Annotated in this window: 119 protein-coding genes, 2 tRNA genes, 1 other RNA gene and 1 riboswitch (2 of these 123 cut by a window edge); of the genes, 52 read left to right on the top strand and 70 right to left on the bottom strand. The window is 51.1% G+C overall.

Translation table 11 applies throughout. From position 1 onward, the window contains the following. The 6 genes from OGX97_RS11980 to OGX97_RS11955 form a co-directional block, all read left to right on the top strand. Positions 1-117: the end of a DEAD/DEAH box helicase gene (locus OGX97_RS11980; RefSeq protein ID WP_235124284.1), read on the top strand. 3513 nt of this gene lie to the left of the window's left edge; only the last 117 of its 3630 coding nucleotides appear in the window; the start codon falls outside the window, past its left edge; its stop codon occupies positions 115-117. A 241-nt stretch (positions 118-358) separates the two neighbouring features. Further along, a complete protein-coding gene (locus OGX97_RS11975) occupies positions 359-1234 on the top strand; it encodes a serine protease (protein WP_235124285.1) in 876 nt (291 codons plus the stop codon). Between the two features lie 217 nt (positions 1235-1451). Beyond that, positions 1452-1904, top strand: coding sequence for a GNAT family N-acetyltransferase (locus tag OGX97_RS11970; protein ID WP_048235644.1), 453 nt, complete (start codon positions 1452-1454; stop codon positions 1902-1904). Between the two features lie 244 nt (positions 1905-2148). Further along, entirely contained in the window at positions 2149-3465 is a 1317-nt protein-coding gene (gene shiA, locus OGX97_RS11965) for a shikimate transporter (RefSeq protein WP_003832199.1), read from the top strand. Between the two features lie 118 nt (positions 3466-3583). Next, positions 3584-5038, top strand: coding sequence for an AMP nucleosidase (locus OGX97_RS11960; RefSeq protein WP_032942969.1), 1455 nt, complete (start codon positions 3584-3586; stop codon positions 5036-5038). Positions 5039-5053: 15 nt separating this feature from the next. Then, the gene (locus tag OGX97_RS11955) at positions 5054-6832 is read left to right on the top strand and encodes an aminopeptidase P family protein (RefSeq protein ID WP_286592427.1); all 1779 of its coding nucleotides are present in this window, start codon (positions 5054-5056) and stop codon (positions 6830-6832) included. Positions 6833-6887: 55 nt separating this feature from the next. Here the strand turns inward: OGX97_RS11955 and ptsG are convergent, their stop codons facing one another. From ptsG to yceD, 14 genes are all read right to left on the bottom strand, one after another. Further along, complete coding sequence (ptsG, locus tag OGX97_RS11950) at positions 6888-8321, bottom strand: PTS glucose transporter subunit IIBC (RefSeq protein WP_003836725.1); 1434 nt, start codon at positions 8319-8321, stop codon at positions 6888-6890. Positions 8322-8737: 416 nt separating this feature from the next. Further along, on the bottom strand, positions 8738-9535 hold the full coding sequence (locus OGX97_RS11945) for a metal-dependent hydrolase (protein WP_020996495.1): 798 nt from the start codon (positions 9533-9535) through the stop codon (positions 8738-8740). A gap of 10 nt (positions 9536-9545) precedes the next feature. Continuing rightward, a complete protein-coding gene (holB, locus tag OGX97_RS11940; protein WP_071444814.1) occupies positions 9546-10550 on the bottom strand; it encodes a DNA polymerase III subunit delta' in 1005 nt (334 codons plus the stop codon). Continuing rightward, complete coding sequence (tmk, locus tag OGX97_RS11935) at positions 10547-11188, bottom strand: dTMP kinase (protein WP_008784374.1); 642 nt, start codon at positions 11186-11188, stop codon at positions 10547-10549. Before tmk ends, holB begins: the two co-directional genes overlap by 4 nt. Next, positions 11178-12200, bottom strand: a complete 1023-nt coding sequence (yceG, locus tag OGX97_RS11930) for a cell division protein YceG (RefSeq protein ID WP_125363414.1) — start codon at positions 12198-12200, stop codon at positions 11178-11180. Before yceG ends, tmk begins: the two co-directional genes overlap by 11 nt. 2 nt (positions 12201-12202) lie before the next feature. After that, positions 12203-13012: an aminodeoxychorismate lyase gene (pabC, locus tag OGX97_RS11925; protein ID WP_079934888.1), complete on the bottom strand. Its 810-nt coding sequence runs from the start codon at positions 13010-13012 to the stop codon at positions 12203-12205. Positions 13013-13147: 135 nt separating this feature from the next. Next, the gene (gene fabF, locus OGX97_RS11920) at positions 13148-14389 is read right to left on the bottom strand and encodes a beta-ketoacyl-ACP synthase II (protein ID WP_003036260.1); all 1242 of its coding nucleotides are present in this window, start codon (positions 14387-14389) and stop codon (positions 13148-13150) included. Positions 14390-14474: 85 nt separating this feature from the next. Then, positions 14475-14711 carry an acyl carrier protein gene (acpP, locus tag OGX97_RS11915; protein ID WP_000103754.1) on the bottom strand — a complete coding sequence of 79 codons (237 nt, stop codon included), beginning with the start codon at positions 14709-14711 and terminating at the stop codon, positions 14475-14477. A gap of 154 nt (positions 14712-14865) precedes the next feature. After that, entirely contained in the window at positions 14866-15600 is a 735-nt protein-coding gene (fabG, locus tag OGX97_RS11910; protein WP_003036255.1) for a 3-oxoacyl-ACP reductase FabG, read from the bottom strand. Between the two features lie 12 nt (positions 15601-15612). Then, a complete protein-coding gene (gene fabD, locus OGX97_RS11905; protein ID WP_048226957.1) occupies positions 15613-16542 on the bottom strand; it encodes an ACP S-malonyltransferase in 930 nt (309 codons plus the stop codon). 15 nt (positions 16543-16557) lie between these two features. Continuing rightward, entirely contained in the window at positions 16558-17511 is a 954-nt protein-coding gene (gene fabH / locus OGX97_RS11900; protein ID WP_003832181.1) for a beta-ketoacyl-ACP synthase III, read from the bottom strand. 77 nt (positions 17512-17588) lie between these two features. Next, positions 17589-18668, bottom strand: coding sequence for a phosphate acyltransferase PlsX (gene plsX, locus OGX97_RS11895; RefSeq protein WP_071846967.1), 1080 nt, complete (start codon positions 18666-18668; stop codon positions 17589-17591). 123 nt (positions 18669-18791) lie between these two features. Next, positions 18792-18965, bottom strand: coding sequence for a 50S ribosomal protein L32 (gene rpmF, locus OGX97_RS11890; protein ID WP_003036242.1), 174 nt, complete (start codon positions 18963-18965; stop codon positions 18792-18794). 16 nt (positions 18966-18981) lie between these two features. After that, on the bottom strand, positions 18982-19503 hold the full coding sequence (gene yceD, locus OGX97_RS11885; protein WP_003036239.1) for a 23S rRNA accumulation protein YceD: 522 nt from the start codon (positions 19501-19503) through the stop codon (positions 18982-18984). Positions 19504-19700: 197 nt separating this feature from the next. Between yceD and OGX97_RS11880 the strand changes: the two genes are divergently transcribed. Next, entirely contained in the window at positions 19701-20285 is a 585-nt protein-coding gene (locus OGX97_RS11880; RefSeq protein ID WP_003832177.1) for a Maf family protein, read from the top strand. A gap of 82 nt (positions 20286-20367) precedes the next feature. Here OGX97_RS11880 and rluC read toward each other — a convergent pair whose 3' ends face one another. Next, entirely contained in the window at positions 20368-21321 is a 954-nt protein-coding gene (gene rluC, locus OGX97_RS11875) for a 23S rRNA pseudouridine(955/2504/2580) synthase RluC (RefSeq protein ID WP_003036228.1), read from the bottom strand. A gap of 574 nt (positions 21322-21895) precedes the next feature. On the opposite strand from rluC, the gene rne reads away from it, so the two are divergent. Then, complete coding sequence (rne, locus tag OGX97_RS11870; protein ID WP_235124296.1) at positions 21896-25159, top strand: ribonuclease E; 3264 nt, start codon at positions 21896-21898, stop codon at positions 25157-25159. Positions 25160-25199: 40 nt separating this feature from the next. On the opposite strand, the gene OGX97_RS11865 is transcribed toward rne, so the two are convergent. Further along, positions 25200-26225 carry a LysR family transcriptional regulator gene (locus OGX97_RS11865; RefSeq protein ID WP_075553044.1) on the bottom strand — a complete coding sequence of 342 codons (1026 nt, stop codon included), beginning with the start codon at positions 26223-26225 and terminating at the stop codon, positions 25200-25202. 21 nt (positions 26226-26246) lie between these two features. Between OGX97_RS11865 and OGX97_RS11860 the strand changes: the two genes are divergently transcribed. Then, on the top strand, positions 26247-27446 hold the full coding sequence (locus OGX97_RS11860; protein ID WP_100272646.1) for an MFS transporter: 1200 nt from the start codon (positions 26247-26249) through the stop codon (positions 27444-27446). 78 nt (positions 27447-27524) lie between these two features. Here the strand turns inward: OGX97_RS11860 and flgL are convergent, their stop codons facing one another. From flgL to flgB, 11 genes are all read right to left on the bottom strand, one after another. Then, on the bottom strand, positions 27525-28478 hold the full coding sequence (gene flgL, locus OGX97_RS11855) for a flagellar hook-associated protein FlgL (RefSeq protein WP_048235651.1): 954 nt from the start codon (positions 28476-28478) through the stop codon (positions 27525-27527). 14 nt (positions 28479-28492) lie between these two features. Beyond that, positions 28493-30151, bottom strand: a complete 1659-nt coding sequence (flgK, locus tag OGX97_RS11850; protein WP_071444809.1) for a flagellar hook-associated protein FlgK — start codon at positions 30149-30151, stop codon at positions 28493-28495. Between the two features lie 64 nt (positions 30152-30215). Further along, complete coding sequence (gene flgJ / locus OGX97_RS11845; protein ID WP_016152632.1) at positions 30216-31166, bottom strand: flagellar assembly peptidoglycan hydrolase FlgJ; 951 nt, start codon at positions 31164-31166, stop codon at positions 30216-30218. Beyond that, complete coding sequence (locus OGX97_RS11840) at positions 31166-32242, bottom strand: flagellar basal body P-ring protein FlgI (RefSeq protein WP_050579918.1); 1077 nt, start codon at positions 32240-32242, stop codon at positions 31166-31168. Before OGX97_RS11840 ends, flgJ begins: the two co-directional genes overlap by 1 nt. Before the next feature lie 33 nt (positions 32243-32275). Beyond that, positions 32276-32974, bottom strand: coding sequence for a flagellar basal body L-ring protein FlgH (locus tag OGX97_RS11835; RefSeq protein WP_032934415.1), 699 nt, complete (start codon positions 32972-32974; stop codon positions 32276-32278). Positions 32975-33031: 57 nt separating this feature from the next. Next, the gene (gene flgG, locus OGX97_RS11830) at positions 33032-33814 is read right to left on the bottom strand and encodes a flagellar basal-body rod protein FlgG (RefSeq protein WP_003036202.1); all 783 of its coding nucleotides are present in this window, start codon (positions 33812-33814) and stop codon (positions 33032-33034) included. Positions 33815-33827: 13 nt separating this feature from the next. Further along, positions 33828-34583, bottom strand: coding sequence for a flagellar basal body rod protein FlgF (locus tag OGX97_RS11825; protein ID WP_003832161.1), 756 nt, complete (start codon positions 34581-34583; stop codon positions 33828-33830). Between the two features lie 20 nt (positions 34584-34603). Continuing rightward, positions 34604-35896, bottom strand: coding sequence for a flagellar hook protein FlgE (gene flgE, locus OGX97_RS11820; protein ID WP_191226173.1), 1293 nt, complete (start codon positions 35894-35896; stop codon positions 34604-34606). A gap of 26 nt (positions 35897-35922) precedes the next feature. Beyond that, complete coding sequence (flgD, locus tag OGX97_RS11815) at positions 35923-36621, bottom strand: flagellar hook assembly protein FlgD (protein WP_286592425.1); 699 nt, start codon at positions 36619-36621, stop codon at positions 35923-35925. Between the two features lie 11 nt (positions 36622-36632). After that, positions 36633-37037 carry a flagellar basal body rod protein FlgC gene (flgC, locus tag OGX97_RS11810; protein WP_235124306.1) on the bottom strand — a complete coding sequence of 135 codons (405 nt, stop codon included), beginning with the start codon at positions 37035-37037 and terminating at the stop codon, positions 36633-36635. Positions 37038-37040: 3 nt separating this feature from the next. Beyond that, positions 37041-37457 carry a flagellar basal body rod protein FlgB gene (gene flgB, locus OGX97_RS11805; RefSeq protein WP_003036189.1) on the bottom strand — a complete coding sequence of 139 codons (417 nt, stop codon included), beginning with the start codon at positions 37455-37457 and terminating at the stop codon, positions 37041-37043. 157 nt (positions 37458-37614) lie between these two features. Between flgB and flgA the strand changes: the two genes are divergently transcribed. The 3 genes from flgA to flgN all read left to right on the top strand — a co-directional run bounded on the left by flgA (position 37615) and on the right by flgN (position 39087). Beyond that, positions 37615-38274 carry a flagellar basal body P-ring formation chaperone FlgA gene (flgA, locus tag OGX97_RS11800; RefSeq protein ID WP_008784358.1) on the top strand — a complete coding sequence of 220 codons (660 nt, stop codon included), beginning with the start codon at positions 37615-37617 and terminating at the stop codon, positions 38272-38274. A gap of 93 nt (positions 38275-38367) precedes the next feature. Further along, a complete protein-coding gene (gene flgM / locus OGX97_RS11795; RefSeq protein ID WP_032942956.1) occupies positions 38368-38661 on the top strand; it encodes a flagellar biosynthesis anti-sigma factor FlgM in 294 nt (97 codons plus the stop codon). 3 nt (positions 38662-38664) lie between these two features. Beyond that, a complete protein-coding gene (gene flgN, locus OGX97_RS11790) occupies positions 38665-39087 on the top strand; it encodes a flagella biosynthesis chaperone FlgN (RefSeq protein ID WP_003036178.1) in 423 nt (140 codons plus the stop codon). 85 nt (positions 39088-39172) lie between these two features. On the opposite strand, the gene murJ is transcribed toward flgN, so the two are convergent. From murJ to rimJ, 4 genes are all read right to left on the bottom strand, one after another. Next, complete coding sequence (gene murJ / locus OGX97_RS11785; protein ID WP_003832150.1) at positions 39173-40708, bottom strand: murein biosynthesis integral membrane protein MurJ; 1536 nt, start codon at positions 40706-40708, stop codon at positions 39173-39175. Between the two features lie 221 nt (positions 40709-40929). Next, entirely contained in the window at positions 40930-41853 is a 924-nt protein-coding gene (locus tag OGX97_RS11780) for a Gfo/Idh/MocA family protein (protein WP_079934897.1), read from the bottom strand. Position 41854: 1 nt separating this feature from the next. Then, positions 41855-42502, bottom strand: coding sequence for a YceH family protein (locus OGX97_RS11775; RefSeq protein ID WP_020996497.1), 648 nt, complete (start codon positions 42500-42502; stop codon positions 41855-41857). Between the two features lie 34 nt (positions 42503-42536). Beyond that, positions 42537-43121, bottom strand: coding sequence for a ribosomal protein S5-alanine N-acetyltransferase (gene rimJ, locus OGX97_RS11770; protein ID WP_003832145.1), 585 nt, complete (start codon positions 43119-43121; stop codon positions 42537-42539). A gap of 259 nt (positions 43122-43380) precedes the next feature. On the opposite strand from rimJ, the gene mdtH reads away from it, so the two are divergent. The 9 genes from mdtH to OGX97_RS11725 all read left to right on the top strand — a co-directional run bounded on the left by mdtH (position 43381) and on the right by OGX97_RS11725 (position 50127). Further along, positions 43381-44589, top strand: a complete 1209-nt coding sequence (mdtH, locus tag OGX97_RS11765) for a multidrug efflux MFS transporter MdtH (protein ID WP_153753361.1) — start codon at positions 43381-43383, stop codon at positions 44587-44589. Between the two features lie 114 nt (positions 44590-44703). Further along, positions 44704-45264, top strand: a complete 561-nt coding sequence (locus OGX97_RS11760) for a lipoprotein (RefSeq protein ID WP_020996498.1) — start codon at positions 44704-44706, stop codon at positions 45262-45264. A 105-nt stretch (positions 45265-45369) separates the two neighbouring features. Continuing rightward, a complete protein-coding gene (pyrC, locus tag OGX97_RS11755) occupies positions 45370-46416 on the top strand; it encodes a dihydroorotase (RefSeq protein ID WP_258881965.1) in 1047 nt (348 codons plus the stop codon). Between the two features lie 65 nt (positions 46417-46481). Next, positions 46482-46727: a DNA damage-inducible protein I gene (dinI, locus tag OGX97_RS11750; RefSeq protein WP_003036157.1), complete on the top strand. Its 246-nt coding sequence runs from the start codon at positions 46482-46484 to the stop codon at positions 46725-46727. 340 nt (positions 46728-47067) lie between these two features. After that, the gene (gene bssS / locus OGX97_RS11745; protein ID WP_003036154.1) at positions 47068-47322 is read left to right on the top strand and encodes a biofilm formation regulator BssS; all 255 of its coding nucleotides are present in this window, start codon (positions 47068-47070) and stop codon (positions 47320-47322) included. Between the two features lie 114 nt (positions 47323-47436). Then, a complete protein-coding gene (gene solA, locus OGX97_RS11740) occupies positions 47437-48552 on the top strand; it encodes an N-methyl-L-tryptophan oxidase (protein ID WP_235124310.1) in 1116 nt (371 codons plus the stop codon). Between the two features lie 55 nt (positions 48553-48607). Then, positions 48608-48721, top strand: a complete 114-nt coding sequence (locus OGX97_RS11735) for a YceO family protein (protein WP_003036148.1) — start codon at positions 48608-48610, stop codon at positions 48719-48721. Positions 48722-48983: 262 nt separating this feature from the next. Further along, positions 48984-49550: a cytochrome b gene (locus tag OGX97_RS11730; RefSeq protein ID WP_032942950.1), complete on the top strand. Its 567-nt coding sequence runs from the start codon at positions 48984-48986 to the stop codon at positions 49548-49550. Position 49551: 1 nt separating this feature from the next. Further along, positions 49552-50127, top strand: coding sequence for a YceI family protein (locus OGX97_RS11725; protein ID WP_003832130.1), 576 nt, complete (start codon positions 49552-49554; stop codon positions 50125-50127). A 45-nt stretch (positions 50128-50172) separates the two neighbouring features. On the opposite strand, the gene trhO is transcribed toward OGX97_RS11725, so the two are convergent. Beyond that, a complete protein-coding gene (gene trhO / locus OGX97_RS11720; RefSeq protein ID WP_235124315.1) occupies positions 50173-51225 on the bottom strand; it encodes an oxygen-dependent tRNA uridine(34) hydroxylase TrhO in 1053 nt (350 codons plus the stop codon). A gap of 220 nt (positions 51226-51445) precedes the next feature. Between trhO and OGX97_RS11715 the strand changes: the two genes are divergently transcribed. Beyond that, the gene (locus OGX97_RS11715) at positions 51446-52366 is read left to right on the top strand and encodes a Kdo(2)-lipid IV(A) acyltransferase (RefSeq protein ID WP_003036136.1); all 921 of its coding nucleotides are present in this window, start codon (positions 51446-51448) and stop codon (positions 52364-52366) included. A gap of 155 nt (positions 52367-52521) precedes the next feature. Further along, positions 52522-53742, top strand: a complete 1221-nt coding sequence (gene mdtG, locus OGX97_RS11710) for a multidrug efflux MFS transporter MdtG (RefSeq protein WP_032942948.1) — start codon at positions 52522-52524, stop codon at positions 53740-53742. A 64-nt stretch (positions 53743-53806) separates the two neighbouring features. Here the strand turns inward: mdtG and OGX97_RS11705 are convergent, their stop codons facing one another. Further along, on the bottom strand, positions 53807-55138 hold the full coding sequence (locus OGX97_RS11705) for a sensor domain-containing diguanylate cyclase (RefSeq protein ID WP_048236462.1): 1332 nt from the start codon (positions 55136-55138) through the stop codon (positions 53807-53809). A 691-nt stretch (positions 55139-55829) separates the two neighbouring features. Here OGX97_RS11705 and OGX97_RS11700 point away from each other — a divergent pair. Continuing rightward, positions 55830-56207, top strand: a complete 378-nt coding sequence (locus tag OGX97_RS11700; RefSeq protein WP_235127617.1) for a MysB family protein — start codon at positions 55830-55832, stop codon at positions 56205-56207. Here the strand turns inward: OGX97_RS11700 and OGX97_RS11695 are convergent, their stop codons facing one another. From OGX97_RS11695 to mdoG, 3 genes are all read right to left on the bottom strand, one after another. Then, positions 56208-56435, bottom strand: a complete 228-nt coding sequence (locus OGX97_RS11695) for a YceK/YidQ family lipoprotein (protein WP_003832117.1) — start codon at positions 56433-56435, stop codon at positions 56208-56210. It lies immediately after the preceding gene. A 76-nt stretch (positions 56436-56511) separates the two neighbouring features. Then, positions 56512-59040 carry a glucans biosynthesis glucosyltransferase MdoH gene (gene mdoH / locus OGX97_RS11690; RefSeq protein ID WP_032941800.1) on the bottom strand — a complete coding sequence of 843 codons (2529 nt, stop codon included), beginning with the start codon at positions 59038-59040 and terminating at the stop codon, positions 56512-56514. Beyond that, entirely contained in the window at positions 59033-60568 is a 1536-nt protein-coding gene (gene mdoG, locus OGX97_RS11685) for a glucans biosynthesis protein MdoG (protein ID WP_103014639.1), read from the bottom strand. Before mdoG ends, mdoH begins: the two co-directional genes overlap by 8 nt. 271 nt (positions 60569-60839) lie before the next feature. On the opposite strand from mdoG, the gene mdoC reads away from it, so the two are divergent. Then, a complete protein-coding gene (gene mdoC, locus OGX97_RS11680; protein WP_008784343.1) occupies positions 60840-62000 on the top strand; it encodes a glucans biosynthesis protein MdoC in 1161 nt (386 codons plus the stop codon). Positions 62001-62019: 19 nt separating this feature from the next. Here the strand turns inward: mdoC and OGX97_RS11675 are convergent, their stop codons facing one another. The 6 genes from OGX97_RS11675 to csgB all read right to left on the bottom strand — a co-directional run bounded on the left by OGX97_RS11675 (position 62020) and on the right by csgB (position 65895). After that, positions 62020-63510, bottom strand: a complete 1491-nt coding sequence (locus OGX97_RS11675; protein WP_373371245.1) for a phospholipase D family protein — start codon at positions 63508-63510, stop codon at positions 62020-62022. Beyond that, the gene (ymdB, locus tag OGX97_RS11670; RefSeq protein ID WP_003832103.1) at positions 63443-63985 is read right to left on the bottom strand and encodes an O-acetyl-ADP-ribose deacetylase; all 543 of its coding nucleotides are present in this window, start codon (positions 63983-63985) and stop codon (positions 63443-63445) included. Before ymdB ends, OGX97_RS11675 begins: the two co-directional genes overlap by 68 nt. A 100-nt stretch (positions 63986-64085) precedes the next feature. Then, complete coding sequence (locus OGX97_RS11665; protein ID WP_057069114.1) at positions 64086-64406, bottom strand: type 1 fimbrial protein; 321 nt, start codon at positions 64404-64406, stop codon at positions 64086-64088. A 150-nt stretch (positions 64407-64556) separates the two neighbouring features. Further along, the gene (csgC, locus tag OGX97_RS11660; RefSeq protein ID WP_020996502.1) at positions 64557-64889 is read right to left on the bottom strand and encodes a curli assembly chaperone CsgC; all 333 of its coding nucleotides are present in this window, start codon (positions 64887-64889) and stop codon (positions 64557-64559) included. Positions 64890-64949: 60 nt separating this feature from the next. Then, positions 64950-65399 (bottom strand): curli major subunit CsgA, encoded by a 450-nt coding sequence (gene csgA, locus OGX97_RS11655; RefSeq protein ID WP_008784338.1) that lies wholly within the window; start codon positions 65397-65399, stop codon positions 64950-64952. Positions 65400-65439: 40 nt separating this feature from the next. Beyond that, the gene (gene csgB, locus OGX97_RS11650; protein ID WP_032941802.1) at positions 65440-65895 is read right to left on the bottom strand and encodes a curli minor subunit CsgB; all 456 of its coding nucleotides are present in this window, start codon (positions 65893-65895) and stop codon (positions 65440-65442) included. 760 nt (positions 65896-66655) lie between these two features. Between csgB and csgD the strand changes: the two genes are divergently transcribed. Genes csgD through csgG form a run of 4 tightly spaced genes read left to right on the top strand, consistent with a single transcriptional unit; the run spans position 66656 to position 69007 of the window. Then, a complete protein-coding gene (csgD, locus tag OGX97_RS11645) occupies positions 66656-67306 on the top strand; it encodes a biofilm master transcriptional regulator CsgD (RefSeq protein WP_003832092.1) in 651 nt (216 codons plus the stop codon). A gap of 4 nt (positions 67307-67310) precedes the next feature. Beyond that, positions 67311-67709 (top strand): curli production assembly/transport protein CsgE, encoded by a 399-nt coding sequence (gene csgE / locus OGX97_RS11640; RefSeq protein ID WP_008784336.1) that lies wholly within the window; start codon positions 67311-67313, stop codon positions 67707-67709. A 25-nt stretch (positions 67710-67734) separates the two neighbouring features. Continuing rightward, positions 67735-68148 (top strand): curli production assembly/transport protein CsgF, encoded by a 414-nt coding sequence (gene csgF, locus OGX97_RS11635; RefSeq protein WP_003832089.1) that lies wholly within the window; start codon positions 67735-67737, stop codon positions 68146-68148. A gap of 25 nt (positions 68149-68173) precedes the next feature. Then, positions 68174-69007 (top strand): curli production assembly/transport protein CsgG, encoded by an 834-nt coding sequence (gene csgG, locus OGX97_RS11630; RefSeq protein WP_003036082.1) that lies wholly within the window; start codon positions 68174-68176, stop codon positions 69005-69007. Between the two features lie 46 nt (positions 69008-69053). Here the strand turns inward: csgG and OGX97_RS11625 are convergent, their stop codons facing one another. The 4 genes from OGX97_RS11625 to ghrA all read right to left on the bottom strand — a co-directional run bounded on the left by OGX97_RS11625 (position 69054) and on the right by ghrA (position 72102). Further along, on the bottom strand, positions 69054-69536 hold the full coding sequence (locus OGX97_RS11625; protein WP_032934412.1) for a DUF1097 domain-containing protein: 483 nt from the start codon (positions 69534-69536) through the stop codon (positions 69054-69056). 101 nt (positions 69537-69637) lie between these two features. After that, a complete protein-coding gene (locus tag OGX97_RS11620) occupies positions 69638-70192 on the bottom strand; it encodes a TorD/DmsD family molecular chaperone (protein ID WP_003832084.1) in 555 nt (184 codons plus the stop codon). Positions 70193-70215: 23 nt separating this feature from the next. Beyond that, a complete protein-coding gene (locus OGX97_RS11615; RefSeq protein ID WP_008784332.1) occupies positions 70216-70953 on the bottom strand; it encodes a phosphatase in 738 nt (245 codons plus the stop codon). A gap of 210 nt (positions 70954-71163) precedes the next feature. Then, positions 71164-72102, bottom strand: coding sequence for a glyoxylate/hydroxypyruvate reductase GhrA (gene ghrA / locus OGX97_RS11610; RefSeq protein ID WP_057067489.1), 939 nt, complete (start codon positions 72100-72102; stop codon positions 71164-71166). Positions 72103-72338: 236 nt separating this feature from the next. Here ghrA and OGX97_RS11605 point away from each other — a divergent pair. Continuing rightward, positions 72339-72426: transfer RNA gene (locus tag OGX97_RS11605), tRNA-Ser, on the top strand. Between the two features lie 44 nt (positions 72427-72470). After that, a non-coding RNA gene (locus tag OGX97_RS11600) (RtT sRNA) lies at positions 72471-72607 on the top strand. A gap of 142 nt (positions 72608-72749) precedes the next feature. Here the strand turns inward: OGX97_RS11600 and phoH are convergent. From phoH to putP, 5 genes are all read right to left on the bottom strand, one after another. Continuing rightward, positions 72750-73538 (bottom strand): phosphate starvation-inducible protein PhoH, encoded by a 789-nt coding sequence (phoH, locus tag OGX97_RS11595; protein ID WP_032942942.1) that lies wholly within the window; start codon positions 73536-73538, stop codon positions 72750-72752. Positions 73539-74060: 522 nt separating this feature from the next. Continuing rightward, complete coding sequence (gene efeB, locus OGX97_RS11590) at positions 74061-75344, bottom strand: iron uptake transporter deferrochelatase/peroxidase subunit (RefSeq protein ID WP_008784328.1); 1284 nt, start codon at positions 75342-75344, stop codon at positions 74061-74063. Between the two features lie 5 nt (positions 75345-75349). Continuing rightward, entirely contained in the window at positions 75350-76477 is a 1128-nt protein-coding gene (gene efeO / locus OGX97_RS11585; protein WP_060682395.1) for an iron uptake system protein EfeO, read from the bottom strand. Between the two features lie 58 nt (positions 76478-76535). Continuing rightward, positions 76536-77369, bottom strand: coding sequence for an iron uptake transporter permease EfeU (efeU, locus tag OGX97_RS11580; protein WP_032942940.1), 834 nt, complete (start codon positions 77367-77369; stop codon positions 76536-76538). Positions 77370-77582: 213 nt separating this feature from the next. Further along, positions 77583-79091, bottom strand: a complete 1509-nt coding sequence (putP, locus tag OGX97_RS11575) for a sodium/proline symporter PutP (RefSeq protein WP_008784326.1) — start codon at positions 79089-79091, stop codon at positions 77583-77585. A 422-nt stretch (positions 79092-79513) separates the two neighbouring features. On the opposite strand from putP, the gene putA reads away from it, so the two are divergent. Together putA and OGX97_RS11565 are read left to right on the top strand one after the other, a co-directional pair. Further along, a complete protein-coding gene (gene putA / locus OGX97_RS11570) occupies positions 79514-83476 on the top strand; it encodes a trifunctional transcriptional regulator/proline dehydrogenase/L-glutamate gamma-semialdehyde dehydrogenase (protein ID WP_079934903.1) in 3963 nt (1320 codons plus the stop codon). A 59-nt stretch (positions 83477-83535) separates the two neighbouring features. After that, positions 83536-83931 carry a lysozyme inhibitor LprI family protein gene (locus OGX97_RS11565; RefSeq protein ID WP_032936250.1) on the top strand — a complete coding sequence of 132 codons (396 nt, stop codon included), beginning with the start codon at positions 83536-83538 and terminating at the stop codon, positions 83929-83931. Here the strand turns inward: OGX97_RS11565 and rutR are convergent. The 3 genes from rutR to OGX97_RS11550 all read right to left on the bottom strand — a co-directional run bounded on the left by rutR (position 83928) and on the right by OGX97_RS11550 (position 85874). Continuing rightward, entirely contained in the window at positions 83928-84566 is a 639-nt protein-coding gene (gene rutR, locus OGX97_RS11560) for an HTH-type transcriptional regulator RutR (protein WP_103285002.1), read from the bottom strand. The genes OGX97_RS11565 and rutR overlap by 4 nt on opposite strands. A gap of 58 nt (positions 84567-84624) precedes the next feature. Then, positions 84625-85539 carry a DMT family transporter gene (locus tag OGX97_RS11555; protein ID WP_003832060.1) on the bottom strand — a complete coding sequence of 305 codons (915 nt, stop codon included), beginning with the start codon at positions 85537-85539 and terminating at the stop codon, positions 84625-84627. A gap of 161 nt (positions 85540-85700) precedes the next feature. Beyond that, complete coding sequence (locus OGX97_RS11550) at positions 85701-85874, bottom strand: general stress protein (protein WP_003036022.1); 174 nt, start codon at positions 85872-85874, stop codon at positions 85701-85703. Positions 85875-86260: 386 nt separating this feature from the next. Here OGX97_RS11550 and wrbA point away from each other — a divergent pair, with 386 nt between their 5' ends. Both wrbA and OGX97_RS11540 read left to right on the top strand, forming a co-directional pair. Further along, positions 86261-86857, top strand: coding sequence for an NAD(P)H:quinone oxidoreductase (wrbA, locus tag OGX97_RS11545; RefSeq protein WP_003832057.1), 597 nt, complete (start codon positions 86261-86263; stop codon positions 86855-86857). 20 nt (positions 86858-86877) lie between these two features. After that, positions 86878-87105 carry a YccJ family protein gene (locus OGX97_RS11540; RefSeq protein WP_003036015.1) on the top strand — a complete coding sequence of 76 codons (228 nt, stop codon included), beginning with the start codon at positions 86878-86880 and terminating at the stop codon, positions 87103-87105. A gap of 37 nt (positions 87106-87142) precedes the next feature. Here the strand turns inward: OGX97_RS11540 and agp are convergent, their stop codons facing one another. The 8 genes from agp to OGX97_RS11500 all read right to left on the bottom strand — a co-directional run bounded on the left by agp (position 87143) and on the right by OGX97_RS11500 (position 94021). Next, entirely contained in the window at positions 87143-88384 is a 1242-nt protein-coding gene (gene agp, locus OGX97_RS11535) for a bifunctional glucose-1-phosphatase/inositol phosphatase (RefSeq protein WP_235124326.1), read from the bottom strand. 87 nt (positions 88385-88471) lie between these two features. After that, on the bottom strand, positions 88472-89179 hold the full coding sequence (locus OGX97_RS11530; RefSeq protein WP_008784320.1) for an ArsR/SmtB family transcription factor: 708 nt from the start codon (positions 89177-89179) through the stop codon (positions 88472-88474). 69 nt (positions 89180-89248) lie between these two features. Continuing rightward, the gene (locus OGX97_RS11525) at positions 89249-90004 is read right to left on the bottom strand and encodes a sulfite exporter TauE/SafE family protein (RefSeq protein ID WP_008784319.1); all 756 of its coding nucleotides are present in this window, start codon (positions 90002-90004) and stop codon (positions 89249-89251) included. Between the two features lie 134 nt (positions 90005-90138). Beyond that, positions 90139-90645 (bottom strand): protein disulfide oxidoreductase, encoded by a 507-nt coding sequence (locus tag OGX97_RS11520; RefSeq protein WP_008784318.1) that lies wholly within the window; start codon positions 90643-90645, stop codon positions 90139-90141. Next, the gene (locus OGX97_RS11515; RefSeq protein WP_008784317.1) at positions 90635-91258 is read right to left on the bottom strand and encodes a DsbA family protein; all 624 of its coding nucleotides are present in this window, start codon (positions 91256-91258) and stop codon (positions 90635-90637) included. Before OGX97_RS11515 ends, OGX97_RS11520 begins: the two co-directional genes overlap by 11 nt. Then, positions 91255-93135, bottom strand: a complete 1881-nt coding sequence (locus OGX97_RS11510) for a cytochrome c biogenesis protein CcdA (RefSeq protein ID WP_008784316.1) — start codon at positions 93133-93135, stop codon at positions 91255-91257. The genes OGX97_RS11515 and OGX97_RS11510 overlap by 4 nt, the downstream gene beginning before the upstream one ends. Positions 93136-93183: 48 nt before the next feature. After that, entirely contained in the window at positions 93184-93546 is a 363-nt protein-coding gene (locus OGX97_RS11505) for a hypothetical protein (RefSeq protein WP_008784315.1), read from the bottom strand. A gap of 70 nt (positions 93547-93616) precedes the next feature. Then, positions 93617-94021: a VOC family protein gene (locus OGX97_RS11500; protein WP_003832040.1), complete on the bottom strand. Its 405-nt coding sequence runs from the start codon at positions 94019-94021 to the stop codon at positions 93617-93619. Positions 94022-94417: 396 nt separating this feature from the next. Between OGX97_RS11500 and dsbA the strand changes: the two genes are divergently transcribed. From dsbA to OGX97_RS11480, 4 genes are all read left to right on the top strand, one after another. Further along, a complete protein-coding gene (gene dsbA / locus OGX97_RS11495; protein ID WP_279850522.1) occupies positions 94418-95041 on the top strand; it encodes a thiol:disulfide interchange protein DsbA in 624 nt (207 codons plus the stop codon). A gap of 205 nt (positions 95042-95246) precedes the next feature. Then, entirely contained in the window at positions 95247-96167 is a 921-nt protein-coding gene (gene cbpA / locus OGX97_RS11490; protein WP_213752045.1) for a curved DNA-binding protein, read from the top strand. Then, positions 96167-96460: a chaperone modulator CbpM gene (gene cbpM, locus OGX97_RS11485; protein ID WP_003832033.1), complete on the top strand. Its 294-nt coding sequence runs from the start codon at positions 96167-96169 to the stop codon at positions 96458-96460. Before cbpA ends, cbpM begins: the two co-directional genes overlap by 1 nt. 121 nt (positions 96461-96581) lie before the next feature. Then, positions 96582-97268: a Crp/Fnr family transcriptional regulator gene (locus tag OGX97_RS11480; protein WP_003832031.1), complete on the top strand. Its 687-nt coding sequence runs from the start codon at positions 96582-96584 to the stop codon at positions 97266-97268. A 47-nt stretch (positions 97269-97315) separates the two neighbouring features. Here the strand turns inward: OGX97_RS11480 and OGX97_RS11475 are convergent, their stop codons facing one another. The 4 genes from OGX97_RS11475 to OGX97_RS11460 form a co-directional block, all read right to left on the bottom strand. Next, positions 97316-98152, bottom strand: a complete 837-nt coding sequence (locus OGX97_RS11475; protein ID WP_008784309.1) for a nucleoside-specific channel-forming Tsx family protein — start codon at positions 98150-98152, stop codon at positions 97316-97318. Positions 98153-98248: 96 nt separating this feature from the next. Next, positions 98249-99403 (bottom strand): MFS transporter TsgA, encoded by a 1155-nt coding sequence (gene tsgA, locus OGX97_RS11470; protein WP_218659395.1) that lies wholly within the window; start codon positions 99401-99403, stop codon positions 98249-98251. A gap of 38 nt (positions 99404-99441) precedes the next feature. Further along, on the bottom strand, positions 99442-100149 hold the full coding sequence (gene deoD, locus OGX97_RS11465; protein ID WP_234095957.1) for a purine-nucleoside phosphorylase: 708 nt from the start codon (positions 100147-100149) through the stop codon (positions 99442-99444). 112 nt (positions 100150-100261) lie between these two features. Then, entirely contained in the window at positions 100262-100417 is a 156-nt protein-coding gene (locus tag OGX97_RS11460; protein ID WP_156183252.1) for a hypothetical protein, read from the bottom strand. 218 nt (positions 100418-100635) lie between these two features. Between OGX97_RS11460 and OGX97_RS11455 the strand changes: the two genes are divergently transcribed. From OGX97_RS11455 to OGX97_RS11420, 8 genes are all read left to right on the top strand, one after another. Then, a complete protein-coding gene (locus OGX97_RS11455) occupies positions 100636-101139 on the top strand; it encodes a GNAT family N-acetyltransferase (protein ID WP_174771592.1) in 504 nt (167 codons plus the stop codon). Positions 101140-101386: 247 nt separating this feature from the next. Further along, positions 101387-101609: riboswitch (cobalamin riboswitch) on the top strand. Positions 101610-101830: 221 nt separating this feature from the next. Next, complete coding sequence (locus OGX97_RS11450; RefSeq protein ID WP_235124344.1) at positions 101831-102886, top strand: ABC transporter substrate-binding protein; 1056 nt, start codon at positions 101831-101833, stop codon at positions 102884-102886. A 65-nt stretch (positions 102887-102951) separates the two neighbouring features. Further along, entirely contained in the window at positions 102952-104019 is a 1068-nt protein-coding gene (locus OGX97_RS11445) for a FecCD family ABC transporter permease (protein ID WP_020996505.1), read from the top strand. Next, complete coding sequence (locus OGX97_RS11440; protein WP_191214929.1) at positions 104016-104831, top strand: ABC transporter ATP-binding protein; 816 nt, start codon at positions 104016-104018, stop codon at positions 104829-104831. Before OGX97_RS11445 ends, OGX97_RS11440 begins: the two co-directional genes overlap by 4 nt. A gap of 10 nt (positions 104832-104841) precedes the next feature. After that, positions 104842-105282: a pseudoazurin gene (locus OGX97_RS11435; RefSeq protein WP_057067670.1), complete on the top strand. Its 441-nt coding sequence runs from the start codon at positions 104842-104844 to the stop codon at positions 105280-105282. Positions 105283-105309: 27 nt separating this feature from the next. Beyond that, positions 105310-105861 (top strand): ubiquinol-cytochrome c reductase iron-sulfur subunit, encoded by a 552-nt coding sequence (petA, locus tag OGX97_RS11430; protein WP_057067671.1) that lies wholly within the window; start codon positions 105310-105312, stop codon positions 105859-105861. Between the two features lies 1 nt (position 105862). Further along, the gene (locus tag OGX97_RS11425; protein ID WP_057067672.1) at positions 105863-107023 is read left to right on the top strand and encodes a cytochrome b; all 1161 of its coding nucleotides are present in this window, start codon (positions 105863-105865) and stop codon (positions 107021-107023) included. Between the two features lie 2 nt (positions 107024-107025). Beyond that, entirely contained in the window at positions 107026-107829 is an 804-nt protein-coding gene (locus OGX97_RS11420) for a cytochrome c1 (protein WP_008784299.1), read from the top strand. 153 nt (positions 107830-107982) lie between these two features. On the opposite strand, the gene OGX97_RS11415 is transcribed toward OGX97_RS11420, so the two are convergent. Both OGX97_RS11415 and OGX97_RS11410 read right to left on the bottom strand, forming a co-directional pair. After that, positions 107983-108070 (bottom strand) — tRNA-Ser (locus OGX97_RS11415). 142 nt (positions 108071-108212) lie between these two features. Next, entirely contained in the window at positions 108213-109841 is a 1629-nt protein-coding gene (locus OGX97_RS11410; protein WP_204557578.1) for an ABC transporter substrate-binding protein, read from the bottom strand. Between the two features lie 270 nt (positions 109842-110111). Here OGX97_RS11410 and yccA point away from each other — a divergent pair, with 270 nt between their 5' ends. Further along, positions 110112-110771 (top strand): FtsH protease modulator YccA, encoded by a 660-nt coding sequence (yccA, locus tag OGX97_RS11405; protein WP_008784297.1) that lies wholly within the window; start codon positions 110112-110114, stop codon positions 110769-110771. An 88-nt stretch (positions 110772-110859) separates the two neighbouring features. Next, positions 110860-111189 carry a sulfurtransferase TusE gene (gene tusE / locus OGX97_RS11400; protein ID WP_008784296.1) on the top strand — a complete coding sequence of 110 codons (330 nt, stop codon included), beginning with the start codon at positions 110860-110862 and terminating at the stop codon, positions 111187-111189. Here tusE and yccX read toward each other — a convergent pair. Then, entirely contained in the window at positions 111186-111467 is a 282-nt protein-coding gene (gene yccX, locus OGX97_RS11395) for an acylphosphatase (RefSeq protein WP_020996508.1), read from the bottom strand. The two genes, tusE and yccX, sit on opposite strands and share 4 nt — an antisense overlap. A 94-nt stretch (positions 111468-111561) precedes the next feature. Between yccX and rlmI the strand changes: the two genes are divergently transcribed. Together rlmI and hspQ are read left to right on the top strand one after the other, a co-directional pair. Then, the gene (rlmI, locus tag OGX97_RS11390; protein WP_008784294.1) at positions 111562-112752 is read left to right on the top strand and encodes a 23S rRNA (cytosine(1962)-C(5))-methyltransferase RlmI; all 1191 of its coding nucleotides are present in this window, start codon (positions 111562-111564) and stop codon (positions 112750-112752) included. Between the two features lie 57 nt (positions 112753-112809). Next, positions 112810-113127 carry a heat shock protein HspQ gene (gene hspQ / locus OGX97_RS11385; protein ID WP_003035905.1) on the top strand — a complete coding sequence of 106 codons (318 nt, stop codon included), beginning with the start codon at positions 112810-112812 and terminating at the stop codon, positions 113125-113127. A gap of 67 nt (positions 113128-113194) precedes the next feature. Here the strand turns inward: hspQ and OGX97_RS11380 are convergent, their stop codons facing one another. After that, on the bottom strand, positions 113195-113608 hold the full coding sequence (locus OGX97_RS11380) for a CoA-binding protein (protein WP_032942909.1): 414 nt from the start codon (positions 113606-113608) through the stop codon (positions 113195-113197). Between the two features lie 172 nt (positions 113609-113780). On the opposite strand from OGX97_RS11380, the gene csgI reads away from it, so the two are divergent. Then, positions 113781-114355: the 5' portion of a curli synthesis inhibitor gene (gene csgI, locus OGX97_RS11375; protein WP_016149882.1), read on the top strand. 88 nt of this gene lie beyond the right edge of the window; only the first 575 of its 663 coding nucleotides appear in the window; its start codon is at positions 113781-113783; its stop codon lies beyond the right edge, outside the window.

Genomic DNA, 114355 nt, shown 5'->3' with positions numbered 1-114355 from the left:
AATGTAGCCGTCTCACGCGCCAAGCAAAACCTGTATGTGGTCGGCTCGGCTGCTGCATGGGCAGGGGCGGGAACGAGCCTACAGGTCCTGCAGCGACAATTGGCGCAATCAGCCTGACAATCTCCGAGGCGGCACTCATTGTTAAGGGCACATCGCAACTAATCTTTTATTTAGCTCTGTAACGAGCCGACCGCTATGTGCCAAGAGCGGACGTTGTTTACGTCGCAAGCCTTCATGTCAAATGACATAGTAATTGGTTTGATATATGATAACTCGCAATTCACTTTCTTGTTGAATTCGTATTACTGATTATCCACTTGGTTAAGAGTTTTAAGTTCATTTGACAAATAAGGATTTGATGGTGTCAATTAATTATCTAAGCTTAACGTCATTCAAGATAGAAATGTGTAGAGAGGACGCTAAAAGCGATAAAGTTATTACTCTGAGTACAGCAACTGCTTTTTTTTATGATTTTGATGGGAAGATTCATTTAATAACAAACTGGCATAACGTTACAGGAAGAAATTCATCATCTGGAATGCCATTAGACACTATTAACTTATCGGAACCTAATCTAATACATCTTTATCTACCCAGGAAAGTAACTAATGTGGATAATTCCGTTTATTTATCATGGAGTAAAATTTTAAAACTAAAGTTGTACGAAGAGCAGAATGGTGAATATTTACCTGTGTGGTTTGAACACCCAAATCATAAACAAAGTGTTGACATAATTGCAATACCTTTTGATGATAGCATAAAAACCTTAAAAGAAAGTGGTGTTTCTATTTTCCCTGTTAATTCAGATGAGTTGAATTTGGAAGATTTTGATATTCAAACTGGTATGGATGCATTCTTCATCGGTTACCCTTTAGGCATGGTTGCCGGAGGAAATCTACCAATATGGAAAAGAGGTAGCGTGGCTTCTGAGCATGATGTAAACATTGACAATTTACCTAAATATTTTATTGATACAGCCACCACTAAAACTGGAATGTCAGGCTCTGCTGTATTTATAAAGTCAAATGGATTTACTTTACCAAAGGGAAAGAAAGACTTGAATGATATGATTATGTCACAATGCTATACTTTTGGAGGGGTTTATTCCGGACGATCTCAGTTAATGCACTCTGGAAAAAATCTTTATCCCGATCTGGCAATTGTTTGGAAAGAATCAGCAATAATAGATATTATTAAAGGAAAGTGTAAATCAAAATATAAATATTATGGATAATAATATGAATAACGATGTTGAAGCATTAAATTTAATAGACAATGCTAGAAATATATCCAATCTATTTTCGAACAATTTCGAACTTCCGTTCCTCGCTCACAGCGGACCTTCAGCTCAGTTGCCTGGTCCGCTTCGTGCCAAGAGCGGACATTGAACAAGATTTGATGTAGGGTATTGCGCGATTCGTATAGCCGCAACGTTAATGAGAGCCAGACTTATGAACTACTTTATTCGACCAGCTACGCCTGACGATATCAATAAAATAATCGAATTCACCACTCAGGAAGCACAAGAATCTGAAGGTTCAGTGATTGACCTTGTTGCTGTGGAGCGTGGCGTTTCGTCGGCGTTTAGTGAAAACCCACGTTCAAAATATTGGGTCATGGAAGATTCTTCAGGAACAGTGATCGCCAATACCTCTGTCGTAAAAGAATGGAGTGATTTTCATGGAAATGACTACTGGTGGATCCAAAGTTTTTATATCGCCCCGGAGCATCGTGGGATGGGGTTAGCTGATGAGCTCATCAAACATCTTACAAAAGAAGCTAAATCAGAAAAGGCACTGGAGCTTCGTTTATATGTCCATGGAGATAACGGGCGTGCGATTCGTGCTTATGAGCGATGTGGTTTCACCGAATCTCCGTATACCATTATGAAAGTGGGTTTATAACTTCCCCAAATACAGCGCTCCTAATGCTCCACCTGAAATCAGAACACCCCTGACAGCCCACGATTCCACCAGGTTCAGATTTCTCATTCATCTTATTTTTCATGTTGCCATCAGATGAGGGAGATAATCGTTTTCACTTCCCGTCTGTCGCGGTAATCTCATAACGGTCGTTAATATTGCGACTGCAATGTGTGTAACCCAACTCAAATACTAATAACTAAAAAACAGTACAGACAGGATAACTATGGATTCCTCCCTCACCTCCACGGGTCCCCAACAGGACGCCTCTTCACTTAACCGCGCCCGACGCGCTGCGCTTGGTAGCTTCGCGGGTGCCGTGGTCGACTGGTATGATTTTCTGCTTTACGGCATCACTGCCGCACTGGTCTTTAACCGCGAGTTCTTCCCGCAAGTCAGCCCGGCGATGGGGACACTTGCCGCATTTGCCACCTTTGGCGTCGGATTCTTGTTCCGCCCGCTAGGCGGGGTGATCTTCGGCCACTTCGGCGATCGCCTGGGGCGTAAACGTATGCTGATGCTCACCGTCTGGATGATGGGGATCGCCACTGCACTGATAGGGATTATTCCTTCCTTTGACACCATTGGCTGGTGGGCTCCCGTTCTGCTGGTGACGCTGCGTGCTATTCAGGGATTCGCCGTTGGCGGTGAATGGGGCGGCGCGGCGTTGCTCTCGGTCGAAAGCGCGCCGAAAAATAAAAAAGCCTTCTACAGCAGCGGTGTTCAGGTCGGTTATGGCGTCGGGCTACTGCTTTCTACCGGTCTGGTCTCGCTGATTAGCTCGCAAACCACCGATGAGCAGTTCCTGAGTTGGGGCTGGCGTATTCCATTCCTGTTCAGCATCGTGCTGGTATTGGGCGCGTTGTGGATGCGTAACCGAATGGATGAATCAGCCGAATTCGAACAGCAGCAGCAGGCACCGCAACCAGAGAAAAAGAGACTACCGGTAGTCGAGGCGTTAATCCGTCATCCAGGTGCCTTTTTGAAAATTATCGCTCTGCGCCTGTGTGAACTGCTGACGATGTATATCGTCACTGCGTTTGCCCTAAATTACTCCACGCAGAATCTGGGCTTACCCCGTGAACTGTTTCTGAATATCGGCTTGTTGGTGGGAGGGCTGAGCTGTCTGACCATCCCCTGCTTTGCCTGGCTCGCCGACCGCTTTGGTCGCCGGCGCGTTTACATTACCGGCGCACTGGTCGGGACGCTCAGCGCATTCCCGTTCTTTATGGCGTTAGAAGCGCAATCCATTTTCTGGATCGTGTTCTTCGCGATTATGTTGGCCAACATTGCACACGATATGGTGGTCTGCGTGCAGCAACCTATGTTTACCGGTTTGTTTGGCGCAAGCTATCGCTACAGCGGTGCGGGCGTTGGTTATCAGGTAGCAAGCGTGGTTGGCGGCGGTTTTACCCCCTTCATTGCTGCTGCGCTGGTAACATTCTCCGGCGGAGACTGGCACAGTGTGGCCATTTATCTGATGGCGGGTTGTCTTATTTCCGCCACTACAGCATTGCTGATGCGGGATAAGCAGCATGGTTAAGCCAAGGTGCGGAGGCCGTCCGGTCTTCGCACAATCTTCCTCAACGTCTGACTTTTGTTTCACATTCCTGTGACATACTATCGGGAGAGCAGTACATCTGTGGAACAAGGAGACAGACATGAACAATAAGGGCTCCAGCCTGACCCCGGCTCAGGCACTGGATAAACTGGACGCGCTGTACGAGCAGTCGGTAAAAGCACTGCGTAGCGCCATTGGTAAGTATATTGAAACAGGGACGCTCCCTGACGTAATCGCCCGCCATAACGGTCTTTTTGTTTACCCATCACTGTGTGTCACCTGGGATGGCAGCGCCACCAATCCCCCTAAAACCCGCGCCTATGGTCGTTTTACCCATGCGGGCTGCTACACCACTACGATTACCCGTCCGTCGCTTTTTCGTCCGTATCTTGAAGAACAACTCACGCTGCTGTATCAGGATTATGATGCGCATATCTCCGTTGAGCCGTCGCAGCATGAAATCCCCTATCCGTATGTCATTGACGGTTCTGAACTGACGCTCGACCGCTCGATGAGTGCCGGCCTAACGCGCCACTTCCCCACAACCGAGCTGTCACAGATTGGCGATGAAACAGCCGACGGTACCTATCATCCGGCGGAATTCTCCCCGTTGTCGCACTTCGACGCCCGACGAGTAGATTTTTCGCTGGCGCGACTGCGCCACTACACGGGAACACCGGTTGAACATTTTCAGCCGTTTGTGCTGTTCACCAACTACACCCGCTACGTCGATGAGTTTGTGCGTTGGGGTTGCAGCCAGATCCTCGACCCGGACAGCCCGTATATCGCGCTTTCTTGTGCGGGCGGGATCTGGATCACCGCTGAAACTGAAGCGCCTGAAGAAGCGATCTCCGATCTCGCCTGGAAGAAACACCAGATGCCCGCCTGGCATTTAATCACCGCCGACGGTCAGGGGATCACACTGGTCAATATCGGCGTTGGCCCGTCTAACGCCAAAACCATTTGCGATCATCTGGCCGTACTGCGTCCTGACGTCTGGCTGATGATTGGTCACTGTGGCGGACTGCGTGAAAGCCAGGCGATTGGCGACTATGTTCTGGCCCACGCTTATCTGCGTGACGACCACGTGCTGGATGCAGTTCTACCGCCAGATATTCCAATTCCGAGCATCGCGGAAGTGCAGCGCGCACTGTATGACGCTACCAAAGAAGTCAGCGGTATGCCCGGCGAAGAGGTTAAACAACGCCTGCGTACCGGTACCGTCGTCACCACTGACGATCGCAACTGGGAGCTACGCTATTCCGCTTCTGCGCTACGCTTTAACCTCAGCCGCGCGGTGGCTATCGATATGGAAAGCGCCACCATCGCCGCCCAGGGATATCGTTTCCGCGTTCCGTACGGCACGCTGCTGTGCGTTTCCGATAAACCGCTCCATGGCGAGATCAAACTGCCTGGTCAGGCCAACCGTTTTTATGAAGGTGCCATTTCTGAGCATCTGCAAATAGGTATCCGGGCTATCGATCGTCTGCGTGCTGAAGGCGACCGACTGCACTCCCGTAAATTACGTACGTTCAACGAACCGCCGTTCCGTTAAGGCCTGAAGGTAACTATGCACAACTCAACTCCTCTTTCCGCCCTGCGTAACCTGCTGATAGCGCAGGGGCTGGATGGCATGATTGTCCCGCGCGCCGACGCTCATCAAAGCGAAGATTGTACGCCGCATGACAATAAGCTGGCCTGGCTGACCGGTTTTAGCGGCTCTGCGGGACTCGCGCTGGTCCTGCAAGACCGCGCATTAATGTTTGTCGATGGACGTTATCAGGTCCAGGTGCGCAATGAAGTCTCGCTGGATGATTTTGAAATTCATCATTTACACGATGAACCGCTGGCCGACTATTTGCAGTCTCATGTTGCAGCAGGTAAACGTATCGGCTTTGAACCGATGCTGATGGTCAATAGCCAGTTTGAAGCACTGTCGGCAACCCACTGCGAGCTGGTGCCTCTTGAGCAAGATCCTTTTGACCAGGTATGGCTAGACCGCCCGGCAGCACCCTGCGGCATCATTCGTGAAATGCCCATTGAAATCAGCGGGGAAAGCAGCACGCAAAAGCGTGCCCGCGTCGTGGAACAACTCGCTCAACACCAGGCTGACGTGCTGGCAATTACCCTGCCGGATAACATTGCCTGGTTATTGAATGTGCGCGGTTCGGATCTGGCCATGGTGCCAGTGCCGTTTTCGTTTGCCCTGCTCCATCGCAGCGGTGAGCTGGAATGGTTTGTGGATAGCAATAAAACGCAACAGCTCCCCGCATCACTGCTGGATACGCTTACTCTGGCCCCGCAAGAGAATTTTCTGACTCGCTGCCAGCAATTAGCTAATGGGAAGCGTTTCCTGGTCGATAAAGACTACGCCCCGGTCGCATTGCGTTTTGCCATTGAAGAACACGGTGGCAACGTCTTATGGGCGCCCGATCCCATCACTCTGATGAAATCCCACAAAAATGACGTTGAACTGGCAGGCTATCGGGAATGCCATGAACAAGATGGCGCAGCCTGGGTAAACTTCCTTGCCTGGCTGGCCCATGAAGTTCCTTTGCGCGAAGCGGCAGGCAATCCGGTCACCGAGCTGGAAGCGCAGGCCAAGCAACTGGAATTTCGCCAGCAGCAGCCGGGATTTATCGAGCAAAGTTTCAGCACGATTTCGGCCTCTGCCAGCAATGCCGCAATGTGTCATTACCACTCCAGTGAAAAGACCAATACGCCAATTACCTCGCAGGCCATGTATCTGAATGATTCCGGTGGCCAGTACCACAATGGTACGACGGATACGACGCGTACCCTCGCGTTTGGCCCACAGGATCCACAACGTCGCCTGCATTACACCGCCGTGTTGAAAGGCTTTTTGTCGCTTATTTCGCTGCAGTTTCCCAGCGGGACTCAGGGCCATCAACTGGATGCTTTTAGCCGCCGGGCGTTGTGGGAGCTGGGACTGGATTTTGATCATGGCACGGGACACGGCGTGGGTCACCAGTTGCTTATTCATGAGCAGCCACATCGCATTGCCAAAAAAGTAAACCCGTGGCCACTGGTCGCAGGCAACATCATCACCATCGAGCCGGGTTATTATCTGGCCGGACAATATGGGATCCGCATTGAGAATCAGGTGGAGATTATCAACAGTCGTCCTGGTTTCTGTCGTTTCTCAACGCTGACGCTGGTACCGATTGATTTGAATCTGGTCGAACTGCATCTGCTGAGTGATGCTGAGAAACAGTGGATTGATGATTACCACCAGCAGGTCAGAGAGACGCTATCCCCGCGCGTGAACGCAGAGGCACGTCCCTGGCTGTTCGCCGCCACCGCACCAATTCGCATTCAGGCTAATTAATGCAATAAAAAAGGCAGCCCGCAGGCTGCCTTAGTTCTCCCCAACTTCTTACTGCTTAGCTGTTACGGATGTACTCATCCATTTCAGTTTTCAGGTTATCGGACTTAGTCCCGAAGATAGCCTGAACACCGGAACCAGCTACCACAACGCCTGCCGCACCCAGTTTCTTCAGGCCAGCCTGATCCACTTTAGCAACGTCAGCCACGCTGACACGCAGACGAGTGATGCACGCATCGAGGTTAGTGATGTTTTCTTTACCGCCGAATGCAGCAACCAGAGCCGGAGCCATTTCACCGGTCGCACCTGCTTTGCTGTCTTCGGTAGCATCTTCACGACCTGGCGTTTTCAGGTCCAGCGCTTTGATCAGCACACGGAAGATGGTGTAGTAAACAATCGCATAACCGATACCGACAATCGGGAACAGCCACAGTTTGCTGCTGTTACCGGACAGAACGATAAAGTCGATCAGACCGTGGGAGAACGACGTACCGTCGCGCATACCCAGCAGGATACAGATCGGGAATGCCAGACCAGCCAGAATCGCGTGGATGATGTACAGGATCGGCGCCACGAACATGAAGGAGAACTCGATCGGCTCGGTAATACCGGTCAGGAACGAGGTCAGCGCCGCGGAGATCATGATACCGCCCACTTTCGCGCGGTTTTCTGGTTTAGCAGAGTGCCAGATAGCGATAGCAGCAGCCGGCAGACCGTACATTTTGAACAGGAAGCCACCGGACAGTTTGCCCGCAGTCGGGTCACCCGCCATATAGCGAGGAATATCACCGTGGAACACCTGGCCCGCAGCGTTGGTGTATTCACCGATCTGCATCTGGAATGGAACGTTCCAGATATGGTGCAGACCAAACGGTACCAGGCAGCGCTCAATGAAGCCATAGATACCGAACGCTACGACCGGGTTCTGGTATGCAGCCCACTGAGAGAACGTCTGAATCGCAGTACCGATCGGCGGCCAAATGAAGGACAGAACCACACCTGTGAAGATGGCAGCCAGACCAGAAATGATAGGAACGAAGCGCTTACCCGCAAAGAAGCCAAGATACTCAGGCAATTTGATACGGTAGAAACGGTTGAACATATACGCTGCAATCGCACCGGAGATAATCCCCCCGAGAACACCCGTATCAGCAAGGTGTTTAGCGGCGATCTCTTCAGCAGGTAAATGCAGAACCAGCGGCGCAACAACAGCCATGGTCTTAACCATGATGCCGTAAGCAACAACGGATGCCAGTGCAGATACACCGTCATTATTAGTGAAGCCTAACGCAACACCGATAGCAAAAATCAGCGGCATGTTCGCAAAAACAGAACCGCCTGCTTCTGCCATTACGTGCGATACAACGGCTGGCAGCCAGCTGAAGTTAGCGGAACCGACGCCCAGCAGGATACCTGCAATCGGGAGTACGGATACCGGCAGCATCAGCGATTTACCGACCTTTTGCAGGTTAGCAAATGCATTCTTAAACATAATTAGGAGTGCTCCTGAGTATTTGTGCTTATACACTTCATCCTTCAAACCGCCTCAGGGCGGGCTGCGCTCGCTCATCCCAGTCACTTACTCTAGTAAGCTCCTGCAATTCACTCACTTGCCGCCTTGATGCAGCTTGATTGACTTTGTGTATTCTACGTTCTCACGCATTGGCGAGGGGGGAGAACCTCGCCGTGTACAGGGCATCTAAGTACCCTTTATTTATTACACAGAGTAAAATAATTCAGTTTGTTTTTGTTTGACGGCTATCACAGTTCAGTCGTGAATGGCCGCAAAATCCGCACATTCCGATAAAATGCGTTTCTGAATGTGTCAAACTGATTATTCACCGCCCATTTTGTGGCGGTGAACTTTACTCGCATTAGTGATTAATTACGAGCTTTAAAAAAAGTCAGTTAACGAACAGATTGCAGGCGAGAAGCGTCGATGTGAAACAGGCGGGCAAAGTTATCAGTGGTTGCCTGCGCCAGTTCTTCAACGGCAACACCTTTCACTACGGCCATGTACTCTGCAACGTCACGAGTCATGGCGGGCTGGTTCTCTTTTCCACGATGCGGTACAGGCGCAAGGTAGGGAGAATCCGTCTCGACCAATAACCGGTCCAGAGGAACATAGCGGGCGGCATCACGGAGCTGCTCTGCATTTCGGAACGTGACGATGCCGGAAAACGAGATATAGAATCCAAGGTCCAGTAATTTGCCCGCCGTTTCTCTGTCCTCTGTAAAACAGTGTAGTACGCCGCCACAATCCGTCACTTTTTCTTCGCGCAGAATAGACAGCGTATCGGCTCGCGCATCGCGGGTATGCACGATAACCGGCTTCTGTAACTCACGGCCGATCTGAATATGGTGGATAAAAGATTCCTGCTGGCGCACCTTTGTTTCCGGCGTGTAAAAATAGTCCAGCCCGGTTTCTCCCATCGCCACAACCCCCTCTTCGGCGGCAAAACGACGCAGGTCCTCAACATCATAGGTTTCATCCTGATTTAACGGATGCACGCCGCAGGAGAAAACGACATTGTCACGCTCACCGACCAGTTCGCGCATACTGCGATATCCAGGCAGAGTTGTCGCGACGGCAAGACAGAATTTCACATCACGTGCGGCCGCTTTTGCCAGCACGTCATCCACGTCCTTATGCAGAGATTGATAATCCAGGCCATCAAGATGGCAGTGTGAGTCGACTAAAAACATAATGTCTCTCTCAAAGATGGGGAACAGGCAGTACGGTGCCTGGTTGCAGGTAATGCTCAATACGAAGAATAAGATCGGTTAACACCAGCTCACGGTTTACGCCTGTTACGTTCAGCAGTTGCTGACGACAATGACAAACGTCACCGAGTATCGCCTGTATCTGGGCAACGGATAACCGTTCTGCGATAGAAGATATCAGGTCCAGCGCATCAGGATTCGTTAAATGGGAAACGCCATACGGACGTTTCAACGCATCGGTCAACAACGTTGCCAGCCAGTGTAAACGGGCGGCAGCCTGATCGTGGTTTAACGCCGCGAGCAAGATATACCAGTCGCCTGTGTTTAATGTGTTCACCAGTGCCGCACAAAAATCTGTGCGGTGCGCCCAGCTTTCAGCCTGTAACAACGTGAGTGCCGCGCCTGGCGAACCTGCACTCAGGCGTAACGCGCTCAGCAGCGCTTCTGACGACGCAGTCACCTCACGAGCAAGCCAGGAGATCGCATACGACTCCGGAGGTGGCGCAAGATGATGTAACCGGCAACGACTGCGTAATGTCGCCAGCAAGCGAGCTGGCTCTGTGCTGGCGAGGAAAAACCAGGTTTGTGCCGGGGGTTCTTCCAGCGTTTTCAGCAAGGCGTTGGCGGCGGCGTCGGTTAACTGGGCAGCATCCGGGATCCACACGACCTTCGCCCCGCCGAGACGCGAATGCTCGTACAGCTTTTCACTGACTTCGCGTACCGCATCAACCCCCAGCGTGCTTTTGCCTTTTTCCGGCAGCAGCGAATAGTAGTCAGGGTGCGTCCCCGCCTGCATTAGCTGACAGCCGCGGCACTGTCCGCAGCTTTTATGCCCTTCCGGCTGCTGGCACATTAAATAGCGGCTGAGGGCGTAAATCAGCGCGTCGTCGCCCATTCCGGGTAACGCCTGAATCAGTAACGCATGGTGACCACGACCAGCCTGGTAGCTGGCTACCAGTTTTTCAAAATCCGGTCGTAACCATGGGTACCATTTCATGCGCCCTGCTCCTTCACCCATTGGGTGATGGTATGACGGATATCAGCCATCACAGCCTCCAACGGCTGCGTAGCATCTATAGTACGAATGCTGGTGTCTTTGGCAGCCAGCTCAAGATAGCGCGCGCGAGTACGATTAAAGAAGTCGAAAGATTCCTGCTCAATACGATCCAGCTCGCCGCGGGCACGGGCACGCTTCAACCCGACTTCTGGCGTCACATCCAGATAGATCGTCAGGTCCGGGCGAAAATCACCAAGCACCGCATCGCGCAGGGTTGCCAGCATGTTTTGATCGATACCGCGTCCGCCGCCCTGATACGCCTGGGTCGACAGATCGTGACGATCGCCAATTACCCACGCGCCTTTCGCCAGTGCAGGTTTAATAACGGTTTCGACCAACTGTACACGCGCCGCGTAAAACATCAGAACTTCGGCTTTATCGGTAATGACCTCGTCACCGACCGATTTAATATCCAGCACCAGACTTCTTAGTTTCTCAGCCAGCTGCGTTCCACCAGGTTCACGGGTGAAAACCATGTCACGAATACCGAGTTGCTCAAGTGTCTCCACCACCACGTTACGCGCGGTGGTTTTTCCGGCGCCTTCCAGGCCTTCAATGACGATATAGTTACTGCCCATTTTTTTCCTTAAGCACTTTCAGGTAATCCTGCACGGACCGGTTATGGCTGGCAAGATTGGTGTTAAACGTGTGGCCGCCTTTACCGTCAGCCACAAAATAGAGATACGGCGTTTTTGCCGGATGCGCCGCGGCCTGCAATGAAGCCTCTCCCGGCATGGCAATCGGGCCTGGCGGCAGTCCCGTAATGGTATAGGTGTTATAGGCGGTCGGGGTGTCTAAATCCACACGCGACAATTTGCCATTATACCGTGTACCCATCCCGTAAATCACGGTCGGATCGGTTTGTAAACGCATACCGATACGTAAGCGGTTAATAAAGACCGAAGCCACCTGGTCGCGCTCGCTGGCAACCGCAGTTTCTTTTTCAATAATAGAAGCCATGGTTACCAGCTGATTTTTGTCCTGATAAGGCAGGCCATCAGCGCGCCCCTCCCAGACAGTATCCACCGCTTTAACCATTTTCTGATGCGCGCGTTTTAGCAACGCTACGTCAGTAGTATTGGCGGTATACATCCAGGTATCTGGCCAGAACCAGCCTTCTACCCATTGCGGGTTTTCCAGCTTAAGTTCCTCGGCCACGGTCTCATAGCTATCGTCGCTTAACGTATGTTTGATATACGGGGCATCACGCAGCTGTTTGAGGTAATCGCTCAGGCGCATCCCTTCAACCAGACGTAACGGGAACTGCGCCTCTTTGCCGCTTTCCAGCAGTTGCAGCATGTCCCGCACCGTCATGTCAGGCGTGAAGCGATATGTTCCGGCCTTAAAATGCGACAGCTCGGGCTCCACACGCAGCAGCCACTGGAACACGCGCGGACGATTGATAACTTTGTCTGCATACAGCTGTTCGCCGAGAGCCAGACGGCCCGTCCCCGCTTTCAGCGTAAAAATCGTTTCTTCTTTAATCAATAATTTGCTGTCCGCCAGATGGCGAACTTTCCACATTCCCACTCCAGCGGCAATGCCCAGCACAACCAGCAATAACAGGACAACAAGTAACAGTTTTTTCATGACTAATTCGGGTGCTCACAAAGTGGGGCTAAATAATCGAATAACAAACGTGAAGACAACAACGTGTCGCCACAGGCACGCACGGGAATAATGGGCATTAACGCGTTACAGACGACGATTTCATCAGCCTGCATTACCTCCTCCAACCCGGCATACACTTCGACAATACTGAATGGCGATTGTGCCAGCATCCGGATACAGAATTGTCGCATAATACCGTTCACTCCGGCCTGGTCCAGCCGGGGCGTGTAAACCACATCGCCTTTACGCCAGAACAAATTAGCCGCACAGCATTCCGTAACCCATCCCTCGCTGTCAAGAACCAGCGCTTCATCGGCGTCCGTCTGTTCAAGATGAGAGCGAATCAACACCTGCTCCAGTCGATTCAGGTGTTTAAGCCCGGCAAGCAGTGGATTACGTCCCAGCCGCACTGGGCTTAGCGCCAGCGTAATACCTTCTTGCCGCCAACGATCGTAATGATCGGGCCAGGATGAAACGGAGAGGATGCGTGTGGCACTATGACAATTTTTGCCACTGTAACCCCGGCCTCCACTGCCACGGCTGATAATCACTTTCAACACTCCGCGTACGTGCCCTTTCGCCAGCATTTTCATTTCATTTTGCAGCTCGGACCAATCTTCAAAAGAGATCAGCAGTTTTTGGCAAGCGTCTTGTAAACGCGCAAGATGCGCTGCAAAGAGAGGAATTTCACCGTCGATAATACAGGCAGTGGTAAAACAGCCATCACCAAATTGGGTCGCTCGATCGCTTGCGGCCAGCATATCTTGCTCGCAGCCATTAATTAAGAACATGGTGGCTCCTTATTTCTGGTCCGCTAGTTTGGCAGGATGAGTAACACAGGACAAGGGCGGAAAACCGAATAAAAAAAGGCCCGACAAGCGGACCTTTTCAATTTGCTATCGATGCTAGCGCATCACCTGACGGACTTAAATCTTTTTAAAGATCAAAGAGCCGTTGGTACCACCGAAGCCAAAGGAGTTACACAGCGCATACTCCAGACCACTAACCTGACGCGCTTCATGAGGTACGAAGTCCAGGTCACAACCTTCATCCGGGTTATCCAGGTTGATGGTTGGCGGAATAGCCTGATCGCGCAGCGCCAGGATAGAGAAAATAGACTCTACCGCGCCCGCCGCACCCAACAGGTGTCCGGTCATGGATTTGGTGGAGCTTACCATCACACGGCTTGCCGCATCGCCAAAGACAGATTTCACTGCCTGGGTTTCAGCTTTATCGCCTGCAGGCGTAGACGTACCATGCGCGTTGACATAGCCAATCTGACCCGCTTCAATAGCCGCATCGCGCAGTGCGTTGACCATTGCCAGCGCAGCGCCTGCACCGTTTTCCGGTGGCGACGTCATGTGGTAAGCATCGCTGCTCATACCGAAGCCAACGACTTCAGCATAGATTTTTGCACCGCGCGCTTTCGCATGCTCGTACTCTTCCAGTACCACCATGCCAGCGCCGTCGCCCAGCACAAAGCCGTCACGCTCTTTGTCCCATGGGCGGCTTGCCGCTTGCGGGTTATCATTACGCGTAGACAGTGCACGTGCCGCGCCAAAGCCACCCACACCCAACGGCGTACTGGCTTTTTCAGCACCACCCGCAACCATCGCGTCTGCATCGCCGTATGCAATGATACGTGCGGCATGACCGATGTTATGCACGCCTGAAGTACAGGCGGTCGCGATGGAGATGCTTGGCCCTTGCAGGCCGTACATGATGGTCAGATGACCAGCCACCATGTTAACAATCGTCGACGGAACGAAGAACGGGCTGATCTTACGCGGTCCACCGTTTACCAGTGAGGTATGGTTTTCTTCGATAAGACCGAGACCGCCAATACCAGAGCCGATAGCGGCGCCAATACGATGAGCGTTCTCTTCCGTAATTTCGAGGCCAGAATCCTGCATGGCCTGAACGCCAGCGACAATTCCATATTGAATGAAGGCATCCATCTTGCGCTGTTCTTTGCGCGAGATAATGTCTTCACAGTTAAAATCCTTTACTAAGCCAGCAAATTTCGTTGCATAGGCGCTAGTATCGAAATGGTCGATCAGGCTGATGCCACTCTGACCGGCAAGGAGAGCTTTCCAGGTAGACTCTACGGTATTGCCGACAGGAGACAACATGCCCAGTCCGGTCACAACTACACGACGCTTAGACACGGTTGTCCTCCAGGGAGGGAAAATAATTCAAGTGGGATAAAAAGATAAAACTCAGGCGGTCGAATGACCGCCTGGAGATGTTCACTTACGCCTGGTGGCCGTTGATATAATCAATGGCAGCCTGAACGGTAGTGATTTTCTCAGCTTCTTCGTCCGGAATCTCAGTATCAAACTCTTCTTCCAGAGCCATTACCAGCTCAACGGTGTCAAGAGAATCTGCGCCCAGGTCTTCAACGAAGGAAGCATTGTTGGTTACTTCTTCCTGCTTAACGCCCAGCTGTTCGCCGATAATTTTCTTAACGCGTTCTTCGATAGTGCTCATACTCTTAAATTTCCTATCAAAACTCGCTTTCGCGATGGTTTTCGTAGTGTATAAAATGTTGAAAAATTTGCAACTAAATCCCGGCAGGTCTTACCACGATTTTACGTTATTTTGAGGCCAAGACCTACAATAACGCAAATATTTTTCATCGTGGTTAAACCATGTACATCCCGCCGTTGACGTGCAAAGTCTCACCTGTGATGTAACTTGCTTCGTCAGAAGCTAAAAATGCAACCGCACTGGCGATTTCCTGAGCGCCACCGAGGCGACCCGCAGGAACCTGCGCCAGAATACCCGCACGCTGATCATCAGACAGCGCACGCGTCATGTCCGTTTCAATAAAGCCCGGAGCAACAACGTTTACAGTAATGCCACGAGACGCAACTTCGCGCGCCAGTGATTTACTGAAGCCGATCAGACCCGCTTTCGCCGCAGCGTAGTTAGCCTGACCCGCATTTCCCATGGTACCAACCACAGAACCGATAGTGATAATACGCCCATGACGCTTTTTCATCATAGCTCGCATTACCGCTTTTGACAGACGGAAAACAGATGACAGGTTGGTTTCGATGATATCGTTCCACTCGTCATCTTTCATGCGCATTAACAGGTTATCACGAGTAATCCCGGCATTATTGACCAGGATATCGACTTCACCAAATTCTGCGCGAATATTTTCCAGAACAGATTCGATAGATGCCGGATCGGTCACATTCAACATTAGACCTTTACCATTTGCACCTAAGTAATCGCTAATGGCCTGCGCGCCGCTTTCGCTGGTAGCAGTACCGATAACTTTCGCGCCACGGGCAACAAGTGTCTCAGCAATTGCGCGGCCAATGCCACGGCTTGCACCGGTAACCAGCGCGATTTTTCCTTCAAAACTCATGGTCTTCCTCTTTTATTGCTCTAGCGCCGCAGACAATGCCGCCGGCTCATTCAGTGCCGAAGCAGTCAGGGTGTCAACAATACGTTTCGTCAGACCGGTCAGAACTTTACCCGGACCGACTTCATACAGGTGCTCTACGCCCTGGGATGCCATAAATTCAACGGTTTTAGTCCACTGAACCGGGCTATACAGCTGACGAACCAGCGCATCGCGAATTGCGTCTGCCGTGGTCTCGCACTTCACGTCGACGTTGTTCACAACCGGAACAGTCGGCGCGTTAAAGGTGATTTTCTGCAGCTCAACGGCCAGTTTCTCAGCGGCAGGCTTCATCAGCGCGCAGTGAGAAGGAACGCTGACCGGCAGCGGCAGCGCACGCTTAGCGCCCGCGGCTTTACAGGCAGCACCAGCACGTTCTACGGCTTCTTTATGCCCGGCAATAACCACCTGACCCGGTGAGTTAAAGTTTACCGGTGAAACCACCTGGCCTTCGGCAGACTCTTCGCACGCTTTAGCGATAGCGGCATCGTCCAGACCGATAATAGCAGACATGCCGCCAGTGCCTTCCGGAACCGCTTCCTGCATGAATTTGCCACGCAGTTCAACCAGACGTACGGCATCGGCAAAACTGATAACACCCGCACATACCAGCGCAGAATATTCGCCCAGGCTGTGACCCGCCATCAGCGCAGGTGTTTTACCCCCCTGCTGCTGCCATACGCGATAAAGCGCAACGGATGCGGTCAACAGCGCGGGCTGCGTCTGCCAGGTTTTATTCAGTTCTTCAGCCGGACCTTGCTGAGTCAACGCCCACAGATCATAGCCCAGTGCAGCTGATGCTTCAGCAAATGTTTCTTCAACAATTGGGTAGTTTGCTGCCATTTCAGACAACATCCCAACGGTCTGGGAACCCTGCCCCGGAAACACAAATGCAAATTGCGTCATGATTAAATCCTTATACTAAAAACGAACCAGCGCGGAGCCCCAGGTGAATCCACCCCCGAAGGCTTCAAGCAATATCAACTGCCCAGCTTTAATACGCCCGTCGCGGACGGCTTCGTCCAGCGCGCACGGTACGGAGGCAGCAGAGGTATTACCATGTCTGTCGAGCGTCACGACAACATTATCCATCGACATACCCAGCTTTTTAGCTGTCGCGCTGATAATGCGCAGGTTAGCCTGATGCGGCACCAGCCAGTCCAGCGCAGAACGGTCGAGATTATTGGCTTCCAGCGTTTCATCAACGATGTGCGCAAGCTCGGTCACCGCGACTTTAAATACTTCGTTACCCGCCATCGTCAGGTGGATCGGGTTTTCCGGGTTCACGCGATCGGCGTTAGGCAGCGTCAACAGTTCGCCGTAGCGACCGTCAGCGTGCAGATGCGTGGAGAGAATGCCTGGCTCTTCTGATGCGCTCAGTACAACCGCACCAGCCCCATCACCGAAAATGATGATCGTTCCGCGATCGGTTGGATCGCAGGTACGGGCCAGGACATCGGAGCCAACGACCAGAGCATGCTTAACTGCGCCAGATTTAACGTACTGGTCGGCAACGCTCAGGGCGTAAGTGAAGCCAGCACAAGCGGCTGCAACGTCAAACGCCGGACAGCCTTTGATCCCCAGCATACTTTGGATCTGGCACGCCGCGCTTGGAAATGCGTGAGTGGATGATGTGGTAGCAACCACAATCAGACCAATTTGTTCTTTGTCGATGCCCGCCATTTCAATCGCACGGTTTGCGGCGGCAAAGCCCATCGTCGCAACTGTTTCATTTGGCGCTGCAATATGGCGTTCACGGATACCTGTACGAGTGACGATCCACTCATCAGATGTCTCAACCATTTTTTCCAAATCGGCGTTAGTACGCACTTGTTCAGGCAGATAGCTGCCAGTACCAATAATCTTCGTATACATGTACGCTCAGTCACTTTTTGGTTATATACCGCTACGAGCAAATCGCTGATACGTTGGCCACATTCACAAACGCACCGTTATCTGTGTGCTCGTGATTTTGCGCTTTCGCCACCGTCCAGCAGTTCGAATCCAGCTGGGTATACAGATTCCAGGCGAGCGGCAATTCGCTGAGGAACTTGTCGCTGCACCGCCTGCACTGCCTGTTCAATCGCGACTTCAAATGCTCGCTGATTGGCCGCACCATGACTCTTAATCACCGTGCCGCGCAATCCTAACAGACAGGCGCCATTATACTGGTCGGGGTTGAGGTGACTAAATCGCCTTGTCAGGCTTTTTTGTAACCAACGTTTTAATAACAGAAGCCACCACGACCGTTTTTTGCCCTCACCCTGAGATTTCAGCAGTGAAAGGAACATTCTGACAACACCTTCCATCGTCTTTAATGTGACATTACCTGTAAAACCGTCACAGACCAACACATCGGTTTTGCCAGTCAGTAACTCATTGGCTTCAAGATAGCCGATATAATTAATGGAAGGGATTGTTTTTAGCACAGCTGAAGCATCTCGAATACTGTCGAGACCTTTCGTTTCTTCTTCGCCGATGTTGAGTAACGCTACGCGAGGATTGGCAATGCCAACAACCTCTTCTGCCAGCACGGAACCCATGACGGCAAATTGCACCAACATCGTGCTATCACAATCTACGTTGGCGCCCAAATCCAGCACCACCGTTTTGCCCTTTTGCTGATGGGGTAACACCGTCACCAACGCAGGACGCTCAATCCCCTCAAGAGGTTTGAGCAATAACTTCGCAAGTCCCATGAGTGCGCCCGTATTACCGGCGCTGACACAAGCTTGTGCCTGACCTTCTTTCACGAGCTCCAGGGCAACACGCATTGAGCTTCCACGACTGGCGCGAATAGCTTGCGAGGGCCGGGCATCACTGGCAATAACTGACTGAGCAGGGATAATCTGCAGACGCGAACGTTGTTCGAAGTCAGCTTTGGCAAGTAATGGCGTGATTGTATCGGGATCCCCGACTAAAAGAAGTGTGAGTTGCGAATTAGAATTCAGTGCCTGCAATGCTGCAGGCACTGTCACGGTAGGGCCAAAATCTCCCCCCATGACATCTAACGCCAGGGTTAGACGTGTCAAGGTATCGTCGCTGCCCGGTTAGGTGTTTCCCCAGTCACCCGGGGAAAGCCTCACTAAGCTTCATCACGCGTTCACTCTTTGTCTTTCTCACCAGAAGTGGGAAAGCCATTGAGTCATGCGTGATTACTTAGCGATTACCTTACGGCCACGGTAGAAACCGTCGGCAGTGATGTGGTGACGCAGGTGTTGTTCACCAGAAGTTTTGTCTACAGACAGGCTGGTGACTGCGGTCAGAGCGTCATGAGAACGACGCATGCCACGTTTGGAACGGGTTGGTTTATTCTGTTGTACGGCCATGGACCTTACTCCTCAATTACTTACGCTTTAAGCTGGCTAATACGGCAAATGGGTTTGGTTTTTGCGCTTCATCAGGCAATTCGCCAAAGACCATGTCCGCCTCGGACACTTCACAGTGTTCAGAATCATGCACCGGAACTACCGGCAAGGAGAGGATAATCTCATCTTCAACCATTGCAAGCAGATCGATTTCACCGAATTCGTTAACCTCAATCGGCTCATACGCTTCCGGGAGTGCTTCAGCCTGCTCGTCAGAACGGACAGGACTAAAACAATATGTTGTGTGAACATGAAGTGGGAACGGTTTCCCGCAACGCTGACATTCGAGCGTAACCGATACCTTCGCATCACCGGTTATAACGGCGAGACGCTGGTTATCGATAGCGAACGACATGGAGCATTCCACATCACTGTCCACACTGACTACAGAATCGGCGACGCGCTCAACCAGATCAGAAGTATAGATACCTTCATAATCGAGGCGTTTTTGAGCCGTACGAACCGGATCAAGAGTCAGGGGTAATTTTACCTTTTGCATAGGGCGCGCATATTAACTTTGTAACGTCATATAGTCAAAGAAAAAGGCAGCCTGTGGTTGCCTTTTGCCAATAATTCGCACACATTGCGGGTCATCGACTTAAAATCGCTCAAGACAAGCCACTACAGCCAGCTTGTAGGTCGAAGTCCATAGTTTAAAATGGCTATCATCAATACGCTATATGCGAGGGAAAAAATATGCCTCAACTTATTCTTGCTTCTACCTCCCCCTGGCGTCGCGCTTTACTCGAAAAACTGGCAATCCCGTTTGAATGCGCTGCGCCAGAGGTTGATGAAACGCCGTTGCCCGGCGAAGCACCACGCCATTTAGTCTTGCGACTGGCGCAGAAAAAAGCGCAATCTCTCGCCCACCGTTACCCATCGCATCTGATTATTGGCTCCGATCAAATTTGTGTTCTTGATGGTGAAATAACCGGCAAACCATTAACTGAAGAAAATGCGCGCCAACAATTACTCAAAGCCCGTGGCAATATTGTGACGTTTTACACCGGACTGGCGCTGTATAATTCTGCGACCGGACATTTACAAACCGAAGTAGAACCTTTTGACGTCCATTTCCGTCATTTAAGCGAGGCGGAAATTGATGATTATTTGCGCAAAGAGCGCCCGCTCCATTGTGCAGGTAGTTTCAAAAGTGAAGGGTTAGGTATTGCACTCTTTGAACGTCTGGAGGGTCGTGACCCAAATACCCTGATCGGTTTGCCGCTTATCGCGTTGTGTCAAATGCTGCGGCGGGAAGAGATGAACCCGTTGAATGCCTGATTGATCTGCCTGATGGCGACGCGATGCGTCTTATCAGGCCTACGGTGCATCACACGATTGTAGGCCTGATAAGCAACGCGCATCAGGCTTTACTGCGTAAAACCTCGAGGCAGCGCTTCAATTGCTTATCCATCGGCGCTTCAATACGCATCACTTCACCCGTTCCCGGATGGGTAAATTTCAACGCTGCGGCGTGCAGGAAAAGTCGGTTCAACCCCGTATCCGCCAGTTGCTTATCGAACTCACGGTCACCGTAGCGATCGTCAAAAGCAATTGGATGACCGGCATACTGGGTATGCACACGAATCTGGTGCGTACGTCCGGTCACCGGGCTACAGCGCACAAGCGTGGCAAACGCATAGCGCTCTTCCACTTTAAAACGTGTTTCTGACGGTTTGCCTTCCTGGTTCACCCGCACGATACGCTCGCCGCTTTGCAGAATGTTCTTTAACAGCGGCGCCTGCACGGTTTTGACATGCGACTGCCATTGGCCTCGAACCAGCGCGAGATAGTCTTTCTGCATGCCTTTTTCACGCAGTTGTTCATGCAATGAACGCAAGGCTGAGCGCTTTTTAGCCACCAGCAAAACGCCGGAGGTATCCCGGTCGAGGCGATGCACCAGTTCAAGGAAACGCGCTTCAGGTCGCAGCGCACGTAATCCTTCAATGACGCCAAAGCTTAACCCGCTTCCGCCATGTACGGCCGTACCTGAAGGTTTGTTAAGCACCAGAATGTGGTCATCTTCATATAAAATGACGTCGGTCAGCGCCGCGACCTTTTGCAGGTTCGGTGAAATGGCCTCTTCTTCACGTTCAGCGACCCGCACAGGAGGAATACGCACAATATCCCCGTCTTCGAGTTTGTACTCGGGTTTAATGCGTTTTTTATTCACCCGCACTTCGCCTTTACGCAAAATGCGATAAATCATACTTTTCGGCACGCCCTTAAGCTGGGTGCGCAAAAAGTTGTCGATGCGTTGCCCTGCTTCGTCGGCAGTAATGGCAACTGTTTTTACGGCTGGAGTCTCTGTTTTCATGGGGGCCGATTTTAAATAGCCATCAAGATTCGCGCCACACATTTTTCTATGCTTATATTAACTGCTATACCTTATTACTTAAGTTTGACATAGCCGATTTGGTGGTTATTAAAGCAATCACTACGCGGAAGTGAAAAAACTGTGAGTAACCGGGTGATAAATGGCAAAAGTCATCTTGCTATAACAAGGTTAGCAGTGGAATAATGAGGTTGTTTCCGTGTTGAATCTTGTTAAAACAAGAACTTTTCCGGAATGACCCAATTTTGCCCGACCGATCATCAACGCAGCAATGGCGTAAGACGTATTGATCTTTCAGGCAGTTAGCGGGCTGCGGGTTGCAGTCCTTACCGGTAATATGGAAGCTTTTCTGGAGAGTAACACCCAGACTGTTCCCCTGATAATTGCGCTGTGTTTCCGTATGAAATACAGGCAACCGACACTCTGCGCCTCTTTGAGCTGACGATAACCGTGAGGTTGGCGACGCGAATAGACACGAGGCCATCGGTTCACACCCGGAAAGGCATTACTCTGCCCGCAGCTTAGTCGTCAATGTAAGAATAATGAGTAAGTTACGATGAAAAGAATGTTAATTAACGCAACTCAGCAGGAAGAGTTGCGTGTCGCCCTTGTAGATGGGCAACGTCTGTACGATCTGGATATCGAAAGTCCTGGACACGAACAGAAAAAAGCCAACATCTATAAAGGCAAAATTACCCGTATTGAACCGAGTCTGGAAGCTGCTTTTGTTGATTACGGCGCTGAACGTCACGGTTTCCTCCCGTTAAAAGAAATTGCCCGCGAATACTTCCCCGCTAACTACAACTCCCATGGTCGTCCCAACATTAAAGACGTGTTGCGCGAAGGTCAGGAAGTCATCGTTCAGATCGATAAAGAAGAACGCGGCAATAAAGGCGCTGCGCTGACTACCTTTATCAGCCTGGCGGGTAGTTATCTGGTTCTGATGCCGAACAACCCGCGCGCGGGCGGTATCTCCCGTCGCATTGAAGGCGACGACCGTACCGAATTAAAAGAAGCGCTGGCAAGCCTGGAACTGCCTGATGGCATGGGCCTTATCGTGCGTACCGCAGGGGTCGGCAAATCCGCCGAAGCGCTGCAGTGGGACCTGAGCTTCCGCCTGAAGCACTGGGAAGCGATTCAAAAAGCCGCTGACAGCCGCCCTGCTCCGTTCCTGATCCACCAGGAAAGCAACGTTATCGTTCGCGCTTTCCGTGACTACTTACGTCAGGACATCGGCGAAATCCTTATCGATAATCCGAAAGTGATGGAGATGGCGCGTCAGCACATCGCCGCACTGGGTCGTCCGGATTTCAGCAGCAAAATCAAACTGTACACCGGCGAAATCCCGCTGTTCAGCCACTATCAGATCGAGTCTCAGATTGAATCCGCGTTCCAGCGCGAAGTGCGCCTGCCGTCCGGCGGCTCAATCGTTATTGACAGCACAGAGGCCCTGACCGCTATCGATATCAACTCCGCGCGTGCAACTCGCGGCGGCGACATCGAAGAAACTGCGTTCAACACTAACCTTGAAGCAGCCGATGAAATTGCCCGTCAGCTACGTCTGCGCGACCTCGGCGGTCTGATTGTAATCGACTTCATTGATATGACGCCGGTTCGCCACCAGCGCGCGGTTGAAAACCGTCTGCGCGAGGCCGTACGCCAGGACAGAGCGCGTATTCAGATCAGCCATATTTCTCGCTTCGGTCTGCTGGAGATGTCTCGTCAGCGTCTGAGCCCGTCTCTGGGTGAATCCAGCCATCACGTGTGCCCGCGCTGCTCCGGCACCGGTACCGTACGTGATAACGAATCACTGTCGCTGTCTATTCTGCGTCTGATCGAAGAAGAAGCACTGAAAGAAAATACGCAAGAAGTTCACGCTATTGTTCCTGTGCCAATCGCCTCTTACCTGCTTAACGAAAAACGTACCGCGGTTAATGCTATCGAAACGCGTCAGAATGGCGTGCGCTGTGTGATTGTGCCAAACGATCAGATGGAAACCCCGCACTATTCTGTGCTGCGCGTACGCAAAGGGGAAGAAACACCGACCCTGAGCTACCTGCTGCCGAAACTGCATGAAGAGGCAATGGCATTGCCGACGGAAGAAGAGTACGTCGAGCGTAAACAGCCTGAGCAACCGGCGCTGGCCACCTTCGCTATGCCAGACGTTCCGCCAGCCCCTGCTCTGCAGGAACCTGCCGCGAAAGCCGCCGCGCCTAAAGCTGCAGCAGCAACCGCAGCCGTTGCCGCACAGCCCGGTTTGATTAGCCGTTTCTTTGGCGCACTGAAGTCCATCTTCGGTGGTAGCGAAGAAGTGAAACCGGTTGAACAACCTGCGCCGAAAGCTGAAGAGAAAACCGAACGCCAGCAGGATCGTCGTAAACCGCGTCAGAACAATCGTCGCGACCGTAACGATCGTCGTGATAACCGTGATAATCGCGGTGACCGTGACAACCGTAGCGAACGTTCAGAAAACGGCGAAAACCGTGAAGATAACCGCCGTAACCGTCGTCAGTCCCAGCAGCAAAATGCGGAAGCTCGCGATAACCGCCAGCAAACCACTGATGTTGTAGACAAAGCGAAATCCGGTGATGAACAGCAGGCGCCGCGTCGCGAACGTAACCGCCGTCGTAACGATGACAAGCGTCAGGCTCAGCAGGAAGTTAAAGAGCTGAACCAGGCTGAACAACCTGTGCAGGATACCGAGCAGGAAGAGCGCGTACGTCAGCCTCAAACCCGCCGCAAACAGCGTCAGTTGACTCAGAAAGTTCGTTTCACAGACAGCCCGGCGGTTGAAGCCGAAGTGGCTGCTGTTGCTGCAATCGCTGAAACTGCTGTTGCTCAACCAACAGAGCAGCCGGTACCGGCACAGCGCACCGAACTGGCGAAAGTTGATCTGCCAGCCGTCGTTGCGACTGAGCAGGAAGACAACAGCGAAGCTCGTGACTCCAACGGTATGCCGCGTCGTTCTCGCCGCTCTCCTCGCCATCTGCGCGTCAGTGGACAGCGTCGTCGTCGTTACCGTGACGAGCGTTATCCGGTTCAGTCGCCGATGCCGTTAACGGTCGCCTGCGCATCTCCTGAATTAGCGTCCGGTAAGGTTTGGATCCGCTACCCTGTTGCACGTCCTCAGGATCAGCAGGTTGAAGAACAGCGCGAACAGGAAATGGTCCAGCAGCAAGCTGCACCTGTCGCCGTAGAGCCTCAGGTTGCTGCCGCTGCCGTTGAACACATTGTGGATACCCCTGCGCCGGTTGAAGCCGTGCAACCAGAGGTTGTCGTAGCTGAGCCTCAGGTCGCCGTTGTTGAAACCACGCAGGTTGAAACCACGCATCCAGAAGTGATTGCGACCCCGGTCGAGGAACAACCGCAAATTATCGCTGCATCTGATGCGCCCGTAGCAGAAGAAATCGCCGCTGAAGCCGAACCTGTGGCTGACGTTGTGACTGCGCCGGTTGTCGAAGAAGCGGTAGACGTCGTTGTCTCCCAGCCAGAAGTGGTTGAAGAGATTGCTGAAGTTGTGGAAACAGCGCCAGTTGTTGAAGAAGTTGCAGCGCCGAAAGACGTTGTTGCCGCGCCTGTCGTCGAAACTGAAGTCGTTAAGGCTGAAGTTGTCGCAGCCAGCGCTGATGCTGAACACCTGCACAGCCATGCAACCGCGCCAATGACCCGCGCTCCGGCACCGGAATATGTGCCAGAAGCGCCGCGTCATAGCGACTGGCAGCGTCCGGCATTCGCCTTTGAAGGCAAAGGTGCCGCAGGTGGACACAGCGCAACGCATCAAGCGACTGCGCCAGCAACACGTCCACAGCCTGTTGAGTAAGCCATAATCAATATCAAAGCCGGCCTTCGGGTCGGCTTTTTTATATCTGATCTACGCCTTTCATCCCCGTCAGCTGCGGCATAACATCCTTCATTAGGGCCAGAAACTTGCGTAAGCGGGTCGGATAGTAACGCGCCCACGGATAAACCAAATGTACAGGCAACGGCGCCGCATGCCACTCAGGTAGCAACGCAACCAGACGTCCGTTGGCAATGTCCTCAGCCACCATCCAGCTTGAAACAATAGTCACTCCCAACCCTGCTAGCGCGGCATTTCTTGCGACATAAATACTGTCTGTGCTTAATCTGGGTGAAATATTCAGCGTGACTGGCTCATTACGCAATTGGTGCAACAACGAAACGCTATGTTGATAAAACGTGTTCACGGCAATCCAGGGCAGCGCTGATAACTGCTCAGGATGAGAAAGCTCGCCATATTGCTCCAGCAGTCCTGGACTCACCACCATACTACGGGGAACTTCAGCCAGTAAGACGGAAACCGTGGCCGGATCCACCTCAGCACCAACCCTGATCGCACAATCAATATTATCGCTCAGAAAATCAACGGTTTTATCGTTGAGCATCCACTCTACTGCCAACTGGGGATAGCGCGAAAGAAACTGCAAAAGCGGCTCAAGTAGTTGTTGTTGCCCGAACGCATGCGGTGCGCGGACTCGCAACGTCCCCACCGGTTCATCTTCTGTGACATTAAGTCCATCTTCCAGCGCCAGCCAGGCATCAATAATCTTCTTAGCATGCTGATAGCCTCTTTCGCCGTCGTCGGTCAATTTCATCGCATGCGTGGTACGCATAAGCAGTTTCACACCCAGCAGCGTCTCCAGCGATTGCAGCCGTCGGCTTACGGTCGCCTGCGTCGTCCCTATCTGTTTTGCCGCTGCCGAAAGCGATCCTGCTTCTACGATACGCACAAACGTACGCATCAGCTCCACCCTGTCTATACGCTCATTTTTTATCATTTTCAGTTTCATCATACGTCTGACGTATAACTGTTTTACCACTGCGCTCGCTACCGCGCCACTCGCTGAAGGATAAAAATAGCCGCACATCCTGTGATTGAGGAATCATTTGTGAACACACATACCGCACTTTCCCGTTGGGTCATTTTTGTTCTGGCAATGGGCGCCGGATTCAGCGTGGCCGCTATCTATTACGCCCAGCCTCTTCTGCCTTTAATGGGTCAGGATCTGGCCTTAAGTCTCACCGGTATGGGGTTGGTCCCGACGCTGACCCAGGCGGGATATGCGTTAGGTATATTGTTTTTATTGCCATTAGGCGATCGTTATGACCGCCGGACATTAATCCTGCTGAAAAGCATCTCTCTTGCCGCGCTGCTGCTGGCCTGTAGCTTTACCGGTCAGTTGCATTCGCTATTACTGGTGAGCCTGCTGATGGGGATGGCGGCAACCATGGCACAAGATATTGTGCCTGCGGCGGCAATACTGGCGCCCGAAGGCAAGCAGGGAAAAACGGTGGGCACCGTGATGACGGGCCTTCTGCTGGGGATTTTACTCTCACGTACCGTCAGTGGGCTGGTGGGCGAAGCGTTTGGCTGGCGCGAGATGTATCAACTCGCTGCCGTCAGCATTGCCGTAATTACCGCGATTATGTGGAAAGTACTGCCTCGCTTTACGGTCCATTCCACGTTGAGCTATCCATCATTAATGCTCTCAATGGCGCAACTTTGGCAACGATATTCCACCTTGCGCCGCGCAGCACTGGCACAAGGCTTTCTGTCCATTGCTTTTAGCGCCTTCTGGTCTACGCTGGCGGTGATGTTATCTGAGCATTACCACATGGGTAGCGCTATAGCGGGTGCTTTTGGTATCGCGGGAGCAGCCGGAGCGCTTGCCGCACCGATGGCGGGCCATCTTGCCGATAAAGTGGGTGCGGCAAAAGTAACGCAATTGGGTGCTTTGCTGGTAACGGTATCTTTCGCACTGATGTTTTTGTTACCCGCCCTGCCCGTTCAGGGGCAGTGGCTGCTCATCGCCCTTTCGGCGGTAGGTTTTGATCTCGGATTGCAATCCAGCCTGGTTGCCCACCAGAATCTGGTCTATAGCCTGGAGCCTCTGGCACGAGGACGATTGAACGCTCTGCTGTTTACGATGGTGTTTATCGGTATGGCGCTGGGTTCGGTTCTCGGAAGTCAGGTCTACGCCCTGGCAAATTGGGAAGGTGTCGTTGTGTTGGCTACCTTCAGCAGTGCAATTGCGTTGGTCATAAGACTGACGGGGAACCCGTCGCTTAGTAAGACGTCGGTTGCCTAAAAAAATGCCCGCTCCGGGGTGTTAAAGGAGCGGGCAGACAAACATACCCAGTTTCAAGATATGTTTCAAAACGAGGCGTTAACGATTGAGCTGGAACAACGACATTCCCTGCATATCGGTGAACGCTTTATAGGATGCCTGTAGCGCAGCCTGCTGCATGACATAAGACGAGATCGCGGCGTTCCAGTCGACATCCACCAGATTACTCATCTGCTGAGTTTGGCCTAATGCACGATCGGCACCCAGTGAATCCAGCGAGCTTAATTCACTCAGCTGCGTACCTAATTCTGCACGAACAGACAGGACGTTATTCAACGAGTTTTTCAGGCCACGGCTGGTTTTATCAATGGCAGCAGCGGCTTTGTCTTTTGCCACATCATCACCCGCAATCGGGATTTTGAGCTCTGCAATCGCGCTATCCAGCATTTTAAACAGGTTCTTTTCCTGAGTGCCGCCACCAGGTTCCGGTACAGCGTTGCTGGTCAGGTTGGCGAATACTTTATCGCCAGTATGACCAATCACCATGGTTCGGGAGGCATCGACCTGTTGGGTAACGTTTGTTGTACCACCGCTGTAAGCGCCATCTGCCTGGGCAAACGGTGCAGATTCTGTTTTATATCCACCGAAAATATAGCGACCATTACCGTCGGTACTATTTGCCAGGTTCATCAGCTGATCGCGGATCCCCTGTAGGTCGGTGGCCAGCGATGCACGGTCATCATCACTTAACGTTCCGTTCCCGGCATAAACGATTTTTTCCTGTGCAGCCTGAATTGCCGTCGTCACCTGGCTCAGAACATTCTCTTCCAGCGACACCTTTTGCGTCGCGAATGAGCGTGCCAGCGTATATTGGCTGTTCTGCGCCTGAGCCTGAGAAAGTACCACGGCCTGCGAGGCGGCAATCGGATCGTCTGATGGGTTGATCACGCGTTTGCCCGTTGACATCTGCTCGCCGAACTTCATCCATTCAGCCTGAGAGTTAGTGATGCCACGCATATTCTGCTGGTACATCATCTGGGTGCTGATACGCATTGTGTCCCTCTCCCTTAGCGGATATTAATCAGTGCATCAAACAACGCATTCGCGGTCTGCAGCACTTGCGCGTTAGCCAGGTAATACTGCTGAAAACGCTGTAAATTACCGTACTCTTCGTCGAGGTTAACGCCGGAAATAGACTGTTGCTGCCGGTAAAGCTGTGTCACCACGTTGTTCTGGGTGGTGGCGCTGGTTTTCAGCGTAGCGGTTTTGTTCCCGACATCGCTTACCAGCGTGGCATATGCATCGTTGAAGGTCTTATTACCGACAGTCGCTTTGGTTTGCAGATCTAACAGTTTCTGACCGTTACGGTTGTCGCTCTTGCCTTTATCGATGGTGGGGTCCGTATCATTTTTAGACACTTGAGCCATGGCGATTTTCGACTCATCAGTCACCATAACTTTCATATCAACGATAGCGTTACTCACGGGTTTTACAGTAAAACTGTCATTAGCTTTCGCGCCAGCATTAACGGTGATTTCCATCCCGTCAAAGGACATTTTTCCACCGGTAACGGTGGCTTTGAAGCTGGTATTATCCGCCAGGCGAGTAACCTGCCAGTCCGTCCCATCAAAAACGATTTTATAATCTGTCGCCTGCACAGCGGAGCTGTCAGTGATCTTAGCGCTTAACGATCCTGTGCCCGTATTTTTCGCGTTGTTGAAGACTTCCGGGCTGCCGATAGCAAAGAAATCCTTACCCTGATCGCCGTTGGCATCAAAACCTTCTTTATGCTGGGCGTTAAATGCACTGGCAAATGCAAGCGCCAGTTGGCCGAGGGTATTACGCGTCTGATCCAGCTCCTGAGAACGGAAGGTGAGCAGTCCACCCAATGAACCGGTATTCAGCAGTTTCTCCGGAATTTCAACAGCTCCGGCAACGCCATCAACGTAGGCCACGGTTGTACGATTAGGATCATCGCTGGAAGGCACTGCCGCCAGTTGACGTGCATTGCTGCCCTGCACCAGCGAATAGCCGTTGGCCATGGTCAGGTTGTAAGTGCCACCATCCTGAACGCTGACTTCAACACCGACAATCTGATTCAATTCACTGACCAGCTGATCGCGCTGATCAAGCAGGTCGTTAGGAGACGCACCTGCGCCGACGCCTGTCATACGAGAAATCTGGTCGTTGAGGCTGGCAATTTGTTTCGAATAGTTGTTGATCTGATCAACGCTGGCTTTAATCGCGGTGTTGACCTGCTTATCCTGATCGCGCAGATACTGGTCGGTCGTTTTAAACTGATTCACCAACCCATCAGCTTTACCGATTAGCGCCTGGCGTGCCGCCGGATCTTCGGCGTTGCTGACCAGCGTTTGCAGGCTGGTAAAAAAGTCCTGCATGGAGGTCGAAATAGAACTGGTTTTGCTGGAGAGCAGATTGTCGATTTTTGACATTTGCTCATAACGTGTCGTCAAACCGCTGCTCTGGTTCTGCGCTGCTCGCAACTGGTTAGTGATAAAGGAGTCATATTCACGTTGTACACCAGAAACATAGACACCATTGCCTACCCAGCCCCCCGCACCCAGCGTGCTGTTCGCTTGCGCCATAATTGTCGTCTGTCGGGTATATCCGGCAACGTTATAGCTGGAGATGTTGTTACTGGCAGTATTCAACGCGGCCTGCGCTGCGCTGAGTCCACTCATCGCGTTATTAATCAAGCTGGACATGGAGGTTCCTTGTAATCCTTCAATACTCGTTATTATCGGCAGCAGGTCGGTAGACTTGAGCTATTTAAAAGAGATTATCGATGTTCGTGCTGTAGGTTTTGCTCACTTTTTCACTCATCGATTTCAACTGCTGGATCATGCTGGTTAATTTTCGCGCATAGTTAGGGTCTGTGGCGTAACCCGCATTTTGCAATGCCTGCGCCCCTTGCTCGGCGGTCGCGGCAGCGGTCACTGCCGCATAGCGCGGGTTACGCGATATCAGACCGACATAATCCGACAACGCTTCAAGGTAAGAGCTATAGACACGGAATCTGGCTTTCACCTTTTTCGCCTCACCGTTCTCATATTCAGTCGTGGTGATTTCAGTGGTTGGACCTTTCCAGCTTCCTGAAGCCTTCACGCCAAAAATGTTAAAGCTTGGTTCACCGTTCTCACGGCGAATTTGTCGCTGCCCCCATCCGGATTCCAGCGCCGCCTGTGCCAGAATCAGATGATGCGGGACGCCGCTTTGCTGGCTGGCCAGCTTAGCCGGCAGCGATAGCTGGGCGAGGAAGTCTTTACTGTCACCTGACAGCGGCTCATCATTGCTTTCCGTCGCCCGGGGGATGGCTTTGCGGACCAGTTGCGTCAATGCCTGATTTTGATAGCTGGTCACCGTTTCCAGTGAAAACTTCATCGGCACCTGCGGCGCGTCATCCGCAGGTTGCGCTTGCCCTTCAGTCATCTGCTTGACCATCATTTCAGCCAGCCCCAGACCTTTGCCTGCGGTCATTTGCTGCGCAATTTGTTGGTCATACATACTGGTATACAAGCGCGTTGAATCGCTGCTAAACACGCCATCTTTCGGCAGCGCTTCACGCATGCTTTTCAGCATCATCTGCACGAACATCCCTTCAACCTGACGGGCGACCGGACGGATATTCGCCGCCGGGTCCTGGCCCGCTTTCGCTTTCAGTTCGTTCAGTGATTGCGCATCCCAGGCAGCGCTGGTCAACAGTTTGCTGTCACCAATCATTAGATGATTTCCAGTTTGGCGCGTAAGCAACCCGCGCTCTGCATCGATTGCAGAATGGACATCAGATCCATCGGCGTTGCCCCCAGCGCATTCAGCGCACGTACCACATTGTTCAGGTTGGCGCTGGAACGCACGCTCTGCAGCGAGCCACCGCTCTGGCGCAGGTCAATCTGGGTTTGAGGCGTCACCACGGTTTGTCCACCGCCAAACGGTGTGTCCGGCTGGCTGACGTTCGCCTGGCGGTTTACCGTAATCGACAAGTTGCCCTGTGCCACAGCACAGCTATCCAGCGTCACTTCACGGTTCATGACGACAGATCCGGTGCGCGAGTTGATAATCACTTTCGCGTCCTGCGGCGTGACGTTCACCTCAATATTCTGGATATCAGCGAGGAAACGCACCTGCGAGCTGTTGCCGCTTGGCACGCGCACCTGAATGGTTCGGGCATCCAATGCTGTTGCGCTACCAAAGCCACGCGCGCGGTTGATGGTGTCGGTAATCTGCTGCGCCATCGTGAAATCTTCATTATTGAGCTGCAGATTAATGGTGTTACCACCGCCGAACTGGCTGGGTAATTCACGTTCGATAATCGCGCCGTTGGTAATGCGTCCACCATTGAGCTGGTTAACCTGTACGCTACTGCCACCTGCAGCCGCGCCCGCACCGCCCACCAAAATATTCCCCTGAGCCAGCGCATATACCTGACTATCGACCCCTTTTAACGGGGTCATCAGCAGCGTACCGCCGCGCAGGCTTTTGGCGTTCCCCATAGAGGAGACCACTACGTCGATGGTTTGTCCCTGACGACCGAATGCAGGAAACGACGCGGTAACCATCACCGCCGCCACGTTTTTCAGCTGCATATTGGTGCCAGTTGGCACGGTTATCCCCAACTGCGAAAGCATGTTATTGAGCGTTTGCGTCGTAAACGGCGTCTGTGTGGTCTGGTCACCCGTTCCATCCAGACCCACCACCAGCCCATAACCTATCAACGAGTTTTCCCGCACCCCCTGAACGCTGGTCAGGTCACGAATACGGTCAGCATGCGCAAAGGTGGTTATCAGCACCAGTACCATTCCAACAAAAGATTTAAACACTGGGTACCTCGCTTACATCGGCGACAAGTTAAGGAAGAAACGCTGCAACCAGCCCATATTCTGCGCTTCATTGATGTAGCCGTTACCGACGTACTCAATACGCGCGTCCGCAACCTGGGTTGACGGTACGGAGTTGCTGCCACTGATGGTGCGCGGGTTAACAACCCCGGAGAAGCGGATGAATTCAGTGCCCTGATTTATAGCGATCTGTTTTTCACCCACGACATGTAAGTTGCCATTCACCAGTACCTGATCGACCGTTACGGTCAGCGTACCGCTGAAGGTATTTCTGGCGTTCGCGCCGCCTTTACCGTTAAAGGAGTTACCGCCGGAGGCTTCTACGTCTGCACGTTCGTTACCGAACAATCCTTCCAGATAGCGCGGTACGGTATCAAAGCCAAAGTTTGTCTTGCCGTCGCGACTGGCGTTCGCCGAAGAGCTTTTGCTCGCGCTGACGTTTTCCTGCAATACGATGGTCAGCGTATCGCCAATATTGCGTGGACGACGATCTTCAAAGAGTGGCTGATAACCATAGTTAATCGGTTGTGCCGACTGGAAGATTGAGCCATTCGCCACCGGCGTTGGACCTGGAACGGGCTGGGCAGACGTTGCGCCCTGCACGAGCGGCGTGGCCGGGATCCAGGCACATCCTGTTAGTGAAACCACCAGCAGGGCTAAAATTGGGTATGGGTGAAGCGCGTATTTTCGCATTGCGGTCATCTTCAAAATCAGTGTGCCGGTGAGGTTTTCACCCCACCGGGCTCCACTTTAGAGTTGCGTCAGTTTTTGCAGCATCTGATCGGTGGTCGATACCGCTTTACTGTTGATTTCGTAAGCGCGCTGAACCTGGATCATGTTTACCAGCTCTTCCGCCACGTTGACGTTAGAGGTTTCAACATAGCCCTGATACAGCAGACCCGCGCCGTTCAGCCCTGGCGTGCTCTCATTCGGCGCACCGGATGACTGCGTTTCGGTGTACAGATTCTCACCAATGCTTTCCAGACCGGTATCGTTCATGAAGGTTGTCAGGTTAAGCTGCCCGACCTGAACAGGCGCCGCCTGCCCCTGTTGGGTCACGCTGACAATACCGTCACGTCCAATGGTGATACTGAGCGAGTTAGCCGGAATGGTGATGGCAGGCTGAACCTGAAAACCACCCGCCGTCACCAACTGACCGTTCTGATCCACCTGGAAAGAACCGTCGCGGGTATAAGCGGACGTACCATCGGGCAACATGACCTGGAAAAAGCCCTGGCCTTTAATCGCCACATCTTTACTGTTGTTGGTCTGCGACAGGTTACCCTGGCTGTGTAAACGCTCGGTCGCAACCGGACGTACGCCGGTACCAATCTGCAAACCAGACGGCAGTGTGGTCTGTTCAGAAGACTGTGCGCCAGGCTGACGAATCGTCTGGTACAACAGATCTTCAAATACGGCACGTTGGCGCTTAAATCCGTTGGTGCTGACGTTTGCCAGGTTGTTGGCAATCACATCCATGTTGGTTTGCTGCGCATCCAGGCCGGTTTTGGCGATCCATAATGAACTGATCATAAAATGTCCTGTATTAACTCATCGACAGCAGTTGGTTGGCGCGGCCCGCGTTATCATCCACGCTACTGATAATTTTCATCTGCATTTCAAAGCGGCGGGCGTTGGCGATCATGTCGCTCATCGCAGCAACCGGTTTAACGTTACTGCCTTCCAGCACGCCCGACATCACGCGAATGCTGGGGTCAGCCTGTAACGTCGCACCACGGGTGGCCTGTGCGGCCTGGGTCAGACGGAACATACCGTCATCGCCACGTTGCACCTCAAGCCCTGTAGCCTTCACCAGCTTCAACCGCCCCACTGGCGCGACCGTATTAGCCGGATCGCCAGGGTTAAGTGCAGAAATGGTCCCGTCCGCCGCAATGGTGACTTCTGAACCTTCCGGTACGGCTATCGGTCCGGCTTCGCCAATTACCGGGTGTCCCTGAATAGTCAGTTCACCCGTTGGGCTTACCTGAATAGCGCCGTTACGGGTATATCCTTCGCTACCGTCCGCAGTCTGCACAGCCAACCAGCCATCTTGTTGCAGCGCCACATCCAGCGGGCGGGAGGTATAGTCCATCTGACCGGGCGTCATATCGGCCCCCGGCGTGGAAGCCACCACCAGCGTACGCGTTGGTAAAGACAATCCTTCTACAGGAACCGCGCGCAGTGCATTGAGCTGCGCACGAAACCCTGGCGTGGAGGCGTTTGCCAGGTTGCTGGCCGTCACCGCCTGTTGATTCAGCGTCTGACTGGCCGCGCCCATGGCGGTATAAATTGCGTGATCCATTAAGCCATCCCGTCAGGCGCTTAGCGCAGGTTGACCAGCGTGTTGAGGATCTGATCCTGGGTTTTGATGGTCTGCGCGTTCGACTGATAGTTACGCTGGGCGACAATCATATTCACCAGTTCTTTACTCAAATCCACGTTTGACGCTTCCAGCGCGCCGTTAGTCAGCTTGCCGAAGTTACCTTCGCCTGCGGTACCCAGCAGCGCCACGCCGGAAGACTGAGTCGCCGCCCAGACGTTGTCGCCCTGAGACGCCAGACCTTCGTTGTTGGCAAAGTTTGCCAGCACGATCTGCCCCAGAACCTGTTGCTGTTCGTTGGAGTAGTTACCGACCACGGTACCGTCATTGTTAATCTGGTAGCTCACCAGATCGCCCGGCTTGTAGCCGTTCTGATTCGTGGCAACGATGTTGTTGGCACCGGTGTTCTGCTGCATGGAGTTCAGGAAGCTCAGGGAGAAGTTCGCCGGAACTGCGCCATTGATCGTACCAGTGGAGATCTGAATTTGCGGTTGGGCATTAGCTGGACCTTCAACGGGGATTTTTGGTCCATCCGGATCTGCTGGATCGACTGGCACCGTCCCTTCAACATAATTATTCACAGAAGTCAGCGTACCGTTAGCACTAAAGTTCATCACCGCATTCTTGCTGGCAACTGAACCCGCAACGCTGGCATCCTGGGTGTAGACATCCCATTTGTTAGGGCCTGTTTTGACATAAAAAATATTCATGTCATGAGCGTTACCCTGGCTATCGAAAACGGTAACACTGCCTTTTTTGTTGTAGGAATCCGCATCGCTTGGATTAAACGGGGTCTTGGTAGGGACCTTGTCAGTGGAGTTCAGGTTGACCTGCATTGACGCAGTGGTGGTTGATTTAGCCGCCATCAGCGTATTCGGGATAGTGATCGGTGCCGGGTTCGCACCCTGCTGAACTGTTGGCGGTGTACCGGTAGCCGGATAGCCTGTCAGCTGCAGCCCCTGCATGTTAACGATATTGCGGTTTTCATCGAGTTTGAACTGACCGTTACGGCTGTAGAAAACGGAACCGTTGCTGTCTACCATACGGAAAAAACCGTTCTGGCTGATAGCAACGTCCAGACCACGTCCGGTGTTGGTGGTAGTACCGTCGGTAAAGTCCTGAGTAATACCCGCAACTTTAACGCCCAAACCGACTTTCGAACCGGCAAACATATCGGCAAAAGATGCCGTGCCAGATTTAAAACCGTAGGTGGCGGAGTTGGCGATGTTGTTACCAATGACATCGAGGTTGGTCGCTGCAGCGTTCAGACCGCTGACCGCTTGAGAAAAGGCCATGACTTACTCCTGATAAGTGTGAAGGCTTAAATTATCTGCCGTACTTCGTCGAGGGTGGTGGTTCCATAGGTGCCCAGATCCAGCGTATTACCGCCGTTACTGCGAATAACGCCCTGCACCAGCGCAAACTGAAGCGGCTGGGCCACCAGTTGCGTTCCGCCATTACTGGCAGCAATTGACACGTTGTAAGAACCGCTTGGTGCATCCGTGCCATCGGTCATGGTGCCGTCCCAGGTAAAGGTATGAACGCCTGCTTTCAACCCGCCAATGTCAATGGTGCGCACCACTTTGCCGTCTTTATCGGTAATGGTTGCGGTAACCTTATCTGCCGGTTGCTGCAGCTCAATTCCAAATGGTGTTGTCGTGGTTTTGGCACCCTCTTCTGTCCCTTTACCGGTCAGGATGGTGGTACCCGGGATCATCACACCGTGGCCAATCAGCGTACTGGCCTGCAGCGACTGACTGTTGTCGATCTGCCCGGAGATCGACCCTAACGTGGTGTTCAGTTTCTCAATCCCGCTCACGGTACTGATTTGCGCCAACTGGGTAGTCAGTTCGTTGTTTTGCAGCGGGTTGGTAGGGTCCTGGTTTTTCAGTTGTGCAACCAGCAGCGTAAGAAAGCTGCTTTGCAGGTCAGCGGCGTTGCTGCCCGTCAGTGAGCTATTCCCCGTGGCGGCATTAACCCCCGTCGTGCTCGGGTCATTCATTTCTACAGCAATAGACATGTGCGCCTCCTTTACTGGCCTAGCGTCAACGTTTTAAGCATCAAGCTTTTCACGGTGTTGAGCACTTCGACGTTTGCCTGATAGCTACGTGAGGCAGACATGGTGTTGACCATCTCGCCAACAACGTCCACATTCGGCATTTTCACGTAGCCATTCGCATCGGCCAGCGGATTACCGGGTTCATAAACCAGCTTATCCGGCGCCTGACTTTCAATGACGTCAGCGACTTTTACGCCACCGGTTGCCGCACCTGGCACAGCATCTACCTGAAAAACAACCTGCTTCGCGCGATACGGCTGACCGTCGGGTCCGCTGACGCTATCCGCATTCGCCATGTTGCTGGCCGCGACGTTCAGGCGTTTAGACTGAGCCGTCAGCGCAGAACCTGCGATATCAAAAATATTTAACAGCGCCACGAATTAGTTCCCTCCTTGCAGCACGTTCATCATGCCTTTGATTTGTCCACCCAGCGCCGTCAGCCCCATTTGATATTTGAGGCTGTTGTCTGCAAATTGCGTGCGCTCCCGGTCCATATCTACCGTGTTGCCATCAAGAGACGGCTGGTCAGGAATACGGTAGAGCAGCTCCGTAGACGGCGCAGAAACGGTCTGGGCCGGAATGTGTTGTGCAGAGGTCAGCGTCAACGAAACGCCGCCGGTTTCTTCCCGTCCTCGCACCATGACTTTTTTTAATTCACTGGCGAAATCCAGATCGCGCGCCTGATACCCCGGCGTGTCGGCATTGGCAATGTTGGCCGCCAATATTTCCTGGCGTTGGGCGCGCAAATTCAGCGCTTCCTGTTGAAAACGTAAGGCGGCGTCGAGCTTATCGAGCATATCTCCTCCGCAAATGACAAAATTCAGCCGACAGCTTAAATCCCATTACGCGCGCGTTATCGCCGGAATAAACGCAAAATGCGTCGCTATTTGTTGCGTTGATGACTGCGTCACACAGGTAAAATCCTGCCACTACCTGAAAAAGCGCGAGGTTTTGATGCAAACGTTTAAACGTGGAATAGTCGTGGCAGCACTGCTGTTCAGCCCTATGACGCTGGCACAAGACCTGAATTCGCAGCTAACGGCATGGTTTTCCCAGCGCCTGGCCGGATTTAGCGATGAGGTGGTAGTCACTATCCGAACGTCACCAAACTTATTGCCCAACTGCGAACAACCGGCATTAAGCGTGTCAGGTAGCGCAAAACTGTGGGGCAATGTGAATGTGCTGGCCCGCTGTGCCAACGAAAAACGTTATCTGCAAGTGAACGTGCAGGCGACGGGAAACTACGTTGTTGCCGCTGCATCCGTAGCGCGAGGTAGCACCCTGACCCCAGCCAGCGTAACGCTGAAACGTGGTCGACTGGACCAACTACCGCCGCGCGCGGTGCTGGATATGAGTCAGGTGCAGGATGCAGTGAGCCTGCGCGATCTGGTGCCGGGCCAACCGATACAGCTTTCGATGTTGCGCCAGGCATGGCGGATCAAGGCCGGTCAGCGCGTACTGGTTATTGCCAACGGAGATGGCTTTCGGGTCAATGCCGAAGGTAAAGCGCTGAACAACGCCGCTGTCGCACAGAATGCGCGAGTGCGGATGATTTCAGGCCAGGTGGTGAGCGGCGTCGTCGATTCTGATGGGAATATTCTTATTAACCTATAATAGGTTAAAGATTTTTTAGCGTGTGCCGATAGATAAACAACCAATGATTACAGCGGGCCGCTATAGCGTAACCCCTCGATGAGGAAAAATAAAATGAGCATTGATCGTACCTCACCATTGAAGCCAGTAAGCACCGTTCAGCCGCGTGAAACCAGCGATGCGCCGGTACAAAAAGCGCGGAAGGAAAAAACCACCGCGACCACCAGCACCAGCGTCATGCTGAGCGACGCCCAGGCCAAACTGATGCAGCCCGGCAGCAATGACATCAATATGGAACGCGTGGAAGCACTGAAAACCGCAATCCGTAACGGTGAATTGAAAATGGATACCGGAAAAATTGCCGACTCGCTGATTCGCGAGGCGCAGAGCTACCTACAGAGTAAATAAAGTATGACTCGTTTGTCAGAAATACTTGACCAGATGACGACCGTCCTCAATGACCTGAAAACGGTAATGGATGCTGAACAGCAGCAGCTTTCCGCAGGGCATATCAACGGCAGCCAGCTACAGCGTATTACAGAAGAAAAAAGCTCCTTGCTGGCAACCCTTGATTATCTTGAGCAGCAGCGCCGCCTGGAACATGACGCCACGCGCAGCGCCAATGATGAGATTGCTGAACGCTGGCAGACTATCACCAAGAAAACACAGCATTTACGCGACCTCAACCAGCACAACGGTTGGCTGCTGGAAGGGCAGATCGAGCGTAATCAACAAGCAATACAAGTGCTGAAACCGCACCAGGAACCAGCGTTGTATGGCGCAAACGGTCAAACCTCTGCTGCGCACCGCGGCGGGAAAAAATTCTCTATATGATGTCAGCCTGATAACGTTTTGCTTATCAGGCCTACGCCTTTTGTAGGCCGGATACGGCGTTATGCCGCCATCCGGCATTGATCCTTTACGCCGTCCGACGCACAAACTCTTTTACTTTAAAGCCCAGTACGGCGAGTGCTGCGAAGTAAGCGGCAATACCTGCCACCACGACCGCCATCAGACGCAGCAGACGCCACAACATCGTTCCCTGCGACCAATCCGGCATGATGTAGAGCATGCCAACCAGAACCGCAGACATCACCAGCACGGAAATCACCAGACGCGCCAGGAACCAGCTCCAGCCCGGTTGTGGGGTAAAGATTTTCTGTTTCCGCAGTTGCCAGTACAGCAGTGAAGCGTTCAGACATGCCGCCAGACCAATCGACAGCGACAATCCGGCATGCTTTAACGGCCCGATAAACGCCAGGTTCATCACCTGGGTCATAATCAGCGTCACAATGGCAATCTTCACTGGCGTTTTAATATCCTGGCGGGAGTAAAAGCCCGGAGCCAACACTTTCACCACGATCAAGCCAATCAAACCTACCGAGTACGCCACCAGCGCACGCTGGGTCATCGCGGCATCAAAGGCGGTAAATTTACCGTACTGGAACAGAGACACCGTCAGCGGTTTGGCCAGAATACCCAACGCTACGGCACTCGGTAATGCCAACAGGAAACACAAGCGCAGGCCCCAGTCCATCAGGCGACAATATTCATCATGATTACCGCTGGAAAAGCTTTTGGACAGCGATGGCAGCAGGATAGTCCCCAGCGCCACGCCCAGAACACCGGACGGAAACTCCATCAGACGGTCGGCATAATACATCCATGAAACTGAGCCAGAGGCCAGAAACGAGGCGAAAATCGTATTGATGATCAGTGAAATCTGGCTGACAGATACCCCAAGGATCGCCGGGCCCATTTGCTTGACGACACGCATCGCCCCCGCATCACGGAAGTTCACGCGCGGCAGCACCAGCATGCCAATTTTCTTCAAGTGCGGAAGCTGATAAATCAGCTGTAGCACGCCGCCAACCGTAACGGCCCACGCCAGCGCCAGCACCGGCGGGTTAAAATAGGGTGCCGCAAATAGCGCGAAGCCGATCATGCTGATATTCAGAAAGGTCGGGGCAAACGCAGGAATGGAAAAGCGGTTCCAGGTATTAAGGATCGCACCAACCAGTGAGGCCAGTGAAATCAGTAGAATATAGGGAAAAGTGATCCGCAGCAGTTGAGTGGTCAGCGCAAATTTATCCGCTGTGTCAGCAAATCCCGGCGCGGTGACTAATATCACCCATGGCGCAGCCAACATCCCGGCTACCGTCACCACGGCCAGCGCCAGCGTCAACAGTCCGGAAACGTAGGCAACAAACACGCGGGTAGCATCTTCCCCCTGCTTGCTTTTGTACTCAGCAAGAATCGGCACAAACGCCTGCGAAAATGCGCCTTCGGCAAAAATTCGGCGCAACAGGTTAGGAAGTTTGAATGCCACAAAAAAGGCATCTGTCGCCATCCCTGCACCAAAGATTCTGGCGACAATCGCATCACGCGCAAAACCCAGCACACGTGAAAACATCGTCATCGAGCTGACGGCTGCCAGCGACTTTAATAAATTCATCTATGTTGTATTCCAGACTCTGAGGCAAAACCCCGACAAACCTGCCCGTAGGTCGGATAAGGCATTCTCGCCGCCATCCGACACTTTTGCTGTGCCTGATGGCGACACCCTGGCACCTTATCAGGCCGACAAACCAGCTATGGTTGAAAAGAGGTGTTATTTTGAGTGGGCATATAGTACCTGGATTACAATGAATTACTACCGCCAGATGTTACAGGGGGTTATTCAGCCATCGCCTCCCGCCACAGCTTTTCAACAACACGCTGGGCCAGTAGCGCCTGCTCGCCTGCCGTCTGGGGAACCGTCTGATTTTGCACGCACTCAATGAAATGACGTGCGCATCCGGCAAAACCACGCTGTTCTAAGGTCGTTTGCCAGCCCGCTATCGGCTTATGAACAACACCTTGCCCACGCTCCTCCCGCCATTCCCGCATATCAGTGACGTCAATCAGGCCGCCGTCCGTCACCGCCTGCACGCTCTCGCGCTGGCTACCGGCACGGCGATGCATACTGGTCGTTATCTGCATTTGACCGACAGAAAAATGATGCTCGGCGTAGAGCATCGCACCAGATTCATTGGTCAGCAGCGTGCCGTTATTTAACTGCGCCTGCCCTCCCGCCAGCCACAAAGCGGTATCGACCACGTGCAGATAGTCGTCCAGCAGAGTGAAGCGCAGATCGTGCGGCCCAACGCTATCCGTACGGTGCTTATCCATACGTACAGACGCTGCGGTGCCCAACTGGGTTTTGAGATCCTGGTACAGCGGTGCAAATCGACGGTTAAACCCGACCATCAGCGTGAGTTTTTTCCGCGCGGCCAGCTCGACCAGTTGCTCAGCCTCATGCAGGTTTTCCGCCAGCGGTTTATCCACACACACGTGAACTCCGGCATTCAGCAATTCACTGACTACCGCATAGTGCGTCGCGGTACTGGAATGGACGAAAACCGCGTCGCAGGTTTGCGCCAGATTCTTCAATGAATCCACGTAGGGTATTCGCCAGGTATCACAGATACGCTGTGCTTTATCGCGTGAAGGTGAAAATGCGCCTTGCAGCGTCCAGTCCGCGGAGGTGCCTAGCACGGGTAGCCAGGCCTTTTGTGCAATACCGCCCAGGCCAACTACGCCGATACGTAATTTGTTCACGTTAGTCTCCCAGGTGCGCCAGCAAGGAATCAAGTCGCTGCTTAAGCTCTGCGACTTCCGTTTCCAGCGCTTCCACGCGCGCCTGCAGATCACCGGAGGCTACAGGGGGTTCATCTGCCGCGGCAATGGCTTCATCAACCTCACCACAAAACAGGTGCATATAGCGACTTTCACGTTTGCCCGGCTCACGCGCCAGGCGGATCACATAAGGCCCATCTTCCCGGTTCGCCAGATTTTCCAGCGTCGACTCCACTTCGGCCATATCGCTGAATTCGTACATACGGGATGCGCGGCTACGCAGTTCACCAGGCGTCTGAGCGCCCCGCAGCAGCAGTGTGGTGATTATGGCCACCTCTGCGGCACTAAGCTTCAGATTGCCAAATTCAGAGTTGCAGAAACGCTGCTCATATTTCGTGACGCGATTGCCAAAACCGCTCACCGTGCGCAGAAAATGTCGCTTAACCAGGTTATCCAACTGCTCCTGCACGTCCGATTCCGACAGGTTCATCACCGGTTCACGATTCGTTTTTTGATTGCAGGCTGTTACGACTCCATTAACGGAGAGTGGGTACTGTTCCGGCGTGGTCACTTGTTTTTCTAATAAACAGCCAATCACTCGTGCTTCGGTGGCGGTTAATTCGTATTTCATCGTCTTCTCCATTAATCATGGCTGCATCTGAAACTTAGCGGCCGGGGGTCCATTCTGATGTGGTCAACGCCGTCAGCACGTGATCGCGCCACTGCCCGTCAATCAGCAGGTAGTCTTTGGCATACCCTTCTTTTTCAAAACCCAGTCGCGCCAGCAGGTCACCGCTGCGCTTATTATGTGGCATGTAGTTAGCCATAATGCGGTGAATATGCTGCGTGCGCTGCATATAACGAATGGCCGAGGTTAAGGCTTCATACATTAGCCCCTGCCCCTGCCATTTCTGCGCAATGGAGTAGCCGAGATAACAGGCATGGAAGGATCCCCGCACCACGTTTGAGAAGTTCGCAACGCCGATAATCTCTTTTTCGTCCGGATCGAGCAGCGCAAAATAATAGGCGGTGCCCTGTTTATGAAACTCAGAGATCATGCTCAGACGCGCCTGCCAGCCGGACGGATAGCAGTGGCTTTCATCGCGAATAGGTTCCCAGGGTTTTAAGAAATGACGATTTTCTGCGTAATAATCTGCCAGACGCCAGGCATCACGCTCATGCACTAAACGCACGACCAGGCGGTCGGTGGTTAAGCGCACTTTTGGCACGTTACTGCGATAGCCAAACATTCTATACCTACTCCTTCCCGTAACGTCTTCAATACGCTATTCGCATTACTATACCTGTGCGAATACGCCCTGTGAAAAGAGCAAAATGCCATTTTTTGAATTATTCACACATTTTGATGAAAACTCTCTATCAAGACGGACTTTTGATAAAAAAATATTGTCCCGCGAAGGGTGGGAAAAGCGATGACGACACCGCAGAATAGGAGGTGCTTATCTTTTAAACTCTATCCAGAGTGACGAGTTTTTCCCTGGAGGGGAAATGTCGCAAGTCTCGCAGGCAAGGAACCTGGGTAAATACTTCCTTCTCATCGATAATATGCTGGTCGTGCTGGGTTTCTTCGTCGTTTTCCCGCTGATCTCAATTCGTTTCGTCGACCAAATGGGCTGGGCCGCCGTGATGGTTGGTATTGCACTAGGATTACGTCAATTTATCCAGCAGGGGTTGGGTATTTTCGGCGGTGCTATTGCGGACCGTTTCGGTGCAAAACCGATGATCGTCACCGGCATGCTGATGCGCGCTGCCGGGTTCGCCACCATGGGCATTGCCCATGAGCCGTGGCTGCTGTGGTTTTCCTGCTTTCTCTCCGGACTGGGCGGTACACTATTCGACCCACCCCGCTCGGCGCTGGTGGTTAAACTGATCCGCCCGGAAAAGCGCGGGCGCTTTTTCTCTATTCTGATGATGCAGGATAGCGCCGGGGCCGTGGTTGGCGCGTTACTTGGCAGCTGGTTATTGCAATACGATTTCCGTCTGGTCTGTGCCACCGGCGCAATTTTGTTCGTTCTGTGCGCGGCGTTTAACGCCTGGCTGCTCCCGGCATGGAAGCTGTCGACGGTGAAAATTCCAGTGCGCGAAGGGATGAGCCACGTGATGCATGACAAGCGCTTTGTCACCTATGTGCTGACGCTGGCGGGCTATTACATGCTGGCGGTACAGGTGATGCTGATGCTGCCAATCATGGTGAACGACATCGCAGGTTCACCGGCCGCCGTGAAATGGATGTATGCCATCGAGGCGTGCCTCTCCTTGACGCTGCTCTACCCAATTGCCCGCTGGAGTGAAAAACGTTTTCGCCTTGAACATCGTCTGATGGCCGGTCTGCTGGTGATGTCTCTGAGCATGATGCCGATCGGTCTGGTGGGGAATTTGCAGCAGTTGTTCACCCTGATCTGTACGTTCTATATTGGCTCGATCATCGCCGAACCCGCGCGTGAAACCCTTAGCGCCTCACTGGCGAATGCACGTGCCCGAGGAAGCTATATGGGCTTCAGTCGACTGGGGCTCGCTATCGGTGGCGCAATTGGATATATCGGCGGCGGCTGGCTGTTTGACATGGGCAAGGCCCTGGCACAGCCTGAGTTACCCTGGATGATGCTCGGTATTATCGGCCTCATCACCTTCCTGGCGCTGGGCTGGCAATTCAGTCTCAAACGCCCAACGAGAGGCATGCTGGAGCCAGACACCTGATAGCCGAACCTGCTTCCGGGCGCTTTTCAGTTTTTTCTGCTGGCGTCCGGGGCGCTGGTACTCGATGATGCTTTGTGTCACGATTACGCCACATGCATCATGTTGAGGAACCCCATGAAAAAGTTTTTTTTTGCCGCTGCACTGATTGTCAGCGGCCTGTTGGTTGGTTGTAATCAACTCACGCAATACACGGTTAGCGAGCAAGAAATTAATCAGGCCCTGGCAAAGCATAATAACTTTTCTAAAGATATCGGCTTGCCCGGCGTTGCTGAAGCACACATCGTACTAAATAATCTCGCCAGTCAGATTGGCCGTGAAGAACCCAATAAAGTGACGCTGACCGGTGATGCCAACCTGGACATGAATTCCCTGTTTGGCAGCCAAAAAGCGACCATGAAGCTGAAGTTAAAAGCCTTACCGGTATTCAACAAAGAGAAAGGCGCAATTTATCTGCAAGAGATGGAAGTCGTGGATGCGACCGTTACACCAGAAAAAATGCAGTCGGTACTGCAAACGCTGATGCCTTATTTAAACCAGTCGCTGCGTAACTATTTCAACCAGCAGCCAGCCTACATTCTGCAGGATGACAGTAGCCAGGGTGAAGCACTGGCGAAAAAACTGGCGAAGGGAATTGAGGTGAAACCGGGGGAAATCATCATCCCGTTCACCGACTAATAAAACTGAGGGCGCCGATGCGCCCTTTTTTTTCGTGCAAACGAAAACGTTTCCGCTTATCCTTTGTTTCCGGCAAAAAAGACTATCCTCAGCCGGAGCATATTGATGACTGCACCATCCCAGGTTTTAAAGATCCGCCGCCCAGACGACTGGCATCTTCACTTTCGCGATGGCGACATGTTAAAAACTGTCGTGCCCTACACCAGTGAAATTTATGGTCGCGCCATTGTCATGCCGAACCTGGCACCGCCCGTCACCACGGTTGACGCGGCTATCACTTATCGCCAGCGCATTCTTGACGCGGTACCTGCCGGACACGACTTCACACCATTAATGACCTGCTACTTAACGGATACGCTGGATCCCAACGAGCTGGAACGTGGATTTAACGAAGGCGTATTCACCGCAGCAAAACTCTATCCGGCCAATGCCACCACCAACTCGACGCATGGCGTAACCTCTATTGACGCCATCATGCCGGTGCTGGAGAGGATGGAAAAATTGGGTATGCCGCTGCTGGTGCACGGCGAAGTGACGCATGCAGATATCGATATTTTCGATCGCGAAGCGCGCTTTATTGAAACGGTGATGGAACCGCTGCGCCAGCGTTTGACCTCGCTGAAAGTAGTGTTCGAGCATATCACTACCAAAGATGCTGCCGAATACGTGCGCGACGGTAACGAGCTTCTGGCAGCGACTATTACGCCACAGCACCTGATGTTTAACCGCAACCACATGCTGGTTGGCGGGATTCGTCCTCACCTGTACTGCCTGCCGATCCTCAAACGTAACGTCCACCAACAGGCGCTGCGTGAACTGGTTGCCAGCGGGTTTACGCGCGCCTTCCTCGGTACCGACTCAGCGCCGCACGCACGTCATCGCAAAGAGTCAAGCTGTGGCTGTGCTGGATGCTTTAATGCACCGACCGCACTAGGCAGCTATGCCGCCGTGTTTGAAGAGATGAATGCGCTGGACCATTTCGAAGCCTTCTGCTCACTCAACGGCCCACAGTTCTATGGTTTGCCGGTAAATGAGACCTTTATTGAGCTGGAACGCGTGGAGCACCTGGTCCCTGAGAGCATAGCGTTGGAAGACGATACGCTGGTGCCTTTCCTGGGTGGCGAAACGGTACGCTGGTCAGTCAAAAGCTAAAAAAAGTGTAGCCAACCGACTCGAATAGCTGTATAAATAAACAGTATATTCCACAGGGGGCTACTATGCGTATTGAAGTCACTATTGCCAAAACTTCACCTTTACCTGCCGGTGCAATTGACGCACTGGCAGGTGAACTCTCCCGCCGTATTCAGCACCATTTTCCGGATAACGAAGGTAACGTTACCGTCCGTTATGCCGGCGCAAACAATCTGTCGGTTATTGGCGCGACCAAAGAGGACAAAGAGCGCATCAGCGAGATCCTACAGGAAACCTGGGAAAGCGCGGATGACTGGTTCATTAACGAATAAATAATGATATGCAGTGATGTTTGTTTGCCGGGTCGCCCCGGCTTTTTTATACACGCTATCTTGTAATCAATCGCACATTTCTTCTGACGAGCATTTAATTTAATATTAACCCACCGATTATCTTTTAACCAAAACAACAAAATAATTGTGCAACATACTAAAAAAAAATGAATAACATGTCGGTTTCTTAGTCAGATAACGCTGAAAACAAAAAATTTATGCCCTTCCCTCTTTAAATTTTCAATGAATACCCTTATTTATTGATATACTGAAGTTGCTTCAGAAAAAAACGCATTGAACCTCGAAAACCGTTGTCTAGTAACACGAATTAGGGGGCATGATGGAAAAGAATAATGAAGTCATTCAGACTCATCCGCTTGTAGGGTGGGACATCAGCACTGTTGATAGCTACGATGCGCTGATGCTGCGTTTGCACTACCAAACCCCGAACCGCCCTGACCCGGATGGGACTGAAGTTGGTCAAACGCTCTGGTTAACCACTGATGTTGCCAGGCAATTTATTTCGATATTAGAAGCAGGAATCGCCAAAATTGAATCTGGCGATTACCAGGTAAATGAGTATCAGCGACATTAAACCTGATACATCCAACCATCAAAAGGCACCTTAGCGGTGCCTTTCTTATTTCCAGGTTGAATATTCCAGGTCAGTTATTTACCCTTCTACTATCGCGATTGCAGAGAGAAGCGGATGAAATACGACTTAATCATTATTGGCAGCGGTTCGGTAGGCGCCGCAGCTGGATACTATGCCACTCGTGCCGGTCTGAAGGTTCTGATGATCGATGCGCATATGCCACCACATCAACAGGGCAGCCACCACGGCGATACTCGATTAATTCGTCATGCTTATGGCGAAGGCGAAAAATACGTTCCGCTGGTGCTACGTGCGCAAACATTGTGGGATGAACTGTCCACCCATAATGAAGAACCGATTTTTGTTCGCTCCGGAGTTATCAACCTCGGTCCGGCAGAGTCAACCTTCTTAGCAACTGCAGCGCAAAGCGCAAAACAGTGGCAACTTAACGTTGAACAATTAGATGCAGCGGCCATCATGGCTCGCTGGCCGGAAATTCGCGTACCTGACAACTATATCGGTCTGTTTGAAGCGGAGTCCGGTTTTTTACGCAGTGAGTTAGCAATTAAAACCTGGATCCGTCTGGCGGAAGAAGCAGGCTGTGCGCAACTGTTTAAATGCCCGGTCAGCGCAATTCATCACGGTGATGATGGCATCACGGTAGAAACGGTTGACGGTGACTACCACGCGAAGAAAGCAGTGATCAGCGCCGGTACCTGGGTGCAGGCTTTAGTCCCTGAACTACCGATACAACCGGTGCGCAAAGTGTTCGCCTGGTATCAGGCCGATGGGCGCTACAGCGTTAAGAATAACTTCCCGGCTTTCACCGGCGAGCTGCCAAATGGCGATCAATACTACGGTTTCCCGGTTGAAAACGACGAGCTGAAAATTGGTAAGCACAATGGCGGACAGGTAATCCATTCTGCAGAAGAGCGTAAGCCATTTGCCGCTGTAGCCAGCGACGGTTCTGAAGCCTTCCCATTCCTGCGCACAATTCTGCCTGGCATTGGCTGTTGCCTGCACGGCGCATCCTGCACTTACGATAATTCACCAGATGAAGACTTTATAATTGATACTCTGCCGGAACATGACAACACGCTGATCATTACCGGACTGAGCGGACATGGCTTTAAGTTTGCCTCTGTACTGGGAGAGATTGCGGCAGACTTCGCTCAGGACAAACCGTCTGACTTTGACCTGACCCCCTTCAGGCTAAGCCGTTTTAAGTGATAATAAATGAATGGCCTCGTTGGTGAGGCCATTTTTAATGACAGGAATAACGTCAATGCGCCGTATCTTTCACTATCTGGTTAATAATATTCGCGAGCATCTTATGCTCTACATTATTTTATGGTCACTGCTGGCCATTATGGATGTAATATATATTATGTTTTTCTGATTCCTGCGCGCTGACATTAATTGACAAAAATTGAGATTAGCTTAATTTTCATTGCAATAAACTGAATAATAACAAAAACCACAACACCCCATAGACTAAGCCCCGCCACATATTTTCGCACTAATCCCTTGATGATTACCTCAACAATCAGTCAACTTTATTGAACAAAAAATAAATATCATCACTATTGTTATTTATTAGTTGCATTAATGTCTTTTACACGCCATTTTCATTCACTTCTGAAATATCAATCGGTGTGCTTATGCAATTCAATAATACTCCACAGCGCTATGGCGTAGTGTCAGCCACATTACATTGGCTGGTTGCGATTGCTGTATATGGCATGTTTGCGTTGGGGTTATGGATGGTCACGCTTAGCTACTATGATGGCTGGTATCACCAGGCCCCCGAACTGCATAAAAGCATCGGCATCCTACTCATGATGGGACTGGTTATCCGCGTTATCTGGCGGTTGTTCTCCCCTCCGCCTGCTGCGTTGGCAAGCTACTCCCGTTTAACCCGTATCGCCGCGGCAATGGGTCACCTCGCACTTTATTTGCTGCTCTTTTCAATAGTCATCAGCGGATATCTGATTTCCACCGCAGATGGCAAAGCGATAAGCGTCTTTGGCTGGTTCGACATTCCCGCCACCCTGGCCAATGCGGGTTCCCAGGCCGACCTCGCCGGTAGCTTGCACCTGTGGCTTGCGTGGACCGTGGTGATTTTATCCCTACTACACGGACTGATGGCCCTGAAACATCACTTTATTGATAACGACGATACCCTCAATCGCATGTTGGGAAAATCGTCATCTGACTATGGAGCTTAAAATGAAAAAAAACCTGCTGGGACTTACACTCGCTTCTCTTTTATTCACCACCGGGTCGGCCGTGGCGGCAGATTACAAAATTGACAAGGAAGGACAGCATGCCTTTGTTAATTTCCGTATTCAGCATCTGGGTTACAGCTGGCTGTACGGCACTTTCAAAGATTTCGACGGTACGTTTACCTTTGATGAGAAAAATCCCGCAGCCGATAAGGTTAACGTAACCATCAACACCAACAGCGTTGACACTAATCACGCCGAACGCGACAAGCATCTGCGCAGTGCAGATTTCCTTAACGTGGCAAAATTCCCGCAGGCTACCTTCAGCTCCACCAGCGTGAAAAAAGAGGGGAATGACCTGGATATCACCGGTAATTTGACCCTGAACGGCGTTACTAAACCGGTTACGCTGGACGCGAAGCTCATCGGTCAGGGTGGCGATCCCTGGGGCGGTACGCGCGCTGGTTTTGAAGCGCAAGGTAAGATTAAGCTGAAGGATTTCAACATCACCACCGATCTCGGACCTGCATCGCAGGAAGTCGATTTGATCATCTCAGTGGAAGGTGTTCAGCAGAAGTAACGCATGAATTACCGGATGAGGTTCTGCCCCTCATCCGGCATCATGTTATTGCGCAGGGTCTGGAATACCCAGTTTGGTATTCAGGTGACCGCGTGATTTATTGAAGATTTTATTGCCATTTTCACGTCCCGCACGACGACGCCGTTGTTCCTCTTCCGGCAACTCACTCTCTTCGCTACACAGCTCGCTACAGCAGCCTTTATATTTCTGCGCACAAGCCGGGCACTGAATAAACAACAGATGGCAGCCATCATTTTTGCAATTAGTATGGCTATCGCACGCCGTGCCGCACTGATGGCAATGCGCGATAACATCTTCAGAGATCCTTTCGCCCATACGCTCATCAAAGACAAAGTTTTTACCGACAAAACGTACCGGAAGCCCCTGTTCACGCGCCTTGCGGGCATACTCAATAATACCGCCCTCAATGTGCCAGACTTTGCTAAATCCATTGTGTTTCATCCAAGCGCTGGCTTTCTCACAGCGGATCCCACCCGTGCAATACATCACGATTTTTTTATCTTTATGCGCCAGCATCATTTCAACAGCTTTCGGCAACTGGTCGCGGAACGTGTCTGCCGGGATCTCCAGCGCATTCTCGAAATGACCCACCTCATATTCATAGTGGTTGCGCATATCAATGAATACCGCTTCAGGATCGTCCAGCATGGCATTTACTTCTGCTGCCTTGAGATAATCCCCCACGTTGCTGGCGTCAAAGTCTGGATCGTCAATACCATCCGCCACGATACGTTCGCGGACTTTCATACGCAGTACCCAGAACGATTTACCGTCATCATCCAGCGCAATATTCAGACGTAAATCCTTCAATGCAGCATCAAACGCATAGAGCTGCTGGCGAAATGCCTCGACGTTGCTTTGCGGTACGCTGATTTGCGCGTTAATTCCTTCATGGGCAAGATATACTCGCCCGAAGACGTTCAATGCGGTGAACATCTGGTACAGCGCATCACGCGTGTGCTGAGGATTGGCAATGGTGAAATATTTATAGAATGAGATCGTCGTGCGCGGCTCGGTCTCGGCCAGCATTTTGGCTTTGAGGGCGTCGTTCGAAATGCGGTTGTGTAACACTGGCATGGTGTACGTATCCTGCAAATAAGGAATAAATGAAAATCGGCGGCATAATAAAGCAAACATCGCCAATTTACATCCACACATTTTACGCTACATTTCATACTTCACGATAAAACCGCAACAACAATTGCAGAATTAATCACCGTTCTCCCGTCACAAATTTTTGATACGCGCGAAAAAATGCGACAATACAGGGAATTGGTCGTTTGAAGACAGGATAGACATGACGAATTTACCCAAGTTTTCGGCTGCGTTACTGCATCCACGCTATTGGTTAACCTGGCTGGGTATTGGCATCCTTTGGTTAATCGTGCAGTTACCCTACCCCATCCTCTTTAAGTTGGGCTGTGCATTAGGTCGACTGGCGCTACGTTTGATGAAACGTCGGGCAAAAATTGTTTCCCGAAATCTGGAACTGTGCTTCCCGCAGATGAGTGAGCAGGAACGCCAGCAGATGGTCGTCAAGAACTTTGAATCAGTAGGCATGGGCGTAATGGAAACCGGGATGGCCTGGTTTTGGTCCGATAAGCGTATTTCGCGCTGGACGGAAGTGATCGGAATGGAACATATCCGTGATGTTCAGGCGCAAAAACGCGGGATTCTGTTAGTGGGTCTGCACTTTCTGACTCTGGAACTGGGTGCGCGCCAGTTTGGCTTGCAGGAGCCGGGTATTGGTGTGTATCGCCCTAACGACAATCCGCTGCTGGACTGGCTACAAACCTGGGGCCGCATGCGCTCGAATAAATCAATGCTCGATCGTAAAGACCTGAAAGGGATGATTAAAGCCTTGAAAAAGGGCGAAGTGGTCTGGTACGCGCCGGATCATGATTACGGCCCTCGCGCCAGCGTGTTTGTACCACTTTTTGCCGTTGAACAAGCCGCAACAACCTCAGGGACCTGGATGCTTTCACGCATGTCCAATGCCTGCCTGGTACCGTTTGTTCCCCGCCGCAAACCTGACGGTAAAGGGTATCAATTGATTATGTTGCCTCCAGAATGCTCACCACCGTTGGACGACGCAGAAACCACTGCTGCGTGGATGAACAAAATTGTTGAGCAATGCATAATGATGGCACCAGAGCAGTATATGTGGTTGCATCGTCGCTTCAAGACGCGTCCTGAAGGCTCCCCTTCTCTGTACTGACGCAGAGTTGCAGCCCAGCGGGCTGCAACCCGCTCCCTACCCGTTTTAGGTTTAACTGCTATCCGCATTGCAGCAACTATCAACCAGGCGCATAATTAGCCTGCTTACTTATATTCAATCGATAGCGCAAACAGCGCATCACACTGCGGATCGCTATGTCACCCTCAGATGCCCCCATAAACTGGAAACGCAACCTCACCGTTGCCTGGTTAGGTTGTTTTTTAACCGGAGCAGCATTTAGCCTGGTCATGCCCTTTTTGCCTCTTTACGTCGAGAGTCTCGGCGTCACGGGTCATAGCGCCCTGAATATGTGGTCAGGCCTGGTCTTCAGCATCACCTTTCTCTTTTCAGCCATTGCTTCTCCTTTCTGGGGTGGCCTTGCCGATCGCAAAGGACGAAAAATCATGCTGCTGCGTTCCGCGTTGGGCATGGCAATTGTGATGCTGCTGATGGGACTGGCGCAAAATATCTGGCAGTTCTTAATCCTGCGCGCCTTGTTAGGGCTGCTTGGTGGATTCATCCCCAATGCGAATGCACTGATCGCCACCCAGGTTCCACGCAATAAAAGCGGCTGGGCACTGGGAACGCTTTCAACCGGTGGCGTTAGTGGCGCACTGCTCGGGCCGCTAGCTGGCGGCCTCCTCGCGGATCAGTACGGATTACGCCCTGTATTTTTCATCACCGCCAGCGTGCTGCTGGTCTGCTTCATCCTGACGCTATTTTTTATCCGCGAGCGTTTCCAGCCGGTGAGCAAGAAGGAGATGCTGCACATTCGTGAAGTCGTGGCCTCTTTAAAGAACCCCAAACTGGTGCTGAGCCTGTTTATCACCACTTTGATCATTCAGGTAGCCACCGGTTCTATCGCGCCAATACTGACTCTGTACGTTCGAGAGTTGGCTGGCAACGTCAGCAATATTGCGTTTATCAGTGGGATGATAGCCTCTGTCCCCGGCGTTGCGGCATTAATCAGCGCCCCGAAACTTGGCAAATTAGGCGATCGAATTGGCCCGGAGAAGATCCTGATCGTCGCGCTGATCGTTTCTGTGTTACTGCTTATTCCGATGTCATTTGTCCATACGCCCTGGCAGCTTGGTGTTCTGCGCTTTTTATTGGGTGCGGCCGACGGCGCTCTGCTCCCGGCGGTACAAACGCTGCTGGTTTACAACTCGACCAATCAAATAGCTGGACGTATTTTCAGTTATAACCAGTCATTTCGCGATATCGGTAACGTAACAGGACCTCTAATGGGGGCAGCGATATCCGCCAACTACGGTTTTCGTGCCGTTTTCTGTGTGACCGCGGGCGTCGTACTGTTTAACGCCCTGTACTCGTGGAATAGCCTGCGCCGTCGTCGGAGTACAGAGGTCGTGGGATGATTTGTGTATTTGTATTCGCCGGTTCGGAACAATAAACTTATCTTACACGGCGTATATTTCAACCTTAATGATAATAGTAACACACCTTATTTCTGCCAGAATTTTTGGCTTCATACAATGCGGCATCGGCGTATGAAACAACTTTATCCGCTGATTCATCATCAATCTTGCTGCAATATACACCGATACTTATCGTCATTTTTTCTTTTAACTCATAAGAATTTGGTATTGTCGTACCGTTCTCTACATTTCGCCTAATTCGCTCTGCAACAACAATTGCCTCATCTTTATCGTTACACTTAAGAAGGATCGCAAATTCTTCGCCGCCTACTCTGGCAAAAATATCCGTATCTCTGATTGATTTATTGACAATGTCGACAATGCTGATTATCACTCTGTCACCTTCCTGATGACCGTAAGTATCATTAATCCGTTTGAATTTATCAATATCCAGAACCATTACACATACTGTGCCTTTTGCTAATGATGATTTTAATGACTTATAGAATAGTTTACGATTATATATTTTAGTCATTGCGTCTTTAATAGCTGAATCCGTTTCTTTTTTTAAGATGATGAAGGTGTTGTACATCAGTATTGAGATTATACACAGGGCACTTATCACCTCAATCCCCCGGCTTACATACCAAATATACATGCTATATTCATCCAGGCTCAGAAGTAGTACATTGGTCAATATTGCTGAGCAACACAGTAGCCCTATACTTTTCCACAAGATGTTATGCGTTCTGGTTTTAATGATTAAATACAACAGGACCAGTCCCCAGGATACAATAAGCGAATAAATGTACCCAATATGCCAGTGCACGGTGACATTATCAGGCTTCAGGCTTGTGATCTCGAGTGTAAAATTAGGGTTGTAACTGGCCAGAGCGTGCGCCACCACCGCGATAACAAGCATGATTAAAAAAGACAGAACGATATAGCAAGGTTCTCTTTCTTTGGTTTCAATAACTGTCGAGGATACTTTATAAGATTTTAATGAAACAAATAGCAGAGCGATGAAACTAATCTGCCGAAAGTAATAGAATATGGCTATATCGTTAGTTCTTTTTTCGATTGAGGCATAATCATTAATCAAGTCCTGAACGATGTAGATAGTCTCGATGAAAAATATGTTATTCCCAAGAAACGCCATACCTAATATCATAAGGCAGGTGAGATCTTTTCTACAAAGATACTGGAATAACATAAACAGGAAGATTATCCCATATAAAAAGAATAACCCTACAATTATAATCAGATATACTGTTTGCGGCACACTTTGTATCGTTAATTTAAATTGTGTAAGACACACTCCACCAAGAACATAGCTAGCCAAACAGATTATATAGAAAGCCATCAACCTTCTATTATTTGAATTGCCGTTATCCATAACAACCTTAAGGTCTCTCTTAATTTTGCATTTTATATAATAAAGCATAATATTTTGCAAACTATTATATCTGCACAGATTCAATGACACTAATTCATTTCTTATTTAATGGTTTCTTATAGATTTATAACCTTTGTCATTAATAACATTTTATTATGTATACTATTTTAGTATCACTCACACCATTCACAGTCCCCATACACAAAAGATACGTTGTCACTACCAGAGACACCACTAAGTTTAGCCACTTTCATTGATTGCACCTGCGACACTTCCGTATAGGGCATTAATTTTCTTCTTTGTTTTTATTAAGTTATGAAATATTACTTCATAAGCGATCGGATTTCCTCTCTAAAACACATAAAAAATAACGTTCAACCCTGAAGATTTCCTTATATAACGTCATTTTTTAATTTTTAGATTTTCATTACTACATTGCAAATCACATACATTACTATTTTTTCTTGATTTTTTTTCCTGATATTACGTCGGCTTCAGTATCTGCCAATGTAAATTTTTCATAAACAACCGAAGTTACTTTCCCCCAGTCTCGTAGGCATTGCAGGCAGTAATCATCTGATTGAATGAACCATGCAGCTAACGGGTTTGACGCTCTGCGGATCGCAGTCTATAGATTGAATCATCCCCCTTTATTGTTCGCCTTAGGAGAAGAAATATGGCAAAGAATGACATGAATTTTTATGCCGCGTTGGAAGAGGCTATTGATGCAGCTCGTGAAGTGTTTCTGGCTGATAACCCTGACCTTGAGTCAGACGACGCCAGCGTTCAACAGCTAAGCGTCCAAAAATACGTGCTACAGGATGGCGACATTATGTGGCAGGCGGAATTCTTTGCTGACGAGGATGATGTAGATGGTGAATGTCTTCCAATCCTGAGCGGGGAAGCGGCCCAGAGCGTTTTTGATGGCGACTATGATGAAATTGAAATCCGCCAGGAGTGGCAGGAAGAAAATACGCTTCACGAATGGGATGAAGGTGAATTCCAGCTGGAACCTCCCCTTGATACTGAAGAGGGACAGACCGCAGCCGATGAATGGGATGAGCGATAATTACTCGTAAGGTCCATGATGTATGTCGAGCGGCAGCAGCAACGTATCAAACACCAGCGAAAATGGCAGATCGAGGATAGTGACGTAGCGCCATGCGGAGTCCCTAACATCCCATTGCACGCCAGGATAGTATTGGTTTCCGTGTCCTTGCCCTGGGATGGTACGACTAATAATGCTGCCGCATCCGCTCAGGAAGAAGATCATTATTCCTACAGCCAATATTCGCACCTGCTACCTCACGACTCATTCTATTCAATATAAAAAAATACCGGCACCAGGCCGGTATTTTCACGTTACAGAACGCTTATTTTTTCCTGAGCGCCAGCGGGTTCAGTGTTAGTCCCTGATAGTAGTTCACCCACGAAGAATACTTATCAGGTGAATTCCAGACACGGTAATGTAAACGCGCCATGGTCACCGGATCGCTCAACAACACCAGGCGACGATCGCGATTCAGTTTCTCCGGCGTTTCGTTCAGTGCCTGTTCCACATGACGATCGCGTGCAATCTCCAGCACGTTGCTGGCGCGGTGGCGTGCAGTCGCCATGGCCGTGGCCAGTGCGTTAAACGACGGATTAAACACCGCATGCATGAAGCCATCGTCCAGCGTACGTTTACGGTTCATCACCAGATAGGTATCGGTATCCACCAGCACCTGCGGCGGAGAATACTCTTCCGGGATCAGGAACAGCTTCCAGCGCTTGGTACGTAACCCCACCGTGGAACGGCTGGAAATCACGGAAACAAACGGTGACAGGATCAGCGAGAAGACAATCGGTGCCAGCCAGAACAGGAAACGCAGATCCAGCCATGCCATACCCACAGCCCACACCAGCCCCAGCAGTAACTGAGAACCGTGACGCATAAACGCTTCACCCCACGGGGTCGAATCGTCATCACGCTGCGGTGAATTCCACACAACTTCCCAACCGAGGAAGGCACTCACGACGAAGACGGTGTGGAACAGCATACGCACCGGCGCCAGCAGCACGGAGAACAGAACTTCCAACAGTAGCGACAGCGTGACGCGGATAAACCCGCCGTACTCTTTCGTCCCTTTACACCAGATGAGCAAAATACTCAGCAGCTTCGGCAGGAACAGCAGCACCATCGTTGAAGCAAACAGCGCGATCGCCAGTTCAGGTCGCCACTGCGGCCAAACCGGGAACAGCTGACGCGGTTGCAGGAAGTACTGCGGCTCCGTCAACGCATGCACCACCTGCAATGCGGTAGAGAGCGCGAGGAACATAAACCAAAGCGGCGCAGACAAATAGGACATTACACCGGTCAGGAATACCGCACGGTGAACCGGGTGCATCCCTTTCACCAGGAACAAACGGAAGTTCATCAGGTTACCGTGGCACCAGCGGCGGTCGCGCTTGAGTTCATCCAACAGGTTCGGAGGCAGCTCTTCATAAGATCCCGGCAGATCGTAAGCAATCCACACACCCCAGCCAGCACGACGCATCAATGCCGCTTCCACGAAGTCATGGGAGAGGATCGATCCCGCAAACGAGCCTTCGCCCGGTAACGGCGCGAGCGCACAGTGCTCGATAAATGGCTTCACGCGGATAATTGCGTTGTGGCCCCAATAGTGTGATTCCCCTAACTGCCAGAAGTGAAGCCCGGCGGTAAACAGCGGTCCGTAAACACGGGTCGCAAACTGCTGGCAGCGCGCATACAGCGTATCCATACCGGAAGCCTTCGGTGAAGACTGGATAATCCCGGCATTCGGATTCGCTTCCATCAGACGCACCAGGCCGCTCAGACAGTCACCACTCATCACTGAGTCAGCGTCCAGCACCACCATGTAGCTGTACTGATTTCCCCAGCGACGACAAAAGTCATCAATGTTGCCGCTTTTACGCTTCACGCGACGACGGCGACGGCGGTAGAAAATCTGCCCTTCGCCCTGCACCTCAGCAATCAGCTCCATCCACGCTTTTTGTTCTGCCACGCAGATATCAGGGTTGTAGCTGTCGCTCAGGATATAAACATCGAAATGTTCGGCGTTGCCCGTTGCTTTGACCGATTCCCACGTGGCGCGAAGTCCCGCAAATACGCGGTCAACGTCCTCGTTACAGATAGGCATAATCAGCGCGGTACGGTGTTCAGGATTCAGCGGTTCGTCCCCAACCGTTGAGGCCGAGATACTGTACTTATCTCGTCCAATCAACAGTTGCAAGAAGCCCATCAGCGCAGTCCAGAATCCCGCAGACACCCAACAGAAAAGCACAGCAAACAAAATAAGAATTCCGGTTTGCAGCATGTAGGGCAGCAGTTGCATAAAGGAGACCCATAAATCCTGCCCCATCATGTCTACCGGATTAATAAATGCCCACCCCTGATACGGGAGGATCGTCTTCATATACCAGGTTGCTACGACCGTTTGCGCCAGCGTTAGAATCAACAGCGTATAGCGGCGGATGGTGCCTACGGTACGCCATTTTTGCTCGCTTTCTTGCTCTTCTTTCGTCAAACGCGAAAGATAACGCGGCGTCACATCGCGCCCACGCAAGCGATCCCAAAAACGACCAACCGGGTTGGTACGCCAGGGATCGGGGAACATAGAGGTACGCGTTGCTTTTGGCATCGCCTGCAGCTGATCGCGGCCCTCATCGTCCTTAACCAACTGCTCTTTAGCCAAAGAATCCGGCCATGCTTGCTCAAGGCGAGCTTTCACAGAACCCTGCGGTGAATCATCTTCGCGCGAGTAAGTACGATGCTCGGCATCCAACGCCTGATGAACAGCGCGGATGTCAGTTTTCGGCAGTGCCGCTTTCTCGATATCCGAAAGCGGCATTGCGTCAATATACTCAGTTGTCTTATTCATTGGCAGGTAACTGGTAGCTCCAGGTTTCACTCAGCGTCTGATCGGCATTGACCAAGGCAGCACGCATTTCAGTGGTTTTCTTCACGTCTTTCACTTTCACGCGCAGCATCAAACGCCAACCCTTAGATACCGGGTTATAGCGCACAGTGCTTTCAACGATTTCGCCGTTGTCGCCAATACTGGTTTGTGCGGTAACCGGGGTATCCTGCGGCAGCTTTTTCATATCTGTGCCGGTAAAGTCCACCACAAACGCGATGGTACCGTCAGGCTGACGAATCAGGTTGGACTGTTTTACATCACCGGTAGAACGACGAGTCTGCTGTACCCAGGCGCTTTCCGGCGCATGAAGCTTGTCTTCATCACGCGTGAACGTCAGAGTGTACTTGAAGTTCATCTCTTTGCCCGCTTCAGGCAGTTGATCCGGCGTCCAGTACGCAACGATGTTATCGTTCGTTTCATCGTTAGTTGGGATTTCAACTAACTCAATCTTACCTTTACCCCAGTCACCTTTTGGCGTGATCCAGGCGCTTGGGCGCAGATCGTAACGATCGTCGATATCTTCAAAACGCGAGAACTGACGGCCACGCTGCAACAGTCCGAATCCTTGCGGGTTTTCCATAGCGAAGCTGCTCACCGCGAGATGTTTCGGGTTATTCAGCGGACGCCAAATCCACTCCCCGTTGCCGGCATGGATAGACAAACCGTTAGAATCATGCAGTTCCGGACGATAATTTGTCGCCGGAGACGGCTGGTTCGGTCCAAACAGGAACATACTGGTTAACGGTGCCACACCCAGTTTGCCCACTTTGTCGCGCAGGTATACTTTGGACTGAACATCCACGACCGTGTCACGACCTGGAATAATGACAAAACGATACGCTCCGGTTGCACGCGGAGAATCCAACAAAGCATAAATGGTTAAACGTTTATCAGTCGGTTTCGGACGTTCGATCCAAAACTCACGGAAGCGGGGAAATTCTTCACCAGAAGGCAGAGCGGTATCAATCGCGAGGCCACGCGCTGACAGGCCGTAGACCTGACCTGCACCCAGAACGCGAAAATAGCTGGCACCGAGCATGCTGACGATTTCATCGTTTTTATCTTTGCTGTTGATCGGATACAGCACTTTGAACCCGGCGAAGCCGAGATCTTTTACCGTGTCTTTATCATGCTGAACATCGCCAAAATTAAAATAATCCGGGCTGTATTTGATTCTTTTCACCGCCGTGGCGGTAACTTCGTTGATTTTGACCGGCGTGTCGAAGTACATACCCTGGTGGTAGAACTCGAGCTTAAATGGGGTCTTGAGATTGCTCCAGTACGCTTTATCGCGATTGAACTGGATCTGTTGATAATCCGCATATTTCATGTCGCGGAAAACGGAGGGCAAGTTACTTTTTGGCGCCTCATAGCCTTTCCCGGCTAAAGATTGAGCTTGTTTTGCAACATCATCAATACTGAACGCCCAGCTCGATGATGTGTACAGCGTTAACATGACTGCTGCACCCAACCAACGCATTTTCATCATTTGTAGTTTATGTTTCATAATTAGTAAGCACTTCCCCCTTTGTGTGCTTATATTGATCCGATCCATTTTAATGGATAATCGGGTACTCCGACAACTGAATCCCTGTATTGTTCGCGCGCTGGCTCATGGTTTAAGCAGGTTCATCTGCCTGTTTTCACTTTGCGTGCTTATCCTGGAGACAGGTTGTTGGACTTCGTGTAGGGTTGCCCTCGAATGTAACCATTATTCGTCTTAGGGATAAGACGAAAAGTCTGAGAATACGTAACTGTCTATGAGCTCTGTATCACCACCACGTGAATATTTTCTTGACTCCATCCGTGCCTGGCTAATGTTGTTAGGGATCCCATTCCATATTTCATTGATCTACTCCACCCACACCTGGCACGTGAACAGCGCAGAACCGTCTTGGTGGTTAACCCTTTTTAACGACTTTATCCATGCATTTCGCATGCAGGTCTTCTTTGTCATTTCAGGTTATTTTTCCTACATGCTTTTTTTGCGCTATCCGTTAAAACGCTGGTGGAAGGTGCGTGTAGAACGCGTGGGGATCCCTATGCTGACCGCGATTCCGCTGCTTACGCTGCCGCAATTTATCATGCTGCAATACGTGAAGGGAAAAGCAGACAGCTGGCATACCCTCAGCGGCTACGACAAATACAATGCGCTGGCCTGGGAACTGATTTCCCATCTGTGGTTTTTGCTGGTTCTGGTGGTGTTAACGACCCTGAGCATGTGGGTATTTACCCAGATGAAAAACAGACTATCGCGTGGAGACGGTACCTCTGCATCGGGGGTGTCGATGACCAAATTAACGCTGATTTTTATATTGTTGGGTGTCGGCTATGCCGCCGTCAGAAGAACGATTTTCATCCTCTACCCTTCGATTCTCAGCGATGGCATGTTTAATTTTATCGTTATGCAAACGTTGTTCTATGTGCCTTTCTTTATGCTCGGTGCGCTGGCGTTTATCAATCCGAATCTGAAAGCACTGTTTACCACGCCATCGCGCGGCTGCACGTTAGGCGCCGCATTCGCATTTGTCGCATACCTGCTCAATCAGCGTTACGGCAACGGCGATGCCTGGATGTATGAAACCGAATATGTCATTACCATGGTCATGGGGCTATGGATGGTGAACGTTGTCTTCTCGCTTGGCCACCGTTTACTGAATTTCCAGTCGGCTCGCGTGACCTATTTTGTCAACGCGTCGCTGTTCATCTATTTGGTGCACCACCCGCTAACGCTGTTTTTTGGCGCGTATATCACACCGCACATCAAGTCGAACCTGCTGGGTTTTCTCTGCGGTCTGCTTTTTGTGGTTGGAATTGCGGTCATTCTGTACGAAATCCATTTACGGATCCCGGTGCTGAAGTTTCTCTTTTCGGGTAAACCGCCCATTAAGCAGGATAAAAACAAGGCGGTTGCCGGTTAGTTTTCTTGCATTGAATGGTTCAGAGCAGCCATTCAATGGGCAGCACAGATGCAAGCCTCACCAGAATCCGCTTCCAGAATCCTGTAGCGGGTTCTTTTTTCAGTACCTGTTCGCTGCCAGAAAGCCGATCAACCCAGTTGATTCTGCCCCAACGGTCAAGACGTAGTTGCCAGGCCATATCACGCTGACTTTGCATAAAACGTTTATGAATCAACTCAGCCAGTACGTCACTCTCAATCACAAACCCCATTTCCGTATTGAGCAGCGTTGAACGGGGATCAAAATTAAGCGAACCGATAAACACTTTACGACCGTCAATACTGAAGGTTTTCGCATGCAGGCTGGAGCCTGAATTACCGGTTAATCCCCGGTCGTGTACTGCTGAAACGCGATCGCGGGTTGGTTTGAGCTCGTATAACTCCACGCCGTAGCGCAGGAGTTTTTTTCGCCAACGCGCATAGCCCGCGTGAACGACTGCGACATCATTCGCCGCCAGAGAATTAGTTAAAATTGCGATCTTAACGCCTTTTCTCACCAGTCTCAGGAGCTGCGCCACACCGGCGCGAGTTGGTACAAAGTAGGCGGAAATAATATCAATACGCTCGGTCGGAGATCCCATCACGTCAAACAAACGCTGCGGTAATAGTGAGTGGCGCGGCGCTTTCCCCTCTCCTTTTGCAGGATCATCACTCAGCAAGCGCGTTTTCGCCCAAATTAGCGGCAGCGACCTCTGATCGAGATGGGTCATAAACTGGCTGGTTTCCAGCTTATGTAGATAGCGACGCGTGATGTCATCATTATACCAGGATTCAGGAAGTTCGATTTTTTGCGTAGAAGCTGGTTCAGCCACCTCAAGTACGTTTTGCAATGTTGAAACCGAGCGGCAGTGCCAGTAACGCTCAAAGTCGTCTGCAACATCCTTGACAACCGGTCCAATAGCCATAACGTCCAGATCGGAAAACAGTGGTTGTTCGCCTGCGCCAAAATAGGCATCGCCTATATTTCGCCCCCCCACAAGAGTTACGACGCCATCAGCGGTATAACTTTTGTTGTGCATACGTCGATTCAACCGGGCAAAATCGGTTAAATAGCCCAGGGCACGCAGGATGCGAAAGGAGAAGGGATTAAACAGGCGAACTTCAATATTAGGGTGATTGTCCAGCAAACGCAGCGTGTCATCCAGACCTGGTGTGTTGTTATCATCCAGCAACAAACGCACCCGGACGCCCCGCTTCGCTGCGGCCAGCAAAACGGAAAATAACAATAGCCCGGACATGTCGCTTTCCCAGATGTAATACTGAACATCCAGGGTACGTTCCGCCATTTCCGTCAACCGATAGCGAGCAGCAAACGCATCCAGGCTGTCATCCAACGTCAGAATGCCGCATTCTCCCGGGTGGTTTACGCATAGCGGCGTAATGGCACGCTCAAGTCGCGTCATATCAGTCCGTGCGTTCATCGCCTTGTTGGGTAAGTAATCTCTTGTAGAGTCGAGCGTTTTCTTCATCAAAGCACACGAAGTATATTTGATCGGGTAGCGTACGTCGGGTGATAAATTTCAACACCGTTTTCACCGCGATCTCTGCCGCTGCAGCACGTGGGTAACCATAAGCTCCGGTGCTTATAGCAGGAAAAGCAATGGATTGATAACCATTGGCTAAGGCCAGTTGCAATGTATTTAGATAGGCCTCTTCAAGTCGTTCAGCCTCGTGGTGATCACCGCCTTGCCAGACGGGTCCGACGGTGTGAATAACTGCTTTTGCCGGAAGCGCGCCAGCCAGCGTGATAACGGCATGCCCGGTCGGGCATTCTCCCTGTTGTTGTATAACCTGTTTGCAGGCCTCCAACAACGCAGGCCCGGCAGCACGATGAATCGCGCCATCGACTCCACCTCCTCCCAGTAACGAGGAGTTGGCCGCATTGACGATCACATCTACCGCGATCGTCGTAATGTCGCCCTGTAACACATGAACACGCGATTGCATAAGTTCCCCCTGACAAAACACTCTCCGTTAAGTGTACAGCAGGGTTTTCCTTGAAATCTCACTTTTTAGCCATAAGCGTGCATACCTACGCCAGAATGATTCATTTATATTCAATATTCAGAATAGCCATGCTTTTCTGTTCATTGAGGTAATGCATTTTCACCGTGGCAATTTGTTGCACACTCTGAGGCGCTGTCGTGACCTGTTGCAGGTCGTAGAGACTATTACTCATCGTGCCATCACGCATACATGACAATTCAATCTGTTGTTGTCGAGTGTTAACGTCGCAAGGTGCTTCAACTATTGCACCACGAAAATGAATAACCCCGCCGGGTAAGATTTGCGTCGCCATTGCGGGGAGGGTGAAAAGAGAAAAAGCCCACAAACCGGTATTTAAAATACGCTTTAATAATGTACACATAAGGGTTCCTCAATGATTAATCATCCTTGAGGGAGCGCAATGATCCTTCACCGCTGCGAGTTACGATCAAATAAAACGTTTGTTCGTTTCTATATTCATAGAACAGCACTGCACTCCCAGCCACACCCTTAATGCAAATCCGGCAAAAAATTATGGGTGACTGTTTGAGTCAGGCCATTGTTGCGACAGATGCAGAGACTGCCCGTCAGAAACGGTAACGATAATTTTGACCGAATCCTCCGGTGAAATATTAAAGCTCATTTTTGTTAATTCAATTGGCCGATTAGCAGGGACCGAAAGGCTTGTTTTCTGCTGTGACTGACTTTGTCCGCCCTTTCCTTTACGTACGGCAAGGACTTGCACTTCACATACGCACGGTTGAGCTAATGTCACCTGAGGAATAATGGTGTACATGTCACCTTGCTGAGTTGTATTGAATGTTATTTGATTTGCCAACGCGGCAATGAGTAATAGCGTGTGCATAATATTCTCCCGAAAAAAAACAGGGCTTTCGCCCTGTTTATTATCAGTCAGAAAACTGAATTAGTGCTGGTTAGCTGTAGCATTGTTGCCATAACCAACCTGCTGAATCAGCACATTGGAGTCAGACGCTGTCTGATTAACCACAGCACCGTTACGACCACCAAACTGAGTTACGCTGATATCAGCATTTTTTGCATTCCACTGATTGATATCAGCACTGTTCTGGAAGCCGGTCTGTTTCAGGCTAATGGTACTGTCATCAGCACCTTGGCCGACGGTCGCACCGTTACCATGTCCGTGTTGTGTGATAGTCACGTCTGATTTACGTGCATCACTTTGCAGCGCATTCGCAACGTTACTAGAGCCAAATTGGTAAATACTCATTGAAGAGTCTGGGCCATAGTTGCTACCGCCACCATGATGATTACCGCCCCATTGCGGAACAACACCTGCCAGAGCACTGCCAGAAACTACGATTGCTGCGAATGCTGCCACTTTTAAAAGTTTCATGGTAAACCCCCATCGGATTGATTTAAACGTCGTTTATGGATTAGCGTTGAGTAACGCGAATTGCCATTTGCGACTGTCTCTGCACCACAACTGCTGTTTTTTGTGTACCGTACTGGGTAATATTGGCTTTATTACCAGAGCCTTTCTGGATAATCATCGCCGTATTACCGTAAGAGCTTTGTTTAATACTCGCATCATTAGAGCTACCCGTTTGATCAATATATGCAAAGTTATTTGATCCCGTCTGATCTGTTTTCGCCCGGTTACCTGAACCTTCTTGCGAAATGACCGACAATAACTTGGTGCCCTCCTGGCGAGTATTTGCACTATTAGCAGTACCAACCTGACCAATAATGGCTGCCTGATTAAATGAAGACTTACTTAATTCATTTACCGCAAAGTTATATTCTGAATTAGCTAAATCATAACTGGTTGCGGATGCAATCCCAGGCACACCCAGTATTGTAAACATCATAAATAACAACTTGTTTTTCATGTTGTCACCCTGGACCTGGTCGTACATGAAGTTAAATTAATTACCACTCAAATTGTTGTTAACATGACTTACATTTGTTAACGCCACGTTACGATGAAGAGTATGTCTGTGGAAACATTTTAAATAACTCACCCGCGAGTGGTATTTTTATATCCGGATTCACACCAAAGTACTAATTAACAGTGAATAACACCGCTTCAGGTCTGGCTTTTATTTTTATTTTGCTATCAGTAATGAATTTCTATGCAGTCACTGAGAAAGTGCATTTTGCACGATATCAGGGCCTCTCAGTACAACGTCGAGATAGACATCGGTACAAGTCGTGACAAAGGTCATTTTTTTCCATCTAAAATTGACCAACGTAAATTGAGACAAGGATTTTAGAATTCATTAGAAATCTAAAACTCAACATCTATTAATTAAATGATTTAAAATCAATGCGTTACTATAATTTGTATGATTTTTTAAATCTATGCAGCAAAGGTAAAATGTACAACTTTCCTATCAAATCTAAACTCTAATAAAACCATAAAATCACATTTCAATATATAATTTTACAAGTTGTTACATGTTTAACACTTGCTTTAAGATTTGTAATAGCTAGATTGAAATCAGTTGAAGTCCATTTGTTTTAATATTTTTACCCCTTTGGGTCGATATTTTATATCTACACAGCAGTGCAACATCTGTCAGTACTTCTGGTGCCTCTATTTTAGTAGAGACAGCTGTCAGGTGTGCGACTAAAAAGTGGAGTTTCATCATGTTTAATGAAGTCCATAGTATTCATGGTCATACATTATTGTTGATCACAAAACCTTCTTTGCAGGCAACTGCATTATTACAGCATTTAAAACAATCACTGGCACTCACCGGAAAACTACATAATATTCAACGTTCTCTGGATGATATATCCTCCAGCTGCATTGTTTTACTGGATATGATGGAGGCAGATAAAAAACTGATCCATTACTGGCAAGATAATTTGAGTAGAAAAAACAACAATATAAAGACGTTATTGTTGAATACTCCTGATGATTACCCTTATCGGGATATCGAAAACTGGCCGCATATCAATGGTGTTTTTTACGCAACTGAAGACGAGCAGCGTGTCGTAAGCGGCTTGCAGGGTATCTTGCGCGGTGAATGTTACTTCACGCAAAAACTTGCCAGTTATCTGATCACGCACTCTGGAAATTATCGTTATAACAGCACGGAGTCGGCACTGCTGACGCACCGTGAAAAAGAGATCCTTAATAAATTGCGTATCGGCGCCTCAAATATTGAAATCGCTCGCTCACTGTTTATCAGTGAAAATACGGTAAAAACACATCTTTATAATCTTTTCAAAAAGATAGCTGTCAAAAACCGTACGCAGGCGGTCTCATGGGCCAATGATAACCTCAGGCGATAAAGCCATGAAACGGTATTTGACCTGGATTGTGGCAGCAAATTTATTCTTTGCTGCCGGGAGTCTGCACGCAGCGACAACCGTAGAGGTGGAGGTTCCCGGGCTGTTAACTGACCACACTGTCTCTTCAATCGGGCATGATTTTTATCGGGCCTTTAGTGATAAGTGGGAAAGCGAGTACACAGGAAACTTAACCATTAATGAAAGACCCAGTGCGCGTTGGGGAAGTTGGATCACCATAACGGTCAATCAGGACGTTATCTTCCAGACTTTTTTATTTCCGACGAAAAAAGACTTCGACAAAATTGTAGTCTTCGCATTGGCACAAACTGAGGAAGCATTAAATCGCCGGCAAATAGATCAAACACTATTAAGCACTAGCGATTTAGCGCGTGATGAATTCTAAAACATGATTTTGTCCGGAGGCTTTCATGCGTGTTAAACATGCAGTGGTTTTGCTCATGCTAATTTCACCATTAAGTTGGGCCGGAAACATGACGTTCCAGTTTCGCAACCCAAACTTTGGTGGCAACCCGAATAATGGTGCTTTTCTGTTGAACAGCGCCCAGGCCCAGAACTCATATAAAGATCCAAGCTATGACGATTACGGTATTGAAACCCCGTCAGCTCTGGATAACTTTACTCAGGCGATTCAGTCACAAATTCTCGGTGGCCTACTCACCAACATTAATACCGGTAAACCAGGAAGAATGGTGACCAATGATTTTATCATTGATATCGCCAACCGGGACGGACAACTGCAATTGAATGTCACCGACAGGAAATCGGGGAAAACTTCGACAATTGAAGTGTCGGGTTTACAAACACAGTCGACCGACTTCTAAGTTATAGCCACGAAAGGAAATAATCATGCAGCGTTTACTTATCATGGTGGCAGTAATTTTACTCAGCGGATGTTTAACAGCTCCGCCTCAAGAAGCCGCTAAGCCGACATTAATGCCCCGAGCCCAAAGCTATAAAGACTTGACGCATCTGCCTATGCCTACAGGTAAGATCTTTGTGTCGGTATACAACATTCAGGATGAGACTGGCCAATTTAAACCTTACCCGGCAAGTAACTTCTCAACCGCCGTCCCGCAAAGCGCCACGGCTATGCTTGTCACTGCATTGAAAGATTCTCGTTGGTTCGTCCCACTGGAACGTCAGGGGTTACAGAACTTGCTTAACGAACGCAAAATCATTCGTGCAGCTCAGGAAAACGGTACGGTTGCGATTAATAACCGGATCCCGCTACAGTCCCTGACCGCGGCAAACGTCATGGTTGAAGGGTCAATTATCGGTTATGAAAGCAACGTTAAATCGGGTGGTGTCGGTGCACGTTATTTTGGTATTGGCGCCGATACGCAATACCAGCTCGACCAGATAGCGGTAAACCTGCGCGTAGTTAACGTCAGCACCGGTGAGATCCTGTCGTCAGTGAATACCAGTAAAACCATTCTGTCTTATGAAGTACAGGCTGGGGTGTTCCGCTTTATTGACTACCAGCGTCTGTTGGAAGGTGAAATTGGCTACACCTCTAACGAACCGGTTATGCTTTGTCTGATGTCAGCGATTGAAACGGGCGTTATCTTCCTGATTAATGACGGCATCGATCGCGGATTGTGGGATTTGCAGGATAAGAAACAAGTTGATAATGACATCCTGGTTAAATACCGTCATATGTCGGTACCGCCAGAATCCTGATGGGTCTATACAGCATAAAAAGCGTGAGGAAAACCCTCACGCTTTTTTATTTACTGGTCAGCGTCGACGATATTCTATTTTCACGGCGAGATGCCAGCCACAGACCACTGTTTTTCATTGCATAGCCGAATACGAGGCCCAGTGCCAGTGACGGTACAACCAGTCGCCAGTCGCCCTGCCCTGCAAATGTTGCACATGCGCCAATGAACGTGCCCGGTACAAATGAAAGCAACCATTGCTTTGCCTGGATACACATCAGAAACGCGACAATTCCTGTCATGACATAACCAATAATGTCCATATGCGGAGCAAGCGCGCTACCGTTAATAATCACCAACGCCCACACCACACCGCTTAACAGCGTACACGCCGAGATCCACAGTCCTTTTAACCCACCTTGCGGGCAGGCGAAATAAGCCGTGCAACCCAGAAAGCCAGCCCAACTGAGTAAACCAAGAGAAACGGCCACCCATCCCCAGATCCCGGAGAGAATGCCCGTTGTGATTGCAATTGAGAGAAGTATGTTCATGCCGCGCATCTTAGCAGAAAAACGGCATGGTAATGAGATCGCGCACACAATTTATGCAAGCTTATAAATTGAGTTGCACTATTGGGTGACGCACGTCACATTTATTCGTCTGTATCTTCCTGCAATTCGTCCCACATCGCACCAATGGCATCACGCGTCAGCGGTGCTATCGTACGCCAGAAAGGCGTGTTCGCGTGCGCTTCAACTTTACCAAGGAACGTACCGCACCAGGGCAGCAAGTAGTCTACAAACAAGGTTTCAAGCGCCTCACTTTCATCTTCCGCAGACTGGTCTTCAAGCCATGAAGCCGCCAGCAACAGCGTACCAATGTGATCTGCCGGTGTATCAGCAAGCGGCATGCCCCGGGCTGAAAGAAATGCACGAACATCGGATTCTTTCGCCCCTTCTACCCAGGCACTACGATAAGGCGGCACTGCACACTCGTCACCGACAAACAGCGCGTTGTAATCTGCAGCCAGCTGGGGCATATCGCAGCTCTTCTGTAAACGGGTGAGCAGTTCGTCCTGTTCCAGCGGCCAGTTGGCGGACAGTTTACCTTCACTAATCAGGGTAAACAGGGGAACCAGTAAAGGGTCCTGCGGTTGGCGGTAAAACAGCGAGCCCAGTACACGACACAGGATAGAAAACTCGTTCATTGATATATTCCAGTTAGTAACAATTACAGTTCAGCAAATTCCGCGATCGGCTCCATGCCTCGCGATTCCAGAAACGCCAATAGACGTTTAGGTGTGACGTTTAAAATTCTGTCTTCAGGGAAATTAACATCATCCAGGATTTTACGGCATTCGCCAAATTCTCCCAGCGTGAAAGCGGTATGTGAATCCGACCCTAACGCCACCCATCCACCAGCATCACGCACAGCCGCAGCAACCGCACGGCAATTATCCTCACTGCCCTTACGCGAATGCAAAAACGAAGAGTTATTGATTTCCAGTGCAACCTGGTACTTTGCCGCCGCCTGCGCAATTGCTTTAATATCAACAGGATATTTTGGATTTCCCGGATGACTGATGATGTGCACATTACCGCTGGCCATCGTAGCTATCATTGCCTGGGTATTGGTGTCTTTATCGTGAGGTGCAAAAACCGGCTCATGGAAGCCCGCAATAATGAGGTCCAGGGAGGTAAACATCGGACCTGAACAGTCAATTTCACCTTCAATATTCTTAATATTGGCTTCTATTCCACGCAGGATCCCCACGCCATCCACGACACGCGGCCAAATACGCATATTGATAAAGTGCCAGTGGTGAGGTGCATCCGCCATGTCCGGTCCATGATCGGTAATGGCAAATAGCTTGATGCCTTTGCGACGAGCTTCCGCGATGTAATCACTTAAGGTGCTGTAGGCGTGGGTGCTGGCGACGGTATGCATATGCAGGTCAACGGGATACATAACTCTCTCCTGTAGTCATTTTCCGTCAAGGATAGCAGGTATCGCCGCCATTAATACCCTAAAAATTCGAGTCGCAGGCAGGTGGCAAGGGAGTGATACCCGAATCACTTACTTAAGTAAGTGATTCGGGTGAACAACCGTAGCCAACGCACATGCAGCTTGAAGTATGACGGGTATTTTAGCTGAAACCCGGTACCTGCCGGGTTACCATTAATATCCCCGAACGCGATTGACCTGACCTGTTACGACTTGCCCGCTCTCCAGGTTCATAATCGTGCGGGAGATATAGTCCACCGCTTCTGCCGGACGGGTAACTGCGGCAATATGTGGCGTCATCGCCACACGCGGATGTTTCCATAATGGGCTGTTTTCTGGCAGCGGTTCACGGCTATAAACATCCAGCATGGCCCCCTTCACCTTGCCGCTTTCCAGCGATGCCAGAAGATCGTCTTCATTGAGATGAACACCGCGTGCAAGGTTTAGCACGTAGGCGCCATCCTGCAATTGGCTAAGTAAATCAGCGTTAATAATGCCTACGGTTTCTGCCGTATTAGGCAGAAGGTTGATCAGCACGCGAGTTTGACTCAAAAACGCGCCCAGTTCCTCAGTACCGGCGAAGCTTTCCACGCCAGACCAGGATTTACGCGTACGACTCCAGCAGCGCAGTGGGAATCCCCATGCCTGCAGGCTTTCGGCAACTTTTGCGCCCAATACCCCAGCCCCCATGATCCCGACGGTAAACTCCTCGCGAGTATATTCTGGCAACGGCTGCCATTTCGCCTGATTTTTCAATGCTTGATAATCATCAAAGCGACGAAACCAGTGCAGCACCTGACTGACAGCATATTCCTGCATTTGCAGGCCCATACCCGTATCTTCCAGACGGAAAAGCGGGATCGACGCATCCAACATTTCCGGATGAGCATTGAGTTTACTGAGAATAGAATCGACGCCCGCGCCCAGCGCAAATACGGCTTTTAATTTTCGTCCTGCGAGCATTTCAACCGGCGGATGCCAGACCAGCGCATAGTCAGCATGTGCATTATCACCCGCTTTCCACTCACGTACGTTCGCACCAGGTATTGCCTTTGCCAACGCATTAATCCACCAGGTCGTATCGAATGTTGGGTGATAGAAAATTATATCCATATTGTCTCCTGAACATTGTTGTGCGGAACTTTCTCGCACTTATTATCATCATTTTTCGAGGGAACATCAGAGTAGCAAATTTTAGGATGCTGGCAAAAAAAACAATTCCCGCTTATTTATGCTCCATGTTGCTTGAAGTTTGTGTAAATGCACATTTTTTTCAAAAAGTTGATTGACGGCGGGGCGGTGTTTCCCCTACATTAGCGCCCGTTCCGGTAGCACAGGAACAACAATATGGTGAGGTGTCCGAGTGGCTGAAGGAGCACGCCTGGAAAGTGTGTATACGGCAACGTATCGGGGGTTCGAATCCCCCCCTCACCGCCATATTTTAAGAAGAGCTCGTACGAAAGTACGGGCTTTTTTTTCGCATGTTGCACATCTACGGGGGGATGAGAAGCCCCGACCGGGGTTCGACTGCTGGCGCAGCCAGCTGGACAGACCGCGAACGGAGTGAGTGGGCTGCCCGAAGGGCGAGCGAAGCGAGTCAATCCCCCCCTCACCGCCATATTTTAAGAAGAGCTCGTACGCAAGTACGGGCTTTTTTTTCGCATGTTGCACATCTACGGGGGATGAGAAGCCCCGACCGATCATGTACTGGCGTCAAACAACAAAGCCCGGTTTCCCGGGCCTTGAAGACGGAGTACTTATCAGTTGTAAGCGTTGAGCGTCCGCTGACAGAGCGCAGAGCGGACGCAATCGTCTTTATTGAAACGAACAATCCCAACCATCTCATCTTCTTCGAAACGGGCCAGCGCATCGCTAAGCCCTGAGCGAACGTGGGCTGGTAGATCGCACTGGGTCACATCCCCATTCACAATCACCGTCACATTCTCCCCGAGGCGGGTCAAAAACATCTTCATTTGCGCAGCAGTGACGTTCTGAGCCTCGTCAAGAATGACCACTGCATTTTCAAAGGTACGTCCACGCATATAGGCGAACGGCGCGATTTCCACCTTACCAATCTCAGGTCGCAGGCAATATTGCATGAAGGAGGCTCCCAGCCGTTTGACAAGCACGTCATACACGGGGCGAAAATAGGGAGCAAACTTCTCGGAAACATCTCCAGGTAAGAAGCCGAGGTCTTCATCAGCTTGCAGAACTGGACGGGTTACAATGATCCTGTCCACATCTTTATGGATCAGGGCCTCTGCTGCTTTTGCCGCGCTGATCCAGGTTTTACCACACCCGGCTTCACCGGTGGCGAAGATCAGCTGTTTACTCTCGATAGCATTCAGGTAGTGCGCCTGAGCTTCATTCCGCGCCGTGATTGGCGAGGCGTCGCGACTGTCACGCGCCATACCAATCGTTTCTACGCCGCCCATCTGCACAAGCGAGGTGACCGATTCATCTTCACGTTGCTTATGGCTACGCGAATCCCGCCTCAGCACACGTTTTGCTTCACGACGAGCTTTGATCACTGCTTTTTGTCTTCCCATGGATAGCACCTTGAGTTGTAGGTATACATCACACGCGCCGTTGGCGGCACGATTATGCGCACGAACATCTGAGGGTTGGCTTCCTTGTAAGCCATTGCTTGCTTTCGGATAAGACGCCACGCACAGCTACGCGCACCGTACAGGGCGTCAGTTGCGAAGATAAGAAGTGAATGAGAGAGAGATTTAGCGGTGACGAGGAGGCTACCGGAAGAGAAACGTCCGCGTAAGGTACTGCTGTTACTGTGAAAAACATGTCCAGTACAGGACTTTTCCATTCGCGATCTCCATAGTGAATGACAATCACCGCCGGGAACTACCGCTATTACTTATAATTACATCATAACCTTTCGCTAATGCAACAATATTTTTACTTGTTGTTAACTTAAATTCTGTCTTATCACCAGAGACAGTCTCTTGCAGAAAGATGACAGAATTATTTCAGTCGCATACCGATCATAAAAAATAGTTTGTTCCTTCATCAAGATGTCAGGAAAAACCCCGCTGTACTGCGGGGCATAATCATCAGGCTTCAAGCAGAGACTGTCCCAGATAATTATCTGCAGTTTTAACACCCGGCAAAGCAAAGAAATATCCCCCACCAATCGGTTTGACATATTCTTCCAGCGCTTCACCGTTCAGACGTTTCTGCACTGTCAAAAAACCTTTTTCCAGATCGTGTTGATAGCAGACAAACAACAGCCCCATATCCAGTTGACCGGAATTAGTCACACCGAGCGAATAACTGTAGCCACGACGCATCATCAGGCTGGAGTCGGTCTCTTTCGTACGCGGATTTGCGAGACGGATATGGCTGTCGAGCGCAATCACCTCGCCTTCAGGATCGCTGGCATAGTCAGGCACATCATGCTCATGCTGCATACCCAGCGGTGCGCCGGTGTGTTTATCGCGACCAAAAATCGTTTGCTGCTCTTTCAGCGGCGTACGATCCCAGAACTCAACGCGAAACTGAATGAGCCTGACGGCCTGATAGCTTCCGCCTTGCGCCCAGGCAGGCTCGCCCTGCCCGTCCGTAACCCACACCACGTCTTGCATCAACTTCGCATCCGTAGCGTCCGGATTCGCGGTGCCGTCTTTAAAGCCAAGCAAATTGACCGGGGTCTCTTTGCCTTTACTGCGTGCGGCGTGGTCGGAAATAAAACCTTCACGTTTCCAGCGCACGCTAAGGAGATCGGGCGTATGTTTAATGATATCGCGCAACGCGTGGATGACGGTGTCCTGGGTGTTGGCACAAATCTGCAGCAGCACATCGCCATGGCACAGCGCCGCATCCAGCGAATCATTCGGGAAACGGGTCATTTTTTGCAGCTTTTTCGGCATCTGCGATTTCAGTCCATAGCGTTCATCAAACAGCGAGGAGCCGACTGACAACGTCATCGTCAGGTTGTCTGGCGCAATGTATGCGCCGAGGATACCTGAATCCATAGGGGGGAGACGCGGATTCGGCGTATCCGGCGCCGGTCCACCGGTGGTCAGAAACGCAAATCGGCTGGTCAGCAACCGGAATAAACGCTCAAGATCGGCCTTATCGCTGGCGAGAACATCGAACGCCACCAGCATCATTGATGCCTGCTGCGGCGTCAGGATCCCCGCCTGATGCTGACCATAAAACGGCTGCGCTTCACTACGTGCATCCGGAGACAACGTGCCCGGCGCGCTTTGTGGTTTTTGCGCGTGGGCAACCGGACACCCACCCGCCAGCGCCAGCGCCCCACCCAGGGCGCCCATCCCTTTCAGTAAACGTCGGCGTGACGGTTCGCTCACGCCGTTTTCATTATCTTGCTGCATAGTGCTTAATCCAGACCCAGAACACCGCGTAATTGCGACAAATCTTCCGCCAGCGTCGTGATTGGCCCTTTCAGTGCATTACGATCGGCGTCAGTCAGTTTGTCATAGGTTTCAAAGCCGTCTTTGGTACGGTACTTGCTCAGAATGGTATCGACCTTTTTGAAGTTCGCATCCACCTTCGCAAGCAGTTCAGCATTGGATTTTTGCAACTGAGGACGCAAGAGATCGACAATTTTCTGCGCACCATCGACGTTAGCCTGGAAATCCCACAGATCGGTATGGCTATAGCGATCTTCTTCCCCACTGATTTTGCTGGCAGCAACTTCTTCAATCAGTCCTGCTGCCCCGCCAACAACTTTAGACGGTGGGAAAGCCAGCTCGCTAATACGCGTTTGCAGGTCAAGAACATCGCTGTTTAATTGGTCGGCGTACTTATCCATACCTTTGGTGGTATTGTCGCCAAACAGCGCTTTCTCCAGGCGGTGGAAGCCGGTGAATTTAGGATCGGCGGCTTTTTGTTCGTAATCATCTTCCCGCGCATCGATGCTGCCGTCGAGATCGGAGAACAGTTCAGCAATCGGTTCAATACGCTCATAATGCTGACGGGTTGGCGCATACAGCGATTTCGCTTTTTCCAGATCGCCTGCCTTAATCGCATCGGTAAAGGCTTTAGTGCCCGCAACCAACTGCGCGGTTTCGGCTGTCACATAGGCTTTGTATTCGGTAATCGCGCCGCTCAGACTCAGCAGAGCCTCGCTTTGCGCGGCATCCGCCGTTGCGCTACCTTTTACGATCAGTTTGCCTTTCGGGTTAGTCAACAGACCGCAGGTCATATCATATTCGCCAGGCTGGAGGTTAGCGGTCATTTTCTGGCTAAAGCCTGGTGCAATGTTTTCGCGCTCTTCAACCACCATAACGCCTTTGAGGATCTCCCACTCCAGCGCTTTCTGGCTATGGTTCTGGATGATGAACTGCGTTTTCCCGGCATTAACCGTGATAATCATCGGTTCACATTGTTTGTCGTTAACCGTGACTTTCACCTGCGGAATATCGGCAGCTTGTGCATTAAAAGCGGAGGCAAACAGCGCGGCGATACCTAGCTGCAGCGCACTACGGCGAAAATTAAACGTCATAACCTATCCCTATAAATAAGTATGTTGTAACTAAAAAGTATTCTGCATCGCGTTTTTATCAAGGTGCGGTACGCGATGCCGTAGTGCCTGAACGCGGCGGTAGCGCAAACATAACCAACGCCGGAATCAGGTAGATAAACCAGACAGCGACTTCACTAACGCTTGGCGCTTCCTGATAGCCGAAAATGCCTTCCATCAATGTGCCAAACAGTGAATGCGTCGACAGCACACTGCTCAGGTCAAACGCCACATCCTGAAAATGATTCCACAACCCGGCTTCGTGGAAAGCGCGGATTGCCCCAGCGGCAAGACCGGCAGCCACCAGCAAAATGAACAGGCTGGTCCATTTAAAGAATGCCCCGAGGTTGAGGCGAATGCCGCCGAGGTAAATCAGGTAACCCAGTACCACCGCGGTAGCCAGTCCCAGCATCGCGCCTAACGGCGGCCAGATACCTACATCCTGCTGGAATGCTGCCAGCAGGAAGAACACCGACTCCAGCCCTTCACGGGCAACAGCAAAAAAGACCATCATCACCAGCGCCCAGCCGTGATGGTTGCCGCGTTGCAACGCGTTATCGACAGCCTGTTCAAGCTGGACTTTGACGTTGCGCGAAACTTTACGCATCCAGAACACCATCCAGGTGAGGATCACCACGGCAATGACCGCCACGATGCCTTCAAACAGCTCCTGTTCCTTTTGCGGAAATTCACCGGTGGTTTCGTTGATGAAAATCCCTAACGCCAGGCATAACGCCGCCGCCAGCAGAACACCAATCCACATCACACCAATCCATCGACCACGCTGAGTCCGTTTCAGGTAGCTGGCAATCAGGCTGACAATCAGCGCGGCCTCTAACCCTTCGCGCAACATAATTAGAAATGGAACAAACATGCGAAGAACCCTTAAACGTTATTCTCAGTCAATTGATGAAAAGAAAAGTAAATTACAGTGATAGTGATTATCATTACAGCAAAGAAAAACTCAAGCAGAATGTTTTGAGAATGATGACTGAATGTAAAAGGCCAGGCGGGTAATGGTTATAGCAGGTTTACAACGGAAGCAATAAAAAAGCCCGCACGCGGCGGGCTTGAAGACAGAGGCAGATTATTCTGCCTGTAAACGCGATGGCGGAGCTGAGTGATAATGCGCATCAGCCTCGGCAAAACGTTGCTGCATAGCAGTTGAAGGCGCTTTACCCAACAGGCTGAAGGCCACAATACCGATGCTGCCGAAAACAAAGCCCGGGATGATTTCATACAGACCCAGCCAGGCAAACTGCTTCCAGACGATTACCGTCACCGCACCAATGATCATCCCTGCCAGCGCGCCGTTGCGGGTCATACGCGACCACATTACGGAGAACAGGACTACCGGACCAAACGCAGCGCCGAAGCCCGCCCAGGCGTAGCTTACCAGACCAAGTACACGGTTCTCCGGGTTCGCCGCCAGCGCGATAGACACCAGCGCCACGACCAACACCATGATGCGGCCAATCCACACCAACTCTTTCTGGCTGGCATTTTTACGCAGGAACGCTTTGTACAAATCTTCGGTGATTGCGCTGGAGCACACCAGCAGCTGGCAGCTCAGGGTCGACATAACCGCAGCGAGGATCGCAGACAGCAGGATACCGGCAATCCACGGGTTGAACAGGATTTGCGCCAGTTCAATAAACACACGCTCGGCGTTCTGGTTAACGGCACCGGCAAGCTGTGGGTTGTTGTTAAAGTAAGCAATACCAAAGAAGCCCACGGCCACAGCACCTGCCAGACACAGAATCATCCAGGCCATGCTAATGCGGCGAGCATGAACGATGCTATGGTGGGAATCTGCAGCCATAAAGCGCGCCAGAATATGCGGCTGACCAAAGTAGCCCAGACCCCAGCCCATCAGGGAAATGATGGCAACAAAATTCAGCCCTTTGAACATGTCCACGTTCTCAATGCTCTTTTGTTTAATCACTTCCAGCGAATCGTCGAATCCACCCACGCCAATGACTACCATCACCGGCGTCAGGATCAGAGCAAAGATCATCAGGCTGGCCTGGACGGTATCGGTCCAGCTAACCGCCAGGAAACCACCAATAAAGGTATAAATGATCGTCGCGGCCGCGCCCGCCCACAGTGCTGTTTCGTAGCTCATGCCAAAGGTGCTTTCAAACAGACGAGCCCCTGCCACAATACCGGAAGCACAATAGATGGTGAAAAACAGCAGAATAACCAGCGCGGAGATAATACGCAGAATTCGGCTTTTATCTTCAAAGCGACCGGTAAAGTAATCCGGTAACGTCAGCGCATTGTTATTGTATTCGGTGTGTACGCGTAAACGTCCGGCCACCAGCTTCCAGTTGATCCAGGCGCCCAAAATAAGGCCGATGGCGATCCAGCTTTCTGAAATCCCCGACAGGAAAATCGCGCCAGGCAGACCCATCAGCAACCAGCCGCTCATGTCAGATGCCCCGGCGGATAACGCGGTCACGAATGGACCCAGACTGCGTCCACCCAGAATGTAATCGTCAAAGTTTTTGGTTGAACGCCATGCAATAAACCCTATCAATATCATGCCGAAAATATAGACACAGAATGTCACTAACATCGGTGTGCTAATAGCCATCAAAACTCTCCAAAATTATGTATCAGCAATGCCGTGGCTTGCCGTTTTATTACCCTGCCGGAACGTGGCAAAGATATCTATGTTGACCAGGGCGACCGTATCCTGCCGGAAGCGATGGTTATTCACAATCGATTTAACACACCATTTACATCAAATTTGATCCAGAGTAGATAGCATTTTTCTGTAGGTTGCACTCTCTCACATTTTTTTCGGTTGCACCTTTTAAAAGTGTTAACTACCGCAGAGAAAAAGATTCTGTAATTTATACAGCCCACATCATAAGACTCATATTTATTAACATCTCATTCATTTCCAAGCTTGCAAACCAAGTCACATTTAACACGGTTGCACAAAGTTGCAACATAGTGGATATTTCTCGGTAACTATCAGACCCGTATTTCAGTACAACAGGAGTAAACGGCATGGGAACCACCACGATGGGGGTTAAACTGGATGACGCCACGCGCGAGCGTATTAAAACAGCAGCATCACGAATCGATCGCACGCCACATTGGCTGATCAAGCAAGCCATCTTTAATTATCTCGAAAGACTGGAAAATGACGACGCGCTTCCTGAACTGCCGGCCCTGCTGGCGGGTGCCGCGAATGAGGGTGAGGAGTCAACCACGCCGCAGAATGAAGCGCATCAGCCTTTCCTGGAATTTGCCGAACAGATCCTGCCGCAGTCAGTTTCCCGCGCAGCAATCACCGCCGCGTACCGCCGAGCCGAAACCGATGCTGTGCCGATGCTGATGGAGCAGGCTCGTCTGCCGCAACCCATCGCGGAGCAAGCGCACAAGCTGGCGTACGATCTGGCTGACAAACTGCGTAACCAAAAGACCGCCAGCGGCCGCGCCGGGATGGTACAGGGTTTATTGCAGGAATTCTCACTTTCTTCGCAGGAAGGGGTCGCGCTGATGTGCCTGGCCGAAGCCCTGCTGCGTATTCCAGATAAGGCAACCCGCGATGCGTTGATCCGCGACAAAATCAGCAACGGCAACTGGCAGTCGCACATTGGACGCAGCCCGTCCCTGTTCGTCAACGCGGCGACCTGGGGGCTGTTGTTTACCGGTCGTCTGGTTTCTACGCATAATGAAGCCAGCCTCTCACGCTCACTCAACCGTATTATCGGCAAGAGCGGTGAACCACTGGTGCGTAAAGGCGTCGACATGGCGATGCGCCTGATGGGCGAACAGTTCGTCACCGGAGAGACTATCGCCGAAGCGCTGGCTAACGCCCGTAAACTGGAAGAAAAAGGTTTCCGCTACTCTTACGACATGCTGGGCGAAGCAGCTCTGACCGCCGCCGATGCCCAGGCTTATATGGTTTCGTACCAACAGGCAATCCACGCCATTGGTAAAGCCTCAAATGGTCGCGGCATCTATGAAGGGCCGGGCATTTCTATCAAGCTGTCAGCGCTGCATCCGCGTTATAGCCGCGCGCAGTATGACCGCGTGATGGATGAACTCTATCCGCGTCTGAAGTCGCTTACTCTGCTGGCCCGCCAGTACGACATCGGTATCAATATCGATGCTGAAGAGGCCGACCGACTGGAGATCTCCCTCGATCTGCTGGAGAAACTGTGCTTTGAACCTGAACTCGCGGGCTGGAACGGTATCGGCTTTGTTATTCAGGCCTACCAGAAGCGCTGCCCGTATGTTATCGACTACCTGATTGATCTCGCCACGCGCAGCCGCCGTCGCCTGATGATCCGCCTGGTTAAAGGCGCCTACTGGGATAGCGAAATCAAACGTGCGCAAATGGACGGTCTGGAAGGTTATCCGGTCTATACCCGTAAGGTCTACACTGACGTTTCCTATCTGGCCTGCGCGAAAAAACTGCTTGCGGTACCGAATCTGATCTACCCGCAGTTCGCCACCCACAACGCCCATACGCTGGCGGCGATTTATCAGTTGGCCGGTCAAAACTACTATCCGGGTCAGTACGAGTTCCAGTGCCTGCACGGTATGGGCGAACCGCTGTATGAGCAGGTCACAGGTAAAGTTGCCGATGGCAAACTGAACCGTCCATGCCGTATTTATGCGCCAGTCGGCACGCATGAAACGCTGCTTGCGTATCTGGTGCGTCGTCTGCTGGAAAACGGCGCCAACACCTCGTTCGTCAACCGCATTGCAGACACTACCCTGCCGCTGGATGAACTGGTAGCCGATCCGGTCGAAGCCGTTGAAAAACTGGCGCAGCAGGAAGGCCAGGCTGGTCTGCCACATCCGAAGATTGCCCTGCCGCGTGACCTGTACGGTAAAGGCCGCGAAAACTCAGGCGGGCTGGATTTAGCGAACGAACATCGTCTGGCCTCACTGTCCTCCGCCCTGCTTAACAGCGCGCTGCAAAAATGGCACGCTAAACCGATGCTCGAACATCCGGTTGCTGACGGTGAAATGACCCCAGTCGTCAACCCGGCCGAACCGAAAGACATTGTCGGTTATGTGCGTGAAGCGACTCACAGCGAAGTGGAACAGGCATTGCAGAACGCGGTAAATAACGCGCCGATCTGGTTCGCCACACCGCCACAAGAGCGCGCCGCTATTTTGCATCGCGCCGCCGTTCTGATGGAAGGCCAGATGCAGCAGTTAATTGGCATTCTGGTGCGCGAAGCGGGCAAAACCTTCAGCAACGCCATTGCGGAAGTGCGCGAAGCGGTAGACTTCCTGCACTATTATGCCGGTCAGGTCCGCGATGACTTCGATAATGAAACCCATCGTCCGTTAGGGCCGGTGGTCTGTATCAGCCCCTGGAACTTCCCGCTGGCCATTTTCACCGGGCAGATTGCCGCTGCGCTGGCGGCGGGCAACAGCGTGTTGGCAAAACCCGCGGAACAAACTCCGCTGATTGCCGCCCAGGGTATTGCCATTTTACTCGAAGCAGGTGTGCCGCCAGGCGTGGTGCAACTGTTGCCTGGCCAGGGCGAAACGGTCGGGGCACAGCTCACTTCCGATGAGCGCGTACGCGGCGTCATGTTTACCGGCTCAACGGAAGTCGCCACGCTGTTGCAACGTAATATCGCGACCCGCCTTGATGCTCAGGGGCGTCCAATCCCGCTTATCGCCGAAACCGGCGGGATGAACGCCATGATCGTCGACTCTTCTGCGTTAACGGAACAGGTCGTGGTCGACGTTCTGGCTTCTGCCTTTGACAGCGCCGGACAGCGCTGCTCCGCGCTTCGCGTCCTGTGTCTGCAGGACGATGTCGCCGACCATACGCTGAAAATGCTGCGTGGCGCAATGGCGGAATGCCGCATGGGTAACCCGGGTCGCCTGACCACCGATATTGGACCGGTAATCGATGAAGAAGCCAAAGCCAATATTGAGCGCCATATTCAGGCCATGCGCGCCAAAGGGCGTCCGGTGTTCCAGGCTGCGCGCGAAAACAGCGACGATGCGCGTGAATGGCAAACCGGTACCTTTATCGCGCCGACGCTTATCGAGCTGGAAAGCTTCGACGAATTACAAAAAGAGGTGTTCGGTCCGGTACTGCACGTTGTGCGTTACACCCGCAACAATCTGGGCAGTCTGATTGAGCAAATTAATGCCTCCGGCTATGGCCTGACGCTGGGCGTGCACACCCGTATCGATGAAACCATCGCCCAGGTCACGGGTTCGGCACATGTGGGGAACCTGTACGTTAACCGCAATATGGTCGGCGCCGTCGTCGGAGTGCAGCCATTCGGTGGCGAAGGCTTGTCAGGAACCGGGCCAAAAGCGGGTGGACCGCTGTATCTGTACCGCCTGCTGGCAAACCGTCCGGAAAATGCGTTAGGCATTACGCTTGCCCGTCAGGATGCCGAATACCCTGTCGATGCACAGCTTAAAACGGCGCTCGTTCAGCCGCTGGAAGCGCTTAGCGAATGGGCAACCGATCGTCCAGCACTGCGTGCGCTCTGCCAACAGTTTGGTGAACTGGCGCAGGCCGGAACGCAACGCCTGCTGCCAGGCCCCACCGGCGAGCGCAATACCTGGACGCTGTTGCCGCGCGAACGCGTGCTGTGTATCGCCGATGATGAACAGGATGCGCTGGTACAGGTTGCCGCTGTAACTTCCGTTGGTAGCTTAATCCTGTGGCCAGATGATACATTCCATCGCGACCTGGCAAAACGCCTGCCAGCAGTAGTTTCCGGGCGCATCCAGTTTGCCAAAGCGGACAACATCACTACGCAGCCGTTTGATGCGGTTATTTTCCACGGTGATTCCGATCAGCTTCGCGCACTGTGTGAAGCGGTGGCGGCCCGCGAAGGGGCGATTGTGTCGGTCCAGGGCTTTGCCCGCGGCGAAAGCAATATCCTACTGGAAAGGTTGTATATTGAGCGCTCCCTGAGCGTCAATACCGCCGCAGCCGGGGGGAACGCCAGCCTGATGACAATCGGCTAAGGTTGTGGTTAATTAAGGCTCCGGTAACGGGGCCTTTTTTTATGAAGCCAGAGGGAAGCATGAAACGAATCGTACTGACATGTGCAGCGCTGCTGCTTAGCGGCCAGGCGCTGGCGGATGACTGCGCCAACGCGAACACGCAGATTGAGATGAACACCTGTGCGGCAGAGCAGTATAAGGCGGCCGACGCCAAACTTAATGAAACTTATCAGAATGCGCTGAAGCGCGCCGCCCCAACCCAGCGCGATTTACTGAAAAAAGCGCAAATATCCTGGATAACTTTGCGCGATGCGGACTGTGCGTTAATCAGTTCTGGCACTGAAGGCGGTAGCGTTCAGGCGATGATTTCCAGCCAGTGCCTGACGGATAAGACCAACGAGCGCGAAGCGTTTCTCGCCTCACTTTTGCAGTGTGAAGAAGGCGATTTAAGCTGCCCGTTACCGCCGGCCAGTTAACGCACGCGGATCCCTTCAATAATCATCCGCTGTACGCTCTCCACCGTTTGGTTAAAAAAGGCTTCATCACGCAGCGTTGCGCCCGTCACCGCCTCTACCTGTGGGGCAAAATCGGCGTAGTGCTGAGTTGAAGCCCAAATCATAAAAATCAGATGATGCGGATCGACCGGAGCCAGTTTTCCGCTTTTGATCCAACCGGCAATCAGCGCGGATTTCTCATCAATTAGCGTTTTAAGATCCCCCTCCAGTTCTGCCATCAATAAAGGCGCTCCGGCCAGCATCTCCATACAAAACAGCCGTGAGGCCTGAGGGTAATCGCGCGACACTTCCAGCTTAAGGCGAATGTATTCTTTAATGGCCACCAGCGGCGCAAAGTCTTCGCGAAAAGCTTTCAATGGAGCCAGCCAGATGTCGAGGATCTGCCGTAAAACGGCAATATAAAGCACCTCTTTTGACGGGTAGTAATAAAGTAGATTGGTTTTTGACACGCCCGCCTGCTCTGCCACCTGCTCCAGGCGCGTGCCGTGGATCCCATATTGGGAGAAGATATTTAATGCCGCGGTTAAGATGGCCTCGCGTTTTGCACTGACGGCCTGCGAGCGCTTACCTGTTTTTTTCTCTGCGCGTTGGACCATGCGCCCTCTCCTTCTTGTGAGGGCGTCAGCATACCAAATCACGCGGTGAATGGTTAAATTAAAGCGATTCCGGCGGCGCCTCTTGTCCAAGCGCTTTTTTCTTTTTGAACTTCAGCTCGCTGACCAGTACGCCAACAATAATGAATGCCGCACCAAGCAATGCAAGTAGCGGTAAGCGTTCACCCGCCAGACGGCCAAAGATCCCCGCCCACACCGGTTCACCGGTATAAATAACCGTCGCGCGCGTCGGCGAAACGCTGCGCTGCGCCCAGTTCATGGTGACCTGAATAATCGCGCTAAAAATACCCAGCCCCAGCGCCACCACCAGCAATCCGGTAGACATTGGTGGTACGGTCTCTCCGGCCGGTCCCATCGCCATAAACGCCACTATCGAAGCGGTTGCCAGTTGCACTACCGTTACCCGACGAACATCCACTTTTCCTGCCCACGCGCTAATCAGGATAATTTCTGCCGCAATCGCCACCGCACCGGCGAGCGTGATCCACTCGCCTTCGCCTAAAGCCAGTAAATTGCCTCCCGGTCCGGCCAGAAAAATCAATCCGATAAAGGCCAGCACAATGCCGACGCACGGCATCAGACCTGGCATGCGTCCCAGACACAACCATTGTAAAAGCGGCACCAACGGTACGTACATCGCGGTAATAAACGCCGATTTACTGCTGGGAATAAACTGTAACCCCCAGGTTTGCAGACTATAACCCAGCGCAATTGCGATACCGATTGCAACCCCTGCTTTAACTTCCAGCCACGTCAGCTTGTGCAATGTGTGTAACGACAAAAGCGCGACCGCCAGCGCGGCAGTGGCAAAACGCACACCGACAAAGAAAAAAGGGCCGCTCAGGGTAACGGCATATTGCACCGCCAAAAACGTGCCACCCCAGAACATGGTGATCACAATGAGGATCGCTTCCTGAGGTTTAACAGAGAAGGAATAACGAGAAAGTAATGACATGAGACACCCGATTAACTGAATGTCATTAGTCTGCGTTGCGTTTTGTTACAGTTCAACCTTGCAGACAAAAAAAACCGCCGGAAAGACCCGGCGGCGGTGGCTACGTAACGTCTGTCTCTGACTCTCAGCCGTCACGACATATCTGACAGATAGCCCGACAATTACGATTTGTTGTTGCCGTGACTATTTTTGCCCCCTTTTTTGCCTGCCTCTGAAGCGCGTTGCGGGTCATTCTTGAAGTTGCCCCCGCTGTGCTGGCCACCTTTTCGACCTGCTTCTGATGCTCTTTCGCGGTCTTCCGCAAAGTTGCCGGAACCGCCCCGATGGTTTGCCATTACTGACCTCCGTCATTGATTAGACATCATATTGCATAGGTACTGAGGAGTGATACCTCACGCAGCGTTACGGGCGAGGCCCTGAAAATAACTGCGTGGGAATAAGCATAGTGAAGTGTGGCCAGGGCAGACGCTAACTGTAATATCCTGCAACAGGATCAGGAGTGACAAATAAATAATCACCATAAGAAATCAATAAGTCTTTCTTATGACTACCGAATTCTACCCGGTTAAATATGTATCATTTTGCTACAAAGAAGGTTGTTATAAAAATTGTTATAAATCAAAGAAGTGATTGTGAAATTTGCACTCCTGACAGTACGTCATATCTTTAAAGGTAGGTAGCGAATCGCTACGGACACGGTTAACTCGAGGAGTAGTGTAAAATGGCAAAAGTTCTGGTGCTTTATTATTCCATGTACGGACACATTGAAACTATGGCCCACGCAGTCGCAGAAGGCGCAAATAAGGTAGATGGCGCGGAAGTGATTATTAAGCGTGTACCAGAGACCATGCAGCCCGAGATTTTCCTTAAGGCTGGCGGCAAAACACAAAACGCACCAGTCGCAACCCCGCAAGAACTGGCTGATTACGACGCCATCATTTTTGGTACCCCCACGCGCTTTGGCAATATGTCCGGTCAGATGCGTACCTTCCTCGACCAGACTGGCGGGCTGTGGGCCTCTGGCGGCCTGTACGGCAAACTCGCCAGCGTATTCAGCTCAACGGGAACCGGCGGCGGTCAGGAACAAACCATTACATCAACCTGGACTACGCTTGCCCACCATGGGATGGTGATTGTACCTATCGGTTACGCGGCGCAAGAGCTGTTTGATGTCTCTCAAGTTCGCGGCGGTACCCCTTACGGTGCAACCACCATTGCCGGAGGCGACGGCTCCCGCCAGCCAAGTCAGGAAGAGTTATCTATCGCCCGCTATCAGGGTGAATATGTCGCAGGTCTGGCAGTAAAACTCAACGGCTAATCTTCAACAGGAGGATTCGAATGCCAACTCAAGAAGCGAAAGCCCATCGCGTCGGCGAATGGGCAAGTCTGCGCAATACATCGCCGGAAATAGCCGAAGCCATTTTTGAAGTCGCACATTATGACGAGAAACTGGCGGAAAAAATTTGGGAAGAAGGTAGCGATGAGGTACTCATCAAAGCCTTTGAAAAAACAGACAAAGATTCGCTCTTTTGGGGTGAACAGACTATCGAACGCAAAAACGTCTAGCGCGCTGACTCCCCCGCGAACACGGGGGAGTTTTCTTTTACTTAGCCGCCTCATTCAGCACGCTATCGAACTTATCTATCGGGCAAAAACCATCCGCATCTATCGGACATCCTTTCAGCTCCAGCGTTACGCGCTGCGCCGGGGATTTCAGCGTCAGAACGTCTGCATTACGCAACTGCTGCGAGCTCTGATACACATACTCGATTTTCATCAGATCACGATTTGCATTGCTGTCATGCCAGCGCTGGAAGACAATCTTCCCGCCAATCGGCGTACGCTCGTTCTGAGCGTGAAGCTGGTACGGTTTAAAATCCAGCGCGGTGAGCAACGAAGCGATATTTGAATCATGCCCCACCAGCACGGTTATTTTCGGTGCTTTCGCGCGTTCAGTAACCAGCGCATTATCAATATATTTCACCAGTGGTTTGGCGACGTTCTGCGCCACTTCCGGGGAGGTGAACAGGCTATCCTGATAGCCGTTTTTCAGCTTCGACAGAACCTTCCACTGCTGATCCGATTTAATCTCGCCCCAGGCAACCTTGTCCATCGGGAAGCCTTCGTAAAATTGCAGCGTGAAGGCATCAACCAGCGAATTTCCCACCTTCAGCGGCCCCGAAACGCCTGGCTCCTGCTGGTACTTCGCGCTAAACGTATCTTTGGCATCGGTCAGGGAACACTGCTGTTTTTCTTTGCAGGACGGAGAGTCTTTGTAGTCGGTCATTTGTTCAAGCAACTGATAGCTATCGTTGAGCTGCATTTTGCTGCGCTCTTTCTCCATGGCCTGAACGGCCTGCTGGCTGAAGGCGGCGGAATCATCGGTGATCACCGGGTTAAAGGTGGGATCCATGGTGCCCATTTTTTCCTGATGATGGACCGGAACATCGCAACCAGGGAAAGCACCGGTAACAAAGAACTGCGCCGTGGCGACCGTACGCTGCAGGCTGTTAGCATAGGTATAGACCGTGTTCGGTGCCGGGCATTCGCCCGATTTCACCATCCCCTGCTCTGCCAGCCACTCTCGCATGTAGTGGCCCATATAGATTTCCAGCACACCGCCCTTGGTAGTGAGTTGCCCACCGGGGACATCCCATTCTGGCCATTGTTTGGGGGTGGACTGTTCAAGAACGCTGCCATTATTGGCTAAAGGTGCGCGTAAGTTATGCCGACTCATCATCAATACTTGCTGAAGCTGATAGCCTTCCGGCGCGGTCTGCGCCTGCGCGGCGGTTGACAATAAGACAGCCCCTGCCACGGCTGTGGCGATTAACGATTTATTCATCCCTACGACCTCTTGTTGTTATCAATCACAACAGAGTGTGACAGAAATATGACATATTTCCGGGAACGCTTTCGCAAAACAGACCATCTAGCCTGTCGTTTTAACACCAAACTCGGTTTCGAGTTTACGAATGCCAAGAGGTGTGAAGATGACATGGCGGCTGCCCTGTTCGGTTTTTATCCATCGCTGTTCACTGAACCAGCGCAGCAGCGTTGCGCCAAGCATACCACCAGGATGATAACGTCGTTCGCTCCAGTCCAGACAACCACAGGTTAACTTCCGCCGGGATGAGCCAGCCGCCAGGATAATCCCCATCTGTGCCAGCTTTTCCTGGCCAAGAGGAGTCAGCGTTTCACCATCCGGCGTTAACCACTGACGGGAAACTAGCGTATCGAACAACCTCACCGCGACCTCTCCGGCGAGATGGTCGTAGCAGGTGCGGGCATGCCGCAAACCTGGCGGTGTAGTGATTCTGCGGGGCGTTGATGTCGCCCACGCAACGCCCATCAGGCGTTCCAGCAGTTCAGCGATATCGGAACCTGCAAGGCGAAAATAACGATGTCTGCCCTGCGCCAACGCGACAACAAAACGTTGTTCGCACAGACGCGCCAGATGCGCGCTGGCGGTCGACGCGGATATATCCGCCACCGCGCTGAGCTCAGTTGCAGTCCAGGCGCAGCCATCCATTAGGGCGCACAACATACGCGAGCGCGATTTATCGGCCATCACTGCCGCAGTGAGTGCCATTTTTGACTCCAGATCGCCCTCTTCTTCATGTAACATCACGGATGCCATAACGACCTCATTGGCCCTGAATATCTGAATTAACGATGCCATGAAAGTCGCGCAAAGTCACCGCACCGGTCACACAGCACGTAGCATCATCTCTGTACCCAACCCGACCAGACAAAACAGAAAACAGCGTTTAAACACGAGCGGAGAAATAACCCTTCGCACACGGGTACCTATCCATTGGCCAATCAGCGCAGGAAAAATGGCCAAAGCCGACAAACTTAGCGATTGTATGGGCAGCGCGTTGTGCCACCACAGACCCAGCGCCAATGCCAGGGTCGAAAAGGTAAAAGAGATCCCGAGCGCCTGCACCAGTTCATCTTTCTCAAAGCCGAGGGACTGGATCCAGGGCACGGCGGGCATCACAAACACCCCGGTTCCGCCGGTCAATAAGCCGGTCACAAATCCAATAACGAGGGAGTACGGTTTTTCACGCTGCGGGGCCACCGCAATTTTCTTTCCCGCCAGCGTCCAGATAGCGTAGGCCACCAGCGCTACGCCGAGTGCAAACTGAGTTCGGGTGGTGTCACCACCGGTAATCCAGGCGCTGGCAAGCAGTGTCGCCACCACTACTGTCAGCAGCATTGGCCACAGTCGTTTGAGTAATTGGCGTGTATTTCCACCGCCGCCAAACTGGAACAAATTGCTTATCAGCGAAGGCAATAACAGCATGGCCGCCGCGGCAACTGGCGAAATAAGCGATCCGAGGATCCCCATAGCCACGGTGGGTAACCCCATACCCGTAACGCCTTTCACCATCCCGGCGAGGACAAATGTGGCGGCAATCATCACCACCAGAGCGGGTCCAAACGCTAAAGAACTCGTCATGTTGCACTTTCCTGGAAAAGAGAAGATGACTGATTCTGGACGTTAATCACCGTGTTTGCTTCGTCAGGCAACGAAATATGCCTTCCTGGGGAGGGCGACGCCATAAAAAATGCCGGGTTTCCCCGGCACATTTATCAGAACGTTTTCGCCCACCACAACCGAAATTTCATGCCCCAGTAGCTGGTCCAGCCGCTGGTGGTTGATACTACCCGACCTTGTGACATCACCACCAGCGTGGGCGTGACGCTGATTGCCCAACTGCGGGAAATGGCTCCGTTCGCATCATTGATGACCGGAAAGTCCACGCCTTTACGCGACAGCCAGCGAGATACCTCAGCTTCATTTCCGGAACGTAACGCAATGGTCATCACATTTTCCCCTTCCGAACGCAGCCTGGCGACCTCCGGCGTCGTGAAGCGGCATACGCCGCACCAGCTCGCCCAGAAATAAAGCAACACCGGCTCGTCTTTGCTGAGCGCCGCCAGCGTGACGGTTTCACCATCCAGTGTTTGTAAAGGCGTGCTGTCAAAGGAGGCAGGGAGATGCGGCGCGCGCCAGGCATCCATCAAGAGCATTGCCCCCGCCAACAGTGCCAGTAAGATCAGCCCTTCGCGCAACCAGCGGCGCAGTTTACTGAGCATTGGCCGCCGCCAGTTTTTCTTTTACCACTTCCTCAAGGGTTTCCCACGGCACCGCGCCGGGAATAAGTTCATCACCAATAATCGTTGCCGGGGTTCCCTGCACCCCCACCAGTCGCGCCAGTTGCAGGTTAGTGCTCAGCGTTTCAGCACTTTGGGCGTCCAGCGTCACCGGACTGGCCCCCGCTTTTTCCTGCGCCTGTTTGATACTGACGTCGGTATGATAGCCCTTCTTCTGCATCAATTTTTCATGTAATGCCAGGGACTGTTGCGGATGCTCATGCCATGTCGTCAGCACGGTCCGCGCCGCCAGTTCCGAACTTTCACCTTTAAACGGCAGCGGTTTAATCACCACCGCCACGTCAGGATATTTCTGCACAATTTTTTCCAGCATTGGATCCAACTGCTTGCAGTATGGGCAGTTGTAATCTGTGAAGTTTATCAGGGTCAGTTTCGCCTGCTTCGCGCCAATCCGCGGGCTGTTGGGATCGTTAAACAAGGCTTCCTGAATTAATGCTTCAATTTGCTTTTCCTGTTCCGGGGTAAACGGCGCAGGCTCTTTCGCGATACTGACGGCAGAAAACAGGGTTAACAGCAGAACAATCATCATTTTCATGGGGTTACTCCTTTGGCATCATTCAACGTTTGCAGTACCGCATCGCGGGTTAACAACGTGGGTAACGCCTGGCCATCCGGCAGACCGGGGCCATAAATTTGGTTATACGGCACAGCAACCTGGCCGCGTTTTTTTAGAAATTCGGTAATAGCTTCAGAAGGGAGTGTCCAGTCGCCGCGAAGCGCCACCACATCCGGCTGTTGCAATGCGGCCTGTACGTCTTCTTTATGCAACACGTTGTATTTGTTTACCTTACAGGTGATGCACCAGTCGGCTGTGACGTCAATGAACACGCGCTTATGTTGCGCCAGCGCATCCTCAATCGCCTGCTCGCTTAGCGGTTGCCAGTTCACGCTTTCTTTAGCGCTACTTTGTCCGCTAAACCCTAAGTGTGGGAGCAGCAACGTCGCAAGCCAGATAGCCGAACCCAGCATCATCACGCCAAGCAGACGCCGCAAAATATTCATCCACCGCCCTGGCCGCGGCAAACGCAGCGCCAGACCGGGACGCAGGGCCACCAGCAGCCACGGTAAGCTCATCCCCAGCCCAAGTGCGATAAACAATCCCCACAACGTCGGCAGCGAAGCAGTCAATGCTACCGCCACCGCCGTTCCCAGAAACGGGGCACTGCACGGCGTGGCAAGCAGTGTCGCAAATGCACCTTGCCAGAAATGTCCCGACAGTCCGTTGCCGCCGTGAGTCGCCAGCGTGGTGGTCATAGCAGAAGGGAGTCGGAATTCAAACCACCCGAACAGGCTGGCGCTGAACGTCAGCATCACTAGCACCATGACGCCAATGAACCACGGATTCTGAAACTGGATCCCCCAGCCAAGGGCCTGATTGGTTAAACGCAGCACCGTCATCAATAGCGCCAGAGCCATAAACGAGACCAGTATTCCGGCTACCGATGCGAGGAACTGACGACGGATCTGGCGACGACTTTTTTCCTCGACCAGCAAAATAGAGCCCAGCTTCATGCCCAGAACCGGTAACACACAAGGCATCAGATTGAGGATCAAACCACCCAACAGTGCCATGAGCACCACTTGCCACAGTGGGAGTGAGGCGTTCTCAACAACCGGGGCTTCGCCAATCGCAAGACGACTCTCCTGGGCAACACCGTTATCTGCCAGCACCAGCGTGACTGACTTACCACGCAGATCCGGCGCGCCTTCTCCCCAACCGTCATGTACAGGTACCGTAGCGCGTAACGTATCCCCCTCAACATGAATTTGCGGCATGCCAAAATCCGCATCATCAACAGCATCCAGATATAGCCCTGGTTCAGTCCAGCCTCCCGCACGGCGAGCCTCGACGACTAACTCTCCCGCCCGTGCGCCAGCGCTCAGAGCATCGGTCAGGCCGCTGGCAAGTGGGATCTGTCCCATCGCCTGAGCATAGTCATGTGCAAAAGTCGGGTCCTGGGCTGTGGGCGTCACGGAAAAAGGAAAATCCGTCAACAGGCAAACGTTGCTACAGGTGGATAGCGTCAAAACGCCGCTGAGCGTGGCGGGCGCTCTACCGCGCACCACCATCGGGAACGTCACCTTATCGTGATACCCCTGAGTAGTGATATTGGCGACCTCAAAACGAGCAGGGGTTGGCCAGAACCAGTCGACCGCGGGCATTTCCCCTTTCCAGGCGATTGCAGGTGCAACGCCTCCCTCGCCCGGAGAACGCCAGTAGGTTTTCCAGCCGTCCTCCAGTTTGACATCCAGCAACAGACGGGTTTCTCCGCCTGCGGACGTATCAGCGCGTAACCGCACACTGGCGTGATCGTTATCGGGTGAACGCAGCCAGCCGGGTTCAGCCGCCCAGGATACGGGCAGCCATAGCAATAACAGACAGAGCAGCGCCTGTCTGAAAACAGTCATCATAGTTTTTCTCCGTGAATAATTATCTAACAGTCAGCAACGGCTGTTCTGTCATTCACGGAAGACGCAAAATCGGAGATGCACCCGGAGAGTGGGCGGCGAGATGGCTCGCGGTGGGAAAAAAGGTAGACGAAACGCCCGTACTGGCGCCAGCAATGACAGCAGCAGGCACAGCACCAGAATAGCACCTTCAAACAATACGGGTGGCGCAGCCAGTAATGATTTCGCACTCAGTTCACAAGGGGTAACGGGTGAGGCCTCATCGGTCTGCACTTGTGCGCTGGCGACAACGCTTGTAACGGCGGTATCCATCTGCAACGCGTGCAGGCCCGCCATGCGTTGTGCGGTGCAAACCATCACCACAACACATGCCAGACAGAGGAACCACCATCCCATCCGTTGACGTTTCGCCATTATACCCTCACTCATTGATGCGAGTTATCTTAACCACTCGCCAGGTTTTGGCAACCTTTCCGCTGTAAAGTTATGTCCTGCTATCTGCTGGATATACCGCGATTTCAATCAGATTAAGATCGGGATCCCTGACATACACCGAACGAATAGGTCCTGTCGCACCTGTACGTGCAACGGGCCCTTCAATAATCTCGACTCCGTGGGTTTGAAACGTCTCCATCACCTCTTCCAGCGTACGCGTGGTGATAAAACATAAATCCAGCGCCCCCGGCGTTGGCGCGTAGGCTTTGGGTTCAAACTCTTTTCCCCGAATGTGGAGATTGATTTTCTGATTGCCAAAGACGAAGGCTTTCCGACCTTGCGCGAAGGTTTCCAGCCTCATACCTAAAAGCTCGACATAGAAACGAACGCAAGCCTCTTCATGATTGGTGGTTAGTACCAGGTGATCCAGGTGGTCGATCATAGCGATATCCATTTGGGTTGCTCATCTCTGACACTTACCCTATTCATTCACGCACGACAAGAAAAAGAAAATCTACGGAGTTATTTGCAGAACTTAACGCAACAACCTGCAATTTACGCTTTAAAAACGAAATGATAATTAATCATATTCCCGCCTTTATTTATTACACTATAACATTGCTAAAAACACCCCTGAAAATATCACCCAAGTTATCATTCACTATTTACGAAGAATGCCGAAAGATATTTCCATGACAGCACACAGATAATGCCCACCACGTACTGATGCGTAAATGAAAGTAAGGGTCAGCGCATTTCCAGAGAAATTCCTTATTATATTCAGACGCAATGAATAACGTATTCATTAGCAGATAATTTGTTTATTAAATGTTATTTAGAGTATATGGAAATGAAAAAATATTTATTACCCCTGATTGGGTTACTTTTTACAGTTAGCGCTCAGGCAGCATCATTTACCGACGGCAAAAAGTATATCTCACTGGAAAAACCTGTCGCTTCCGCTCCAGCCGCACTGAAGTTTTTCTCATTCTATTGCCCTTCCTGTTATCAGTACGATGAAGTTTTTGAAATCACTGATAACGTGAAAAAAGTATTGCCTGCAGATGTCAAACTCACCGAATACCACGTCGACTTTTTAGGTCCGCTGGGGCAAGACATGACCCACGCCTGGTCCGTCGCCATGCTGTTGAACGTACAAGATAAAGTTAAGCCGTTGCTTTTTGATGCCGTTCAGAAAAAACAAACCGTTAAAACAGCGGACGATATTCGTAACGTATTTATCAGCGCGGGCGTCAGCGCCAGTGATTATGATGCGGCATGGAATAGCTTTGCCGTGAAATCACTGACCGCTAAGCAGCAAGAAATGGCGAAGGCAGTTGATTTAACCGGTGTGCCCGCCATTTTTATCAACGGAAAATATATGATCAATCCAAAAGGACTGAAGTCAGATGACCTTAATGCATTCGTGCAAAACTATGCTGATACGGTCCGCTTCCTGATAAGCAAATCCTGATGTTTAGCTAATCTCATTTTTCGCACCACACAACAGATGCCGTAACCTCAACTGCGCTGTTGGTGGTGCAATGCCTGCATCGTTTATCGCAATATCCTCCCTTCCCGGTTGGCATTCGCCGTTATCAGGATTACCCTAAACTTAGCGGTGATACCTGTTGTCAGGGTTCACCTTCTGCAAGTGTTGATTTACACGAGAGAACGCTATGGAATTAAAGGATTATTACGCCATTATGGGCGTGAAACCGACAGACGATCTCAAGACAATCAAGACCGCCTATCGTCGACTCGCCCGTAAATATCATCCTGATGTCAGCAAAGAGACTGACGCAGAGGCCCGGTTTAAAGAGGTTGCAGAAGCCTGGGAAGTTTTGAGTGATGAGCAGCGACGCGCCGAGTACGACCAGCTGTGGCAGCACCGCAACGACCCACAGTTCAGCCGTCAATTCCAGCAAGGAGAGAATCAAAGCTACAGCGCCGAAGATTTCGACGATATCTTCTCCTCCATTTTTGGCCAGCGTGCGCACCAGTCGCGCCAGCGCCCTGCCAGCCGCGGGCACGACATTGAAATTGAAGTTGCCGTATTCCTCGAAGAAACGCTTACTGAGCATAGCCGCACTATCAGTTACAACCTGCCAGTCTATAATGCGTTTGGCATGGTAGAACGAGAAATTCCTAAAACGCTGAATGTGAAAATTCCGGCTGGCGTCGGTAACGGTCAGCGTATCCGTCTGAAAGGCCAGGGTACCCCCGGCGAAAACGGTGGGCCGAACGGTGATTTGTGGCTGGTGATTCATATTGCGCCGCATCCGCTGTTCGATATTGTTAATCAGGATCTGGAAGTTGTCGTTCCCCTCGCGCCGTGGGAAGCTGCGCTGGGTACGAAAGTAACCGTTCCGACGCTGAAAGAGAGCATCCTGCTGACCATTCCTGCAGGCAGCCAGGCCGGTCAGCGGCTACGCATTAAGGGCAAGGGTCTGGTAAGTAAAAAACATACCGGCGATTTGTATGCGGTGATCAAGATCGTCATGCCACCGAAACCTGACGACGCCAGTGCCGCCCTGTGGCAACAACTGGCGGATGCACAAAAGACCTTTGATCCGCGCAAAGAGTGGGGGAAAGCATAATGGCTAACGTTACCGTCACTTTTACCATTACCGAATTTTGTCTGTACACCGGTGTATCAGAAGAAGAACTGCATGAGATTGTCGGCTTAGGGGTGATAGAACCTCATGAAGACGAGACGTTTGACGATCATGCGCTGACAGTAATGCGTCGCGCGGTGCGCCTGCGTCAGGAGCTGGAACTTGACTGGCCAGGGATTGCCGTTGCGCTGACGTTGCTGGAGGAGAACGCTCAGTTACGCCAGGAAAACCGCCTGCTGCGCCAGCGCCTGTCTCGCTTTATCAGCCATCCTTAGTGTGTCAGGACCAGCATGGTGCTGGTCCTTTTATTATCCGCCCCGCGCTCTTAATGACATTGCCCAGCAGATGGCATACAGTCTGAGATAAGAATTATCTTAAACAATAAGACGTTGAGTCATGCAGCTTAAACCCCTCACGAAAGGTCGTTTTCACAACATCTGGCAGCAGGATGATGCCTTGATTGAGAAGATATTTCAGGAACTGCTCTCTGAAACGCAGATTATCCAGGAAGATGAGTATCTATACCGCCAGGGACAGGTTGTCGATCGACTGATCATGGTGCAATCCGGAAGAATTTCGCTGCGTTACAGCGCGGAGAATGGCCGCCGATTCCAGTTGGGCGCCATGGAATGCGACGAGCAGCTGTTTGGTGAAATGGAGTTTTTTACCGGGTATCGCTGCCAGCTTGATATCGTCGCGGAAGAACCACTGACCGTAGCGGTGTGCAGCTGTGACCGTCTGGAAGAAGCGCTAAATCAGCACCCCAGACTGGCGATATTTTTTGCCAGTGCAATGGCGATTGATTATCAGGATATGCTGGAAATCTTCCTGCACCGGATGCTCTACCCTATCGTACATAACGTGGCGTATGACCTGTATCGCCAGCATCAGAACAAGCAGCCGATGGATGGTTTCCATAAAAAATACCAGGAAGCTGAGCGATTCGGCACAACCGACCGGGTCTATCGGCGGGCGGTTAAAGCGCTGACGGATGCCGGGCTGGTAACGCGAACGAAGCAAGGACTGGAAATTAAGGATCTGGATGGGCTGCGTAAATTTCTCGGCAATGACATCATTGACTGACACACCAACGCTCGTTAACAGAACATTGGTGTGTCATTTCGGCGCAATCAGAACTTATAGGTGAGGCTGAAATAGTGACCGAGCCCGGTGGTACGCCCTGCTCCGCCGTGGTTTTCCATCAATGCCATGTTACGGAAATACTTCAGGCCATAACCGACTGCATAATGCTCTGAATGCCAGTAGATACCGTTATACCATTCAATCGCGTTATTGCTGTATAACGGTTGATTAGCAATCTTATTCGCGGCGAACTGGTAGTCAAAGTACCCCTGATAGTTCAGATAACTGCCGTTGGCAAAGGTATAGAATGGCGTCGACCAGTTAGTCGAGAACATATAGCCATCCCACTTTCCTTCGTTATCCGCACCGTAGTTTTCACGAACATAATGCGCATAGATGTTCATTCCCACCAGACCAAACCACGGGACCTTCACATCTGTACCCAGGCCAACGTAATGTTCAAATAACTCCCGGTCGCCAATGTTATTTACCGTTGCAATATAGAATTCGTTAAACGGCCCAACGGATAAATCTTTATTAAAAATGGCGTCCAGGGAAAAACGCGGAGATATCTTGGCAAAGAAGTTATCACCCCCATGACGATCGTCCTGCTCGCGATCCAAAATATCAAAGAAATCCACATAACCGTACAGATCGATAATGCCAGAGCGTGCACCAAACTCCAGTTCCAGATAGGTGTCATTGCGAATACCATATGGCACTTTCGCGTCCACACTTTGCATTAAGTTCATCTGCATCCAGTTAAAATCATTTTTACGGATGTTGCCATCAGTATAGTCAGCCGCGAATGCTTGCATACAGCTCATTGCCACTACTGCACCCAGGATTGTTTTTTTAATCATTAACTTATTGTTCTTCAGCATTTTTCAATTCCTTTGAGTAAGGTTGAGTATCGCCCCACCATATAAATGGTGTGGCGACTGGCTATTTAATTAAAGAGGTAAGTGTTATTAGTGCTTTTAATTACGTTTGAGTTTTAATGTCACCATCAACATGACAAAGATAATTAAATACAACACCGGTATCGCGTACATAATTTTCTGCAATCCCATTGTTTTTTCCATGAGCGCGCTGATCGCCGGACTAAACATGGCCCCGGCACTGCCGCTAATTAAAATATAAGAAACGTTCTGACTGCTCGCACGCTTCACGAAAGAAACACCGTAGGCAATAAATGAGTTATACAGCGCAGCACAGACAAACCCGTAACTGTATGCCAGATAATCAAGCCCGGAGATATTATCCTTCGTGACGATAATTGTGGTAATAATGCTAGCCAGCAGAATAATACTTAGCAGGAAATAATGTATCTTCACCCGAGAAACAATGACGGTTGATACTAATGCCCCGACCAGCGCAGCGCCCCAGTATTGCGTAATAATACTTCCTGCTTCTTCAAAGGGAATGCCAAATTTGTTCTTCACAAATAATGGTGCCCAGGTCAGGAAGGTGTACAGCGCCAGCATTCCTAAGAACAGGCCAATGCCTCCGCTGATGATCCCTGGATTCCACTCCGATTTTACCTTATCTGTCCGATCTGCCGTGGGCGCCGTCTCGCAGGCAGTAAAGCGGGTGAGCGCCACAACGCCCAGCGTGAGTAAGGCCACCATACCCACGCTTAGATAGCTGTAACTCCACGACATATTGTGCGTCAGGGCGAAGGTCGTGATCAGCGGAAAAACCACGCCCGCAACGTTGAAAGTGGCGTCCTGCACCACCAGCATCGTACTTTGAATACGATCCTGCCAGACCGATACCACAATCGTTCCCGCCACGCACAGACCGATCCCACCGCAAAAACCCACCAGGGTCATGGCGACCATCACAGGCCATAAGCCAGGGCTTAAATGCATTACCAGAGCGCAAAGGAACACTATCGAATAGATAATGAGCGTCATACGCTTCACACCGATTTTCTCAATCAGGAAAAAGGCGGCGATAGTGCCGGCTAATGCTCCACCATTGAGCAACGAAAATATCGAAGCAACGGTATTCACATCGGCACCGTAGCGTACTGCAATCGGTTCGATTAGCATACCGAACTGGCTGGCAAACCCTGCCATAATAAAATTTGCCAGAAAACTAATCAGCGTAAGTGCTATTTTATTCTTCATATAATGCCATCTCTGATTGGTTCAATTAAAAGCCGGAACTAAGCGGTAACAGCAGTATTTAGCGCCAACTCAATCATGTTATTAAAGGTCAATTGTCGTTCTTCTGCAGTTGTTTCTTCACCTGTCAGGCAATGATCGGAAACAGTTAAAATAGCCAGCGCTTCAATATTAAACTGATGCGCTAAAGCGTATAATCCTGCTACTTCCATATCCACACCGAGCACACCGAATTTTTCCAGTGCCGGTATTAAATTATCGTCAGGATCGTAATAAAGATCGCCGCTAAAAACATTGCCGACTTTAATATCGATACCGGCCTTCTGTGCCAGCGTCCACGCCTGCTGCAATAATGGGAAATAGGCGGATGTTGCCATCGCATAGCCTGCGCTACGTTTTAAATTTGTGACTGAATCCGTTCCGGCGGCGACGGCCAGGATAATATCGCGCATTTTGACATGATGTTGTGTTGCCCCTAAACTGCCGACGCGTATAATTCTTTGCACACCAAAATCATGTACCAATTCATGGGCATAAAGCGTCATTGAAGGAATGCCCATTCCATGTCCCATCACCGAAACAGGTTGCCCAAAATATAAACCGGTATAACCCAGCATATTACGTACATTGGTGACTTCGCGGTAATCCACTAGATAATTTTCGGCAATAAATTTAGCGCGGAGCGGATCGCCCGGCATAATAACGGTTGGCGCGAAATCACCTGGCTTGGCATTAATATGTGCAGTCATAACAATTCCTGAATTATGGGTATTGAAGATATGCAGGGATTGTAACCAGACGTTTGTGAGGTGATTGAGGACAAAAGTCCTGCTCAGAGGATCGGCCTCTCATTTTTGAGAGTTAGTGGTGCAGGTAAGTGGTAAAACGGAACACAGCGTGTTGGTCTTCTGGCGTGCGGTGAGTAACGTCAGCATCCCGACGCAAAGAAGCAGTACGTTGTTCATGGCAAATTCGCACTGCCAGATGAAGGCGACGGCTGCGACGGGAACCAGTCACAAGCAAGCGCCTCACCATCCGATTGTGGCCCCCCAAATCCCCTCAGCGGCGTGGTCACTACCGTCGCCAGCAGCAGGGACTTACGATTCCCATTTATAATCCGTATGCAGAATAGCGCCAAAGATAATTGCATTTCTGACTCTTGCCGCTCAATATTGTTTTTAAAGGAGGCTTATTGTTATTATCGTTTTCCATTCTAAGATTGAGTTATGCATGCCATGATCCCATTTAGATTTAGTGAGATGGCTCACGCCGATATTCCTGCTGTTCAGTCGTTCCTTATTGAGCATCTTAATTTATTCTTCAATGCCGGCAGATCCATGCCTTCTGCCGAAGAAGATCTCTTTGATCTCGAACAACAGTATCTGTTACAGGAAAGAAATTTATTGCTTTGCGCATGGAGTGAAAACCAAGAATTAATCGCCACACTGGCGGTATGTCAATATAATGATCGTATTACTGAACTGCGTGGGCGTTACAACTTGCGTGAAACGGCAGAAATTTGTCGTTGCTACGTGGATGAACGCTATCGTAGACAGGGGATTGGTAGCCAATTGTTTGCTTTAGCAGATGTATTCTGCCAGCAACATCAATATAAAACGTTGTATCTTCACACCCATCATTTTTTACCCGGAGGATATCACTTCTGGTTGCGTAATAATTTTAAGGTGATTATGGATATGCAGGATGAATGGCAATTGGTACATATGGAGAGTTCATAAAAAAAGGATTCAAACACCAATCCGCAGCATTTTTGATGGTGATCAATATGTTTCATACGCAGAGATTGAATCATGCTCGTAGTTTGATCAACATCAATCAATTCTCATTTAGCTTTCTGTTGTTATTTTCATTTATAGCAACACACAGAGGAATGCATCTACATCCTATTGTTTTTACTGATCATTTTCAGAACGGCATTATCTCTTTACCTCTTACATTCCGTGGTTGACCTTGTTAACAATTGCCGTTAGAGTCACTTTCGACAGCATTTCATTACATTTTGTGTATGAATAGGAATATGGTGAGAATTATTTAATTCAATTCCATAACTGCCCCCGCAACTGTAGGCGGATGCAGAATATCCTTGTGTGGCTAATAAGGCACTGGTCACTGTAAAGTTTATCTTTATGGGAAGGCTGATATTCTGATTACCGTGAGTCAGGAGACCTGCTGTCAATGATGTATACCATTGAGTGGACGGGATGGTCCATGGGATGAATTATTTGACACAAGCAGTAGTGTATTTATGAATAAGATTTTGGCTAAGTCAGGATTATTTGCATTTTTCGCATATCTTTATTCTTAAATTTCACGATTCAATGTCATCTATCTTCATGTCTCCTCCCGATATATGGAATGAAATGAGCCATGACCAGACCTTAAGATTCTGGCATCAACGGGACGATGACAATGCACGCTAATTCTACCTTTTACTCCTCTAAAAAAACGCTTCTGGCTATTTTTGGTACCACTGCTCTGCTGCTCGCTTCCGGTTTTTCTGACGCGGCAAAAACTGAATATCCTCTGACGATTAAAAACTGCGGCCGCGATATTACCTTTAATCAGGCACCAACGCGCGTGGCAACGGTGGGTCAGAACAGTACCGAGATCCTCTATTCATTAGGGCTTGCCGATCGCGTCGTCGGTACTTCATTGTGGTTTGGCCCGGTACTGGACACCTATAAAACAGAAAATGAAAAAGTTGCCGTTATTGCGCAAAATATTCCGAGCTTTGAAGGGATTTTGGCTAAAAAACCGGATCTGGTCGCCAGCCAGTTTGAGTGGCAAATCGGCCCAGCTGGCACGGTTGCCTCTTATAAACAGTTTAGTGAACTGAAGGTTCCTGTTTACACCGCGCCAGCTGACTGTGCGAAAGATAACGAAGATGGTGGTGATGGTGTCCGTAAAGGAATGTTTGATATCACCATGGTGTATCAGGAAGTCGCCGATCTGGCAAAAATCTTCGATGTTCAGGATAAAGGCGAAGCGCTGATTGCCAGCCTTAAAGCACGTGAAGCCGCAGCGAAAAATAAAATTACCGGTATTGATAAGAATGTTTCTGCCGTGTTCTGGTTTTCAAGTGCCGATTTACAGCTCGATCCTTACGTTGCCGGAAAGTTTGGCCCAGCAGCATGGATAGCCCAAACACTGGGTGTGAAGAATGTGATTGATTCTGCCGAAGAATGGCCAACAGTGGGCTGGGAAACTATCGCTAAAGCTAATCCTTCTGTCATTGTGCTCGGCGAGATGAGCCGTCGCCGCTTCCCGGCAGATGACTGGAAGATCAAGATGGAATACCTCAAGTCCGATCCTGTCACCACGCTGGTTCCTGCCGTTAAGGAAAACCATCTGCCGGTCATCGACGTACAGACAATGAATGCTGGGATCAGAACTATTGATGGGCTAGAAAAACTGGCTGATGCCCTAGTTGAATATGGCTTAGCTCATCCGCAGGCTGCTCATTAATCTACTTTTTGCGCTATATCCTGCGCGGTATAGCGCATCTCTGTTACTCAGGAACGCAGATAATCATGAGTGATCCACGCAGGATGCGTCGTGCCTTTGGTCTGCTTGCAGTGAGAGTCGGTGGGCATACCGTCTGGGTCAGTGCGCTGATGTGCTGCGTACTGCTGGCGGGGATTTCCATCGGCGAAACGCTGATCCCCTGGCGGCATGTGCTCAGTACGCTGGCAAATCATCTTTTTGATACCCACTATCCTGTCGATGCGCTGGATGCAGGGATCGTCTGGAACTATCGCCTGACCCGAGCGCTGGTCTCTGCCAGTTGCGGTGCCTGCCTGGCTGTTTCCGGCGTAGTGTTACAGTCGCTGCTACGCAATGCACTCGCCGAACCTTATCTACTGGGGATTTCTGCCGGAGCATCCACCGGAGCGGTGCTGATTGCTCTCACCGGGCTTGGGGCCGGCGTTATCAGCATGTCATTGGGGGCTTTCATTGGCGCGCTAACGGCATTTATGTTCGTTGCACTATTGGCAATGGCTGCTGGCGGTAGACAAGGCGGCGGTGTGACAACCCAAATCATTCTTGCCGGCATCGCCAGCTCGCAGCTTTTCAATGCAATTACGTCGCTCATCATCACCCGCTCAGCAAATGCCGAGCAAGCGCGTGGAATTATGTTCTGGTTGTTAGGTAATTTGAGCGGTGTACGTTGGCCCGATGTTGTCTTAGCCATTCCTACCGCTCTGGTCGGTATTGTGCTGTGCTTCTGTTATGCCCGTCATCTCGACGCCTTCTCCTTTGGCGCTGAGTCTGCAGCATCGTTGGGCATTCCAGTAAAACGTACCCGTGCAGTACTGATTGCCGCCGTCACCGGCATGACGGCAATTATGGTCTCCATTGTTGGTGCGATCGGCTTCGTCGGTCTGGTTATCCCGCATGCCGCTCGTCTGCTGGTCGGCAACCAGCATCATCGACTGCTGCCAGTGAGTGCGCTTACCGGCGCGATTTTCCTCATTATCGCAGATGTTATTTCCCGCACGTTACTCCCCGGCCAGGTTCTACCAATAGGCGTGATCACAGCTCTGGTTGGCGCCCCTGCGTTTTCAATCATTCTGATTAGAGGAAACCAGAACAAATGACGGTGAATCTCGTATCCCCCCTTGTGAACTCTGCACAAGCCGTTATTGAAGCCTGTAATCTGCGCTGGAAGGTTAAAGGTAAGACGATTGTTGATGACATTTCACTCAGCGTAACGCCCGGTGAGTTTGTCGGCATCATTGGTCCCAACGGCTCGGGCAAAACGTCACTGATTTCACTGCTGGCCGGTTTGCTGAAGCCGACCTCCGGGTACATCACTCTGCAACATAAGGCGCTACAGCATTATTCGCGGCGTCATCTTGCGCAACAGGTGGCGCTGGTCGAACAACAGGCTGAAACCAGCGAGCGTCTTACCGCTTTACAAGCCGTTTCTCTGGGGCGAACCCCCTGGCTTAGCATGCTCTCCCCCTGGTCCGCCAAAGATGACGATATTGTGCAAACTATGCTGGAAAAGGTCGATCTCAGTGAATTACAGCATCGCTGCTGGCATACCTTTTCAGGGGGAGAAAAACAGCGCCTGCATATCGCCCGGGCGCTGGCGCAACAACCGCAGTTGTTGCTGATGGATGAGCCCACCAACCACCTCGACATTCAACATCAGATTGGCCTGCTGAGTCTGGTTAAACGTGAAAAGCTCACGGTGATTGCCGCTCTGCACGATCTTAATCATGCCGCGATGTTCTGCGATCGCATCATCGTAATGACGTCCGGACATATGGCGATGCAGGGGAAACCTTGCACCGTTTTTACCCGCGAAAACCTCCACACCTGGTTTGGAATCAACGCCATCATTGAAAAGGATGCGGGTGGTGAAAATTGTTTTATTCGTTATCAACGGCCTGATGAATTTTAAGGAAGAATCAATGAAATACCTCAAACAGAGTCTGCAAATTTTGTGTTTACTCGCCTTCGCCTCTTCTGCCTTCGCACAAACTCACGAAGTGTTGATGAAAAATCGTGGGGCTGGGGGACCAATGGTCTATGAGCCAGATTATCTGGAGATCCAGCCAGGGGATACGGTGAAGTTTATCCGTAAACATAAGAGCCACAACGCGGCTTCAATCGCTGAATTGTCTCCGGCTGGCTATCCTGGATTTATGGGAAAAATAGATGAAGAGATCGAAGTTACTTATGACAATGGCGGGTTTTACGGCATCAAATGTACACCGCATTACGCACAGGGCATGGTGATGCTGATTAAGGTTGGAGATGCCTCGTTACCAGAAAGCTACCGAGCGTTCAAAGCACCAGGTATTGCTGACAAGCGCTTTCAGGAAATTTACGCGCGTATCGACAAACGTTAATCCGCGATACTCAGGGAGGTATACGAGGTGGCAGAGAATAAACTTCCAGACGGCGAAATCCAGGAACAACGTAGGGAATGCCTGTGTAAACTGACAAAATTTGTCGGTGCAACAGGCATCGCGGCTGCAGTCTGGCCGCTGGTTTCGGCCTTGGGTCCGGATGAAAAAGCGCTTGGGGAAAATGAACCGATTGATGTCTCTCTTGCAGGTGTTGCTGCTGGACAAACCGTCAGACGTGTATGGCAAGGAAAGTTGATTCTTATTCACCATCGCACCACGGATGAAATCATTACTGCCAGAAGTGCCGACCTGGATACGCTTATCGACCCACAGCCAGACAGCGCCAGGGTCTCTGCAGCCCATCCTCAATGGCTGGTAGTTCAAGGTTATTGCCCACATGCCGGGTGTGTACCCAACGCCCGACCGGGAGGGGAGGGGTGGATTTGTCCGTGCCACGGTTCTGAGTTTGATACCTCCGGGCGCGTGACACGCGGGCCCGCGACTGCCAACCTGGCAATCCCAGACTACGTTATTCATTCCGATGGGCAGGTCGTGCGTATCGGCACGAAGGAAGTCTGAAATGAGGAATGAGCTTGTCTATTCGCTTCGCGGGCGTATCCCTTTTCCTCGCTCTGTTGCTGGACTCTGGGTATTTGCAATCGGCGCTATCCTGCTGGTTATGCTCGGGGTGCAGATCCTTACGGGTATTGTGCTGGCGATGTTTTACGTGCCGACGGCTGAGCTGGCATTTGACTCCATTATTCATATTATGCGCGCGGTTCGCCATGGAGAGCTGTTACGCAACATGCATGCTATTGGCGCGTCGCTCTTTTTCTTTGCCTGCTATCTGCATATTTTTCGTGGTATGTACTACAACGTTTACCGCAAGCCCTGGACGACAATGTGGATGGTTAGCGTCACGCTGTATATCCTGCTGATGATAACTGCGTTTCTTGGTTATAGCCTTATCTGGGGGCAAAAAAGCTACTGGGCGGCAACTGTAATTACCCGTTTTGCCCAGGCTATCCCGCTGGTGGGTGATTCAATTTACGCATATTTAGTCGGCAGCCATACGCCGGGGACACCGATGCTTGGCCGCTTTTTTGTTATCCACTTTATTCTTCCCATCGTGATTATCGTCGCCACGGTTATCCATATACGTACCGTACAGTCGGCGTTTGCCCAAGCGATGAAAAAGAAGTTTAGCGAGAAAGAGTCCAGGAGCCTGTTGTTCGATTACAAAATTACCGATCTCGATGCTATCAAAATCACTCTTTTTTTGATGGTTTTCGCCTGGTTTTTATTCTTCGCACCGCACTATCTGAGCAGCGCCGACAACTTTATTGCTGCGGACCCAACGATTACACCCGCGATTGTTGCGCCGGAATGGTATTTCCTTCCCTTCTTCTCCATCTTGCGCTGCTTCCCGAATGAATTCGTGGGACTAGCCGCGATGTGCGGTTCGATACTGATTTTCTATTTTCTGCCCTGGCTTGATACTTCCCGAGCTCGTTTTCGCCATTACAGCAAACTGGTTAAGTGCGGATACTGGCTATGGGTTATTAATGCCTGCTTTTTAGGCTGGTTAGGGTCGAAAGCGCTGGTTGGCCCGGATCTTCTTGATGGCTTTCGTAATGAAGAGGGTTGGATTCGTGCCGCATCCCAGCTTTCGACACTGATTTGGTTTGCCTGGTTTTTAATCGTCTTACCTTGCCGTCGTTTTTTGGAAAAACAGGATTGAGGATGAAACAACTATTGAAATTCAGCGTCCTGTCCTTTTCTCTATTGGGGCTGGGTTCCTCATATGCGCAGGAAGCCACACCTGAACGCCAGGAATGGAGCTTCAGCGGCATTACCGGTCAATATGATAAGGAACAGCTTAGACGTGGTCTGCAGGTTTATGAAGAGAAGTGTCGCGCTTGTCACGGCATGAAACACCTTACCTTTCGGACGTTGACCAGACCCGGTGGTCTGGAACTCACGGTTGAAGAAGCAAGAAGTATCGCCAGCGGCTATCAGTTTCCTGCGATTCAGGATGACGGCCAGATAGGTGAGCGCGACGGTACGCTAAATGACAGCTTTATATCACCATATCTAAACGACCGGGAAGCACGCTACCTTAATAATGGCGCTGAACCCGTTGACCTGAGCTATATCGTCCGTGCCCGCTCATACGATCGCGGATTCCCACAATTTTTGTTAGATGCTTTTCTGCCCTACACGGACCAGGGGGCAGATTACGTTTACGCGCTGCTAACCGGCTATCTGCCTGCCGATCCCGAACTGAAGGCTAATCGCTATTTTCCTGGCGGTGTGATTAACATGCCAAAACCGCTGACAAGTGGGGAGATCCAATGGAGCCCAGCGTCGAAAAAAGCTGAAACTGAGGAGCAATATGCCAGGGATGTTACCGCCTTTCTGGCATGGGCTGCCGACCCGACGATTTCTGAACGAAAGCAACAGGGAAATTACGTTATGGGCTATCTGGCTATTATGCTGGGCTTGCTATGGATAGCACGACTAATGAAGAGACGTTCGCTCATGTAGGTCTTGCGAGGCGGGGGATTACTCAGTTCACCAGCATTCAACCGGTCAGGTGCGCAGTTGCCCTTGCGCGAGTAAGACGAGTAAAGGAAGGCAAAATATAAACCGAGCAAAATGAAAAAACCCCAAGCTATTTTATAGCTTGGGGTTTATGTTTGGCGGAAGCGTAGAGATTCGAACTCTAGAACCCTTTCGGGTCGCCGGTTTTCAAGACCGGTGCCTTCAACCGCTCGGCCACGCTTCCAATGAGGCGCACTATAAACATCCGGAACGGACCTGTAAAGCACCAATGTGTTCGTTTGCCTGAAAAACAGCCAAAATGTTGTTAATCGACTGAAATAACAACAAATTGACCATTTATTCAGCACGAATACCGGCTATAGCGCTTAATGTTTTTTGATGTACATATCTTTGGTGTAGTAATTTCCCCGGTTATCCGGCGCAAATCCCCCCACCCACGGCTTCACCAGATGCGTGCGGACATAGTGGTAAACCGGAATCGCGGGCACATCCTCACCTAAAAGGTCTTCAGCCTGCTGATAGTATTTGCCGCGTTCTTCCAGTGAACTTGCTTTTGCCGCATTACGCATCGCTTCATCAAAGGCGGGGTTACTGTACTTGGTGGTGTTCTCGCTATCACCGGTCCGGAAGATATTGAGGAAACTTGAGGCATCATCATAGTCGGCTATCCACGCATAGCGCACGACGTCAAAATTACCGGTGTGCATAGTGTCCAGCATGGTTTTCCATTCCTGGTTTTGCAGCTTCGCCTCGACGCCAAGGTTTTTCTTCCACATCGACGATGCGGCAATCGCAATACGCTGGTGCGTTTCGAAGGTGTTGTAGAGCAGATTCAAGCTAAGCGGATGCTCAGGACCAAAACCGGCTTCAGCCAGCAGTTTTTTGGCTTCAGCAATACGTTTTTCGAGCGGCCATGACGCATACTCCGGCGCATGCAGTTTCACCCCACCTATTTCCGGCTGGCTGATAACCCACGCTGCTCGCTGCCCCTGCCCCATCACCTTTTGCGCAATGATGTCTTTATCCAACGCCATATTCAGCGCCCGGCGCACGCGCGGATCATTAAACGGCGCGCGGGTTGTATTGAACTGATAGTAATACGTTGAAAGCTGAGGCGAGACATGCAGTTCATCCCCCATTGTTTTTTTCAGTTGCGCGAACTGGTTAACCGGTACGCTATACACAATGTCGATTTCACCGGCCTTATAGCGATTTACGTCAGCCGACTCTGAGCTAATAGGCAAATAAGTAACTTTATTAATAACCGTATGCCGATCGTCCCAGTAATGTGGGTTACGCTCGGCAACGATGCGCTCATTAACCACCCACTGCGATAATTTGTACGGCCCACTGCTGACAAAATGCTCTGGCCGGGTCCACTTATCGCCAAAACGACCTATCAGTACTTTATCCAACGGGACCAGAGATGGATGTGCCAGCATCGCCAGAAACGCCGCCGTCGGTTGCGTCAGGGTAATTTCCAGCGTGGTATCATCCAGGGCTTTGACTCCCAGCGTAGCGGGATCTTTTTTCCCCTGGGCAATATCAACCGCGTTCGCAACGTGCATGTTGCCCAGATACGAAGCATAAGGTGAAGCCGTTTGCGGCGAGACCAGACGCTGCCAGCTCCAGACGACATCCTGTGCGGTAATAGCAGATCCATCTGACCAGGTTATGCCCGGGCGTAAATGGAAGGTCCAGACAGCGTTGCCTTTATTCTCCCAGGACGCGGCTAGACGGGGTTCGATAGACCCATCCTGCTCGACAGCCACCAGACCGTCGAACATATCGCTGATTAAATTAAACTCAACGTTGCTTTCAACTTTATGCGGATCCAGCGATGCCGGCTCACTGCCGTTGTTTCTGACCAGTTCCTGTTTTTCTGCCAGTAGTGTTCCTGCGGGAACATTTGCCGCCCTCGCCGCGCCGTTTATAGACATCAAACAGACAGCCAACAGCGTAAACGTCAATATCTTCGATTTATGTTGAATCATTCCCTTTACCTTATTGCTCTGTTTTATGTAGACACCGATGTCACTGTCAGAGAGATTCAGGAATAACGCAATATTTTTCAGTTACCTGGTAGATAGCGATCTGACATTTTTGCACATACAGTGCTAACATCTAATTCGGGAACTTTTGTTGAAATAATATGCTTAAGTCTGGCGGGCTAAAATGCGTAAAGATGGGTAAAACCGCTGTGTCATTCCTCTTGATTTCATTATCCTCCATCATTAATTACATCTGTCATAAGAGAGTGACTCATGGATCGTATTATTAGTTCTTCGCGCGAGCGTACATCGCTACTCAGCACGCATAAGGTGCTGCGCAATACCTATTTCCTGCTCAGCCTGACGCTGGCGTTTTCAGCGATCACCGCAACCGCCAGTACCGTACTGATGTTACCTTCTCCGGGACTTATCCTGACGCTGGTGGGTATGTATGGTCTGATGTTCCTGACCTATAAAACGGCGGATAAACCGGTTGGTATTCTGTCAGCTTTCGCTTTCACTGGCTTCCTGGGCTACATCTTGGGACCGATGCTGAATACATACCTGTCCGCAGGCATGGGTGATGTTATCGCCATGGCGCTGGGCGGTACGGCGCTGGTCTTCTTCAGCTGCTCGGCCTATGTGCTGACCACGCGTAAAGATATGTCCTTCCTCGGCGGTATGCTGATGGCGGGTGTTGTAGTGGTGTTGATTGGTATGGTTGCCAATATCTTCCTGCAACTGCCAGCATTACATCTGGCAATCAGCGCGGTGTTCATTCTGATTTCTTCAGGCGCAATCCTGTTTGAAACCAGCAATATCATCCGCGGCGGTGAAACCAACTATATTCGTGCCACCGTTAGCCTGTATGTTTCGCTGTACAACATCTTCGTCAGCCTGCTGAGTATTCTGGGCTTCGCCAGCCGCGATTAAGATGTCCACACGCATTATCCAGCCCCGCTTATGCGGGGCTTTCTTTTTTGGTAAACTGCCGCCAGTTTGACTAACGCAGTGACGAATTATGTTGATCTTTGAAGGTAAAGAAATCAGTACCGATAGCGAAGGCTATCTGAAAGATACCACGCTGTGGAGCGAGGCGCTGGCGGAGAGAATCGCCGAAAACGAAGGCATTACGCTCTCCGCGGAACACTGGGAAGTGGTGCGTTTTGTCCGCGAGTTTTATCTGGAGTTTAATACCTCCCCCGCTATCCGCATGCTGGTAAAAGCGATGGCCAACAAGTTTGGCGAAGAGAAAGGCAACAGCCGTTATCTCTACCGCCTGTTCCCGAAAGGTCCGGCCAAGCAGGCGACTAAAATTGCCGGCCTGCCGAAACCGGTGAAATGTATTTAATAGCGGATACTAAATCCCTTTAGCTCGTCGCCAGGACGATGTGGTTCACTGAGAACCCGGTCAACCCTGGCGCTGCTCGGCCCCCCGGCTTTCAACCACTTCATCAGCTGTTCTACCCGGTCGCTTTCACCGCAGGCGACAACCTCTACGCTGCCGTCATCCATATTCTTCGCGTAGCCGGTCAACCCCAGCCGTTGTGCTTCATGCTGGGTGGTGTAGCGAAATCCTACCCCCTGAACCCGGCCATAGACCCAGGCGATTATGCAGACTTTCGACATTGCGGTTCTCCTTATCATCACAGCGCGCGTTGCAAATATGCGTAAAACTCAGGACAATGGCGCCCATTTCTTTGAATTGACAGAATAGTAAATTATGAGTGTACGTTTAGTGTTAGCCAAAGGGCGCGAAAAATCATTACTGCGCCGCCATCCGTGGGTATTTTCCGGTGCTGTCGCACGTATGGAAGGTAAAGCCAACCTCGGTGAAACCATCGATATTGTTGACCATCAGGGTAAATGGTTAGCACGCGGCGCGTACTCACCCGCGTCGCAGATCCGTGCACGCGTCTGGACATTCGACAAGTCTGAGTCCATCGATATTGATTTCTTCACCCGTCGTCTACAACAAGCGCAAACATGGCGTGACTGGCTGGCGAAAAAAGACGGTCTGGACAGTTACCGTCTGATCGCCGGAGAATCCGATGGCCTGCCGGGCATCACCATTGACCGCTTCGGCAACTTCCTGGTGTTGCAGTTGCTCAGTGCGGGGGCTGAATACCAACGCGCCGCGCTGATTAGCGCTCTGCAAATTGTTTTCCCGGACTGCGCCATTTATGACCGTAGCGATGTGGCCGTACGTAAAAAAGAAGGTATGGAGCTGACTCAAGGGCCAGTAACGGGTGAGCTTCCGCCAGCCCTGCTGCCGATTGAAGAGCACGGAATGAAGCTGCTGGTTGATATTCAGCATGGTCACAAAACCGGCTATTACCTCGATCAACGCGACAGCCGCCTGGCCACGCGTCGTTATGTGGAAAATCAGCGTGTACTGAACTGTTTCTCTTATACCGGCGGCTTTGCGGTCTCAGCATTAATGGGCGGATGCCGTCAGGTCGTCAGCGTTGACACCTCTCAGGAAGCGCTCGATATTGCCCGCCAGAACGTGGAACTGAACAAGCTGGATCTGAGCAAAGCTGAGTTCGTGCGTGATGATGTGTTCAAACTTCTGCGTGCTTATCGCGATCGTGGTGAGAAATTCGACGTCATCGTGATGGATCCGCCGAAATTTGTCGAAAACAAAAGCCAGTTGATGGGTGCCTGCCGCGGCTATAAGGACATCAATATGCTGGCTATTCAGTTGCTCAATCCTGGCGGTGTGCTGCTGACTTTCTCCTGCTCTGGGCTAATGACCACCGATTTATTTCAGAAAATCATCGCTGATGCCGCAATAGATGCTGGTCGTGATGTACAATTTATAGAGCAGTTCCGTCAGGCCGCCGATCACCCGGTGATCGCTACCTACCCGGAAGGGCTGTATCTGAAAGGGTTTGCCTGTCGCATCATGTAACTTGAAAAGTGGAATATTACCCTTACATAAAGGGTATCTATTTCCCGGGAGGTGACTATGATTGCCAGCAAATTCGGTATCGGCCAGCAGGTCCGCCATTCCCTGTTAGGTTACCTCGGAGTGGTCGTGGATATCGACCCGGAATATTCGCTTGATCAACCGTCAGCCGATGAGTTGGCGGTTAACGACGAACTTCGCGCCGCTCCCTGGTATCACGTGGTGATGGAAGACGATAATGGTCTGCCAGTGCATACGTATCTGGCCGAAGCACAACTGAGTAGTGAGCTACAGGAAGAACATCCGGAGCAACCGTCGATGGATGAACTGGCGCGAACAATTCGAAAACAGCTTCAGGCCCCGCGCCTGCGCAATTGATGCTAACACAGGCCCGATGGCGATTCGCTAATCGGGCCTGTGCGTTTTGTTCGGCTACAGATCAGCCTTACTTCGCCAGTCCCAGCCGCGGGATCTCAATCGCCGGGCAGCGATCCATCACCACCGTCATCCCTGCATCGCGAGCCAGCACGGCTGCCTGCTCGTTAATCACGCCGAGCTGCATCCATAGCGTCTTCGCGCCGATGGCAATTGCCTCCTGAGCAACACCCCACGCCGCTTCAGAATTACGGAAGACATCTACCATATCCACTTTCTCTGGTACATCTGCCAGCGTCGCATAACCCTGCTGCCCCAGCAGCGTTTTTCCGGCAACCTTCGGTGAAACAGGAATAACGTGATAGCCCTGATCGAGTAAATATTTCATCACCCGATAGCTTGGACGATCGGGTTTATCGCTTGCCCCCACCAGCGCAATCGTACGGGTCGTTGTCAAAATGCCAGCAATATCGGTCTCTTTCATCGTTTTCCTCCAGGCTGTTTAGCAAAGTGTACGACAAACCTGACTTTGCAACCATTCATCCCATACTGGCGCATGAGAGCTAAACTCAAAAATATGTCTATATGTTAGTAAACATGATTATCGAAAAATTTAGATACATCTTATAGAGATATTTTCTGGACAGGAGAAACCTATGAAAGCCGGCATTGTGACAGCCTTGATTGCCCTATGTTTGCCGGTAACCGTTTTTGCTACCTCTTTACGTCTGTCTAATGATATTGACCTTCTGGTACTGGACGGAAAAAAAGTCTCCAGCTCATTACTGCGTGGTGCCGACAGTATTGAGCTGGAAAATGGTCGGCACCAGCTCGTGTTTCGCGTAGAAAAAACCATTCGCCTGTCCAGCCACGAAGAACGTCTGTATATTTCGCCTCCGTTGGTCATCAGCTTTGATACCCAACTCGTCAGTCAGGTTAATTTCCACCTCCCACGTCTGAGCAACGAGCGGGATGCAACGCATTTTGATGATGCCCCGCGCGTAGAACTGCTGGATGGGGACTCCATGCCTATACCGGTTAAGCTGGATATTCTGTCAATCACGTCCACCGCAAAAATCGTAGATTATGAAATGGAAACAGAGCGCTATAACAAAGCGGCTAAGCATGCGTCTTTACCGCAATTTGCCACAATGATGGCCGATGACAGTTCGCTGCTTTCCGGGGTGTCAGAACTGGATCGCGTGCCGCCTCAGTCGCAAACACTGACCGA

The organism is Citrobacter sp. Cpo061 (genome assembly GCF_030332845.1).
Classification (GTDB): Bacteria; Pseudomonadota; Gammaproteobacteria; order Enterobacterales; family Enterobacteriaceae; genus Citrobacter; species Citrobacter portucalensis.
Note: the sequence above shows the minus strand (reverse complement) of the source record. Positions and strands in the feature narration are given on the sequence as shown.

Excerpts from the sequence above, each read along its gene's own strand:
- pyrC (WP_258881965.1), top strand. The coding sequence starts at position 45,370 with ATGACTGCACCATCCCAGGTTTTAAAGATCCGCCGCCCAGACGACTGG.
- csgG (WP_003036082.1), top strand. The coding sequence starts at position 68,174 with ATGCAGCGTTTACTTATCATGGTGGCAGTAATTTTACTCAGCGGATGT.
- csgE (WP_008784336.1), top strand. The coding sequence starts at position 67,311 with ATGAAACGGTATTTGACCTGGATTGTGGCAGCAAATTTATTCTTTGCT.
- OGX97_RS11620 (WP_003832084.1), bottom strand. The coding sequence starts at position 70,192 with ATGAACGAGTTTTCTATCCTGTGTCGTGTACTGGGCTCGCTGTTTTAC.
- csgF (WP_003832089.1), top strand. The coding sequence starts at position 67,735 with ATGCGTGTTAAACATGCAGTGGTTTTGCTCATGCTAATTTCACCATTA.
- OGX97_RS11735 (WP_003036148.1), top strand. The coding sequence starts at position 48,608 with ATGCGCCGTATCTTTCACTATCTGGTTAATAATATTCGCGAGCATCTT.
- csgD (WP_003832092.1), top strand. The coding sequence starts at position 66,656 with ATGTTTAATGAAGTCCATAGTATTCATGGTCATACATTATTGTTGATC.
- OGX97_RS11700 (WP_235127617.1), top strand. The coding sequence starts at position 55,830 with ATGAATTTTTATGCCGCGTTGGAAGAGGCTATTGATGCAGCTCGTGAA.
- mdoH (WP_032941800.1), bottom strand. The coding sequence starts at position 59,040 with ATGAATAAGACAACTGAGTATATTGACGCAATGCCGCTTTCGGATATC.
- csgC (WP_020996502.1), bottom strand. The coding sequence starts at position 64,889 with ATGCACACGCTATTACTCATTGCCGCGTTGGCAAATCAAATAACATTC.
- flgN (WP_003036178.1), top strand. The coding sequence starts at position 38,665 with ATGACTCGTTTGTCAGAAATACTTGACCAGATGACGACCGTCCTCAAT.
- dinI (WP_003036157.1), top strand. The coding sequence starts at position 46,482 with ATGCGTATTGAAGTCACTATTGCCAAAACTTCACCTTTACCTGCCGGT.
- wrbA (WP_003832057.1), top strand. The coding sequence starts at position 86,261 with ATGGCAAAAGTTCTGGTGCTTTATTATTCCATGTACGGACACATTGAA.
- OGX97_RS11450 (WP_235124344.1), top strand. The coding sequence starts at position 101,831 with ATGCACGCTAATTCTACCTTTTACTCCTCTAAAAAAACGCTTCTGGCT.
- solA (WP_235124310.1), top strand. The coding sequence starts at position 47,437 with ATGAAATACGACTTAATCATTATTGGCAGCGGTTCGGTAGGCGCCGCA.
- OGX97_RS11475 (WP_008784309.1), bottom strand. The coding sequence starts at position 98,152 with ATGCTGAAGAACAATAAGTTAATGATTAAAAAAACAATCCTGGGTGCA.
- deoD (WP_234095957.1), bottom strand. The coding sequence starts at position 100,149 with ATGACTGCACATATTAATGCCAAGCCAGGTGATTTCGCGCCAACCGTT.
- flgL (WP_048235651.1), bottom strand. The coding sequence starts at position 28,478 with ATGCGTATCAGCACCCAGATGATGTACCAGCAGAATATGCGTGGCATC.
- OGX97_RS11960 (WP_032942969.1), top strand. The coding sequence starts at position 3,584 with ATGAACAATAAGGGCTCCAGCCTGACCCCGGCTCAGGCACTGGATAAA.
- putP (WP_008784326.1), bottom strand. The coding sequence starts at position 79,091 with ATGGCTATTAGCACACCGATGTTAGTGACATTCTGTGTCTATATTTTC.
- OGX97_RS11880 (WP_003832177.1), top strand. The coding sequence starts at position 19,701 with ATGCCTCAACTTATTCTTGCTTCTACCTCCCCCTGGCGTCGCGCTTTA.
- OGX97_RS11840 (WP_050579918.1), bottom strand. The coding sequence starts at position 32,242 with ATGGTACTGGTGCTGATAACCACCTTTGCGCATGCTGACCGTATTCGT.
- OGX97_RS11705 (WP_048236462.1), bottom strand. The coding sequence starts at position 55,138 with ATGGATAACGGCAATTCAAATAATAGAAGGTTGATGGCTTTCTATATA.
- rimJ (WP_003832145.1), bottom strand. The coding sequence starts at position 43,121 with ATGTTTGGCTATCGCAGTAACGTGCCAAAAGTGCGCTTAACCACCGAC.
- csgB (WP_032941802.1), bottom strand. The coding sequence starts at position 65,895 with ATGAAAAACAAGTTGTTATTTATGATGTTTACAATACTGGGTGTGCCT.
- OGX97_RS11725 (WP_003832130.1), top strand. The coding sequence starts at position 49,552 with ATGAAAAAAAACCTGCTGGGACTTACACTCGCTTCTCTTTTATTCACC.
- putA (WP_079934903.1), top strand. The coding sequence starts at position 79,514 with ATGGGAACCACCACGATGGGGGTTAAACTGGATGACGCCACGCGCGAG.
- OGX97_RS11455 (WP_174771592.1), top strand. The coding sequence starts at position 100,636 with ATGATCCCATTTAGATTTAGTGAGATGGCTCACGCCGATATTCCTGCT.
- efeO (WP_060682395.1), bottom strand. The coding sequence starts at position 76,477 with ATGACGTTTAATTTTCGCCGTAGTGCGCTGCAGCTAGGTATCGCCGCG.
- agp (WP_235124326.1), bottom strand. The coding sequence starts at position 88,384 with ATGAATAAATCGTTAATCGCCACAGCCGTGGCAGGGGCTGTCTTATTG.
- OGX97_RS11530 (WP_008784320.1), bottom strand. The coding sequence starts at position 89,179 with ATGGCATCCGTGATGTTACATGAAGAAGAGGGCGATCTGGAGTCAAAA.
- OGX97_RS11440 (WP_191214929.1), top strand. The coding sequence starts at position 104,016 with ATGACGGTGAATCTCGTATCCCCCCTTGTGAACTCTGCACAAGCCGTT.
- OGX97_RS11420 (WP_008784299.1), top strand. The coding sequence starts at position 107,026 with ATGAAACAACTATTGAAATTCAGCGTCCTGTCCTTTTCTCTATTGGGG.
- rlmI (WP_008784294.1), top strand. The coding sequence starts at position 111,562 with ATGAGTGTACGTTTAGTGTTAGCCAAAGGGCGCGAAAAATCATTACTG.
- flgK (WP_071444809.1), bottom strand. The coding sequence starts at position 30,151 with ATGTCCAGCTTGATTAATAACGCGATGAGTGGACTCAGCGCAGCGCAG.
- yccX (WP_020996508.1), bottom strand. The coding sequence starts at position 111,467 with ATGTCGAAAGTCTGCATAATCGCCTGGGTCTATGGCCGGGTTCAGGGG.
- cbpA (WP_213752045.1), top strand. The coding sequence starts at position 95,247 with ATGGAATTAAAGGATTATTACGCCATTATGGGCGTGAAACCGACAGAC.
- holB (WP_071444814.1), bottom strand. The coding sequence starts at position 10,550 with ATGAAATGGTACCCATGGTTACGACCGGATTTTGAAAAACTGGTAGCC.
- flgE (WP_191226173.1), bottom strand. The coding sequence starts at position 35,896 with ATGGCCTTTTCTCAAGCGGTCAGCGGTCTGAACGCTGCAGCGACCAAC.
- efeU (WP_032942940.1), bottom strand. The coding sequence starts at position 77,369 with ATGTTTGTTCCATTTCTAATTATGTTGCGCGAAGGGTTAGAGGCCGCG.
- fabG (WP_003036255.1), bottom strand. The coding sequence starts at position 15,600 with ATGAGTTTTGAAGGAAAAATCGCGCTGGTTACCGGTGCAAGCCGTGGC.
- OGX97_RS11715 (WP_003036136.1), top strand. The coding sequence starts at position 51,446 with ATGACGAATTTACCCAAGTTTTCGGCTGCGTTACTGCATCCACGCTAT.
- ghrA (WP_057067489.1), bottom strand. The coding sequence starts at position 72,102 with ATGGATATAATTTTCTATCACCCAACATTCGATACGACCTGGTGGATT.
- ymdB (WP_003832103.1), bottom strand. The coding sequence starts at position 63,985 with ATGCAATCGCGTGTTCATGTGTTACAGGGCGACATTACGACGATCGCG.
- OGX97_RS11825 (WP_003832161.1), bottom strand. The coding sequence starts at position 34,583 with ATGGATCACGCAATTTATACCGCCATGGGCGCGGCCAGTCAGACGCTG.
- ptsG (WP_003836725.1), bottom strand. The coding sequence starts at position 8,321 with ATGTTTAAGAATGCATTTGCTAACCTGCAAAAGGTCGGTAAATCGCTG.
- OGX97_RS11425 (WP_057067672.1), top strand. The coding sequence starts at position 105,863 with ATGAGGAATGAGCTTGTCTATTCGCTTCGCGGGCGTATCCCTTTTCCT.
- OGX97_RS11555 (WP_003832060.1), bottom strand. The coding sequence starts at position 85,539 with ATGTCATTACTTTCTCGTTATTCCTTCTCTGTTAAACCTCAGGAAGCG.
- murJ (WP_003832150.1), bottom strand. The coding sequence starts at position 40,708 with ATGAATTTATTAAAGTCGCTGGCAGCCGTCAGCTCGATGACGATGTTT.
- hspQ (WP_003035905.1), top strand. The coding sequence starts at position 112,810 with ATGATTGCCAGCAAATTCGGTATCGGCCAGCAGGTCCGCCATTCCCTG.
- OGX97_RS11615 (WP_008784332.1), bottom strand. The coding sequence starts at position 70,953 with ATGTATCCCGTTGACCTGCATATGCATACCGTCGCCAGCACCCACGCC.
- rutR (WP_103285002.1), bottom strand. The coding sequence starts at position 84,566 with ATGGTCCAACGCGCAGAGAAAAAAACAGGTAAGCGCTCGCAGGCCGTC.
- OGX97_RS11520 (WP_008784318.1), bottom strand. The coding sequence starts at position 90,645 with ATGCTCAGTAAACTGCGCCGCTGGTTGCGCGAAGGGCTGATCTTACTG.
- OGX97_RS11480 (WP_003832031.1), top strand. The coding sequence starts at position 96,582 with ATGCAGCTTAAACCCCTCACGAAAGGTCGTTTTCACAACATCTGGCAG.
- shiA (WP_003832199.1), top strand. The coding sequence starts at position 2,149 with ATGGATTCCTCCCTCACCTCCACGGGTCCCCAACAGGACGCCTCTTCA.
- OGX97_RS11505 (WP_008784315.1), bottom strand. The coding sequence starts at position 93,546 with ATGGCGAAACGTCAACGGATGGGATGGTGGTTCCTCTGTCTGGCATGT.
- OGX97_RS11625 (WP_032934412.1), bottom strand. The coding sequence starts at position 69,536 with ATGAACATACTTCTCTCAATTGCAATCACAACGGGCATTCTCTCCGGG.
- OGX97_RS11665 (WP_057069114.1), bottom strand. The coding sequence starts at position 64,406 with ATGTGTACATTATTAAAGCGTATTTTAAATACCGGTTTGTGGGCTTTT.
- rpmF (WP_003036242.1), bottom strand. The coding sequence starts at position 18,965 with ATGGCCGTACAACAGAATAAACCAACCCGTTCCAAACGTGGCATGCGT.
- flgG (WP_003036202.1), bottom strand. The coding sequence starts at position 33,814 with ATGATCAGTTCATTATGGATCGCCAAAACCGGCCTGGATGCGCAGCAA.
- OGX97_RS11445 (WP_020996505.1), top strand. The coding sequence starts at position 102,952 with ATGAGTGATCCACGCAGGATGCGTCGTGCCTTTGGTCTGCTTGCAGTG.
- yceG (WP_125363414.1), bottom strand. The coding sequence starts at position 12,200 with ATGAAAAAACTGTTACTTGTTGTCCTGTTATTGCTGGTTGTGCTGGGC.
- bssS (WP_003036154.1), top strand. The coding sequence starts at position 47,068 with ATGGAAAAGAATAATGAAGTCATTCAGACTCATCCGCTTGTAGGGTGG.
- OGX97_RS11865 (WP_075553044.1), bottom strand. The coding sequence starts at position 26,225 with ATGTGCGGCTATTTTTATCCTTCAGCGAGTGGCGCGGTAGCGAGCGCA.
- tsgA (WP_218659395.1), bottom strand. The coding sequence starts at position 99,403 with ATGAAGAATAAAATAGCACTTACGCTGATTAGTTTTCTGGCAAATTTT.
- OGX97_RS11550 (WP_003036022.1), bottom strand. The coding sequence starts at position 85,874 with ATGGCAAACCATCGGGGCGGTTCCGGCAACTTTGCGGAAGACCGCGAA.
- cbpM (WP_003832033.1), top strand. The coding sequence starts at position 96,167 with ATGGCTAACGTTACCGTCACTTTTACCATTACCGAATTTTGTCTGTAC.
- OGX97_RS11955 (WP_286592427.1), top strand. The coding sequence starts at position 5,054 with ATGCACAACTCAACTCCTCTTTCCGCCCTGCGTAACCTGCTGATAGCG.
- acpP (WP_000103754.1), bottom strand. The coding sequence starts at position 14,711 with ATGAGCACTATCGAAGAACGCGTTAAGAAAATTATCGGCGAACAGCTG.
- OGX97_RS11500 (WP_003832040.1), bottom strand. The coding sequence starts at position 94,021 with ATGGATATCGCTATGATCGACCACCTGGATCACCTGGTACTAACCACC.
- csgA (WP_008784338.1), bottom strand. The coding sequence starts at position 65,399 with ATGAAACTTTTAAAAGTGGCAGCATTCGCAGCAATCGTAGTTTCTGGC.
- OGX97_RS11945 (WP_020996495.1), bottom strand. The coding sequence starts at position 9,535 with ATGTTTTTAGTCGACTCACACTGCCATCTTGATGGCCTGGATTATCAA.
- trhO (WP_235124315.1), bottom strand. The coding sequence starts at position 51,225 with ATGCCAGTGTTACACAACCGCATTTCGAACGACGCCCTCAAAGCCAAA.
- tusE (WP_008784296.1), top strand. The coding sequence starts at position 110,860 with ATGTTGATCTTTGAAGGTAAAGAAATCAGTACCGATAGCGAAGGCTAT.
- yccA (WP_008784297.1), top strand. The coding sequence starts at position 110,112 with ATGGATCGTATTATTAGTTCTTCGCGCGAGCGTACATCGCTACTCAGC.
- tmk (WP_008784374.1), bottom strand. The coding sequence starts at position 11,188 with ATGGGCAGTAACTATATCGTCATTGAAGGCCTGGAAGGCGCCGGAAAA.
- dsbA (WP_279850522.1), top strand. The coding sequence starts at position 94,418 with ATGAAAAAATATTTATTACCCCTGATTGGGTTACTTTTTACAGTTAGC.
- OGX97_RS11525 (WP_008784319.1), bottom strand. The coding sequence starts at position 90,004 with ATGACGAGTTCTTTAGCGTTTGGACCCGCTCTGGTGGTGATGATTGCC.
- mdoG (WP_103014639.1), bottom strand. The coding sequence starts at position 60,568 with ATGATGAAAATGCGTTGGTTGGGTGCAGCAGTCATGTTAACGCTGTAC.
- OGX97_RS11515 (WP_008784317.1), bottom strand. The coding sequence starts at position 91,258 with ATGAAAATGATGATTGTTCTGCTGTTAACCCTGTTTTCTGCCGTCAGT.
- rluC (WP_003036228.1), bottom strand. The coding sequence starts at position 21,321 with ATGAAAACAGAGACTCCAGCCGTAAAAACAGTTGCCATTACTGCCGAC.
- OGX97_RS11540 (WP_003036015.1), top strand. The coding sequence starts at position 86,878 with ATGCCAACTCAAGAAGCGAAAGCCCATCGCGTCGGCGAATGGGCAAGT.
- OGX97_RS11510 (WP_008784316.1), bottom strand. The coding sequence starts at position 93,135 with ATGATGACTGTTTTCAGACAGGCGCTGCTCTGTCTGTTATTGCTATGG.
- OGX97_RS11975 (WP_235124285.1), top strand. The coding sequence starts at position 359 with ATGGTGTCAATTAATTATCTAAGCTTAACGTCATTCAAGATAGAAATG.
- OGX97_RS11835 (WP_032934415.1), bottom strand. The coding sequence starts at position 32,974 with ATGCGAAAATACGCGCTTCACCCATACCCAATTTTAGCCCTGCTGGTG.
- OGX97_RS11760 (WP_020996498.1), top strand. The coding sequence starts at position 44,704 with ATGAAAAAGTTTTTTTTTGCCGCTGCACTGATTGTCAGCGGCCTGTTG.
- mdtG (WP_032942948.1), top strand. The coding sequence starts at position 52,522 with ATGTCACCCTCAGATGCCCCCATAAACTGGAAACGCAACCTCACCGTT.
- flgA (WP_008784358.1), top strand. The coding sequence starts at position 37,615 with ATGCAAACGTTTAAACGTGGAATAGTCGTGGCAGCACTGCTGTTCAGC.
- OGX97_RS11775 (WP_020996497.1), bottom strand. The coding sequence starts at position 42,502 with ATGAAATACGAATTAACCGCCACCGAAGCACGAGTGATTGGCTGTTTA.
- fabH (WP_003832181.1), bottom strand. The coding sequence starts at position 17,511 with ATGTATACGAAGATTATTGGTACTGGCAGCTATCTGCCTGAACAAGTG.
- OGX97_RS11435 (WP_057067670.1), top strand. The coding sequence starts at position 104,842 with ATGAAATACCTCAAACAGAGTCTGCAAATTTTGTGTTTACTCGCCTTC.
- OGX97_RS11565 (WP_032936250.1), top strand. The coding sequence starts at position 83,536 with ATGAAACGAATCGTACTGACATGTGCAGCGCTGCTGCTTAGCGGCCAG.
- pabC (WP_079934888.1), bottom strand. The coding sequence starts at position 13,012 with ATGTTCTTAATTAATGGCTGCGAGCAAGATATGCTGGCCGCAAGCGAT.
- mdoC (WP_008784343.1), top strand. The coding sequence starts at position 60,840 with ATGAGCTCTGTATCACCACCACGTGAATATTTTCTTGACTCCATCCGT.
- fabD (WP_048226957.1), bottom strand. The coding sequence starts at position 16,542 with ATGACGCAATTTGCATTTGTGTTTCCGGGGCAGGGTTCCCAGACCGTT.
- OGX97_RS11380 (WP_032942909.1), bottom strand. The coding sequence starts at position 113,608 with ATGAAAGAGACCGATATTGCTGGCATTTTGACAACGACCCGTACGATT.
- phoH (WP_032942942.1), bottom strand. The coding sequence starts at position 73,538 with ATGGGAAGACAAAAAGCAGTGATCAAAGCTCGTCGTGAAGCAAAACGT.
- flgD (WP_286592425.1), bottom strand. The coding sequence starts at position 36,621 with ATGTCTATTGCTGTAGAAATGAATGACCCGAGCACGACGGGGGTTAAT.
- OGX97_RS11410 (WP_204557578.1), bottom strand. The coding sequence starts at position 109,841 with ATGATTCAACATAAATCGAAGATATTGACGTTTACGCTGTTGGCTGTC.
- mdtH (WP_153753361.1), top strand. The coding sequence starts at position 43,381 with ATGTCGCAAGTCTCGCAGGCAAGGAACCTGGGTAAATACTTCCTTCTC.
- yceD (WP_003036239.1), bottom strand. The coding sequence starts at position 19,503 with ATGCAAAAGGTAAAATTACCCCTGACTCTTGATCCGGTTCGTACGGCT.
- flgM (WP_032942956.1), top strand. The coding sequence starts at position 38,368 with ATGAGCATTGATCGTACCTCACCATTGAAGCCAGTAAGCACCGTTCAG.
- rne (WP_235124296.1), top strand. The coding sequence starts at position 21,896 with ATGAAAAGAATGTTAATTAACGCAACTCAGCAGGAAGAGTTGCGTGTC.
- flgJ (WP_016152632.1), bottom strand. The coding sequence starts at position 31,166 with ATGATTGGTGACAGCAAACTGTTGACCAGCGCTGCCTGGGATGCGCAA.
- flgB (WP_003036189.1), bottom strand. The coding sequence starts at position 37,457 with ATGCTCGATAAGCTCGACGCCGCCTTACGTTTTCAACAGGAAGCGCTG.
- OGX97_RS11970 (WP_048235644.1), top strand. The coding sequence starts at position 1,452 with ATGAACTACTTTATTCGACCAGCTACGCCTGACGATATCAATAAAATA.
- OGX97_RS11730 (WP_032942950.1), top strand. The coding sequence starts at position 48,984 with ATGCAATTCAATAATACTCCACAGCGCTATGGCGTAGTGTCAGCCACA.
- efeB (WP_008784328.1), bottom strand. The coding sequence starts at position 75,344 with ATGCAGCAAGATAATGAAAACGGCGTGAGCGAACCGTCACGCCGACGT.